The sequence below is a fragment of the Bradyrhizobium sp. BLXBL-03 genome (assembly GCF_051853015.1).
Classification (GTDB): Bacteria; Pseudomonadota; Alphaproteobacteria; order Rhizobiales; family Xanthobacteraceae; genus Bradyrhizobium; species Bradyrhizobium manausense.
In genome coordinates this window covers 6,875,815-6,991,157 of sequence record NZ_CP182470.1, presented here as the reverse complement: position 1 = coordinate 6,991,157, position 115,343 = coordinate 6,875,815, and the positions used below count along the sequence as shown (strand labels likewise).

Here is a 115,343-nt window from a genome sequence, read left to right as displayed (position 1 = left end):
TTCACCTTGTTGGTCCCCTTCATGATCATCACAGGTTTTGCGCTCTTTTCAGAAGGCGCGGGGATCGACAGCTGGCAGCACGCGATGTTTGGTTGGGTGTTCGCCCTTTGGCCGAACAGCCAGGACGTTCACACTTGGCATCGTCTCGGCATGTGGGCACTCACCATATTCGTGATGGTCCATATCTATGCCGCCGTCCGCGAAGACATCATGTCGCACCGGAGCATCATCTTCTCGATGATCTCGGGTGTACGTCAGTGCCGTTCCAACTGGGGAAGCGGAGTGGTGCCGACATGTTCAAAGCCAAGGCGCGTCCTCTTGCTCGGAATCGGCAACATTCTTTGGGCAGATGAAGGATTTGGGGTACGTGCCGTGGAAGAATTTCATCATCGCTACGTCGTACCCGATGAGGTCACAATCCTGGACGGCGGGACGCAGGGGCTCCACCTCGTAAACTATCTTCAGGACTCCGACCACCTAATCGTATTCGACGCGATCGATTATGGCCTAGAGCCTGGACAGTTGAAGCTCGTGCGCGACGAGGAGGTGCCGCGTTTCACCGGCGTTAGGAAGATGAGCCTGCATCATACTGGATTTCAGGAAGTTATCAGTGCGTGTGACCTGCTCGGGCATTGCCCAAAACATCTCGTGTTGATCGGTTGCCAGCCGCTTGATCTCGATGACTGGGGTGGACCCCTGACGCCGGCAGTGCGTAATCAAATTAGCCCTGCGGTCGAGCTTGCCAGATTTATTCTCGTGGAGTGGGGCGTGCGGGTGACGCCGCGCATCACACCATTACGGGAATCTGAATGGTTGCTCGCCAATGGTATCGATCACCAGCGTTACGAAATGAGAGCGCGAACATGAACGGATCGCGAGTTGTCGGAGACGTCGCAGATGTGTCTTGGCTTACCAATGACGGTTATCGAAACCGACGGTATCTCTGCGCTTTGCGAGTTTCGCGGAAAGCAGCGTCGTGTCTGGGTATTCTTGCTCTCCGATCCGATTGCCTCCGCCAAGGTGCTTGTCCATGTCGACACTGCGATCCGGCTCTTGGATGATGAAGAGGCGCAGCTAATTGGCGATGCTATTGATGGCATCGGCGCAGCGCTCAACGGCGACGATTGCGACCGCTTCTTCGCCGACCTGATCAACCGTGATCCGACATTGCCCGTGCATCTACAGCGCGATCAGGCCTCTGGCCACCTTCGACATCCTAATACGAGCCACGAAGCAAGCACCGACCGTAAGACAACGACTGCGAGGTTGGAAGACAAGTTTGTGATCTAAAAAGATGACTATCAGTCGTTCATGACAGCCATCGTTTCCAACTAAAACTCGGCTTTGTCGGACAATTGATCTGGCTCAGATCTGGAGGATTGATGGATTTCTGCTTCGCACGACGCGGCCGGTCCGCGCTCGATATCACTGCTCTTGATCGTTCTCCACTCTTGTCCCGTGAGGCAGGTGGGGGTTTCTGCACAGCGGCTGACGAAAAGGAGCAGGCGATGCGCACCGGGAAGAGTCCGAGCGCGGCGGGGCACAGCCGGAGCGCCGCGGGCGCATTGCCAGAGCTTGCCAAGCTCGATGTTGCCGAGCTAGCGAAGAGCTGCCCGAATGCTATCGAGCTCCTGTCGAATATAGCTGAAGCCATCGCGAGCCAGAAGGTAGATGCGCCCACGCGGCTGTTCCGGCTTGACGATCTCAACCATCTCGAACGCGAGCTCCTCGCCGGCATCATCGGTGAAGGCGAGGTAGCCGGCGTCGTCGCGCTACCGGGTGGATCGCTGGTGCAGATCCGGGAGGCGGTGCTCGCAGGCCTATGGCGCGTGCGGATCCAGACCGATTCTTTTCACGAGTATCTTGAGATCGGAGCGATCCCAGAGATCGTGAAACGGGCAGCCGCGGATCTGACAATCGCGGACTTCAAGATCGGCCAGCCGCCGCAAGGCGCCATGAACGTGCTGCCAGTGCTCGCCGAAATCCGCGCGCGGGCGCTTGCCTGGCGGCCTGGTATGCCATCGGGGATCATCAACCTCACGCTGCTGCCGATGAGCCCGATCGACATGAGCTTTCTACAGGAGACGATCAGGAACGGACCAATCCAGCTTATCTCGCGCGGTTACGGCACCTGCCGCGTGCTCGCGACCGGAATCCGCAATGTCTGGTCGGTGCAGTTCTTCAACGCCATGGACACCATCATCCTCGATACGTTCGAGGTAGGCGGCATGCCGACGGTCGCTGTCGCAGCTGACGAGGATTTCGAGGATTCGGCCGAGCGGCTTAGGGAAACTATCGAGGCCTATTTCAAATGAAGAAGGTTGATAATTTCGGCGTGCGGCAGGATGTCACTGAGCTTACGCCGCTCGAATGCAGCATCTGCTGGACCGCCTATGACCCCGTCGGCGCGTTCGCGACAAGCGCGTTCGACGGCCGTAACGTCCCGTGGGGTGTCCTGACGGAGCAGCGCGCATGAGCCTCGCCTTCCGGAGCGAGATCGAGATCACGGTGTGGCTCGCCGGGTGCTCGATTGTCGACGTTGCGATCCTACCGCGCAGCAGGCCGGCCGTCATGCGCCTGTTTGCGGGCAAGCCAGCATCGTCAGTGCTCTCAGTGCTGCCTCGGCTGTTCTCGCTTTGCGCGGTCGCGCAGCAGGTGGCCTATCTGTCGGCGGTCGAAGCTGCGCGGGGTGAAGGCGCCGCCGCGGAGACGGTGCAGCGCCGCGTTACCGCAGTCGTTGCAGAACGATTGACGGAATTGGTGCGGGGCCTGTTCGTCAGGCAGCTCGCGTTTGACGGCACCGGCGCTGAGGCGGTGCGCGCGCTGATGCATGCGGCCACAGTTCTTGGCGGCGTCGCCAGCGAAGGTGCAAGAGAGGGAGCGATGCGCGAGGCGGTGTCGCAGATCAAGTCCGCGCTGACCGCGCTCGGAACCACGCGCGAAACTCAATGTCCGGAACCAGGCCGTGCACCGGCGGCGGCGCACCTTGCAAGCTTCAATGCCCAGGCGCTGTCGCTTCCTGCCATCGAGCAGTCATTCCTGTCGGTTGCTGATGATCCCGACGTCATTGCGCGGTTGCTCACCGAGGGAGCGAGCTTTTCCGGCGCGCCCGAACTTCACGGTCGGATTCCGGAGACCGGCGTCTGGGCCCGCAGGGGCGGCCGCGAGCAGATTTTGGCGCTGGATGCTGGCCCAGCCGAGCGCCTCAAGGCGCGCCTCGCCGAAGTGGCTCGTCTCCTCGCCTGGCTTGACGACGCCGAGCGGGATCTCGAAGACGGCGTTATCGCCAGCTATTCCCTCGGTAACCACAGGGGAGCGGCCGCGGTCGAATGTGCACGCGGCCGACTCTACCATGCGATCGAGCTCGACGACGAGGACCGCATCGTGCGCTTCCAATTACTGGCGCCGACCGAATGGAATTTCCACGCGCGGGGGCCGCTGGTCCAGAGCCTCAAGGGCTCGCGGCTCGCCGCCGGCCCGCGCGGACAGGACGCGGTTCGTACTTTCGTCGGGTCGTTTGACCCTTGCGTTAGCTTCAGCCTCAATTTCCACGAGGCCGGCCGTGCATGAGATGGCGCTGTGCCAGGGCATCATTGGGATTGTCGAGGAAGAGGCGCGAAATCGCTCGTTCTCGAAGGTGAAGACCGTGTGCCTCGAGATCGGTGCGCTCAGCCACGTCGCACCGGAGGCGATCAAATTCTGCTTCGAGGCGGTAGCTGCGCGGACCATCGTGCAGGGCGCAAGGCTGGAGATCATCGCGACGCCGGGGATCGCATGGTGCATGGCTTGCTCGATGAGCGTCGAGATCAAGCAGCGTTACGAGCCGTGTCCATCCTGCGGCAGCTATCAATTGCAGGTGACCGGCGGTGAGGAAATGCGCGTGAATAAATTGGAGGTTGCCTGATGTGTACGGTCTGCGGTTGCAACGACGCCAAGACGTCCATCGAGTGCGTTCGTGATGCGCATCATGAGCATGACAACGATGGTCGTCATCACCATCATGCCCGGCATGATCATCCTCACGGGGGCGGATACCACGATCATGAGCACGACGTCGCCGGGTTTCTCGATTGCAGCGCCAAGCCCGCGGGCCAACAGATCGCGGGCATGAGCAGCGACCGTATCATCCAAGTTGAACGCGACATTCTTGGCAAGAACGACCACCTCGCCGCCGAAAACCGCACCCGCTTCCACGCCGACGACGTACTTGCTTTCAACCTTGTCTCGAGTCCCGGCGCCGGCAAAACTTCGCTGCTGGTCCGCGCCGTGTCCAAGTTGAAGGACAGCTTTCTGATCGGCGTGATCGAAGGTGATCAGCAGACCTCCCACGATGCAGAGCGCATTCGCGCTACTGGCGTGCCGGCCATCCAGGTCAACACCGGAAAGGGCTGTCACCTCGATGCCGGCATGGTCGCTAGGGCCTATGAGCGGCTGCGCCGGCTTAACGGCGGCATTCTCTTTATCGAGAACGTCGGCAACCTTGTTTGTCCCGCGGCGTTCGATCTCGGTGAAGCCTGCAAGATCGTGGTGCTTTCGACCACGGAGGGCGAGGACAAACCGCTGAAATACCCGGATATGTTCGCCTCCTCTTCGTTGATGCTGATCAACAAAATCGATCTCGCGTCGGTGCTCGATTTCGATCTCCCCAGGACCGTCGAATATGCGCGGCGGGTCAACCCGAAAATTGAGGCGCTAACCGTGTCGGCGCGCACAGGGGAAGGGCTTCCGGCCTTTTATGCCTGGATCCGCAAGCAGGCGGCCAGGATAGGACCGGCCGCGGCGGAATGACAATGGTGGACGAGGTCACAGCCCGCGATAGACGACGGCTGCGTCTGCATGTGCGCGGCGCCGTACAGGGCGTCGGCTTTCGTCCCTATGTCTATGGTCTGGCCAGGCGCTATCGCCTCGGCGGCTTCGTCGCCAATGATCCGCATGGCGTCGTCATCGAGGTCGAGGGCGCGCGCACATCGGATTTCGTGACCGCGCTACCGCTCGAAAAGCCGCCGCTGGCACGGATCGACGAGATTTCAGTGCAGCCGGTCAGCGCGGCGGCGAGCGAGGAGTTCTGCATTCGCGCCAGCGAGCAGGGCAGGGTGTCGACGCGGATCGTCGCCGACGCCGCAACCTGCCCGGAGTGCCGGGGCGAGCTGTTCGATCCGGCCAGCCGGCTCCATCTCTATCCCTTCATCAGCTGCACCCATTGCGGTCCACGCTACACCATCACCGAGCAGCTGCCATATGACCGTGCGGCCACCGCAATGAAGCGCTTTACCATGTGTGAAGCCTGTGCCGCGGATTATGCCGATCCCAACAACCGCCGCTTCCACGCCGAGGCGATTGCCTGCCCGCAATGCGGCCCGAGGCTTAGCCACCCCGTCGCGGAGATCGCGGCCGCAATTGCAGTGGGGAAGATCGTCGCGATCAAGGGGCTCGGCGGCTATCAGCTCATCTGTGACGCGCGCGACAACGAGGCCGTAAAACGCCTTCGGAAGCGCAAGCAGCGCGATCAAAAGCCCTTCGCCATCATGGTCGGCTCAATAGACTTGGTTGCCGAGATCGCCGCTGCCAATGCTGCCGAGCTGGCGTTGCTCCAGACGCTAGCGCGGCCAATCGTGCTGATGACGTCGCGTCATCGTCTCGCGCCTGCGATCGCGCCGGGGCTGTCGCGGGTCGGGGTTATGCTGCCGGTTATGCCATTGCACTATTTGATTTTTGATGCGCTGAAGTCGGGCCATCCGCAGGACGGCAAAAGCTGGGCGATCGTCACAACCAGCGCCAATCTCAGCGGCGAACCGCTGCTGACCGACAACGACCAGGCGAGGCGGCGCCTCGCCGGCATCGCCGATCTCGTCGTCACCCATGACCGCGACATTGTCATTCGTGCGGACGATTCCGTCGTATCTGTCGTGGCCGGGCGGACCCAGTTTATCCGCCGCGCCCGCGGTTACGTTCCAGAGCCCGTGCGCCTCCTACGATCCGTTCCGTCGATCCTTGCCGTTGGCGGTAGCCTGAAATCGACCGTAACGGCTACGCGCGGCGACGAGGCCTTCGTCTCCCAACATATCGGTGATCTCGACACAGCGGAAGGCGTCCGCTGCTTAGAAGAAACAGTGCATCAACTGCTTTCAACACTCCATGTTGAGCCGGTCGTCGTCGCGCATGACCTGCATCCGAATATCGCCTCGACCCGTTTTGCCGAAGCGAGCGGGAGGAGGCTGGTTGCGATTCAGCATCATCATGCCCATGCAGCGTCCGTGATGGCCGAACATCGCGTCGAACGTCCTGTGTTGGCGCTGGTGCTTGACGGGTTCGGCTATGGCGGCGACGCCGGCAATTGGGGTGGTGAGCTTCTGCTGTGCGAAGGGGCGCGCTTCCGCCGGCTCGGACATCTCGCCACACTCAAGATGCCCGGCGGCGACCGCGCCGCGTGCGAGCCGTGGCGGATGGCAGCGAGCGTGCTACACGGATTGCAGCGCGGCGACGAGATTCCGCGCCGCTTTGCCGCGCAGCCGCAAGCGGTGCGTTTGTCCGCCTTGCTGGATCAGCGCGACGTGCCGATGACGACGAGCGCCGGCCGGCTGTTCGACGCCGCGGCAGGACTGCTTCGGCTTTCCCTGGTGCAGAGCTACGAGGGCGAGGCCGCGATGAAGCTGGAAGCGCTTGTTCGCCAGCCCCGCGTTGCCAGGGACGGCTGGGTGATCGAGAACGGCGTGCTCTCACTGTCTCCGTTGCTCGAACGGCTGGCGAGCGATGCGCTCGATCCGACCGACGGCGCCGAACTGTTCCACGGCACGTTCGCGGCCGCCTGTGCCGACTGGATCGTTCGTATTGCGCGGAAGACCGGCATCATGACCGTCGCCTTGAGCGGTGGCTGCTTTCTCAATGCGATCCTGAGCGCCGAGATCGAGCGGGGCTGCCTCGCAGCCGGTCTTACGCCGCTGCTGCCCCGCCAGGTGCCGCCCAATGATGGCGGCCTGAGCCTGGGGCAGGCCTGGATCGCCGCGCTCCAACTCATCGAACACCAAGGCCTGGAAGGAACCGCTTGATGTGTCTTGCCATACCTGCAGCAGTAACAAAAATTTTGCCTGACGAGATGGCCGTCGTCTCCATCGATGGCGTCGGCAAGGAGATTTCCGTTGCCCTGATCGAGGATCTCGCCGTCGGCGACTACGTGATCATTCACGTCGGTTATGCGCTCACCAAGATCGACCCCGAGGAAGCCAGACGCACATTGGATTTGTTGCGCGAGCTCAGCGTCGAGTGACAGGGAGCTGTGCAATGAAATATGTCCACGAGTTCCGCGACAAGGAGATCGCGCTGGGGGTGGCGAAAGCGATCGGCACCGAGGTCGATCTGGCAAGACCCTATCGTTTCATGGAGTTTTGTGGCGGCCATACACACACGATCTCGCGCTATGGCCTCGAGGACATGCTGCCGAACAACGTGCGGATGGTCCACGGCCCTGGTTGCCCGGTCTGCGTGCTGCCGGCCGGGCGTATTGACATGGCGATCCATCTCGCGATGCGGCCCGAAGTCATCCTCTGCGGCTACGGCGACCTAATGCGCGTGCCGGGTTCGCAAGGCGCCTCGCTGCTCAAGGCAAAGGCCCGCGGCGCGGATGTCCGCATGGTGTATTCCACCATCGATGCGATCCGGATCGCAGAGGAGAACCCCGCGCGCGAGGTCGTGTTCTTCGCCATTGGCTTTGAGACCACCACGCCGCCGACGGCTATCATGATACGTCTGGCCGAAAAGAAGAAGCTCTCAAACTTTAGCGTGTTCTGCAACCACGTGCTGACGCCTCCAGCGATGCAGAATATTCTAAAGAGCTGCGATATACGCAATATCGGACACGTCGAGATTGACGGTTTCATCGGGCCAGCCCATGTCTCGGTCATCATTGGCACGACGCCTTACGAGTTTGTCGCGGAGGAGTTTGGCAAGCCGATCGTGATCACCGGTTTCGAGCCGCTCGACATGATGCAGGCGATCCTAATGCTTGTCCGGCAAGTCAACGAGCATCGCCACGAAGTAGAGAATCAGTATCGCCGCGCGGTGATCCGCGACGGCAATCTGCGCGCTAAGGAGGAGGTCTCCAACGTTTTCGAGCTGCGAGACCGGTTCGAATGGCGCGGCCTCGGCCCAGTGCCCTACAGCGGGCTGAGGCTGAAGCCCGCTTACACCAAATACGACGCGGAGCTGCGCTTCGACATGGGCGAGCTGTGCGTTGCCGACAATCCGGCCTGTAAATGCGCTGCCATCCTGCGCGGGATAAGGAAGCCTGTGGATTGCGAGCTGTTCGGGAAGATCTGCACGCCCGTAACGCCCATGGGATCCTGCATGGTCTCCTCGGAAGGCGCCTGCGCCGCTCATTGGACCTATGGCCGTTTCCGCGATCATCAGCAGAGGCCGGCGTCATGAGAGGTCATCAGGCCAAGCTCGACATCAGCAATGGCTGCATCGACCTGTCTCACGGCTCCGGCGGCCGCGCGATGGCGCAGCTTATTTCGGGACTGTTCCACGAGGCCTTCGGCAATGAATGGCTGGCGCGCGGCAATGATCAGTCGGCCTTCGACGTCGGCGGCGGGCGCATGGTGATGACGACCGATGGCTACGTCGTCTCGCCGCTGTTTTTTCCGGGCGGAAATATCGGTACGCTGGCCGTGCACGGCACGGTCAACGACATCGCAATGGCAGGGGCGCGGCCGCTTTACCTGTCTGCGGGCTTCATTATCGAGGAGGGATTTCGTTTGTCCCACCTCAAGATGATCGCGGAGTGCATGGGGGAAGCGGCGCGATCGGCCGGCGTTCACATTATCACTGGCGACACCAAGGTGGTCGAGCGCGGCAAGGCCGACGGCCTGTTCATCTCGACGGCTGGCGTCGGTGTAGTGCCTGTCGGGCTCGATCTCTCCGCGGAAAACGCGCGCGTCGGAGACCGCGTGCTGATCTCGGGCACGCTCGGCGATCATGGCATCGCCATCATGTCCAAGCGGCAGAACCTCGCCTTTGAAACCGACATCATCTCGGATTCGGCGGCGCTGCACGACCTCGTTGCGAAGATGGTTGAGGCCGGAGGCCACGGAATCCGCCTAATGCGCGACCCTACGCGCGGTGGGCTTGCCGCGACCCTGAACGAGATCGCCCGGCAATCCGACCTCGGCTTTCGCCTGCAGGAAGAGGCAATCCCGGTGAAGCCGGACGTGGCGGCGGCCTGCGAGCTCTTGGGGCTCGATCCGCTCCATGTCGCCAATGAAGGCAAGCTGGTTGCCATTGTGTCGCCCGAGGTCGCCAATGCCGTGCTTGCTGCCATGCGGGCGCATCCGCTCGGCTGCGATGCCGCCGAGATCGGCGAGGCAATCGCCGATGACCATCATTTCGTGCAGATGGCGACCAGCTTTGGCGGCGGCCGCATCGTTGACTGGCTGTCGGGCGAGCAACTGCCACGCATCTGCTGAGGCTCAAACATGCAAAGATCGAAACGTTGCTGTTACACAGGATCCACTAATGGTTCATTACAGTGACTTTGACGTTTTGATACCGAGCCATTCGAGGAGGCAAGTTTTCGGGTGGCAGGAGAATCTCGATGCTTCGGGGAACGCCGGGCTGACGGCGAATGAAACCGTTTCGTTCGAGGGTGACGATCATCTGGTGGACTGAGGGCGGGCTGACGCGGAAATGGCGCTGAATGTCGGCCTCGGCGGGCGGCTGTCCGAACATGTACGAATAGGTATGGATGAAAGCGAGGTAGTGACCCTGTTTCTCGGTTAAGCGCGCCTGATGTTTGACTCATGGATCGATTCGTTACGGCCTCCGACAAGGAGGCGAAGCATGAATGTTACGTTATCGGGTCGATTGAGCCAAGCCGAGCGGGACGAACTGACGGCGATGCTCGGCGGCGGCAAGCGCACCGTCCGCAAGCTCAAGCGGGCGCAGATTTTGCTGGCGGCCGATGGAGGTCGCCGCGACGAGGAGATTGCCAGGACCGTGAGTGTCAGCCTTTCCACCGTTTATCGGACCAAGCGCGGCTTCGTAAAGGCAATCTGGAGCGGGCCTTGAGGGAGCAGCTGCGTCCGGGCGCAGAGCGCAAGCTGACCTTAAATCGTTCATCAGGCCCGCTCCCAATGCCTGAGGCTCGGCGCCGGACCATCCGGCAACCCTCGATAGGAGCTTGCCGCGGGGCGGGCCGCCCTCACCTCAGAGAGCAAACATAGAGTCGAGTTGAATTTCGCACACTGCCGCCGCGATGCGGAAGGGATGCTCCGGCCCTCGGTGTCGGTCGGCTTGCCGAGTCTGAAGAAGTGAGGTCCCAATTAGACGAAGACGCCCGCCCCTTGCGGAGCGGGCGCCCCTTAACTATGCCGCGAGTACAGACGGAAGGTCCTTAAGCGGCAAAAGGGTCGCGAGGTCCGGAGGGCGGCTCCTTAAAGCCCGGCACGAAGTCCCGAGGGAAGGAAGGAATATCCTTGAAAGCGCCAGCGGGATGATTTTGCACCACCCGTGGCTGTCCATTCGGCTCCTCTTCCGACAACCGGCCGGCTTGGGCGAGCTGCTGCTCAAATTTAGTTTGTGCCGCGCCTCCAGATTGCCCTTGCTGCTCAGACGCGGTGCTTCGATTCGCGCCGATCGACCCAATGTTGGCTAAGCTCACCTTGATCTCCTATCTAGGGTTGGAAGAACAACACCACGCTACCTCGCCAGTCTGACCAAGAGCTGACGACCTGCAAGCAGAGGCAGTTCTATCTTGACCTATTGTTTTAGCAGAAGGCCACTCATCATCGAACTCGCACACGCAGCAGAGATCAGCAACGTTCGGTCGCAACGGCCGGGCGTTCGGGCGCCGACTAGTGGTTTATCACAGTGGTTTTGACTCTTTGGACGTCGTTGGATAGGCGTGGCCGAGTTTGGCGCGGGCTTTAGTTGGGTGTGAACATCCATTTGATGCGGGTCCGTGGCATGGACTCGGCCGCGCGTATCGCAATTCTGAAGAAACTCATAACTTTCTGCGTTGAATGTATTGACGCGCAAAGATCCGGTGTTTCGCTAGACAGCTACCCGCAAAGCTCTCAAGCTTGATTTCCGTTATCCGCGCCGCAAATCAATAAACCGTGGTCAAATTGCGCCGGAAAACTGCACTTCCTCCCGGCAATAGCAGGATTATTGCGACAAATTCGAATAATCATTGATGTATCAGCCGGTCGACTGGACCAACCAGGACAGTCACTTTCCCTCTGCCGTGCAATCGAGGGCTGTACGATGAATAATCATGACCTCATTTCCAGCAGCCTGCTGGCGCTAACCGCGACAGGCCTTGCGCTACTCTGCTCGAGCCTGCTAGCTTTTGCCCTCATTTGAAATCAACGTACTATTTGCGCCGTGCTGTTTCACGATTGGGCCCGCAAACGGTCGCTAGCTTGCGATTGACTAAGATCAAGAAGAACGCAAATCGGATCCATTAGCTAGTAGGAAATCAAGTCAGACGAGGGTCCCATGCGCCATCATTTCCTGTTTGCTGTTGCGCTCGCAGTCCCCACCTTGGTTTTCGCTCAGACAGGTTCGATCGCCGCTCCGCGAGACCGTTCGGGATACATGCCCCCGGCCCAACAAGACGTTTACTGCTTGCAAGGACGTACCTGGGGATACCCAGGTAATTGCCAGTTCTCGAGCTATAGCCAGTGCATGGCCACCGCATCCGGCACAGACGCCTATTGCGGTATTAATCCGGTCTACGCTTTTGAGCGCCGCAGATCGCACTCACCTGACGGCGTCGCGAGGCTAAGATAATAAGGCAAATCCTACGGTGAGCGTTGAAACCTAGAGATGCTGATCCAGGAAAGAGAAGAATCGACAAGTGCGTGCAGCGCTCCTCGTCGGCCTCGCCGCGGCGTGCCCGAGCGGCAGCGGTTGAGACGCTGAGGTCCAGCGGCACAAGTGACCGCCTTCATGCTCAAGCACGTTCGAACCTGTTCTTGCAGGACTCTCTCGATACGGCGGTGGTAGCTATTTCGTGCCGTTCGACGTGAGCGAACGTGGACGTTCGGTCGATCGCCACGAACATATATGAAGCTTGTGTTCGGTCCGTACGTCGGCGATATCGATGCGGAAGAAGCCGATCGGGTAGCTCTTGAACTTCTTCCTTGCTGGTCTGTCGCCTTCGACATCCGGCAGTCGGCCGGTACCGTGGCGCTGTAGACGGCGGTGCAGTGATGAGCGTGTCAGTCTCGCGTGCTTGGGGCCGGTCGGGAGGTCGGCGACTGAGGTCCGCTTCCTCATGTCGCGCGCACGGCGCGGTGATCCCGGTACGAAACGGAGCGCGGCCGGTAACTCAGCCTGGCGTCGCTTGCAGGGCAATAACCGGTTCAGTCGGCTCCGCGAAGCAGTTGCGTGGCGTGCTTGCGATGAAATCCGGTGATGACGATGAGCTCGGCGAAAATCCGCGCTTCTGCGCACGGTTCGACGACCTGTGACGCTGGCTGACAGTCGCCAATAGCTCCTTGCGCGTCGCCTGCCTCAATCGCCCCATCGGCGCCCCCCGACCGCCGGTCTCGCACGAGGAGCAAATTATTCGAGGCAAAGACGCGCTATTCGGGAACATTTCTGGTGAGGTAATGCGGAAAGCAACCCCTTGAATCGGACGTGGCGTTAAATTGTACGGTCTCAACTGGGTGAGAGGCCTGACCACACAAAAGCTCTCCAATGACTAACAAGGATTGCGAGTGTCTCAACTCTTAGACTCACGCCGCACGGATCTCGTCAGTTGCGAAAAGCAGGGCGGTTTTTGGGCGGATCCGCCCTTTGGACCGCGTCAACAGATTACTAGCGTTTGATGAACGAAAATAGGCGCAAGAGGCCCATCATGTCTAGCTCAAACCATCTGGACGGAGCATAGCTTGAACACCGGAGGCCGTCGATGTTTGACGCAGCACTACGTGGCTTGATCGATAAGGTAAAGAGCGGATCTATGGATCGCCGGGCCTTCGTCCAGCGCATGATATGCATCGGCATCACCCCGCCGATGGCAACGCAGATCCTCGCCATCGGCGACGTAGCCACAGCCGCGCCCCCATCAACCTACAAGCCAACTAAATGCGGCGGTGGTGGACCGCTGAAGATGTTGTGGTGGCAAGGACCAACCCTGCTCAACCCCCACCTTGCAACGAGCATGAAGGACCAGGATGGCTCGCGCCTCTTCTATGAGCCGCTCGCCTGTTGGGATCCGGACGGCAACCTCCAACCCGTTCTTGCCGCAGAGATACCATCGATCCAGAACGGAGGGCTTGCGCCCGACGGCAAGTCAGCGACATGGAAGCTTAAGCCCGGCGTCAAATGGCACGATGGCAAGCCCTTTACCGCGGACGATGTAGTGTTCAATTGGGAGTACGCCAAAGATCCTGACACGGCAGCCGCAACCACAGCAACATACCGCAGCACAACGGTTGAACGGATTGATGATCTTACCGTGCGTATCCTCTTCAGTAAGCCGACTCCCTTCTGGGCCGACGCATTTGTCGGAGCTCCCGGCGCCATCATCCCAAAACACCTGTTCGCGGATTATCGGGGCAACAAATCCCTTAAGGCGTCGAACAACTTGTCGCCGGTGGGAACGGGCCCTTACAAATTCATCGAGTTCAAGCCCGGCGAACTCGTCCGCGGCGAGATCAACCCCCAATACCACATGACTGGCCGACCCTATTTCGACACAATCGAGATGAAGGGCGGAGGGGATGCCGTTTCGGCGGCACGCGCAGTGATCCAGACCGGCGAATATGACTTCGGTTCGAACATTCAAGTCGAAGACGACGTTTTGTTGCGTATTGAAAAAGGTAGCAAAGGCAGGAGCATCCGTGTGGCCGGCGCAGATGTTGAGTTCATCGCGCTGAACTTCACCGATCCTAACACCGAGGCCGATCAAGAACGCTCGAAGACCAAACATCCGCTATTGTCGGATCCCGCGGTACGAAAGGCGATTGCGCTGCTCGTTGATCGAGAGACGATCAAGAAGGCCATTTACGGCCGCGCCGGCAACACCACCGCTAATTTCCTTAATGGCCCCGAGCAGTTCGTTTCTAAGAATACCTCCTGGGAGTTCAGTATCGAAAAGGCTGCAAAGCTGCTTGACGATGCCGGCTGGAAACCCGGCTCGGACGGCGTTCGCGAGAAGGACGGAAGGAAGCTCAAATTGCTTTTCCAGTCATCGACGAACGGAGCGCGCCAGAAGACTCAGGCCATCATCAAGCATGCGTGTCAGAAGGCAGCCATCGACGTGGAGCTCAAATCGGTCGTCGCATCCGCGTTCTTTTCGTCCGATGTTGCAAATCCGGATACCTACACGAGGTTCAATGCAGATATCGAATTGTTAGCGTCCCTAAGTACCCAGCCCGACCCGGAGAGGCGTATGCGTACCTTTCATTCGCGCTACATTCCCAGCGAGGAGAGCAAGTGGCAGGGATTCAATATTCCGCGCTACGCAAGCCGCGATTATGACGCGGTGATCGATGCTGCTGAGGTTGAGATCGATCCGGTTAAGCGCGCAGCCCTCTTCGTCAAGGCCAATGATATCCTGTGGCAAGACACCGTTCTTATCCCCGTGATTCACCGTATGAGGGTCGCCGCGTGCTCGAACACGTTGCGCCCGGTCATCAGTAGCTGGACGACTGACATTGACAATTTACACGATTGGTACCGAGAGGTCTGACTCAACGTCGCACAATCAGATTCACGTCGCATCTAGAAACGCCTTGTTTGCAGGCTCCGACGCTGGCGCCGATCAGTTTTCTTTATCGTTTTCATCCCTGGGTTCATTGCCGCGTTCGCGTTCATGGAAAGGTCGAGAAGGCTGATGATGTTGGTTTCTGCCGCTCTCTGTATGGATCGCAACAGATGGATTGCTGGAGGTTCCAGCATGGATCTTCGAGCGGACGGCATGCCCTAAGGCTGAGATTTTGGTAGCTCGGCCATTGTCAATTTGAGATGATGCGCCAGCGCGAGCAAGAGACACTGATGAATCGCCGAATGCCTGTTGTAAATTCATCGACTGCGGTGTTCGCTACGTATTGAAGATTGCCGGCGGAATGTCGGATCAGGCGAGCGCCAATTCTCCTGCCACAAATCCTTGTTCACGAAAAATCCCGACCTATTTCGGCTGCGCTGGCACTCGCAGCAAAGGATGTTCTTTGCGTTTTCCACACGGGGCTCGTCAGCTTCTCGACAGCTGGCCCGAGTAGCATGAGAGAGCCGCCTTATTGCTCCTGACGGGGCGGTGGCAGGATGATTTTCAGGCCCGTTCCTCCCAGAGACTGGCCCGCTGCCAAAGGTGGCCGGGGCTTTTTGGGGGGCCTCACGCCAAGAAATTCGGAGCCGCCGAACGGATTGCGGCCGCGGCGCTGGGTGTGGCGCCTCCGCAGGCCCATCCACGAAGTTGTCGTTAACGTGACGCCGTCCAACCGACAGGACGAGTAGCACTGCAGGGCTTGGTGCGGGGGCAGTCGCATTTTCTTTGTGTGCTGCTGGGGACCACTAGCGATCGCGGATGCTTGAAAAGCCCAATGATTCGAAGAAAGTTGACTGAGTTTGAGAAGGCTCAAATTGTTGCACAGAACAGAGCAGAACATCTGCGCCAGTTTTGGTTTTGGTACAACGAAATCGAAGTGATTGTGGATGACTACACGGATGAAGGAGGCAATCCTCGCGTGACCATCCGCGTAAAGAGTTAAGAGAGCAACATATGAACCCTCTCGGATCATCCGGCAGGATCCTGCTTCAGACCACGAGCAGTGATTATTGGGCAGACGCCGAGGGCTAAGGGTCGGCACAGTCGCCTTCCGAATCGCCGGTCTCGTCTACAATGGTCGCTGGTGACCGATGCAACGCCCATAGAGATGCAAAGCTGGCGCGGCGGCGCGCCTGAATCCGCTCACCGCTGATATGCTGGGACAAAAAAACATGTAGCCTTGAACACTGGGCTCGAAGCCGCGTAGATTGGTGCCGAACATCCTCGTAACCGCCGAAGATGTGTCCGTCGCTTTGTCAGAGGATGCAATGAGCCGGCCGGGTAGCGACAAACCACATAAACACCGCACCAAGTGGCAGATCTTGTGACGGTTATCTGGTTTCCCGGAAACATGGGTATGCCGTATTAGAATTATGAGGACGTTCCAGCGCATCTAGGGCGTCGCCTCTTCACGTTATATCGTCGGATCCACGTCGCTCTTTGCTGAAGTCCGCCGAACCCGAAGAAGTGCGCTCGTAACAATCGCAATTCAAGTGTGCTTTCCATTTGGTGCAAGGGTCGATCGATTATCTCCCGCGGCTCATAACCGACGGCAAGACGGCTAAATCTATGACCTTGAGCGCGCAATGCTTTAGCAGAGTGTGATACGCCACAGATGAGCGCCAAACGCATGACGCTCTTTAGCGTGGTAGGCCCCGCCAAGCCAACGCGAACGTCGTCTATTGTCCCTCGCACCTGCAAACGACGGATATGGGCCGTTATGTCGTCTGGCTCGAAACAAAACTGGCTCACGACCCACGGCGTCATCCCTTGCCGAACGGTCAACGAAACCTTTCGATCGAGTTCGCCCATCTAGCACATCAGTGGGGATGTGCGGATGGGGCTGCGGATAGGTGGCGAAGCCAAGACGTTCAAACCCATAGCGAGCGAATAGGCCCGTCTCAAGCGCCGCTCGACTGGAAGGAAACGGTCCGGCGACGCGCGCAACGTCACCCGCTAGCAACAATGCTCGATTGACGCCGGCCTCCTGCAGTCGGGCCAGTGCCGTCTCGAGCTGATGATGACTTTCGTATCGACGTGCAACCAAGTGAGGCACTGGAACGAAGCCTGATGTCTTGAGCTCTACCGTTCTTGCAACCAACGTCTCCAGCGGCTCTCCTGATATACTCGCAAGATATATCTCCGTCCCCGGTGAGAGGGCGCGCCTTGCCATCTCAACAGCTCGAGTATCGCTTGGTGTAATTTCGATGGAGTACTGACCTAGAAACTGCCGGCAAGCGTCCCCCTCGTTGCAAGCTTGGGCCCTTGACCCGGTCATGAACCGATCCTTTTTTTGGCCGTAACGCGGCCTGAGGCTCGACGTGACCAGCCGGCTCTTTTGAGGTTGGAAGCGAGCGGTAAAAGTCCCGCGCCTCGGCGGAGGCTGAACTATTTCACGGCTTGTGATTTGCGGGAGATGACGTAAGTTTCGTCCCAAAACCAGAGTCCATTATGCTTGCGCAAAATCTCCCTAGTGCATGCTAGGTACTGATCGTCCGTCATCGCCCGGGCCAGTCGCTCGTCCTCAATCTGTGCCACGTAGTTGGCATTATTCCAGGCCGCGAACATTGTTGAGGTGCCGATGGACGTGGCGTCCGCGTCGATTTCGTTTTGGCAACGTATACATCACATACTTGAATCTAGACTGCTTATCGCTCAGTGCATTGAAGTTGTATTGGTGTGCCTCATGCCCCATCGCGACTTCGTTTCGCGTAAGATGTCTCGTTGATCGTTTGCGAACGGCTGTTCCCCCGGCCACACGCTCTGAATGATTTCAAGGCCTGGATCATTGCCGCACGAATGAATGCCGACCAATCGACCTCCCGGAGCAAGTGCGAGCGCTAAGGGCGCAACGACTTTCCTTGCCTTAAACTCCGCCGACGCCCGTGCCCGATAGGGCTGCGAGGCGATGACAAGATCGTCGTCCGCCGTGAGCGCGCCTTGCCTGGGGATGACCTGGTTCAACAGGAACTGGCAGCTCTGCAGATACGGCACCAGAACGACCGGGCGCTCGTACACCGGGTTGCCGGATTTCTTGCTTACGCTCGCCTTCCAATGTTGAGCTAGAAACGGCTCCAGATCATTGATCTGGCGCTCGTAATCGGCCGCAGTTCGTCCGCTCACGGCGACTTCATGCCAGACGAGCCTGGATGTCGCTAAAGCCGAGCTTGACGAAAGATGTGGGGCCTCGTGATAGTAAGGTTGGTCAGGGCGATGACCATAGAAGGGTGTTCGTGAAACCGATCAGGTAGTGTTTCGAGCCTCAAGCGAATGTCTTCGAGGCTGATCTCTTTCCCGACGACATAGTATGGCAAATGCTCGTAGCGTTGATGCATCGAACGCAGTACGCGCGCCAGCACCGTCCCGTCACCGACGCCCGCATCAAAGACCCGCACAGCAGGTGGACGTGGATGGATCTGATCGAGTTCGAGCGCTATTCGTTCTGATACGACACGCTTCTCGCTGCACGTATTGACGAACATCAGGTACTTTTGTCGATTGTCGTAAAATCGAAAGCGTTTCTCTGGTGCAGCTTCTTTGATCGCTTCGTGCGCAAACTTATTTTGTGCGACGGATGACACGTTAACCCCTTCCTTGATAAGCTGGCATTTTATGTCGCTGAACTCTCGGCAGCGCACTGCTCAACGTGCTGCCCCCCCGGGGGGCTAAGCGGATAAGCAATTGCGCAGCGGCCAACGGGGACGACGGCGAGCCGCCGCACAAGAACAATTGAGCGCAATCGACGACTTTTAAACGAGTTCGATGTCCGCTTCGTGCGCCGCTGAGCCACTGACAATCAGAAACCAGTCCCCTCGAAGCGATCAACACGAAGATTTCAACCTGGCAAGGTCGCCCCCCCCTTCGTATTTGCTTAGAAACTCGTCGATCGTCAGCTTGCGAAAATCTGTCAGCGATACCCGCAGGATTTCATGATCCTCATCCCACCACGCAAGCCTGGCGAGCCGCCCGGCGATATCGTCCGAGAACCGCGGCCTGACGGGGCGTGCCGGATTCCCAGCGACGATCGTGTAGACCGGTACAACCTTGCTAGCGATTGCGCCGCAACCACGGCACCAGTGCCGACGTTGCGGCCGGAAAGTACGATGGCCCCGTGACCTATCCAGACATCGCGGGCGATGTGAACCTGATGCTGCCTTCGCCAATCGAAGAATTCTGCCACGTCACTTTCGCTGGGAAAATAGGCACTCGCTCGATAGATGAAATGTGACTGACTCGCGCGGTGCATCGGATGATTGCCAGGGGTAATGCGTGTCATTGCCGCAATCGAGCAGAACTTTCCGATCGTGATGTAGGTAATCTGGGAATCGTTCTCGACGTAGGAGTAATCGCCCATCGTCACTTCTCGCAAGATCGTGTGCGCACCGACCTCGCAGTAGGCGCCGAGTGCGGTATCGTGCATCAGAGCGCCGAGGTTGACGATCGGTTGGACTGAGAGAGTTCTTGTGGCCATGGTGGCTTCGCAAGTTGAACGGTGGGCACTTGTCTAAACGGGGTGAACACGGTTTCGGACGGATCGAGACTGGGGTGCTGATATCCAGGCAACGGCGAGCATCGCTGAATGCGGCCCCGGCAAGACCTCAGTCCGCCTCGAAAACATTATCAGCAAGAAGTTCGGTTGGAGTCCGCTGCGCCACGATCTGTCCCTTCTGGACGACCAGCGCTCGGCCGACCAGCGTGGCCAAGAAACTGAGATCTTGATCGGCAATGATCATGGTTGTCTTTTCCGACCGGTGGATCGACAGCAGGCATTCAGCGATTTCGTCGGTCACCGAAGGCTGAACGCCCTCTGTCAGTTCATCAAGCAGAAGAAGCCGGGGCGAGCGAACCATGGCGCGCGCCAGGGCCAGCAACTGCCGCTCCCCTCCACTCAAGGCACCGCTAGGGCGCGGAAGAAGCTTTTCGAGTCTCGGAAAGAGACACAATACCTCGGCAATCGGCTTTGCTCTGCCAAACCCGGGCATCATGCCCGCAAGCAACAAGTTCTCCTTTACAGTGAGGCCAGGAAAACCCGCTCCGCCTTGCGGCGCGTAGCTGAATCCGAGATGACTGCGTCGATAGGCTGGCAGAACTTCGATGGCACCACCGTCCAGCACGATCCGGCCACCTTCCACCGGCAACAGTCCCATGACAGTCTTGAGCAATGTGGTCTTGCCCATACCGTTGATGCCGATGATCCCCAGGATCTCATGAGCGCCGAGATCGAAGCTTAAGCTGCGCAGTACCTGCGTCTTGCCGTAGCCCGAGATCAACCGTTCACCCTTCAGCATGAGCGGCCTCCTTCTTGCGGCCGAGATAAATGTCGCGAACAATCTCGTTTGCCTCGATCTTGTCCATGGTGTCCTCAACCAGCACCTTTCCCCGGTGTAGGACAGTAACTCGCTGCGCAAGTCTGGCGATGAACTCCAAATCGTGCTCGACGACGATTACCGTGGCGCTGGCGTTGAGACGTTTGATGACGTCGACGGTCTTCAACATCTCCTCACGCGTCATGCCGGCGGTGGGCTCGTCAAGGAGGGCAATGCGCGGGCTGCTCGCGAGCAGCATGCCGAGCTCGCACCATTGCCGATGGGCGTGCGAGAGGGTCGCCGCCGGCTGACTGGCGAGACGTTCGTCGAAGCCGATCTCGTCCAGCGTCAGCTCGACAACCCTGTTCAGCTGGCGCTTTCCCAGCCACCTCCGCAGGCCGGCGAGGCGGATATTCTCACGGACGTCAAGATTGGCGTAGATGCTGGGAATCTGGTTCTTAATGGCGATCCCAAGCCGAGCAATGCGATGGGTGGCCAGCCCCTGCAGATCCCGGCCCTCGAACAGAACATGGCCGCTCGTCGGCTGGTGCTGATGTGTAAGGCATTTGAAGAGCGTGCTTTTGCCGGCGCCGTTCGGGCCTATGAGGCAGCGGATTTCGCCGGCGTCAACGACAAGGTCGACGCCATCAACAGCGGCGACACCCCCGAACCGCTTAACGAGACCGCGCGTCGCAAGAATGGGAACCTCGCTCATGCCGGTTTTTCCTTCCGTCGCAAAATGCCGCAGCGGTGCGGGAACTTCAGGCTCGATAGGCCAAGAAGCATCGGCTGCAGGCCTTGCGGCACGAGCATGACGAACAGGATGATCGTCGCGCCGAAAATGAGCTCCGTGTTGAAAACCTGGTTTGCGCCGAGCTGGCTGCTCAGGAGTTGGAAGCCGAAGCTGGCTACTACGGGTCCGACAAAGGCCCCGAGTCCGCCGGCGATCACCCACAGAACGAATTGCGAGGCTTGCGAAAGGTCAAAGACGTTCGGGCTGACGTAGCCCATCACCGCCGTGTAAAGTGCCCCGCCAAGCCCGGCCATGGCAGCACTCACGGCAAAGCCGACGAGCTTGTAGAAGCGGATGTCGTAACCAAGAAGCTCGCTCCGCAACTCGCTCTCGCGGATCGCCGTCATGATCCGACCTGCATCGCTCGAGCGCAGGAGCGAGAGCAGAACGTAAGCTCCAGCCAGTGAAAGCAGGCAGATCGAGAAAGTCGCTTCCATGGATAGAAATGCCTGCGGATCGCCTGGCATATTAAGCGACGGGACTGCCGTGATCCCGTTGAAGCCGCCGAGCGGCACCGGGCCGATGTGAAACGAGGGATCGGCGGTCGAGGTCATGAAGGAATAGAAGATCAGCGTCACGCACAGCGTGATAACGCCGAGATAGACGTCACCCAGGCGGCTGAAGAACAGGAAATAGCCGAGGACAAGCGAAAATGCGACCGCCAGCGCGATGCCAATTAACGCGGCAAGCGTGCTGTCGCCGAGATTGGAGACCGCGATTGCATAGGCGTAGGCACCCAGACCAAAAAACATGCAATGTCCTAGGTTCAGGATCCCGAGTGTCCCCCAGACGAAGGCAAGACCGAGTGCTGCGATCGCCATGGCCGAAAAGGCCGATAGATTGACGAGATCGAAAGGCTCCAGAATGAATGGCCCGAGAGCCGCGAAGAGCACAAGAGCGACTGGGAAAAAGGCCTGTTTGACTTGACGTACCATGGCGTTATCGACCTCCAATCCACAAGCTGGAGACACCCGTTGGAAACAGGCGCAGGATGATCACCGCCAAAAGCAGCAGCGAGGCCTGACCGAGGACCGGCGTTGCAAAATAAGAAAGTAACGCCTCAACCGGCCCGAGTATTGTCGCGGCCGACAGAAAGCCCGTAATCAGGGCTCCGCCCCCGCTGATCACCGTGACGAAGGCGCGGGCAACATAGGCCGCGCCCATGTGAGGAAGGACACCGGATATCGGGGCAAGCAGCGCTCCGGCCAAGCCACTGATTGCTGCGCCGATGATGAAGGTGGCCGCATATACGCGATCACAGTTGATCCCGAGGGTCGCTGCCATCTCCGAATTTTGCATTGCCGCCCGCGCTATTAGTCCATATTTCGTCCAGTGCAAAGCAAGGAGAGCACTCACGACCAGCAGAGCTGTGATTCCAATCAAGAACAGTTGGTAAGCACCGATGGAGTAGGCACCGATCGGAATATTGCCCAGCGGTGCGCTCACGCCCATCGTCGTGTTGCCGAAGATGGCGGTCACCGCACCTATCAAAAACAGGCTAAGACCCCAGGTCGCCAACATCGTCGTGACCAGGTGACCATACAGCCGGCGAACGATCAGTCGCTCCGCCACGGCACCGATCAGAGCGACGAACATTGGGGCGACAACGAGCATGGAGAGCCAAAGATTGAGGCCGCAATGATTGGCGATCACGGTGGCATATCCACCGAGCATGATGAACTCGCCATGAGCAAAGTTGATGACGCGCATCATGCCGAAAATGACCGCGAGTCCCAAGCTGATCAGGGCGAGAAGCGCAATGGAATTGATCACCGCGAAACACAATATGACGAGATTGTCCATGAACTGTCTCGGCTTGCGAAATTGGAGAGAGGCGCATTGGGCCGGCGCGCCGCGAAAGGTTCGGCTCTGCGAGCGCCGGCCCGCCTAGTTCGGCATCAGAAAATCCGTCTGGTTGGGATTGGTGAAGACGTTGCATTTGCCACCATACGTATCCGGCGGAATCTGCTCCTTCTTGTCGATCAGGCTCCAGACGCGGTTCTCGACCTTGATGATGTGAACGTCTTGGGTCGTGTTGTGGCTGGGGCCATTCGTGGTCATGACGCCGGCCGGACCCTCCCAGCGGATGCCGCTTTCGAGGGCAGCCAGAACCGCCTCCCGCTCGAAGCTGCCGGCAAGCTTGACCGCTTCGGCCCAGAGCATGACGCCGCTATAGCCGCCGAACACCTCGCCATTGATATAGGGGTGGTTCTTGCCGGCAACGGCTTCCACCTTGGCCAGAAATTCCTTGTTCTTCGGCGTATCGAGTTCTTGGAAGTAGTTGTAAGCGACGATCACGCCGTCCGTTTCCTCCGGAGCAAGAACCTCGTGCTCATTGCCAGCGGCAAACACGATCGAGATGATCGGAATCTTTTTTAGCATTCCGGCCGCTGCCCATTGGCGGTAGAACGACATGGCCGGACCGCCAACGAGGCAGGAATGCACGACATCCGGTTTGGCGGCCTGTATCTTTGTAATGGCCGCGGTGAAATCCGTGACATCGAGGGGATAGTAATCATCGGCTAACACCTGGCCGCCTTCGCGCTTGGCCATTACGTGATTCCAGATCCCGAAATTGCGGGGGGCGTTATAGTCCGACGCAATATAATAGAGCTTCTTTCCGAGATTCTTGAATGTCCATTCGAGCAGAGGAACAACCTGCTGATTACCGCCCGTGTTGACGCAGAATGTATTCTTCTCGCAAAGCCCGCCTTCGTAGAACGAGCCGTAGATAAAAGGTATCTTGTACTTGCGCAGAACGGGGCGCGTCGCCTCGCGCGCGGCGCCGCTGAGCGCCCCTTGTACCATGACGACCCGATCGGTCAGCGCCGCCTTCTGCGCGTATTGCGGGTACTTGTTAATGTCGGATTGGCCGTCATAAACCTTTAGCTCGACCTTTTTGCCGAGCAGGCCGCCAGCGGCGTTGATTTCCTCGACGGCGACTTTCATGCATAAATTCGAGGGTACGCCATAAATATCTAGCGGCCCCGACAAATCATGGAGCGAGGCAATAGCGACGCTGTCGGATGCGGCCCACGCGCCTCCGGCAAAAGAGCCGGCGATGAATGCAGCAGAAAGCGCTGCCGAAGTGCCTAGAAACGAGCGACGGGATAGTTTCACCAGAATTCTCCTTTGATTGCTCGAGAGAAGAGGCGTGCTCTCCTGTCGAGTGACGACGGCGAAACAGTAAGAAAATGAGTCTGCGGCGCCGCTTGAAAGACGCAGCGTTGGGAGCGCAGCCGCCTACATCTGTGGCATCAAGAATTCGGTCAGGTCAGGTTGGGCAAAGAAGTCGCACCCGTCCCCATAACTGTCCGGCTGGATCTGTTCCTTGGTTGCAACGAGGCTCCAGACTCGGTTTTCGACCCTGATAATGCGCACTCCTGGGTCGTGTGGTGGGTGGCCCCGTCGGTAACCATTTTCCCGCCGGGCCCTTCCCAAGTGATGCCGGTTCCCCAAGCCTTCATGACTGCGTCGCGATCAAAGCTGTTCGCGCGATTGACGGCCTCAGCCCCACAACATGACTGTATTGTGTCCACCGATCGCCTCGCCATTGATGTATGCATGACTTTGACCCATCGCTTGAGAAAAGCGCGCCAGGCTTTGTTTCGCGGCGTATCGAGCTCCTCGAAAGAGTTGTAGACTGCGTAGATGCCATTGATCTCCTCAGGCGCCAGAATCTCGTGCTCTTGCCCGCCACCCAATATGATCGAGATGATGGGAATTTTCTTCAACATCCCCGCTGCGACCCATTGGCGGTAGAAGGACGTTGACGAGCCACTAACCAGAAAGGAATGGATGAAATCAGGCTTTGCCGCCCGGATCTTGGCGATTGCCGCAGTGAAATCCGTAACATCGAGTGGATAGTAGTCGTCCGCAAGCGCCTCGCCGCCTTCGCGCTTTGCCATCACCTGATTCCAGGCTCCGAATGTGCGCGGCGCGTTGTAATCGGAAGCGATGTAATAGAGCTTGTTACCGAGAGTTTTGAACGACCACTCGAGCAGCAGAACGACCTGCTGGTTTCCTTCGGTGTTGCAGCAGAAGATGTTCTGTTCGCAGGCATCACCTTCATAGCTCGAACCATAGAAGTACGGCACCTTGTATTTGCGCAGAACCGGTCGCGTCGCCTCTCGGGCAGCTCCGGTCAAGGCGCCCACCGCCATCACGGCGTTGCGGAGCGCCGCCTGCTGCGCGTATTGCAGACCTTTGTTGATGTGGGACTGGCAGTCGTAGGCCTTCAGGACGATTTGTTTGCTAAGCAATCCTCCTGCCGCGTTTAATTCCTTGACCGCGAATTCCGTGCACATGTTAGATGGCGCGCCATAGACATCGAACGGTCCGGATAGATCGTAGAGTGAGGCGATGGCTACTGTGACTGAGGCCGCCGACGCGGCGCCGGCCCGTGAACCAAAAACGGACGCGGCTGATCGTGCGGCGGAAGAACAGAGCAACGTGCGACGCCACAAATTCATGAGGATCCTCCTTCAGGGCTCGCAAATAAGAGTCCAACGCAGCGTGCAACTGCGGTGGCTAGACGAGGAACGGGCAGGCGTGATGGTCGTCGGTGGGAAGCGAGCCCTCGTCGCCAGTGGGTTCTGGATTATCTTCGCCGCGCCATTGAAACGACTTGACGTTCGACGGGCAGGTCAGGCTCGTATAGGTACTTTGTGCTTGTATCGAGAAAGTCGTGGGTGTGGATCACCACCGCGTCCGAGTTCAGGAACGCGATCGCATAGGCTGGCGGCTCCATGCTGCAAGGAATCCCTCGCTCGTGACCGAAATCGAGCCACAATTGGTGATTGAGCCCCCGCAAGGTGGAAAAGGGAATGTTCTGCCAGCTTCCGGCGATTGGGCGATGCACATGCCCGAAGAACAAATGGCGGATGGAGTATCCGCTGAGCAGCTGTCCAAATCTTGCAGCATCGTCCAGCATGATGTCGTCAGCCGGCCGGAAGTGAACTGGAAGCGGCGGGTGGTGCATGAAGAGATATACAGGGCTGCCTTGCGACTCTCCCAGACGCGAGCGCAACCATGCTTGGCGCTGCTCACAGTAAAGGCCGGCGTGGCGGTCGGTTTGCTTTGTGTCGAGGAAGAGAAAGCGTCCCGCCGCCGTGTCGAGCGCGGATTGAATGAAGCCGAAATCGTCGGCGGGAACCTCGGGAAACACGCTCCGGAAATGGGCGCGATTATCATGATTTCCCATTAAGAGCCGCACCGGCATAGGCAGGACCTTTAGTGCCTCGCGCAGGCGAACGTAGGCGCTTTCTTCGCCATGATGAGCAAGATCACCGGTGATGACGCAGAGCTCCGCATCTGCATGCTGCCTGGCGATATCGGCCAGGCAGGCGGTCAGGCGCTCGCCAGGATCGTTGTCGAACAAGCGATCGCCAGCTGGGACCAGGTGAAGGTCGGTGATTTGAATGATTTTCATCATTGCGGGCTACTTGTCAGGAAGCAACGGCTTGAACGGAGGGCCTGGCGTTCGCGTTCCAGAGCCGGCGAGATGCAATCTCGGCGCCCTGCACGAGCGACTCGAGCTTGCGCCAAGCGATGTCCGGATCAACAGTGTGGAACGTTGCAAAGCTGGCAAAGCCGCAGTCGGTGCCGGCGATCACTCGCTCCCGTCCGACCAAATTGGCGTATTGTTCGATGCGCTGGGCGACCACCTCAGGATGTTCGATGTAGTTCGTGCAGGTATCGATGACACCCGGAACGAGAATCTTGTCGTCGGGAAGCCGCGTCTGTTTGAATAGACTCCATTCGTGCGAGTGACGTGGATTCGCCGCCTCCAGCAGAAGTGCCATCGGCCGCGCCTTGATGATGATATCGAAGATCTCGTGGAGATCGATATCGTGATGGTGTGGCGATTCGTAATTGCCCCAACACAGATGCAGTCGCATCCGATCGGCGGGAATGTCGCGCAGGGCATGATTAAGGACCTCGACGTGAAGCGCAATTTCCTTGCGAAACTCCGCGACATCCATCGGCTTCGCCCGAAAATGGCGTCCAAGCGCCAGATCAGGGCAGTCGATCTGCAAGAGAATGCCCGATGCAGCTATGACGTCATATTCCGTCTTCATCGCGTCGGCCAAAGCATAGAGATAGGCCTCCTGCGAGGGATAATATTTGTTTGGCATGTAGTGAGCCATAATTCCCGGAGACGAGGCGTTCATGAACGCTTCCTCAACAGGAACCATATCCAGTGCCGCTTTGAGGTTGGCGATATCCGTGGCCACCGCCGCCTCGCCTTGGTACGCGATAGGTCCCACGCACGCAGGCGTCTTGATATCTAGATTGACCCGCTTCGCGAAATTCGAAAAATCCGCCAGTTCGGACAAGGCAAGCGGCTGATCAACGCCCGTCAGACCTGTCATGCGCTCGCGCGCATAGGTCGAATAGGCGTATTTGCTCATCTCGCCATCATCGATAACCGAAAGCCCAATGATCGATTGCTTTTTTACGATGTCGAGGACGGCCAAACTGACGGAAGCGGCCAGCAACGGATTGCGGTCAGCGTCCAGTTCGCTCTTCTCTTTTGCCAGGAGCATCTCCTCCAATGCAGAGGGCCTCGGCAAACTGCCGACGTGGGTCGTGAGGATACGGTCGGTGCTTATTTTCATTCGCCTCTTCCATTAATTCGTACGAGGTCGGCCCCTCTCTTTCGATGGGGAGAGGATCACCTCCTCGAAAGCCTGATTTCGTTGTGCGTGAGCGCTGCGCTCCCGATAGGCCTGGTTGATAGTGGTTTGTGGCCTGCTTCCGGAGGCGAGGCGTAGCAAGCGCAGTTGACGTAGAAATGTCTTATTATTAGCTCTGCTAATAGTTGAAGTATTGCTGCAATTAAATAAGCGGGCATCCAATCAGCGCATCTTTCGCCGGTGCCGATTTTATTCTGCACGACAGCCTCAATTTCGCGCAGTAAATTATGTCACATCTTGCTGGTCTTGCTGAGAAACGTATCCAGCAACCAAGTTGAACGGTCGAGATGAATTGTGAAAAAACAGCGCGCAACTGGCGGAAAATCAAAGTCGTGTGTTCAGTCGCGCGCAGAAAACGCTCTCCAAGCGCAGGAGCCCTTGTTTGCCTATGCTAGCGAGCACGCGCCAGGCTCGGCCTCAAGACGCAGCAGAAGTTTGACATTTCGGATACCGTGTGATGTTCATTTTCAACTACGAAGCAGGAGGTTCTACCGCCAGTTGAGGTAGTAGCTTGGGTCTTTCGTCGATTCGCGATCATGAATGCAATGCTTGGGGAAGGGCGATATGGGGCAGGGCGTCGCGACAGTAAGTTGTTTCGATCGTCGGTCGAGACAAAGCGGTGATCAGCAAGCATATCGAGAAGAACGCCAAGGCCGCGTGCCTCACTCTCTGAGCCTGCGGCGTTTTGATCGCGTTTAGGCCGCTCAGTACGTACAACCTAGCCAGAAGGGCGGGGCGAAAAGCCTTGAACCCGCTGCGGAATGCGAAACTACGGCAATATGAGGAGCAGACGTCGAAGGCATGAAAATCAGTTCTCACCAGATTGCGGCCTTTACAGAGGTCTTCCGGCAGAGAAGCGTTTCAGATGCCGCAGCCGTCCTCGGTGTCACCCAATCGGCCGTCACCCAGCAACTTGCCAAGCTTGAGCAACATATGGGGACGACGCTCTTTATCCGTCATCGCAGTGGGCTCGAGCCGACAAAACCGGCCCAGGAACTGTTTGCACTAACTGATCGCGTTCGAGTCCTCGAGCAGCTCGTCGCGGAGAAGATTAATGCCTACAGTGACCTATCGGCCGGACATCTAACGGTGATCGCGAACGCCCCGCGCCCGGCAATGCCACTTATTTCCGAGTTCAACCGGCATTTTCCCGCAGTCAGAATCACGTTCTGCCTGGTGCCCTGGGAGCTTGCTAAGCAACGGCTTGAAGCGCGTGATGTCGATATTGCTATCATCACTGAGCCTGATGACATTGCCAACCTATTCCACGTGCAGCTAAGCAAGACTCGGCTTATGGCCCTCATGAGGCGCGAGCATCGACTCGCCTGTAGACCGACACTCACTCTTGCCGAACTTGCCCAAGAGAGAATCATTCTAACCGAGGATGGTTCGCTGACGCTCCGCGAAGTGGAAAAAGCTTGCCTTGAGAACAGTACAACTATGCCCAATATTATCAAAATGGCGACTTATCCTGTTCTGAAGGAGGCCGTTCTGCACGGAGTAGGAATCGGCGTCCTTCTTGAGGATAGCGTATTTCCAGCAGAGGAGCTCGTCTATAAAACAGTCGACGAACTCTGTACTGACTTCAAAACATATATTGTCACGACATCGGATAAAAGACGGCTACGCTGCGTAAAATCGTTCTTCGAAACCGTTGAAGTGTCTTTAGAAAATCAAGGCAATACGTCTCCCTGCTAGACGTGGAAATCGCATCCGCGAAACCACTCGTGAGGGGGCTCGACCGAGGTGGGTGCTGAACTGCATGAAAACGCTACGTCGGGCTTAGTAGGCCGACTTCGCGGGATACAAATGCTCGAGCGCGGCAGCTAGAACTTCGCGCCGGTCCCCCGTGGAGAGCTCAGGAGATCGCAATCATTTGCAAGGGCTACTGCTGCCGCCCCTGCCGGATCGCCATGATACTCAAGCGGAAGAGAGTGGCTGGCCTAGACCGACCAGGGAAGCGAGTAGGTCTTCAACTGCGTGAAGCTCCGCATCGCCTCCAGTACGCCCTCTTTGTGCCCGAGTCCGGACTGCTTGATTCCCCCGAATGGGGTCAATTCGGTGCGATACCCGGGGACCTCCCACACGTTGACAGTACCAACCGCGAGACCGTCGATGAGCTTCGTGACATGATCAAGCCGGTTGGAGCACACACCAGCAGAAAGTCCAAACTGGGTCGCGTTCGCAATCGCTATGATCTGATCAACATCATTAGGACAACGGATGATTGGCAGCACCGGCCCGAATGTTTCTTCAATAACAAGTTCAGACGTCGGTGAGACGTGGTCCAATAGGGTCGGCGGATAGGACGCGCCGGTAGGCTGGTTACCGAGCAATAGGGTAGCACCAGCATCGACGGCATCGGCAACCCGTCGAGCAATGAGCTGGGCAGCCTCTCGACTTATGACAGTGCCGATGTCAACTGATGGATCGCTGGGATCGCCGATCGAAAGCGTCAGCATGTGATGCAGCGCCCTCTCGGCAAATTCGTCGGCAACGGAGTCAACCACCAACGCTCGCTTGACGGCTGTACATCGTTGACCCGAGTTCTTGGTTGCTCCTTGAACCGCCAAATAAGCTGCCCGATCGACTTCGGCATCCTCAAGTACGATGATGGGGTCGTTCCCACCGAGCTCCAAGATGAGCTTCCGGTAGCCGGCTCGTTCCGCAATATGGTGCCCGACTTGAACGGAGCCAGTAAATGTGACGAGCTCAGCACATGGATCGGTAAACATGGCGTCTCCCAAGGGGGTGGGTGCCCCTGTCAGGATCGAAAGCATTCCCTCGGGCAGGCCTTGCTCGTTCAGAATTCTGCCAAGCGCGAGCGCAGTCAACGGCGCTCGCTCAGACGGCTTCAGGACGACGCGGTTGTTTGTTGCAATCGCGGGCGCAAGCTTATGGCTGACGAGATTAAGAGGATGGTTAAACGGGGTGATAGCTGAGATCACACCGGCGAGGGGCGTTCGCATGGAAAAGATACGCCGGTTGTGCGGTGTTGCACCAATGTCAGATGGATAAACCTCGCCGTCACTCTGGATTAGCATATGGGCAGCAAATGACCAGACGTCGCATGCACGCCCGGTTTCATGCAAAGAGTCCTTCAGGCAGAGCCCTGTTTCCGATGTGATAAGCCGAGCAAACCGGTCTCGATCTCTCCTAATGGCGCTCGCCGTCCCAAGGAGGATATCCGTTCGTTCGCGACGCGTGAGCCGAGGGCGAATCCGCGCGGCTGCTTCAAATGCCTGGCGTGCATGCTCCGGTCTGCTCTGCGGGACTCTGCCAAGAAGCATTCCCGTGAATGGATTGTTTACTTCGATCGTTGCGTCCGAGTGAGCGGGCATACCTGCGATGAGCATTGGATGATAGTCTTCATCGGTTTCGTACATGCTGTAGTTCTCGTTGGGTGTGAGATCCACGACTGTGATCGCGTTTCTTCGAAACGGACGCGGTAGGCGGTCGGAGCACCTCTTTGACAAGCTCGTTTACGTTCAAACCAGAGCGATGAAGATCAGCCCACAGTCGGCCATCGAACTATGAGACAAGACCCATTTTGTCGCTTGTCGCTATCTCACTGCCGCGGATGCCGATGTCGCGCTGAAACATGTTCTTATTCTGAAGCGGAGAATATCGGCTTGTGACGCGCGCAAGCTGAGAAGGATGAAGGCGGTTGACCTTGCAGACCACGAAATGAGGGCCGCTGCGCCAGGCGCACTGTCGCAAGGCGGTCGTGATATGCTCGGCCCGCTCGCAGCGGGTAGCCGTTCGATAACCGCAGGCGGACGCAACGGCCTCGAGAGATGTCGTTCGTGACGTCGACAACTGACCGCCCGTCGAAACGTATCCTTCGTTGTCCAGCACCACATGAATGAAATTCTGGGGGGCGGCATAGCCGATAGTCGATAGGATACCCATGTGCATCAGCGCGCTGCCGTCTCCATCCAGTGCCAGGATGGTTCGGGTGGGCGAAGTCAGCGCAACCCCTGCCGCAACCGCGCTGCAATGTCCAAGAGAGCCCTGCATGTAGAAGTTAGTGGGACGATCCCGGACGCGGAACAGCTCACGAGAAATGTATCCGGTCGTAGAGACAATAAGTGTATCGGGCTCGAGCTGCTGGTAGATCAACTCAATGGCTTGTCCGACACTGACCCCATATTGAACGGCATCAGCCTGTCTTTTGTCGGGGCAGCACACGGATAGTTGACCCGTCCGAAAGAGCAATGCAAACGGCGCTGAGCGATGAAATGCAGCGTCGCCTTGTGCGAGCGCGTGATCCAGGCCGGACAGGGTCCCATCAAAGTCACAGCATTCAATAGAAAGCTGATTCAGGAGGGCTTTTGTGTTCGCGCCCATGATCGTGTGTTGCGGCTCGTCGGCAGGTTCATCGGGGTGGCCACGAACGGATAACAGGAGCAAGATGGGAATTTTGTTAACCATCAACAGAGATGTCAGTGGGTTGATGATATTTCCGAGCCCAGAATTTTGAAGCGCAACGACCCCTCGTCGACCTGAGAGCGCCGCGCCAGCAACTAGCGCAACTGCGCTACCTTCGTTGGCCGCCGGCACACTCAGAAATCCTGAAGCTTCGGCGACAAGGCCGAATAGATCACCAAAGATGGAACAAGGAACCCCTGAGAAAAACGAATACCCGGCCGCCCGAAGCTTAGATAAGAGAACATAGGTTGGAATAGACATGCCGTGCTCACGAGATTCATTGAGAGCCGCGGCCGTGGAATGAGCCGTTCCTGAAAAGCGGAAAAGTCATTGGCTTCAGGCGATCTTTCTCGCAACGATGAGGCTGCGATTGCAGATTGATTTGTGGAATTCAATCTCCTGGAAGCCGGTCCTCTCAAGCATGACCCGCATGTCCTCAAAGCTGTAACAGCAGCCTTCGTATCCGGTGGTCAGGAGCACGGAGTATTCTGCTTCGGCTGCCGGGGATGGGCGTCCTCCGCGATCATCAGGGTGGCAGTCGTAAATTGCTATCCGACCATCGCAAGCAATGCTGTCAAAAGACTTGCTTAGGAGTAGATGAACCTTCTCTGGTCCCCAATTGTGAAGCACGTGCGAATAGAGGTGGAGACTAGCATTCCGAGGCAGAGGATCAATGAACATATCGCCAGCTATGACATTGGCGCGACGCGGGTATAGATTCCGGTCCGTCAGGCACGTCCTTGCAAGATGATCAACGGGGGGGCGCTCAAGGATGGTTGCCGAGAGTGAGGAATAGCGCAGCAACAAATGCGCGGAATAGACCCCCGATCCACCGCCTACATCGAGTACGCAAGTATCATTCGTACAATCAAGCAGCTCCGCAAGGTGCGGTGCAAAGATCCGCCCGCGTTCCTCCATCCCGCGTGTGTTCAGATCAGCGAACTCGTCCGTTTGCATCAAGGCGTCCCAGGTCTTGGTTACGCCGCGCTCAACGTGCCAGGTGTCCGAACTATCCTGTCGCAGGATCTCATAAAGTTCTCGCACAGAGGACTTATATTTCATCGTTGCAACGTATGACGCGACGTTGTCCGGGGAATTTCCGCTCAGATACCGAACGGCTGTCGGGGTTGCATGCAGTCGGCCGGATTGTCTGGAGATGAGGCCCCACGATTCAAAGAGTCGAAGCATGGTCCGTGTTGGCCGCTCGCGAAGAACGAAATGAGCTCGCAGCTCCTCTTCCGTTACCGGCTGGTCATCCAGGTAAGTAAAAAGATCAAGCCATGAGACTGCGGCGATATAGAGATCGGCCGCATAGGAGCTGTCGCGCCACTTGATAATCTGAGCAATATCGGGACAGCAGATAGGCGCGGTTTCAGAGATCCGGGCGTGTGACGTCAGTGGAGACGAATGCATTGCAAGTCCTTGTCTCGAAGCAAGTTTGTATCTCTGAATGAGCTATTGCTGGATGTCGGCAAGCTCCAGCCAGACGCTTATCAGGCAATCAGTGACACGCGTCTGTTATCTGGATCAATTGTCATTGTTGGTAGTTGATCGCTCGCAAAGTGGCTCGGTCACGGCTGGGAGGAAGGCAGGTCGCCTCAGATCGCACACGGTTTGCGGCATCCTGATGCATTCGAGCCTCGCGGTTACAATCGAGGGGGTGCCGCTGGGGTTGGCGGCCGTTAAGTTCTGGACCCGCAAGAAATTCAAGGGGACGGCAGCGCTTAAAAAGAAGATCAATCCGACTCGGATTCCCATCGAGAAAAAGGAAAGCGTCCGGTGGTTGGAAAATCTGAAGCAGTCTACGCAACTCTTGGATCATCCGGGACGATGCATCCATATTGGCGATCGCGAGAGTGACATCTACGAGCTCTTCTGCGCAGCACAGGAGATCGGAACCCATTTCCTGATCAGGACCTGCGTCGACCGCTTGGCTGGAGATGGGATCACACGATCGCCGACGAAATGGACGAGGTCGCCGTCAAAGGGCTCCATCGCATCGAAGTCAGAGACAGCAACGGCGATCCTGACCAGGCCATTCTTGAGATCAGGTAACGCAAGATTCGCGTCCTGCCGCCGATTGGAAAGCAGAAGCGATATCCCGCTCTGACCCTGTCGGTGATCCATGCCGAAGAGCGCGGAACGCCGAAAAACAGAAAGAAGATCGATTGGAAGCTGAACACCGACCTGCCTGTTGGTTCCCGCACCGACGCCATTGAAAAGCTGGAATGGTATGGTGTGAGATGGAAGATCGAGGTGCTCCACAAGATCCTCAAATCGGGCTGCAAGCTGAGGAGTCGAAGCTCACGACCGCCCAGCGTCTGGCCAATCTGATCTCGCTCTTTTGCATCCTGAGTTGGCGGCTCTTCTGGATGACGATGCTCAACCGTTCCGCCCCAGACGCGCCACCAACCCTCGCGTTGACTGCGACTGAAATCGGCGTGCTCGATCGCCTCGTCAAAGATAAACCAAAAGCAAGACGGAAAACGCTCTCGCACTATCTGATCAAAATCGCCCGTCTCGGCGGTTACCTCGCCCGCGCCAGCGATCCGCCGCCCGGCAATATGGCCATGTGGCGCGGGCTGTCACGCCTCACCGACATCGCGCTGGGCGCCATGGTCGGAGAAGAATTTGTGGGTAATTGAAAGCCGGCGTAGGCCGCGAGCTTGAGCGGATTATGCGGTCGACCAGCGTTTGATCAACTCGGGATTGTCTTTATAGACTTGGATGAGCTCGATGAGGCGTTCGATGCCGAAGTCGGTGAACGCCTGGACGCCGTCTTCGCCAACGCCAAAGGCCCAGATGGCTCCGTCCTCGATCTCCATTTCGTTTCCAACGTCTCGCAGCCAATCTTCGTCTTCGCCGAGGTCCCTCGCGACCTTGGTGATGGTGGTGACGTAATGGATTTTGTTGACGTGGGTGGTCATGCCGCGCGAGCGGAGATCGCTGCCGCTGGCGTCCAATTCCAGGGCAGAAGTTCGTCCAGCCGATGAACCAGATGGGCGGCGATCCGGCGAGGATATCCGTAAGCCACGCCTGCGGGTCGATGCCGTTCATCTTTGCCGTGATAAGGCTGTACATGGCTGCGGCGCGCCGCCCTCCGCGATCAGAGCGCGGCAATGTGCAGAAGGCCGCCGCTGCATCGAGGACGAGATAGAGAGGGTCATTGAAACCTGGACTCTCACCCGCAATGCCGACCAGGCGATGTCGAAGCAGTTGCGGCCGGCGTGGCCCGGCAGCCAACTGATCTGCTCAGGGACCCACATCTCGGGTCGCGTGGCTTTTTACAGGAGGTGGAACGCGCGTTCGTGGGTTTGCATCCACAGCCGTCGATGCCGATCCGCGACGGGTCGGGGCCGTTTGCGGTCCGCACAGCAGCACCAACGCTCGGAGAGCATAACAGCGAGATACTATCGGAATTTCTCGGGCTCTCCGACACCGAGGTCGCTCAATTGGCGTCGGAGGGCATCATCGGGGCGTCGATGGCCTCCGAGAAGCTAGCAAAGTCATCGTGTCGCGAGCATGTATAGCCGACAGGCGCCGCTGAGATAACTCTTGAAGCTCCTTGAAACCTTCAGGCCCCAAGTGACTGGGCGAAACGCACTGAGCTCGAGGCATGGATGCCGCAGCGATCGGCGATGGCGTTTACCGACAGGGCCGCGACATCATTCGGATTCTGGGTTAGATAAACAGCTACCCTTCGATACGACTTGCTCAGTCATCGTAGTGGTCGTGGATGACATGGATCAATTCCTCATAACTTGACCACGTCCCCATCGAGTCGCGCGCCAACATTAGTTTCAATGTCCTGGATCACTGGTCCGCTGGGTGGGGCAAAGAATGGAAAAGAGTAGAACCAATTCGGGCTTGACATTGGTATCCCCTCAACCATCGAGATGGTGGCGTTCTTCCTCATATTCCAGCAATTGGCGTGCCACTGGATCAGGTTATCGAGGTCGAATGTTCGAGCCAGCTCTGGCGAGTGCCGCGGAGGCATACGCATCGGCGGATCAGCGCGTTTCTTAGTGCTGTCGGCGGGGGAGGCGGACAAGGCGCCCCCACACTTCCTTTCAGTATCGCTTCTGCCCGCAGACATTTGGTGAAGGAGGGATGAGGCTGGAGCGGAGCTTCATCGGTTCGCCGGACTCGGACGACTAAGTCGTTAGTCGGGCCGACATTGAATTCTGTCTATCCAGGGAATGCTCATGGACCGTCCTGCGATACAGTCACCTACCAATCTTGGCAGTTGATAGAGAGGACGGACACATGGCTATCGTGGCCGATCGTCCGTCACGGAAACCGACGCGGAGCGGAGCCAAAAAGACAGTCCACTGCAAGTTCGATCTAAGGCCCAGCAAAGTTCGGTCGACAATTTATAGGATGAACGTTTGGCAATGGCCCGGCTCTTGCTCCACTGCTTAACCGATACCATGCAGCTCTTCCCGAGGGGTTGAACAATGCAGAGTGTGTCAAACACATGATGATCGAAAGCGCATCCTGCCCGTCGCGCCACAAACGAGATTCGAATCCGCTGCAGCCTGAAACGCAATTGTCAGCTTGATACTTGCGGCACATCATCCTGAGAGAGAACATGACGGACGCCAGTGAGATCAAATCGAAACGTTCGCCCAGCCGAAAGCTCGTAGGTCGTCAGCTGTTCTTTCTTGAGGTGAGTACCAACCGCATACAAGCCATGAAGCCAGACGGCTCCGATCGAAAAGTTGTCGTCACCAATTGTCAACTTCCTGACGGAATCGCCATCGATGTCAGCGCCGGCCACATCTATTGGACCAACATGGGTTCCGGTGTCGCCGTTAACGATGGCTCGATTGAGCGCGTCGATATCGATGGAACGGCTCGCAAGGTCATCGTCCCGTGCGGTGCCACTTTCACACCGAAGCAGATTCAGCTCGATCAAAAAGGCGGCAAGCTCTACTGGTCTGACCGGGAGGGAATGCGGGTCATGCGGTGCAATCTCGACGGCTCCGAGATCGAGACGCTCATCGAGGCAGGCCGCGGTGAGTTGGACCGACGCGACCCGACCAATTGGTGCATCGGCATCACCATCGACACCGATCGGCGCCAAATCTACTGGACGCAAAAAGGTCCGGACAATGCCGGTAAGGGCCGGATCTTCCGCGCGGACATGGACATCCCGAACGGCGAGAGTCCGGCAAACCGCTCCGACATAGAAGTGCTGTTCGACGACTTGCCGGAGCCGATTCACCTTGAGTTCGATCTGGCTAACCGCGTCCTCTATTGGACAGACCGCGGTGATCCGCCGCGTGGCAACACAGTCAATCGCGCGTGCGTCGATCTAAAGACGGAGCCGGAAATTCTGATCACGCATCTCATGGAGGGAATCGGCATCGCACTCGACGTTCCCGGCAACCAGATGTTCATTACCGACCTCGCCGGTTCGATCTATACCGCAAATCTTAATGGCAAGAGCAAATACAATCTCCTCTGGTCCCAGGGCAACTTCACCGGCATTGCGTATGCCGAAATCTAACCCGTCGAAGGACATGACTGGGGTCACGCAACGCCGTCGTCGACGCCCACCTGTCGGAGCGAGTTGGACAGCTGTCTTCGGCTACGAGAGCACGGATCGTCGCGAACGACCTAGCACCGTACACAAAAGGTGCGCTGAGGCGCACCCTTCCGCTCGAAAGGTTCGCGAACTCATTCGCATGAGCGAGCGGCTGTTCCCCAACGCGAGCACCCAGCTGAGTCGTGACGGTTCTCAATAAGCAGATCTGTTCTGAATGCCAGGTGTTGGAGGCTGGAGCCTGTTGAAGACGACACTTGCGGCCCTTACGACTTGTTTCAAGTGGTTCCTCAGCGGGTACGTAAGGACCCGCTATGAATACCCAAGTCGGCGATGACAGGAGACGCAGTATGAGTTTTAACGGAAAAGTCATTGTCACGATTGCTCCGACGGGAGGGGTGGTGAAGAAATCGCAGAACCCGCACCTGCCGACCCAGCCAAACGAGATCGCGGAGGATGTGTATCGATGCTACGGTGCGGGGGCGTCTATCGTGGCGCTGCATGCGCGCAGGCCGGACGACGCCGCAACCTGTAATCCGGAAATTTATCAGGATATCAATTCCCGGATTCTGGCAAAATGCGGCATCATCATCAACAACAGCACGGGCGGGGGCATTGATGGAGACATGGTCCGATCCCTGGAGGCCGGTCTCGATGAGGTTATTTTTGAAGAGCGCCTAAAAGGTCTTGAGGCGGGCGCTGACATGGCGACATTTGACGCTCACAGCGTTCTGGCCAGCTTTGGCGGCCGCGATGTTGTCGTTAACACGTCGCCGAGCCGCTGCGATATCATGGCAAAGCGATTCCAAAAAACGGGCATCAAACCCGAATGGGAATGCTTTTCACTTTCCCACCTTCTCCAAGATCCGATACGTCTCATCAACAAGGGGTTCGATAAGCCTCCCTATTGGATCAATTTCGTTCTTGGTGCCGATCGCGCAATTCAGGGCGCATTGCCGTACAGTCCGCAGATCCTCGATTTGCTGATCGGCAATCTTCCCAAAGGAGCCATGTTTTGCGTTAGCGGGGTCGGTCGAGCACAGCTGCCCGCAACCACTCACGCGGTGCTCGCGGGCGGCCACGTGCGTGTAGGTCTGGAGGACAATCTCTACCTCGAACCGGGCATGCTTGCCACGAACGTGCGCCTGGTCGACAAGACCGTAAAAATTATCCGAGAACTTGGGTACGAGCCTGCCACCACAGTGGAAGCGCGAGCGATGCTTGGGCTTGCGCCACACAAACAGCCCGGATAGCCCATTTGCCGCTCTCAATCGGAAGCGGCGGACGATGGCTCGCTAGTTCGATGACGGGTCTAGACAAGTCATGAACGTGGGACCAATAGCAGAAAGTGCCGTCGATGGTTGAAAATGTGCGATCGGGCACTTGGGGCCGTGATTCCCAGGTTTCAGCCTAACATCCTGGCATAGCGTCAGAAAAAATGGACGGCTGGTCAGCGATTAGTTGTAGGAGCAGAACGAATTGGTTGACGCCGTTGCTGCGCAGCGTCATACGGACGAAAAGGAAAGGTGTGGCTTGGTTGCGAGCGCTGTCGTCAAGAACACGCGGCGGCTCGTGCCGCTGTTGGGCGTTGCCTATCTTTTCAACAACCTCGATCGGACCAGTGTTGGCATCGCTGCGCTGCAGATGAACGAAGCCATCGGCTTAAGTGCCACGCAATTCGGATGGGGGGCTGGGATCCTCTTCTTCAGCTACTGCCTGCTCGAAGTACCTAGCAACATGATGATGTATCGCGTGGGAGCGCGCCGCTGGCTCGCCCGCATCATGATAACCTGGGGCCTTGCAGCCGCGGCGACAGCGTTCGCCGTTGGACCATACAGCTTCTACGCAATCCGTCTTCTTCTGGGAGTTTTCGAATCGGGGTTTTTTCCTGGCGTCATCTGGTACATTTCCATTTGGTTTCCGGCGCAATCGCGGACCGGCGTCCTCGCCTGGTTCATGACGGCAACGCCGGCGTCCTCGTTGATCGGCAATCCACTATCGGCTTCATTATTGAGAATGGATGGAGTGTGGGGACTAGCCGGCTGGCAATGGATGTTCCTGATCGAAGGCCTTCCGGCCTGCTTGCTTGGAGGCTTATGCCTCGTTCTGCTGGCCGACACGCCGGTCAAGGCCTCGTGGTTGACGCCCCCGGAACGGGACGCGCTACTGGACGAGCTCGCTAAGGAAAAACACGACAAGGTCAAAACGGATCTCTGGGCCGCGATCAGGGATGTCCGCGTGCTGATGCTGACAAGCATCAGCTTCGCTTTCACGATCGCCTCCTACGGGATAGGCATCTGGCTCCCTCTGATCTTAAAGAGCCACAACTTGAATAACATGCAGATTGGTTGGCTCTCGGCCGCGCCTTATTTCTTTGTGACAATAGGCTCGTTGTTCTGGGCGCGCCTTGTCGATTGCAAGGGGCAAAAGATCTACAATCTGGTCGCCGCACTGATGCTTGGCGCCATCGGACTTGTCTTTTCGGTAGCGTTCACCTCGTTCATACCGGCGCTCATATGCATGACGCTTGCGCTGATTGGCACTATTTCGGCGCGGACCGTCCTTTACACGATCCCACAGAGTTTCCTCACCGGGCCCGCTGCCGCTGGTGGCATAGCGTTCATCAATTCGATTGGTGCCTTTGGGGCCTTCGTCGGCCCGTACATGGTCGGCTTCCTCAAGGATTGGACGGGATCTTTTCGCATTGGCATGATCGGAATGGCAATCATCCTCATTGTTGCAACGGGCGTCGCCTGCAGCCTTAGACTCGTCGTGACATATAACGATGACGCTCCTGCTTAGACGGAACGCCTAGGTAGATCTCCGGGTAAGGTGATTCGCAAGGCGGCGCCGCCGGTAAAGGACCTGCTGAGTGTGACCGCGCGGGAAACCTGGATCTTCTACATCAGTAGGTCATAGCAAGAGGTGGCGTGCCGGCCACAAGCCGAGATCGAGACGTGCGGGCAAAAGTTCAGTCTATTTGGTCGCCCCCATTTTTGCCATGGCCGTCAAGGCGCAACTCGATCCTAGCGATTTGCGCAAAACAGACTGATTTTGAAGCCCAGGCCAACGATATGGTCAGCTGGCCCCGCCTGCAACGAGTAATACCGAGCCTGAACAGGTCAGGCGTTCGGGCTCGGCAAGACTCGATCTTCGATACCAAATCCGCTTTTGGACCAAAGTGGGCGTCTGGGTAGATTAAGGCAGGGACGAAAGCTCAGCGTGATAACGTTCCTTCCTTTGCCATGTGGCTGGTCATGTCACTTGCGCGACTTGGTATTCGAGAGCTTTTCGCCTGCACCACCGCTCTTGGCCGCCTCGCCGCTAGCGGATGGTAGTTTCGATTTGTCGCCGCTTGCGAAAGTGAAGGTGTCCGCGCCGGCGCTAATGCCGTTCCACGCCACCGGTTCCGCGAGTGAAAGGAGCCAAAGTCCCTGAAATCTAGATGCAGCGTTCAGCTGCCCGGTCCACACGGTTGTCGATCCGCAGCCAACAAAATTCACCGAAAAGCTGATCGCCGTGCCACTATTGGTCTGCGCGAGCCAGCCCGTCATTGTCTGTGGGGCACCTGCATCGCAGCTATTGCTCGCATTGTTTGTGTAGATGCCGGAAATAGCGCCCGTGTTTGGATTATAATTGTCGACCGCCAGGGTTGAGCCGTATTGGTTGGTCCAGGTCCAAATCGGTTGCGCGGCTGCAGGCGCCGCCAGGATGAGTAGGCCGAGGCAAGCCGCGCCGATCCGCTTCGTCAATTTCCATCTCTCTTGAAACATTTCCGACTCCATGTCGCTCCATTAGTGGAGCAGCCCACTTATAAAACGGGGTATGGACAATTTAAACGAGTATGACGTCGTGATAGCGCTAGCACGTTGAGATGTGATTGACATCCAAATTTCAGCTCTTTTGCCAGCGTGGGTCCCCGTCATAAGGACACGAGCAGCCGACTCGTGACCGGGCCGGACATGCTTGAGCTATCGACAGCTCTGCGCCATACTGCGGCGACGGTGGGCCCAGCTACCTCAATGAGTCATTGGGCCGCGATCGCGGGCCCGGTGTACAAAGCCAGCCTCACCGACGAACACGGCTTTGACCACCAGATCACGCTGGCATCAGGAAGACTTGCGCAGTTCGCGAGCTGCGGCGACCATGTTGACGAGCGCCGGACGAACTTCTGTCCATTTGCGAGTCTTTAGACCGCAATCCGGATTGATCCAGAGCTGTGAGTCCGACAGTCGTTGGCGGGCCAGCGTGATGAGATCCGCTATCTCAGAGGCGTCGGGAACGCGGGGCGAGTGGATGTCATAGACGCCAGGGCCGATGTCGTTCGGGTACTTGAAGGCAGTGAACGCATCGAGCAGCTCCATCCTAGAGCGGGAGGTTTCGATCGAGATGACATCTGCGTCCATCGCGGCAATTGCGTGGATGATGGCATTGAACTCCGAATAGCACATGTGGGTATGGATCTGCGTTGCATCGGCAACACCGGACGAGCACAGGCGGAAGCTTTCAACAGCCCAGTCGAGATAAGATCTCCAATCGGATCGACGGAGCGGCAAACCTTCGCGTAGCGCGGCCTCATCGATTTGGATCATGGTTGCGCCGGCCTTTTCCAGGTCCGCGACCTCGTCACGGATAGCGAGCGCGATCTGACGGCAGGCCTCGCTGCGCGGAATGTCGTCACGGACAAACGACCAAGTGAGGATTGTCACCGGTCCCGTAAGCATTGCCTTCATCGGCTTTGTGGTCAGCGACTGCGCGTAGCGCCACCATTCGATAGTCATCGGCTTCGGGCGGGAGACATCGCCGAACAGTATAGGCGGACGAACGTAACGGGAGCCGTAGGACTGCACCCAGCCATGCCTAGTGAAGGCGAATCCGGAGAGCTGCTCGGCGAAATACTGGACCATATCATTGCGCTCGAACTCGCCGTGGACTAGCACGTCGAGCCCGATGTCTTCCTGCCAGAGGACCGCGCTGGCCGTTTCCTTCTTCAAGAATTGTTCATATTTCGCCTTTGTCAAGTTTCCCTTGGCATGCTCGGCGCGGGCGTTGCGTATCTCGCTCGTTTGCGGGAACGACCCGATCGTGGTTGTGGGGAACAGCGGCAGGCCGAAACGCTTGCGCTGAACCTCCGCACGTGTCGCAAAAGCACTGTTTCGGCGGCGCATTGCCTCGTGAATCGCCGCCGTTCGCCGGGCGACGGCCTTGTCATGGATTTTCGGCGATGCCTGGCGTGCCCTCGCTGCAAGGTCTGATTCGGAAAGTGCGGCAATGACATTTCCGTCGCCCGCAAGCGCCTTCGCCAAGGTCGTGAGCTCCTCGATCTTCTGGACCGAGAAGGCAAGCCATCTCTTCACGTCCCGATCGAGATCGGTTTCGAGCGCAAGGTCGATTGGCACATGCAAAAGCGAGCAGGAAGGCGCGAGCTGCACGCGCTCCTTGCCGAACTTTGCAATGACGGGCTTGTACTGCTCAAGCAGTGCCGACAGGTTGGAACGCCATACGTTGCGGCCGTCGATGACGCCGAGTGAAATTACGAGATCCGCGCGGGCGCCGTATTCAATCTGCCTCAATTGCTCCGGAGCGCGAACAAGATCGACGTGCAGTCCGGCCAACGGCAGCTTCAGAGCGGTCGCCAAATTGTCGCCGATTGCTCCGAAGTAAGTTGCAAGCATGACCTTGATGCCAGGCACCTCCTCGGCGAGACGCCCGTAGGCGCGCTGGAGTCCATTCCGCGTGGTTTCGTCCAGATCAAGCACCAGATAGGGCTCATCAAGCTGGACCCACTCGGCTCCACGTTTCGCCAGTTCTTTAAGAACTTCGACATAGACGGGCACGAGGCTATCGAGCAGCGAAATCGGATCAAACGCTGGATCGACGCTCTTGCCTAGTTTCAAGAAGGTGACTGGTCCCACCAAGACAGGACGCGTCTGATAGCCGAGGGCTTTCGCCTCCTCATATTCCTCGATCGGCTTGCGGGAAGAGAGCTTGAAGGTCTGTCCTTTATGGAATTCTGGTACCATGTAGTGGTAATTGGTATCGAACCACTTAGTCATCTCCTGCGCAGAGGCGCCAAGGCCTTGACCGGTGTGAGCCCAGCTCGCCTCTCGGTCCTGGTCTTGCGAGCCCCGCGCCATGGTGAAATAGGTCTTCAGCGAGACGGGACCACTCTCCCAGCCATACGCCTCAGGAATGGCGCCGACCGTGACGCTCGTGTCGAGAATCTGGTCATACAGTGAAAAGTCATTAGACGGGATGATAGTGACGCCCAACAGATTCTGACGTGCCCAATTGGCGACACGAAGACCGGCTGCAGCTTCAAGGAGCTGCTGATCGCTGATCTTGCCAGCCCAGTAGCCTTCGAGCGCCAGCTTGAGCTCACGGCGTGGCCCAATACGCGGCATGCCGAGGGTCGCGACAGGAAGTGAGAGAAGAGACATAGCTTTATCCCCATTGTGTGGGGGCAAAGGCCATGGCGGAACGCAGGCAGGAAGGCCGCCAAAGCGAGGCCTGCTGCTAGGCGTACCACCGGACACCCCGCCCGTGGACGATTATGTTGTCGGGGCAGGTCTCCTGGCTCGCGGGTCATCGCCTGCATCCGGCCTTCCCGAAGCGTTTGCTTCAGTGACGCGTTTGGATACGGGCTCGCCGCTTACAGTTGCGGGGGCAGCGCCGGCATTGCTTTGATCCTGAACGAATCGAAAGCGCACCGGCTTCCCTCTTAGCTCCAGATCAAGCTAGATCTAGAGAACCTCGACGCCTGCGATTATCTGCAACGCAAGCGGTTCGTCAACCCGGAGATGCCAATAGACGCGTCGAGCTCCCCGGAGCAATCGTAGTATCAGGCTCGGGGCGCTTGCATGTGATCGACGAGGTTGGCCGTAATACCAACGCTTGCAATCGCGCTGTTGTTGGTCACACGACGCTCGTATCGGCTAGTGATTATCGAGTAGCCCGGGCCTGGGAAACGCCGCTGCTGTGAAACCACGCCACACAAAACGCACAACTCGACAAAGGGTTAAGAACCTTGACCAGCGTTTCCTTATCGCCGACCTTTTCTAGACATTGCGCATGGAGAGCAATGGAGTGCTTTTTGGGTAGTTCCGCTTCGGTGTCACCGCTGCGACTCTTTAGCGCGGCAATCTGGATCGCTTAGACCGCCCCTCTAAGTCGATCACAAAGCCGCTCTCATTGCCTTTTTCAAATTCACTCGGTAGTGGACGAAATATCAATCACTCAGCGAACTGCGGAGCTCTCGCCTCGGTCAACTACCAATGCTGGCAATTGATCGAACTGACGTAATGGTCAATTTTAAATCAAGACCTTCGCGAACGCCGAACTAACCTACCCGAGATCGCGTGAAGAGCTCAAGCAAGGGCTCGCCGCTGCATCACGGGCTATGAAGGATCCCGCCATGCAGCCCCATTTGGCGTTCGTCGCTCTTTCGAGTTGAATAATGTGATCCCGTGGCAACCGCAAAATTGGAGGCGCCGGAGCCATGACTGCAACGGTCTTGTCGAACAATGTCATTCCTTGCGCGGATATCATCAAACGGGCAGCGCGCATCGGTGCGGAAATCCGAAATATTAAGCTGTCGGGCGATTTGCCGGAGCAGACGATCGCCTCGATCAATGAGCTATTGTTGGAGCACAAGGTTATCTTCTTTCGCCAACAGGAGCACCTTGATGATGCGGAGCAGGAGCGCTTTGCCGTTCGTTTCGGAAAGCTGGCACGTCATCCGACGCTCGGTGCGATTAACGGAACGGCGTCGATCATCGAGCTTGATTCAGCTCGCGCCGGTAGCCGGGCCGACCTCTGGCACACTGATGGAACCTTCATCGATGCCTACCCCAAGATTGCGGTGCTGCGAGGCATTGTGATGCCACCATTCGGTGGCGATACGGTTTGGTCAAATACCGTCACGGCCTACCTCGACCTGGCTCCGCCTCTCCAACGGCTTGCAGACAGGCTCTGGGCCCTTCACAGTAACGCCTTCGATTACGCGATACTGGCCCGCGCCAGCGAGCTCGACAAAAGGCACTTAGACGAAGTTTTCACTAAAACAATCTATCAGACTGAGCATCCCGTTGTGCGCGTACACCCGGAGACCGGGGAACGCACGCTGGTGCTCGGTGCTCTAGTGCAAAACTTCATTGGTGTCCCGAAATACGACGGCCAGAAGCTTTTTGATTTGTTTCAGTCTCATATCACGGCGCTTGAAAACACCGTGCGCTGGAACTGGAAGGAAGGCGATGTAGCGATCTGGGACAATCGCGCCACACAACATTACGCCGTGAATGACTACGGCGACCAACACCGCCTCGTTCATCGTGCAACCATCGCCGGCGAAGTACCCGTTAGCATCGATGGTCGGAGCAGCGTGACACACGTAACGGCCCCCAAGCAGCCCGCGGCTGAGGTCGCTTAGACGGATCACAAGATTGGCCGCGACCCGGACCCGGACAACGGAAGCTATCGCACTCAACTATGAATCTGATGCTCGAGCTCGCAAATCGAAAAGCAGTAATTGTTCTTGAGAGGACAAATTGGATTCAGCAGCTACTTGGTAGCGGTACTATGATCGCGTGCTCATAAACCGGGTGTCGGGTCAGGTACCCCTGATGTTCGCTCGTCCGCCAATAGCGGCGGAATTGCAGACGTCGCCAGAGGTCGCAGAAGGGCCAAAAAGAAGATATCATTCGATCGCTTTGTGGATGCCTAGCAGAAGCTTACGGGCGCCAGGTGGTCGTGAGCAACGAGGCCATTTGAGCGCGATGGTTCCTGCCCGTTGCCGATAGCGTTCCGAACTAGGCAAAATGGCATGCTCGATGGCCTGCCGGATCTCCGGCGTCTGCGCGTCAATCAGCATGGGCGTTCGTACCGTACCTCGCGGCCCTGCGGCTGATATCACCTACCAACCTTAGCAATTGATGCAATGGTGACCACATGGCAATCGGCCGGCAGCTAAGGTCTTGCCTCTCACGCTAAGGAAGTCGGGATGCAATATGGGTCTGCCTACGCCAGCAAGCGTGATGGATCTGCCGTCTCGTTAGCGTCAGCTGTGAGGTCTACAGCGATCGTATTCGTTTCATGCAAACCGCTCGCAAACTTTCTCGCGCGATCATCGAGGATCCGGCCCTCAAAGGTTTTAGTGCTCCGTAGCCCTCGATTGCTTCGTCTCGTGGCTAGCGCGTTGCGAACGAAAATTCATGAAACCAACGCGCAGAGTTGGATTACTATCGCAGTGTTCCTCGCGGCGAATCTCATCGTGGATGCGGCGTTGGCTCAAGCTGCCACCGTGCCTAGCTCACAAAGTGACACTCCTGGTGAGGTCGCCGACGGAGGAATTAAAAAGAAGAACCCCCTGGCGACGTCCTACCGAAGGTATCGGTCGCAACAAGCTGCGCATCTCACCGGTAGCGCGGCGCTTGAACAGACCGAAAACGCGTTTGCAGCAAAGCGCGAAGCTGCGGGTGTGGTTGCAAAGAATAAAATTCCGGAGAATGCCGGCCCATTTGCAAAGTACGAGGACCTGCGCGAAAAAGGTATGTGGCTCAATATTCCTGGTCCGGCCGATACAGTAGATCAGGATTACGGCGGCGTTAGATCTGCGCTGGGAGAAGTCGGAATCGGCTATGTTGGCGGGACAGTAAACACCTTCGTGGACAATCAGCTGCCGAATGCAGCGAAGAGCGCCATTCGTGATCAGCTATATGCAGGTCAGAACCCGACATTCAATACCCTAAATTTCATGATCGTGACCTATGATCTCAGCCGATTTGGGATTCCCGATGGTCAGATCATCGTAGGAGCCCAGCAGCAGTACTGGACATGGAAGCCCGGCGGGCCAGATAGAGTTGGGATCAATACGATCGGCTACTATCAAACGTTTTTTGACGGGAAACTCGAACTCAAAATGGGCTATCTCAGGAACATAAATGAGTTCGTAGGCACGGTGGTCGGAGGAAACGCAGCAGTAAACGTTTTTGGAGCGTCATCCCACATTTTGTACCAAGCAGGCATGAGCAACAATGCCGCGCCGACGCCAGCGTTCAATCTAAAGTACAATTTTGATGATCGGTTCTACAACAGGATTTCAGTACAGCGTTCACTCAGTCCAGACGGTCAATTTGCGCAAATTCGCGAAAATCCGACTGGCTTAAACTGGAGCACGACGAACGCGGGCGTTCTCTTGCTCGACGAAGCCGGCTACAAGAACAAAGCTGCTCCAGGTTTACCTGAGACTTGGTTGCGGGCAGGTGCCGGTTTCAACAATAGTAGCTACACCGACTTGCAGGATCCGAAGCAACCGAGGGCCGACGGGAACAGCATCTATTACGCGGCAGCGGACAGGCAACTCTGGCAGTCGGATGTCCTAGGCTCACCAACTCGCGGCATCTATGCAGGATTTTCTGTGATGTACGCGCCGCCCGACTCAAACAGGGTGAGTAAGTATTTCGAGCTCCGTCTCTACGCGAAAGGGTTGTTTGACAGCCGTCCAAGTGACCAGATTGCGATTGTTGCCACCAACACTGCGTGGAGCAACGTTGCAGTAGAAGCTGCCGTGGCCAAGGGCCATCTTGTGCATCGCGACAGTACGGCGCTTTCCGCAACCTACACGGCACATCTGTCGTCCGGGGTATATTCAAGCTTAGGACTGACATACGTCAATAACCCTACGAGCATCACTTACACGCCGCGAACGGGACATGCGTTGAACGTGTTAGTGTCTACGTCGATATTCTTCTAAGCCTTCAAAGATAGGGAGAAATTCACAAGCACGCCAATGCGGATATTGGTATCCGCGATGCTTGGCGAGGGGCACGAAGCTGTCGACACACAGCGGCCACGCAGTGTGATGCCCACCACATTGATGGCCATTGGATTGGCCAGCTAACGCGGCTTCTTGGATCTATGCAGTTCAGCGCCTCTCGCGAATTGTGCCAGAGGGGAGGGGCATTTGCCCCGAACTGTTCTATCTTCCTCTACCGTCTATAGGAAAGCCGAATAAGCGATGTATCGGCAAAGCTCGCAGCATCTCGCACCTCGACAGTCGCCCGCTCAGGTAAGGGGGAAGTCAGAACGGTGCTCACCAGGACAGCTGCATGATCTGACCTTGTCAGATCGCGGCCGCACTTTGCAGGAGATAATCTCTCGCTAGAGGAGATCTGCTTTGGAGAAGTCCAGTCGGGATATCGATGGGTCACCCTAGAATTGCAAGAATACAATGTTAAGGGCGAAATGCGAACCGCAGAAGACGTTCTTGGGGAGAGGCAAGACGCGCTCTACGGTATCAACACTCTCCGGGCTTTGGAGAATTGTTCACTCACGCGCCGCACAAATCGTGATGCCGTCATTGTGAGCAACCATGTCGTCGATCCTCTCCGATCCCAATTGTGAAGGCTTGGAATCAACGACTACCTCAGCGAGGTGATTGCTTTTGAAAGCCGCGCCACACAGTTCAAATCGATGAGCAAGGGGGAGCGGCTTCGTCTGTACATGCAGAAAAGCGCCCCGAAACCGCCGGCGACCTTCATTATCGGCGATATACCCAGAATATTGCACGCGACCTGGGGGCTTATGAGTGTCTCGATGACCGGCGGATTTGTTTCCAATTCGCGATTGCAGGCAACAGAACCGGACTACATCTTCCGCGGCCATCATGAGCTATTGCCGATCTTGCAGAGGCACGGCTTTTTCCGGGACGCATAAAATCATTGTCGAAGAACAATGACCCGATGTCGCCCTATAGCGACAAAAGCCACCCTCATGCGTATCCGTGCCGCCCGCAGTAAGGAGCTGACGTTGCCTCAATCGGCGTACCCATGGACCCTTCCGCTTATTGTGGCGGCCGTGAAAAGTATCTGATTCTTCTGCCCTTTTTTTCGCTGAGCGGCAGAGGCCCGTGTTCGCGTCCGTGGACCATTCGGGCTGAAGATACCAGGTGTCGTTTTGCAAACGGATCGTTAGGCTGACGATCCGGCATCGGCACGGCTAGAGTGTGTTTTAGGGTTAGGGATGCAGGACATAATTCTCGACTCATTCTCAGATTGCTCAAATCCGATCGAACCTGGTCTTGATAAGCCGCTTGTGGCGCAAGAAGGGCGGCTAAGCCTCCGCGCTGCTGCGGCCTCTGTAAGATGGGGGCGCGTGGTTCTCGGGCCAAAGAGCCCACAAAAACGCTTTTTGGAGAAGTTCGTATCCGCGTGGTGATGTCGAAGTGAACCACCAGTCTAGGTTATGATCGCGAATCCAGCGCGAGAACGGTGAATATAGCGTTCAACCTCCGTCGCTAGACGGGCATAACCGCATCGCACCTCTACCGCCGAGTGCTACCGTTGTGCTTCATACGCTACTATCTTGCGATCGCTCTTCCAAAGCTCAATCGCGTAATCATTTGCAACGCGCCGTACCCGCTCCTTTGCTACGTCCTCATCAGAACAGATAAATTCGACGAAACTCACAGCATGTCCATCTGGCCCGACTAGGTAGGCCGTGTACCGCTCCATCGAAGCTACCTCTAGCCGACGGCTCGTGACCATAGCGGCCCCGGTCGCTGCACTGACCGAAAACGCGCAACCCGGATTACGGCGCAAACGTGCGCGGAGTAAAGTCCTAAGATTGTTCTTCAACGATTCACTCCGTGATTGGAGTGCGGCTCCCCGACCAGATCGTGTACGTGAAGTCCGCGCCTTCCCGGTGATCGAACAGCCTTGCGTGCTTGCTGGTGACCTTTACGGAAAAGAAAGATGAAGTGTCGTGATCAAAGCCGCTGTACGCTCCCAGGGGGCGCGGCCTCAGCCGCCAACGTGATCTCACGCCCTGGTGAAACATATACGGCAGTGAGCCGCCGACTTTGCACTGATTGTCGGAGTCGTATCCGCTCGCCCAATTTGCGTTTACCCACACCCTGATCCTATTGTATCCACGGGTTTCGTGTTCGTACAAGCTGAGGACCTCGCGGCGGAGCGCGTGAGCAAAGGCGACCGCAGCCACAGCCGCCCGCATATGCTGTTTCATGGCACCTCACCGCAAATCGGTCGGGGCGGACACAACACGCCGTGACACGTCCGGTCCGCCCCTGCATCACCCAGCCGGGAGGCGAGACGGTGATGGTGTGCTGGGCGAAGCAAGCTGCGTGCCGAAGGCGAAATTACGAAGTCTACAGGCGCCTTGCGATGGTGTGCACAGCGTCAGCCTAGGAAAATCGGCTCAAACCCGACAAGCTCGCAGAGCTCTTGTCCGATTGCTCGCAAAGGCTGTGGTGCGGAGCCTCGGCTTTGCTGGATTTGCCTTCACGGCCACCGGCACGCCGCCATTTGCCAGAGGTGCGGCTATGCCGACACCTGGCGCTTCCTCGCTTCCTCCTCCGCCGATCCATCGCGAAGGATCAGTTCGCATCAAACTCCAGGAGCAATGAGCTGGAGCCGCGATGCTCGCCAGCAGTCCACGGAAGCCTCACTTGTCCCATCTCTTCGGGCGATACGCGCTGGCCGTTCAAGCGAAAAGCGCGCGGTTAACGGCATACCTTTTCAATTCTGCCTTGTCGGCCAGCACATCGGCCGATGCCTTTAGACGCGTAGCTAGTGCAAGTATACATCGGCCGCCTCGGTGACAGCTTCAAGGTTATGCAGACCGTTGTTCAGAGCCTGGTGATACGGTCAACTACTAACATTGGCAATTGATGAAGATGACGCACACGTGGCAATCCTACTCAATCAAGCCAGAAGAAAATCAGGATGAATATAGATGTGGCCACCCGATGAACCTGAATGATATGCTGCTCGCTCGTTGCCTACGGCCGCACTCTCGATCTCGGAAGCCGATGTACGAGCTGAGACGCAATCGGCCCGGCGTCGCCGAAGTCCATGAACTTCACGTCCGTCAGCATGACGGAGCCTATCGGGTGCGACCTACTTGCCGGTTGTCGTGACGGAGGCCTGCCTGATCATGCGCCCTGAGTACGCAGCAAAGATGCAGAGGCAGTCTCTTGCCTCGCGATGCAGTCGTTGACCGATTAATCCTGCGAAGGCGGAAGAGTTCGCCAAAGTCGGTGCAGCATGTTTCCTCTGGGTTTAGCCGTCATCTCAATGCTCTACGCGACGGTCGGGCAGGCGGGCGGGACCGCGTTTCTCGGGCTGATGGTGTTCGCCGCTCTTCCGCCAACAGAGATGCGCCCGACAGCGCTCGCTCTCAACGTCGCTGTCGCGACTTATTCAACCTGGGTCCTTAATCGCAACAGAGTCGTTGACTGGACAATGCTGCGTCCGCTTTTGTTTTCATCAACGCCAATGGCACTCGGCGGCGGCCTTATCGTGCTTAGGGATTACATTTACAGGCCAATGACTGGCAGCCTCCTTCTGCTGGCAGGCGCCGTGATGGCCTTACGGCGCGATCGCGCCACCGATCACGATCGCCAAATGCCGCTCTGGGGTACCGCAAGTGTTGGAGCGATCGTCGGCCTGGTTTCTGGCCTGACCGGTGTTGGCGGCGGAGTGTTCTTGGCTCCGACGCTCATTGCATTGAATTGGGCGTCTCCTAAGCAGGCCACTGCGCTGTCGAGCCCATTCATCCTGGTGAACTCCGCAGTCGGGTTAGCCGGAGTTCTTCTCGCCGGCCAAGTGCCGTCTTTGCATTTCGGGTCATACACTATCGCCGCGCTGGGAGGCTCCATCACAGGAACGGCGATCGGCCTCAAATGGCTGGGTCAAACAGCCACCAGGGTCATACTCGCAGGAGTTCTGTTCGCCGCCGGGATCCAAATGGTTCTTGTGTGAAGGCTGAGGTCGCTGGAGCGGCGCTCGGGTGATCGTCGCGAGCCGGATAATGAGCGAGTAAACATTCGGCTCGCGCCTCTCAATGGGGGCGAGGTGGATATCGGATGCACGTCTAAGCGGGATGAGCAATATACTGATCCAAGCTCGGTCGTGGACGATGCGTTCAACCGAGTACGGAGCCACCTGCAGTAGCACGAGCATCTGATTGGCAGCGGTCGGTCAGCGTCCGAAGTAGGGACGGTTGGCACCGTGGTGCGGACCAGGCTGCCAGTTCGGTTTTCTCAAGGGCACCCCTAATTGGGAGATTTACTTCAGTTGCATCGGTGTTCTGGAAGCTGGCGCGGAGATCGGTGTCGGAGCGCGCGTGAGCTCGGTCGAGGAACTCGGCGAAGACGGTCTGCAATCCATCGCAGTCAAAGCTTTGGGCAAGTGCGCCTAAGCTTGTCGTCGCACCCGACAATACATAGCGATGCGAGCTGTAATGGCCGCGCCAGATCTGCGCGGCGGAGCAGCTAAGTCATTGAGAGAGGCTCTCGCGTCGTCTGATGAGAGAGCCTCCGTCCTTCTACCGGCGTGTCGCCGCTTCCCGCAGACGCGATAGATGATCGCATGTTCTCTGGGAGGGTGGCTCCGGTTCCGACGGCGCTATATCGGCGACCCGGAGGGGTTTTTCGCGTTGGCGAACCGAGTCTGAGCCAGCTTATCATGTCCGGGCGATGCCAGCGCGCCGAGTTTCTATTTATACAGATCATGCAACCACCCAGCCGCGAGATTGATGGGGGGCGAGTTCACCCTTCTCGTGGTTCCTCCGCTCTGGTAGACGACGTAGAAAATCTTACTCGTGGGGCCCGGTCCGGGCGGCGTTTATTCCGCCCGGCATGTTTTCACCTCTGAAGGGGGCCGGTATCGATCAGCGTGCCCCATGCCGCTCTCACCCGACGGCGGTATGCATTTCTTGCGAGAATGTCGGCACCAGTTCTGTGCATGTCGGCCGAGTCGATCTCCAGGAGGGCTCTGCCAGATTTCCTCAGCATGCCCGGGTGCTAATAAGCTCATGTTGCCTCTATTCAGTAGCCGTTTGCCTTTTGAACGCGTCTGCGGGCGCTTTTCCAAAGAACTGAGATATTCCGAGTCTTAGGAGACGACTACATGAAGTCCGTGCGGATCACGCCTGAGGAATAATTTGCAAGACGGCCAACTAACCACTTTCCTACCGCTATCGGCGCTGAGCGGCAACTGTGCCAACTTCAGACGACATTCAGGACTCCCGACCAGGCTTCCAGCTATCTTCACAAGCACCGAAAAGAGTTGGAGCATGTAACCCGCGAAAGATTCGCGCGTGGCGAGTTGGAAGACGGGGTGTCGTCAATCCGACAACGCTTTCAGAGTGAGCATCCGCTTTAAATTGCTGACGGCAGTCCAGGGATGAGAGCAAAAGCCCGTCTGTTTGCTGGCCTAAAAAGGTGGCAGCGGGTCGGTCCGCCCCGACAAGAGCGGGTATTTGATCTTTGGCAGCTGCCCGGTTAGCGAATGAAGGAATGCGACAATATCATCCACTTCCTTTTTTGCCTGGCTTGGCCGAGCCCCGCTTCGCTCATCACGCCCACCGCCTGCTTGACACTCAAGACCTGCCCCGAATGGAAGATCGATGCCCGTAAGGCGACGTTGCCCAGCGGCGCGGATAAATATCCATCGTTTGCGATCTTGGCAACCGTAAAGCCGCCCCCTTGTCGGCGACTGGTCAAACAACAGTGCTGCCCGACTTCTCGATTGCGCCGAGCAGGACAGTGGCTACGCTCCTATTCGGACCTTCGTACAGGTGGGGGGCGGAGTGCTGCGAGCAGCGAACCGTCGTCGGCGAATAAGTCCCAGACCACGACTCCGGCGAGCGCATGGGTGCGAGCGTACGTCGCCTTGCATGCGATGGAGAGTGGGTCGTCGTAGCTGATCCACAAGCGCCGTTCGGCGTTATAGAGCCACGGCACCTGGGCCTCGTCGCTCCAATATCGGCGAAACCCCTGCTCCTCCGGTCGCCGGGCAACGAGATCTCGATAATCGATGCCGTCGCTTCCTCCCCACTCCTCGCTCGCTGTAGCCCCCGGTTGGAAAAGCCCGCCCTTTTCTTGCGGCACGCCCGCAACGGCTCGGCCATAGAAGGCCATCCCGAGCGTCACCTTGGCTGGCGGCACGCCGGAACGGATCAAGGCGGTCACGCTCGCATCGACATTCAGGTCGGGATTTGGATCTCCGGCGCCGGCGAACAGTGGGGCATTGAAGCCGGCAAAGGCCGAGCCCGCATGATAGTCGTAGGCCATCACATTGATTCGGTCGACCAGGCGAGCGAGAGCGGCCGCCTCTAGATTGATAATTTTGTCAGGCGTCGACGACACCGCGATGGTGAGCTCCAGGCTCCGGCGCTCCAACGCGGAAAAGCCCGCGAGCTTTCGGCGGAGCTCCGCAATTAGGAGCGTAAAATTGCCACGGTCCTCGATGTGCGCAAGATTTCCGGGACGTCCTCCTGAGACAGGAAATTCCCAATCGACATCGACGCCATCGAACAGACCTGGATACGGCCGAAAGAACGCCTCGACGACGGATTGTGCAAACCGCGCGCGCGAGAGCGGCGTGGCAGCTGCGGCCGAGAAATATTTCGATCCGCTCCAACCGCCTAACGAAATCAGGATCCGAAGCTGCGGATTGCTCCGCTTCAATTCGGCGAGTTGGGCGAAGTTGCCGCCGAACGGACCGGGGGGCGCCGTCCCATCGCAGGCTCCGGCGTCGAGGCAACGGTCCGTAAGTTCAGCTAGTCCTTCTGCCGAGACGGTACCGAATGCGTACATCAAGTGAGTCAGCTCGCGAGCCGGGATCGTCCTGATGCTCGGGCCGCCTGGCCGGGCCTTCCAAGGGGCCAGATAGCCGGCGACCACGGGACTCCCGACTTGTGCGGCCCACCCCTGCTGCATCAAAGTTTGTCCGCACACGAGGGTAAACAACCCGGCCGCGGCGAATGTTCGACGATTAGCAAGACTCAAGACCATAGGCTCTCTGCTGGATTGCGCGTTTGCGCCAACGGATGACGACGACCTCCAGGATATCGCCCGGCACGACTGCCGCGAACCTGTCGACATCAAACTGATCACTCGTTCTCAACCAAACGCCTCAAAGCGGCTCCGGTGCGACACCGGATTCAGGTGCCATATACTTGGGGTCGATATAGCGGTTGTCCATACCCAACAGCCCGCGCCGTCAGTGCACCCTGCGCGGTGGCGTAGTGCTCGCGAATAGGGCGGCCGGTGAAGTGCCAGTCCGGTGAGACCCAGCGATCTTCTGATCAGCCAATCTGCGCGACAGCGATCTCGTCAGCTTCTCGAAAGGCAGCTCTGCTATCTAAGGGTTCGGAACGGCTGTGGCGGTTCTCAATTGGAGACTAGGTATGCGCGTTAACACTACCGACCGGTTGCCACCAATCCCCGAAGAGAGGACGAGCCGGCAAGACGGTCCAACGGACTTTCAGCAGCAGCTCAGCGCGCTAAGGACGCCGGGGATGCTCAACAGGGCGGGCAATTCGCAGGGCGGGGCGCAGACGCGTCTTCCGCGGTCTCGCTTGAACCTTCCATATCGTGAGTCCGCGCTGCACGACAGTCCTGACCTCTTGCGAAGGGGCGCTCCGTCGGCGGAAGTCGTCGCGACGCTTGCAGGAGCGCAGGCGCGTCTTCCCCGGTCTCGCATGAACCTTCCGTATAGTGAGTCTTCCCGGTTGCGCGATGGTCCTGATTTTGTCCGCGATCCGTCGCAGGATAACCCGTCGCTGGACTTCAGCACGCCTCCCGGCGCGTTGCTGTCCAGGATAGAGACAGATCACCCGGAGGCTCGCATGAATCGTCCGTATAAAGAGTCCGTGCTCCTTGCCGATGCTCGCTTTGCGCCGCCTGATGAAACGACTAATAGAGCGGTTCAGGAGGAGGTTGGGGCGTCGTCGCCGGCAATCTCATCCGAGCGATACTCAAAACACCACTGGCGAAATATATAATCGCTAAGTCCCGCATCTGAGGCAGCTAGACTGCCTCAGTATAATCCGAGCGATCTGACGATACAATCTCCCACGCCCCGCCCGCCGATATATCCTGCGACGGCGAATGGCCAGTCGATTCCGAATTGCCTTCAGTCATGGGCTAGCACAGGTCCTGAAAGGAATGCCGCTCATATAGCGACAGCCCAAGCTTGCCGCACAGTTGTCAGCGTGATTACACCAATCTGAGATTCTTCCTCAACTCCACGTGCGCGATCGGGGCCGCTGACGCGCAGCTGGTCTCGCAAAGCGAAGAAGAATAAGGTCGTGCCCGGCCACACGACGGCTTCCGACCGGCCATCCACTATTGAAAGCCAGCTACGTATTCGAGCGTCCGTTTCGCGGGTGCGTCGACTTGCTTCGATCGGCGATAGTGGTCTTCCTAATGTAGCCTTTCGCACGTAATAACCTTGCTTCTGAATAGCTAGCCTGATCTCGTGACTGACGCCGATACCCGCGCCTTCTTCTTTCGCCTCTTCGTGAGCGAACACGTGGCAGGCAGCAGAGCTCCCCGTGAACAACCCGCAGATCATCTCTATCGTTTAGATACACATCGAACATGTCCTACCTTTGGCTGAAATCGAGGCTATCCTGGCTGTCTCGTGTACGCGGACAAGCGGGGTCATTGGACTTTCGCTCAAACTCGCCAACGACACGTGTCGCCAGCGACAGAATGCGACAAGATTGAGTCGCGAGAAGTGTGTACTGCCGAAGTCCGGCTTTCACCGGACTTCGCTTGTCACACTATTTTGGCTTATAGTCAGCGTAGACGATCAACGCCACCGGATCGATCCTTGTGAAGGGGTGTGCGCGTGATGTCCTAGCGGTGGCAACACGTTGCAGCTGAAATGCCGATCTCGCGATGACAGCCCATGCACCGGTAAATTCCAGCGTCGGGAGCTGCGGCTCCTGGCCCGTAATCCCGATCAAAAGCTTCGCTGGAAGATTGTTGCAGATAGTTCGCGCCTTTGTAGATGGCCATTTCACTTTTCTTGACCGACTAATCTGTGAATCAAATGAAATTCATTGGCGTCGCCGATACCGGCTATGGATACGCCGAGAAACGGTCCCGCATGATGGTCACAGGCCGACACCTCCGGACCTCCGGACCATGATGACGGCCGTATCGCCCTCGTAGCACGCACTCTCTACAATAAGCCCACGCGGCACCAGACGGGAGCGGTGGAGTGCTTACTGCATGGCGCTGGTTCTCCCCAATCAATGCGCAAGAGATCCCTCGAACTGCATTAAAAGAGAGTCAATGCCAATTTTGCATGCCGAATAACACGAAATCGTCGAAGCCCGCAAAGCGGCCCGGCAGTACAAGTGCTTTGAAACGCAGCTTGGTAGCCAGCCGATGGATGACCAAACGATCGAAAATATCGAGAAGGACTAGAAAATATCGAGAAGGACTATAAGCAAGCAATCGGCAAATTCGGCGCGGCGTTTGGAAACAGCTATGGTTGGGTCGCCGAAGCCCTGGCCAAGGAGAACCCGACGATCGCCGACATTCGAAAAACAGGGACTTGAGGTGATTGCAGCGCTGCCGCCCGCAATTGCTGCTACTCTAGTTGATGTCGCCGCCGATGGCTCGATCCCGATAACGCCAATTTTTGTCACACGGCGCCGCATGAGCTCATCAAGCGGTTTGCCGAGGGTGGATATCCGACAGAAGCGCTTTCTATGACAATAGCCGTATTCCAAGTCTTGGACCACGGCAGCAGTGTGGCCTGCCTGCATCCTGAGATTGCTCTGGCGTTGTGCGCGCAAACGCCCTCGCAGGCAAACGCCGTCGAGGAGCGGCTCCTCACGCTCACGCCAAAGCTGTTTAAATGGATTGCGTTGCATGTCCCATCGCGACCGTGTCCCTCGTGAAATCGGGGTTGCGTCAGGGCGCAGCGGGCGTAGGTTTTCCTCCTCAAAGTGGTCGATTTTCTGCCGGGAAATGTCCGTCTCCGGAGGAGATCGACAGGGCGTCAGCGCCATGCACCGTACATTGAGCGAGGACATCAAGAAGCGCGGCGATCGGCGTCTTTCCGATGCGGAAGCCCGTCAGCGACTTTCTTGGGATCCCTGCGGCGATTTTGGCGTCGGCGCTTTAACGCAAGCTTCTCGAAGCAAGTGGCATCGATCTATCCGATATCGACGAAAACACAACAGTCGGCGAAGTGGGGGCGCGCGGCGCGTTTCGCGGCAAATTGCGGGTGGTTAACCGCGTGACCCAATTGCCGTGGGACAAACTTAAAGCCACGGTGTCTGCAAGGCGATTGCCGTCTCAATCGTCCAACCCAGTGTCGATAAATTTAGGGCGGATGCCAAAGAATGGAAGGGTAGCGATTTGAACGACGCGCATTTCAGTTGTTGGCGGCCTATGCGGATATGACGTATGTCGACAAGCGGACGCATCAAGCGATGCGCATTGCGAAAGAAAAAAAGGTCGGAATTTGCAGTGCTGGTGCGGCGGGTACTCTATTCCGATATTCCTGCGCAACTCACTGCGATGGCGCCTGACGCGGAATTTGCTACTGCTAGCTGCTGTATTTTGATGCCGCCCGGACGCCTACACTCCATGCGTATGGCAGAGCGTCGGTGTTCGATTTCATAGCGGCCGATTGCGGGAAGCTTGAAGTTCACCGCACTTTACAAGATGGAGCTTGCGGCCTCAAACGACGATGGGTTGCTCTGTCTGCAAGCGGCTCACCAAATGTCGGGCGCCCATCGGACGCACGGGCAGGTAGAGTTTGAAGTATTTCATAGCAAAATCGCTATCAAGCGCAGGCTTTATGCGTAAATTTAATTTCAATCGCGCTAATTAATCCCGACGGTTTTCTACGATGCAGCCCTTCGGGAGCTACCTTGAGCGTGTCTTTTGCGACCGATTATTCGACTCCAAGCCATTCCTATCGCCTCCGAGCGGTAAATTTTGCCGAAGCATTGTTTTGAGGCAGCACGTGCGAGACGGGGCAAATCCTCGGAACTCAGTTAAACTTGATGAGGGACGGCAACGGACTAGCTGTCCCGGCACCGGCCTCTCTTGGTGTGCCAGCCAATTCGGCATGCACCGGATAGGCCCGAGAGCTCGCTTGCGTCTCGCGTGTTCACTCATATCCCAGTCAAGGCGCCCTTGCCTGTTGCGATGGATGGGGCGTTTCCGGAAAACAGAAAAATCAGTCAAAAAGGCGTCGGCAGAGCCGGGACCGGTACTTGCACAGCCGCAAACTTCATGGGCTGATCAGGAAGAGTCGGCAAAAAGCCCTTTCCTCGGCACAGGCATCGGGTAAACTTGCGACCCTACGTTGTTGATGGGCGGCCGGCTGAAGGACGGTGGGATGGGCGATGCGGTCGGCCGGCAGTTTATCTGCCGATTGGGCGGCAAATTTTTCTGGGAGCGTCGTTTCGCGGCCAGCAGCTTCGGTCCTCGGCGGCGAGCTGCACAATACAGTTCGAGATCGGCCTGAATGTTGACGAGTGATGAAATCGACTACGTTCGCTCGCAGCTGAACGCAAGGCATGGGGCTTCGGGCGCGATCCGCTCGATACTTACCTCCGCTCTTCCTCAGAGACTTTGGTCGCAGGTCCCTGACGGCGGGGCCGTCGATCCGCTTTACACTGCAGCCATCAATGCATGTATCCTGGACGGCTTTTACGAAAAGCCTCCCATCATGGCCCGGTTTCTCGAGAGGCTCGTTCCGGGCGACGCCAAGATCGAGCAGATGATCCAAAAGATCACCGCCGCATCGGCAGTGGATCCGGCCATTCCCGACCTGTTCGGCTCGAAGCTGCTTTTCAAGAGACTTCCCTTTCTTGGTCGGGCGGCTGTGCGCGACCACTTCAAGGCTCTCATGGAAGATGTCCCCGAGCAGCCCATCGTGGTCATCAATGGGCCGTCCGATAGCGGAAAGACCTACACCGCCGAGTTTGTCAGGCACATACGCTCTCGTTATCCGCAGATCATTTCCTGCCACATACGACTTCAGAAGGGACAGGGCGAGACCATCGGGGCCGGCGAACTGGCAAGGGATATCGCCACCCAGCTGGGTGGCGACCTGGGTCTGCTGCCCAAAAAAGGAGATACGAACGCCATCAGGTGGCCCCAGGAGCTTGCCAACACGCTTGTCACGTTCGCAGCGGCAACCCACAAGAAGTGCTGGATCATCCTGGATGGCTTCAACGATAAGGAGCTCGCCTCTTCGCCGGACACGCGACAGCTGATTGTCACCTTGTCGCACGTGATCACCAACGGAGCTGCGCAAACCCTTCATCGTTTGATTTTGCTGGATTTTTCTGCAGGGCATCTCCTGAACCCTGTCGGCACGATCGCCATTGAGAATATTCCGGGACTTCCCATTTCAAAGGTCGAGGAATTCGTCAGGGAGTTTGCAGCCGCAAGACCGCCTGAGGAAGTCCAGGCATTGATCGAGAAGGTGAAGTCCGGCCTACCGGATCCTGTCTTAAACCTGTCCGAGGTCGGTCGACGGCTGGCCGACCTGGTGCAGCTGGTCGGATAACACACCATGCAAAGCAAAAGGCTATCAACCGCGGAAGTTTTGGCCGAGCTCGATCGCAGAATGACGGCGCGCGCAACCGAGCAGATCGGCGAGGCCATCTTCCCCTTTCTGTTTTCCGCTGCTGTCCTTCATGTCTTTGATCCCGCGACGCTGGTCCCATGGAATGGACTTTCCCTGCGGGTCGATCCCGTCGAGGCGGTTTTCGACTACTCGATGCCTGCTATCGGTTTCAGCCATCTCCGCTTGCGCAGCCTCAAGCCCGAGGTCAGAAGGCGGGCGCTTTCCTGGCTCTGGCAGTACGGCGGTCGACCGGCCATGCGGGGGGTTCTGGAAGCGAACGATGCTTATCCGACGGATGTGCAGGTGATGTTCGCAAAATGGCTCAGGGAAGAAAGTCCCGAGCTCTCCGCCCTGTCATTCGATGAGCTTCGCGCGCTGGGTCAATTGTATGATTGGGGTCTATCCGAATTCGGCGGGCTGCCTGAGCGGAGCGTGTTCGACAGGGTTGTGCGAAGCCGGTCATCGGTGTCCCTCTTTGAGCACCTCGTGGATGAAACGTTTGTTGGGCGCGAGACTGAGCTCCAGGCTCTTCGCAATTTCGTTGGTGTGGTTGCACCTTCCATCTGGGAGAGGCTGCGTTCGTTTGTGGGTCTGGAGTCTCAGCCGCCAATGGTGCTCTGGGGCCCAGGCGGAATCGGGAAAACGGCTCTTATCGGCAAGTTTCTTCTCGAGCACGTGAATGCGCCGCAATCGGGCTGGTTTCCGTTCTCATATCTGACGTTCGATTCCGAGACGGTCGACATCCGCGAGCCTTTCACGCTTCTGGTGGCGGTCACCAGTCAGCTCGAATTTCAAGTCCCGGATGGTGGTTCGGGAAGCCGGGCTCGGCTGGCGATTCAGAGTTTCCGAAGCCGCGTAAATGAATACAGAACGGGGCGGGACAGGCTGCGGCGAAGAGCAAGCGTCACCCGCAACCGTTCCGCGGATCTATCCAACGCCGAGGAGACTTTATACCGTTCGTTCGGTTCGATGCTTGGGGAGATTGCCCAGGCGGCGGGTGAAGAGCAGGGGGCCTCGCAGGTACCCGTACTTCTGGTCTTCGACACATTCGAAGAAGTCTTCTACCGAGCCCAGGAAGAATTCCTCGGATTTTGGCGGATGCTGGAGAATGCACAATCGGCATTCCCACGCATTCGGATCATCATCTCAGGACGGATACAGCCCCGCGCTTCCTGGAGCTCGAGCGTCAAAGCCGTGGAGCTTCCACTTGCGACGTTGAGTGCACCGGATGCGCAGAGACTGCTTCTGAATTTGGGTGTCACCGATCCCACCGTTGCCCAGGCGCTTGTCCGTCAGCTCGGGGGAAGCCCATTGACGCTGAGGCTCGCAGCACGCGTTGCCGAATCAGAGGACGTTACCGCCGGAATAAAGGGAGTGGAGACGCGCCGCTTCTGGATATTCAGTGTCGCACAGAGCGTTGTGCAGGGTCAGCTGTACAGGCGGATACTCGACCACATCCATGAACCCGAGGTCCGCGCTCTCGCCCATCCGGGTATGGTCCTCCGGCGTGTCAACGTCGCGATCATCCGCGATGTCCTTGCACCGATATGTGGCCTTGGCAAAATCGATCAGGATCGGGCGGAGTATCTGTTTGATTCGCTGAGGCGCGAGCATGCGCTAGTGAGCATCGAGAGCGACAGCTCGTTGCGATACAGGGAAGAGGTACGGCAGCCTGTTCTTGCGCTTCTGATGAACGACAAGCCGGACCGGGTGAGGGCGATCCAAGAGGCGGTCGTGATATTCTATCTACCGAGCGAGACGGTCGTCGATCGGGCCGAGGAAATATACAATCGTCTGATGTTGAAGCAGACTGGCGAGGATATCGAAGGCAGGTGGCTGTCCGGCGTCGAGAACTTCTTGTATTCGTCCGTCAATGAGCTGCCGGTTGAGCAGCAGATCTGGCTGGCCGGGCGCATGAGCATCGAGCTGCCGCCGGCATCGTATCAACTCGCCGATCTGTCCAGCTGGGAAAGGTTGATTGGCAGAAAGGCTCTGGATGCATTCCGCTACGGGGGGCCGAAGGAGACGATCGCGCTGCTGAAGCAGCGAAGCGACCGCAGCCTCGACAGTCCACTGTTTGCAATAGAAGCGCGCGCCTGGCTCGCGCTGGATTTCCCAAGGGACGCAATGGAGGTTACCGGACGCGCGCTGGCGAACTATCCGGCTCTGGGAAACAGGGGCAGGCTTGCAGAAATCCTATGGTTCCGCGCACAGGCTGCGCTGAGACTGCAAGCTGTCGAGGAAGCACACGTCACTTTGGAACGCCTGGTAGAGGTGACCAGGAATCTGACGTCTGCTCTTACGAGTGTGCAAGCCCTTGCGGAGATACTCGCTTTGCCGAAGCCGCTGGGTGCTGCTGATGAGATCTATCGAGAGCGGCTCGCCGAGAGCCTGAACAAACTTTCCGACTCTGAGATCCAGAAGGAGCGGGACCTTTTGAGGCTGGCCCTGGTTCGCCTCGGAGCTGACTACCCCAAAACGGTTGCGAGGATCGCTCCCCGCGTCGCGGACGGTTTTTTGCAGTTCTTGCGCACCGGCCTGCTGCATGCCAGCGATATCTTCGCCACCTTTTCGAAGTATGCCCACATTTTCAGAAATCCAGTCGACAATCCGAATGATGCTTCGCCACCGCAGCGCGAAATCCTGGAAGGGGCCGTACGGCAGATTCTGAAAATCGTAGAGGACGGGAAAGGACCTCCCGAGATGACCGAGCTTCTGCTCGATCTCTTCGCCACGGAAGGCGCTTCACTGGCGAGCGCAGGGCTGGCCGGACTGGATCCATATCGTGAGGTGTGGGAGCGCGAAGCTGCTTCGGAGGTGGTATCGTGACATCGTTCAAATGGTTCGACGATCAGGTCGTACATGAGATCGCGCAGCTCGTCGTGACGATCGTTGGTTACGATCCACCCCGGCGCAACGCCCTTCTCACCGGCGTCATGCCGCTGTTCGCGCAGGCACTGCCGGGCGTGAATGTCCCGCCCTTGTTCGCCGCCACTCTCGACCTCGGCGTTCTCAACAGCGTCAGACGGCTTTCCGACGGCTCTGTTCCAATGAAGATCTGGCTGCGCAATGCAGTGACCTTCTCGGTAGGGCGCGAGGATGCGGAGCCGCTGAGGCAGAAGCTCGATCAGATCGAATTGCGTTCAACCGGAGCGCCCAAGGTCGACCCGGGCGATCTGAGGGAACTGAAGGAAGTCGTAGTGCACCACGATGACATGGTGCCTTACGAATACATGAAAGCCGGTCTGGTGGCAGCGAACGCGATCGCGAAGCTGTCGGTGCCGCGCTATTCGAACAAAAATTTGGAAAAGAACGACAAGGGCGAGCCCGTGATCTACCTGGGAACGGCATGGCTCGTGGCTCCAAATCTCCTGCTCACCAATCACCACGTCATCAACGCCAGAGATGACGATGAGAATGATGCGGACGAGGCTGACCTCGTCTGCCAGGCCGAGACCAGCAAGGCCCAATTCGACTTCAACTCCGATGGCATGAAGGGCGTGACGATCGGCCTTAAGGAGCTCGTGGCATGGGACGCCAAGCTGGACTATGCGCTCCTCCGCACCGAACCGATTGACAGGGAACCGCTTCAAATAGGCGAGAAGCTTGCGCAGACGAATAATACCCGGGGAAATATTGCTCTTAATATCATCCAGCACCCGGACGGGCAGCCCAAAAAATTTGCTATCAGAAACAACCTGTTAACCGGGGCCACGGACACTGATTTGCGGTATTTCACGGATACGTTGGGCGGATCGTCAGGATCGCCGGTATTCAATGACCGCTGGCAGGTGGTTGGCCTGCACCGCGGCGCGACACGCGTCAGTGATGTCAATTACAATGGCCGGAGCGTTGCGTACGTTAATGTCGGTACCCAGCTGAGTGCAATCAAAGGTGATCTGTTGCAGCGATACTCTGGCAAGGTTCCGGAGTTGCGTATATGAATCCAAAGCCAAGACCTCAGAGAGAGCGAAGTGATGGCGGTGTTTGAAGATTTCGGCGGAACTTTCCGCGGGCTTTTGAGCCAGGTGGATTCCAGATCCATCCCGCAGCTGCTTGAGCCCGTCTTACGCAAATCCTCGATCGGAAACCTGCAGGGCCTCGTTGACCGCCTAGAGGTCGGGGGATTTGCCGACCGCGTCTGGAACTGGGCAAACAGCGGCCAGCCGGCGCCGATCACGGCGGTCGAGGTGAAGTCCGCGCTCAAGGCGGAGGAAGTGGGGCAGCTCTCGCGCACGCTCGGATTGCCCGACGACTCCACGCTATCGCTTCTTGCCGACACCCTGCCGGCCGCGGTGGACGCGGCGGCCCATAAGGGCGATGTCGTGGTGCATGGCAATGTCATGACCGCAAAGCGGGCGCTTTAGGCCCGCTTCACCGCCGGCGCACGAAAATTATCTGCTCGAGAGCATCAAGCTCAATCTCGCCTGCGCCAAAGGCTTCTTTCGTGTCAACGAAAGGATCCGACTTCGCCAGCCCATCGAAATGGATCCCGCTGCGCTTCTCGATCGAGGCGATCGAGACCTGCGTGGACCTGGCGAGCTGGGGCGATACGAAGTCGCCGTACACGAATTCAGTATCGGGCGGGATACTCTTCGACTGGTCCATTTCGTAGCCGGTGGCGCAGAGTTCGCCGGTGTCATCGTGGATGAAGGCGATGATTTTCCAGAATGCGCGCGGAATCTGCACGCCGTGCCTTTCCGGGTCGTCCTCGCGCAGATACGGACCGGTAAAGACCGATATCCTCATCTTGTCCTGGCGCGCGTGATCAAGCGCGTAGTCCTCGAGCGCCAACCAGATCGGTGAATTGAACTTCTGCATCTGGGGCGTCGTGTTGGTGACGTGCATCGAGTCCTCGTTTCCGCGCCTTGCGATCTCCGCGCTTCTTCCCCAGCCCGGATCCTCGCGGCGGGTCATGTGGCCACGACTGAATTTCGGAGGATTCCCGTAGCACTCGTTCATGATTTGCTGTGCCTTCGGAATCCGCGGATCCCACTTCCAACCGGCCCGGCCATTCTTCTTCGACAGCTTCCCATCGATGTTCACGGCGCTGAAGAAGCACATTCGCCGGCTCCGGCTCATGATGACTGAGAAGTGCTCGTACCGAAGCACGGTCTGCCGGCCGCTCCTGCTTTGAAAGTCCAGGACGTCGTCCGCGTCCCGGCGCACCTCAGGCAGACCGACCGCGAACGCCTTGCCAAGAAAGTCGCTCTGATAGCCCTTCCGGCCGTCGTAGTCGGCAGCGACTGCTTCCTCTCCTGCAATGTCAGGCTCTGCTGTGCTCACCCGGCGTGTGGCAAAGCCAACCTGAGGCGTCGCTGCGGGGGGGCCCGCCGCACCATCGACAGCAACCGAGACCGTAATCTTCAATGGGATGGTCAGCGATGTTTGCTGCGCGGCGGCCCGGACGGTCAGATCGGCGCTTCTTACGTTCACAGACGGCCGAGTGTCTGCCGTAACGTCCCGCCGCCGGACTCCCGATTTGATGTCGGAAAGGATTTTCTGCACCACGTCCGCACGGACTGCATAGTTCGACTTGAGGAAGCTCCCGCTGAAGTGCAGGCCGAGTGCGCGGCCGCTTTCGAGATCGAGCACGACCGAGCCGGAGTTTCCTCCCAGCGTCGTGCAGTTGTGGAGCAGGTCTGTCTCGCCGACCTTCGTCACAGCGCCCGGAGACAGCCGCTTCGTGTCATAAAGATTGCCGAATATCTGCTTCATCAGATCCGGTTCGGGAATCCGGCTGTCGTAGGCCGGATATCCGATCGTGGCCACATACTTCGTTGCGACGGGAGCAGCAGCGAGCGGAATAGGGGTGGCGAGATTGCAGCCTCCGCCGGTCTGCTCGATCTCGAAAAAAGCAACGTCCGAGCCCGGTTCAGGTTCGATATGTACCGGCCTTATCAGCCTGAAGACCAGTGAGTTCTCGCTGTCGGCCTCGTGGACGAAATCCACGTCGGCAACGACAGGACCGTCGATGCCGGTCCGGAAAACGAAGCCGTCACCTTTGGTGCGTGCAAATTCCTCAGCCACGTGGCGGTTCGTGACGATGAGGTTGGCCGCGACCACCCATCCCGTGCCGACCCAGTCGAGTCGGCCGCCGGTCAGGTTGATGCGTCCAACGGCCCGGCTGGCCTTCTGGAGAACGTCATCAGCCTTCCTAAGAATGGGCTCCCAGACCTCGCTTTCCGCCGGATTGCGGAAGTCCTTAAGGTCGGGCCTGTTGTCACGGATTGTCAGGACCGGTCTCTCGCGCCGCAGGATGATGCTTTCACGCTGGAATTGACGGTCGATCGCCTCGGCTGAGCCTGTCTCCCGGATGACGGGCGACCGATCTGCCCGCCCGGCGGCCTTCTTCGGATCTGCGCCCAGGACCGAATCGTTAAAGCGTCGCAACAGAGTGAGCTGGCTTTCCGTCACGTCAGCCATGTCCGGTTCCTCCTGCCATGACCTGGACAATGAAGAAACGAAAAGCTCCGTGCAAGCCAGCTTTGCGGCAGCCGCAGCGACAACGAGCCTGGTATCTTCACTCGAACTGAGACAGCTTCTTGGAATTCAACTTTATTAGCCAATGGAATCGCAGCCGATCAGGAACCATTGATCGACCGCCCCTCGCCAGTTTATGGGCCCCTCGAGTCTGAACGCCTCACTCGATATCATGGGCGGTTCACCGCGAAGAACGAGAGCTTCTCAGGGGCTATGCCGATGCGGATGCTGCGGATCCGAAGGCCTGGGTCCGAGGACTAGTGCCGCATTCCTCGATCAAGGCTGAACGCCGTTCGCTTTTCCGGGCCTGCACTGGAAGGTGATCAGATGACTGCTGGGTCGAAAAAGTAACCTTGGAGAACAGCGCGCTCTCCAGGAGAGAATGGGATGACCTGCAGTGCAGCATTTCTGCCGAAGGCAATTAAAAGATGCTGAGAAAAGTCGCGGGATTGGCCTTGCCGGCTCTGGTCTTGCTCCAAAGCTTATGGTTGTATTGGCGCATTACTACCGCCCGTTCAGTCTTGAGGCTTTTTATGAGCCACGGATCATATACTTACCCGGACCATATCCTTTCGATATTTCAGTCAGCGGCCGCGGAGATCTCAGGCAAAGAGCAGGCGGATTCCGGCAACGCCGAATCCGCCCCGGCCAGTCAGGAAGGGTTGCTCGACGCCGCCACCGAGGTCGCTGGCGTCAGAATGCAGGGGAGAGTCGACCGCAAGGCTCGCGGGCCGGCTGCGCACGAGATCCAGACCGAGGCACTCTCTCCCGCTGGTCTTGCGAAAGTCTGCGCATCCCTTGGCCTGCAGTACCTTGAAGCGAAGCTGAAGGGCGATCAGACGACTGCGGACAGACTGCAGTCCGAGATGACCGATTCAAAGTGCGACGTCCGTTGGGCAAGCACCATCAATCAATATCTGCGCTATTTCGGACCCGGAGGTACGCGCGCGCAGATCCCCTATGTCACGCCGGAGAAGGCCGGCGAAAGCGTAATCCAGATACCATCGCATGCGACCATTGGCCTGATCGGGGATTGGGGGACCGGTGCGGCTCCGGCGCGACGGCTGCTTGCGCAGCTGAAGGCTCAAAAGCCCGATGTCATCGTCCATCTGGGCGACATCTACTATTCGGGTACGCCGCAGGAGTGCGAAACGAATTTCGAGGACATCATCGATGACGTCTTCGAACGGCACAAGACGAACATCCCTGTCTACACGCTGGCAGGCAATCACGACCTCTATTCAGGCGGAGTAGGTTACTACGGTCTGATCGGGCGCCTGAACAAGAAGCCTTTCGCCCAGCCGGCGAGCTTCTTCTGCCTGCGTACTGAGGACGCGAAATGGCAGTTGCTGGCGATGGACACTGGGCTGCACGACTACAATCCGTTCACAGTCAACGATGCCGTCACGTTTGTGAACGCCGATGAGGAGCAATGGCACCGCCGCCGTATCGAGGAGTTCGGGGGCAGCACCATTCTCCTGTCGCACCATCCGCTCTTCTCAGCCTTCTCGCCAATCGGAAAGCCGGACGACCGCGCGAAGCGGGCGGCATACAATCCGAAGCTTCGGCAGACGTTCGAGATGCTGAAGTCACTCGGAAAGCCGATACCGGCCTGGTTCTGGGGCCATGAGCACAATCTTTGCATCTACGAGCCGTACATCGGTCTCCAGAGGGGACGCTGTGTCGGCTGCAGCGCCATTCCGACCTTTGTCGATGATGATCCCTACGACGTGATCCAAGGATTGAACGATGCCCCGGCGCTGATCAGCGATACGAAACTGTCGGTGGCCGGCAACGTATTCACCAACGCATTTGCGACGCTGTCCATTACCAGCCAGGGGCCGGTCGAGGTGCGTTATTTCGAGGACCTCAACGGCAATTGCGTGAAGAGATATTCGGAAACCATCAGCGGCGGCTGAAAGCCCAAAATTCGTCTGCTCGAACCATTTTAGGCACTCATGAGGCTACCCATGGTGAACTTCATAAGGGGCGCCACGCGCATATACGCGCCGGCGTCGCCAAGTGTTGGCGGGCGGGGTTTTATTCGCGAGACGATGAGGCAGGACGGCGCCAGGGATCACGAAGAGCCGGATCTGGACCAAGTCGCCGCTGCCAAGGGAGACAACTATCTCTCCGCGCTTGTCAAGCTGATTCCCTCCGAGATGATAGCGGCCTACAATGCCATCAAGGATAGCGCCGCCACGCACAAATTCGTTGCAGGCTGGTTCCTACTGTGCCTCGGCACCTGCATCATCCTGCGGGCCTATGCCAACCTTCCGCGGAAGACGGACGTCACGGTCTGGGATGTCCAGTGGAGAAGTGTCGGCGTGTCGGCCGTGGCTTTCTATCTTTGGGCATTCGGCGGCGGGCTGGTCACCGAATACCCGTGGCTCAACATGGAGGCGTGGCTCGCCTCGGCGCTCGCAGCGCTCTTTGGACTGATAGCTCCGCTTATCGTGCCGGGCGCACCACCCGACGAAAAGTAGGGAGATTGCGCAGAACATCTGGGCGGATATCTGTGAAGGTGGTGGGGGATCAGGTGGCGAAAAAGGCGAAGAAGACGACGAAGTCAAAGGCTGCCTCGAGCAAGAAGGCAGTTCGAAAGAGGGATGACGACCTCAAAGCCGCTCTGAGGGAGCACACGATAGCCTTGCGCGAGCATGCGCGTGAACTCAGGCGCCATGCCGAAGCATTGCGGGCCGCAGCACCCGAGAGCGTCGGCATATCAGCCGAGGCACCGGAGGCAGGACTTATTCGTGAAACGGCTCTCGCCGGCAAGCCCTCCACTGAAGTCATCAGACAGAGACTGGCCTCCGCAACGGGCAACACGCCGGAAGCGCTCAAGGACGACTTCAAGGTCATCTGGATGATTGCCGGCGGTCCCGCGGTCCGGGACAACCTCATGAGCAGGATCAACAACGAGTTCTGGCCCGGAGCGGAAGTGCCTCATCTCACGTTCAATCAGATCAAGGGCATGAACATAGGTCAGTTGATTGCCCGTATCCGGCAGCTGCTTTGATGGGGGGCGCTATGAAACACAAGTTCTCGATTTTCTCCGCGATATTATTGACTGCTTCAATGCTTTCGGCGGCTGAGGCTGGGGCCGGGGATTCTGCGACTGCCCAGCGGCCGCGCAGGTCAGGCGAACAGGATCTGGACTTCATCGCGGCCTGCCGGATCCTGGCCAAGCGAAACGTGACCCTTCCTTCCGAATGCGCGGAATTCGTTCCGGTCGTCGCGCTTGCGCCGCCGAAGCCGAAGATCGTTCGCGACGCGCGCGCGGCGGTTGCTCCGGCTCCAGCCCCCGGCGCCAAGGCAGCCACCACCCCACCTCCCGGCGACGGCGCTCCGGGCGCGCCCTTTCTTCTGATGAGGCAGGATCAGTACGATCAGGTATCCTACGTGTTTCCATACGAGGGATATCAAATCTTGCAAGGCGCCTCCTTCTCCTACAGCGATGACTTCAAAACCAGGTCGCAGTCCGTCAGCGTCAAGGCGTTCGGTGGCTGGTCGGCCTACAACTGGGAGGCCACAAGAGCGGAGACCGGTTGTGCGAGCAATCGCGGACCAGGCTTTCTCGCGCGGTACGGGTTTGGCCCGTTCCTGCAGGCCAATGGCAACCTCAACGAACCGATGTCGGCCAGCGAACGGAGCGCATTGCGTGCCGGCTTTGATGTTGAATCCTACTTTTGCGACACGGCGGTTTTTCAGCAGCAGGATCTGCAGTTTCTCCCCTATGCTCAGACGGACTTCCGCGGGCGGGGGAGCATCGCCGGCTTCGATGCGCTCTGGGAGCCTTACTACATCAACAACGGGATCAACCTGGGCGGAAGGCTGGACGTTCTTACACCGAAGCCGGTCGGGTACTATTTTCGTCTTATGGGAGAAGCGAATGTCTTCCGTGTGAATGATGGAGGTCTGACCAATTTCCTGCCCCACACCACCTACGCGCTGATCGGCGGAAACGCTGAATTGCGTGCGGTCCTGTTCGAGAACGATCCGAGTGTAGGGGCGGCGCTGTGCGGCACGATCTCTTTCATTGGCAGCACGAAGTATCTGTGGGATGCAGTCTCCCAGAAGCCGATCTATCAGCTGGGCGCTGAAGTCGACTACCGGATCGGCGGCAAGAGCGCATCAACGGCCAATTGTCCAAGCCCCTCGATAGGCAACGGCAGTACCTCGATAGCCTTGTCGTATAACAAGGGTACCGACCCCATGACATTCGTGAAGCAGGACGTTTACAAGGCTTCCCTGAAATTTGCGTACTGACCTGCGTCAGGCAAGGAGCATCCTCGCATTTGAACCCGATGGTCAGGCAAAGCGTGCCCAGCACAGACGGCGGGAGTTATCGCTAAATTTTTGCGACGGCCTGGCCGGTCAGGCGGCGGCGGTTATGGGCTCACGGTCAGTTGGTTTGGCGATGACCTCGATCCCGTCGTTGAATGTCACACCGAGAACGAGTTCTAGCAACTGGTTGTGGCCATCGAGACAACGCCAGCTTTTCTGCGCGGCCTCAAGCAGTTTGAAGACCATCGCGAGCGCCGTCCTGTTGGACAGGCAACCCTTCGATCGTGCGGTGGCGCACGTAGTGAAGGTGCTTTCAATGGGATTGGTAACCGGTATGAGATTTCTCGGTGCCAACGTTCTGCTGCGGTGTTCTACATCGTGGCGTATGGTGCGACCATCGGGACAGAGGCACCGGGAGCACGAAGTGCGGGCAGGCCGATGCACCCGATGAGCCGAGAGCTCGAGTTAGTAGCTGGCCGCCTCTGCGACTAGCCCGGTTGCGCAGGCGGCGGGATACCTGCCGCAGATCTGGACGCCTGACGCGGCGACCGAACGCAGGCGTCGGCTGGTGGCGCGGCGCTACCAGGTCGTGCGGCATCGCACGCGGCTTAAGAACGAGGTGCATTTAATCCTGCACGCGCACCTGATCCCGAAGTGCCCGCATGCCGATCTTTTCAACGCCCGCGGCCGGGCCTGGTTGGCCGCTCAACAGTTGCCGGACGATGAGCGGGCGGCCGTCGATCGGCACGTCCGTGAGCTTGACCGGCTGGCGGAAGACCTGGCCCTGCTCGACCGCGAGATCGCGCAGGACGCCATCGACGATCCCGCGGTCAACAGATTGATGACGATCACCGGCGTCAATCTGGCGGTCGCCGCCGGGATCGTGGCGGCGATCGGCGACATCAGCCGGTTCAACGGATCGCAGAAACTGGTGAGCTATTTCGGGCTGAACCCGCGGGTGCGGCAGTCGGGACTGGGAGCGGCCATCACGGCCGCATAGCAAGATCGGCCGTTCTCACCCGCGCGCCATGCTGGTCGAGGCGGCCTGGCCGCGGCCAAGGCGCCCGGTCCACTGCATGCGTTTTTCGTGCGGATCCGCGCCCGGCGCGGCCATCAGATCGCCGCGGTGGCCGTGGCTCGCAAGCTCACGGTGCTGTGTTGGCATTTGTTGACGAAGGGCGAGGATTACCTGTGGGCCCGCCCAGCACTGGTCGCCAACAAGACCCGCGCAATGCAACTTCAAGCCGGACATCCGCAACAGAAAGGCAGCCGGCGTGGACCCGCCTATGCCTACAACATCAAGGCGCTGCGCGACCGCGAGATGTTGATTGCCGCCCAGGCGGAGCAAAGCTACGAACGATTCGTGGCGCAGTGGAAACCGCGGAGGCCCCAAAAGACCGGCGCGCGGGCGCCTCAGCTCGGCAAGACAAAATAGGCAGTCCGGTGACGCTTGCAGCCGACGCGTCACGCTTCGCCACGAGGTCGCCCGCGCCCGACAACCATAATCGCCGCTGACGGCAAATTCCGGTCACGCCAGAGTGCAGTCCCGTTCCACGCCAGTGTGCCGCCGTGCTCGGGCCGGTCAAGGCCACGCCTTGCGGTGGCCGCAAATGCGGCCAGCCTTGACCGCCCCTGCGCGCGGCGGCTGCGAGATCAGATGGCCGGGACGGAAGAATGGCCCACAGCGCGGCCGAACAAAAGAATGGACTGACAGCGATCTCCGCAATCGTCAGCTCGGTCACTAAAAAATCGCTTGTCCACCTCATCCGTCGTCCGCAGGTGTTTCCAGTGCTCGGCCGGGAAGTCGTAGATCGCCAGTAGCATGTCCCGATCCTTGCCCAGGCAGTCGGTCGCCTTCTCGTATTTGGGCGTGTAGCTCTTGATGAAAGCGTCGAACGCCAGCTCGGCGGCGGCCTTGGTTTCGGCCATCCAGATCTCCTGCAACGCGCGTTCGGCCTTCGGCTGCTGGCTCTTCGGCAACTTGGCTATCACATTCGCGGTCTTGTGCACCCAGCAGCGCTGCTCGCGCGCTTTCGGCCAGACCTCGCCGGCGGCCTTCCAGAACCCGAGCGCGCCGTCGGCGATGGCGAGCCGCGGCGGCACGTCGAGCCCGCGCCGCTTTAGGTCGAGCAGCAGATCGCGCCAGTCCTGCGCGCTCTCGCGGGCGCCACTGGTGAAGCCGACCAGTTCCTTGCGGCCTTCCGGCGTCGCGCCGATCAGCACAAAGAATGCACTGCTTTTCGTCTTCGAGGCGCGCTTGGAGATGGATGCCATTGGCCCAGATGTAGACGCAGCGCTTCGCCGACAGATCGCGCCTCTGCCACGCGGTGTGTTCCTCAAGCCAACCGTCCTTCAGACGGCCGATGGCCGATGCCGGCAACCCGGCAGCATCCTTGCCGAGCAGCGCCGCCAGAGCCTCGGAGAAGTCGCCGGTCGAGATCCCCTTCAGGTAAAGGATCGGCAGCAGCGTCTCGGTCGATTTCGAGCGGCGCATGTAGGGCGGCAGAATCGACGGAGAGAAACGGATGCGGTCGGGGTCGGTAGCGTCCACCTCGCGATCGCGTACACGGGGCTGGCGGATTTCGACCGGACCGATACCGGTCATCACCTCGCGTTCCGGCAGGTGACCGTGGCGCATGACGCGCTGGTGGCCGTCCGCAGTCTTCAAATCGGCATGCTTGCTGAGAAAGTCCGCAACCTCGGCCTCGGCCGCCTGGGCCAACAGAGCACGCGCCCCATTGCGTAAGATTTCGGTGAGTTGATCGTCGACGTTTCCTGGTTGAATCAGCTTGATGATGTTATCTTTGGAGACGGCATATCGCTCCTTCGGTGGAGAAGTGGAGGCGTCAAGCACCGCCACGATATGCCGCCTTTCCGATTCCCACCGTCACCAACTTTCAGCGATAGCTCGACGGCGGCGGTTGAGCCCGACTCTCGAACAGACTCTGGCGACTACGGCTCTTCAGAGGTATCGTGCGCTCGCATGTTCCTTTAATCGCCAATTTGGCGGCGAAGATTGCTGACGCCTCCGCAGAGACAGACGCTGACCCAGCCATTTTTCGCGCAGCTTAGCGTCAATCCGTCGACCCAGGACGTCTCTGTCTGGGTCGAGCAGGCGGTCGGGCAGCTGCCTACCGCGGCCCGCGTCCTGAGAAGCTGAGCATGCCGACATGCATGCTGGTGAGGGGCGATACAGGATCCGGCAAATCCTATCTGCAGGATTTTTGCAAAGGTGTCGCGGCGCGACGGAAGGATTTCGTTGTCGGTTACACCAGGATGGGCTCGAGCGCGTTGAAGGATTTTTCCCCGCCCGGCGCGCGGATCGGCCAGATCATCCAGTCAGAACTATCCAATACCATGCGTGCGGCGGTTCGGGCCAATGATGATGACGACCTCGCCTTGGCGGACCGAGAGATTGTTACCCTTCAGAACCTCCTTTGATCCGTACGAAACGCGTATGTCGCGCAGATCGAGAAAGGGTGCGTTCGGTCCGGTTGACATTGCGCGCCCTCTCTCTGTTTCAGCGAAACGCCGGCCGAACGATCGCCGAGATCAGGTCGGTCATTGCAACGTGCGTCTGCAGAGAAATCCCGTCGACGTCGGCGTCGACGACGTTTCCGACCGAGTTGATCAAGCCGATGTCGACACCCCGGCGAAGCAGGTGTTTTTCCATTTTGGGCGAATGGAGAAGGTCGGGCCTCTTTAGGCGTGCTGCAAGCGCCCCCAAGATGGCATAGCAACCCCAGTTCGAGCAGGCCGCAGTGACCAGAACGTCGGTGCCGGTCACCGCTCCGATGCCAGCACCGCCTTCCAGGCGCGCATCGCCGAACTTCACATGGTGCCGCACCGCGTCAGCGACGACGCCCATGCCTATTTCGTTCCCCCCGTCGCCAACGCAGACGCTCGGAATCCCACGAGCGAGCGCCTCGTCGAACAAGTAATCAATCCGGGCCCGTCCCATGCCATAATCAATGCCGCGCATCGAGCAATAGATGCCATCGGCGTTACGGCCGACCCGCTCCGTTGAGAACACCAGGGCCGGCTTCAGTTCATCGAGCAAGGCGGCGGAGGCGGCCTTCGCCTCAGAGTCCGTTACGGGAAAGGAGCGTGTGCTGGCGACCGCGAGGCTTCCATCATTGCTCGCAATCCGTGCCTGCTCGTAGGGGAGCACCGACAAGCCGGCACTGGTAAGGATCTTGGCGGTGCCGTCCAGCAGGGTCTCCTCCGCAACAACGACACAAGTCACCCGCTTGGATAGGGCAAGCGCGCGCACGACCGCGGCTGCGCCCGCTGGCCCGTCATTCTCGCCAATGGTCGGCGAAATCCAGGCCCGCGAGACAGAGCCCGTCGTCACCACGACCGTCGCACCCACGGGGGTAGCGGCAAGCATTTCGGCGGCCGCGCCGCACAGCGCACCGCCTTGGCGCGTGCGCGCCGCCTGGTAAAGATGCTCGACACCGCGGCCACCGAGATCGAGATTGACTAGCCGGTCGAGCCGGTCGTCCATGCCGGCGAAGGTCTTGTTGACGGCGCTCATGCCTGATCTCCCAGAATGAGCCGCGAGATCGTGGTAACTTCGTCGATCCGCGCGGCCAGGTAATCGAGTGCAGCGTCGACGGCGGCGACGACCGCGTCCTGGCCGCCAACTCGCCCGACCGCGTCGAGGGTCGGTTTCAGACGCAGCGACACGCGTGCCCCGGGCTGGCCATGGGTGTTGACCGTGAGGATTCCAGCGTCGCGCAGGAGGACCATTCCGAGCGCAGAGGAGACCTCGCAGGGAACCAGCCCAAAGTTTTCTGCGGAACGGCCAGCGCGCCGCAGGACAAGGGAAAGCACGTCCTGCTCGTCGACCATCGGCCCGAGATCGCTGATAGCCACGACGTCGCGACCGAGTGTCTCGGCAAGCGCGACCGCGAGTGCCTGACCAGAACGTGCTTCCTCCCGCAGATCCTCAGGCCGAAAACCCTGGAGGGACCGCATGGCGCCGGCAGCAATCGGCGCGCGCGCCTCCATCCCGAATTCAGCGCCTTTCGCCGAGGCCGCCGTGACAAGATGGGGGCGGCCGGCAAGGACGCCCGCGCGCGGTCCGGCGAGACCCGCCTTGTCGCAATTGGTGATCGCGAGGTCGGCGCCAAGGGCGAGGCCTGGCTTACCGCCGTGGAGTACTGGACGCAGACGGGCGCCATAAGCGTCGTCCACGAACGCAATAGCGCCGACCGCGTGGGTGGCCTTGACGACGGCCGAGGTCACGGTGTCGTCCAGAAGCTCGAGCGCGCTCGTTACGGTGGTGACGACGACGAGGTTGGGTTTCGCTTTGGTCAGAGCTGCCTGCCAGTCGCGATCGCCCCCGATTTCGACGAGTTCCACCCGTGCGATGGAGCAGCCTCGGATCACCGATGCGTGCGATCGCCCGCCCGGAGGGACGATCGAAATCACGGGGCTGCCTGCGGCGTGAGCGACGATGGTGGCAATGATTCCCGCGCTGGTTCGGTTGAAGACAGTGACGCCATCCCCGGCCTCGCCACCGAGGTGAGTGATCGCGACTTCTCGGAGGTCTTCGGCGAAGAGGCCCGGGCCAACCCATTCCTCGCACAATGTCGCGAGATCTTCCGCCTTGAGTGGAAAATCTCGCTGATTTCCCGTGAACACACCGATGGAATGCGGGCCGAGCTTGCGGACACGATCGGCCGCTACGACCTGCCCCTGACGAAGGCGGCGCGCTTCGTCGACACTAGATCGGATGATGCTACCGCGCGCAAAGCCGACAATGGGGTCGATCGGATTGCCGAAGCGATCTGTGGGCTTCGGGAATTGCGTTTTCGCTTCGGTGGTGGCGGCTGTCATCATCTTCTCCTAGAACCAGTGTGACTTGGCGATGCGGACAACCAGTGAGCCAAGGTGACCGGCGACGCGCGACGAAATGGGCGTTCTTGTCAGAAGCGTTCGGCGAAAGCGTCTTGCCGTGCGAATACGCCAGGCGAGGCATTCTCGATGCTTCAAGCCCGGTACGAGACCGACGAAGTCGGGCCCAACAGTGGGGTCGTAGCTCGGCGTCATTGGGTCACCTCGCGAGATCGCTGACGCGACGATGAATCCGGACCAGGCTCGCTTGACGAACTTGCGACGATGCTTTGGAGCAGACTGACAAAGCCCCGATGACCGCGCTCAGGGACGCCATCAACCAGTGGTTCGGTGCTTGCCGTCGCGCCATCACGAGCGCCCGCGCTAACGCAGGCTCTGATGAGTTCCCCTTCCAGGGTATCGTTGTGTAACAGGTCGGGACTGCCAAGTCCGACAGCAAGTCCAGCGCAAACGGCGTATGTGCCCCAATTCGATATCGCAGCGCTGACGATCACATCCGTCTCGACTGCCGTGACAACGAAGCTATTGGGATGGAACGCGGCAAGCGCGGTTCGCACCGCGCCGAAGCCGACCTCGTTACCACCGTCGCCAATGCCTATCGTCAAACGCTTCGCTGCGCGTCCCGCCTCCGCGAGCAAATGTAGATGCGCCATCGTGCCCGCAGGGCGACGGTCACCCCGAACGCCATGGAAATAACCATCCGGGTTGGGGCCGTCGAGCTCGACGAAGACGATTGCCGATGGCTGGCATCGCGCCATCAGCGTCTCGACGGCCTTGGGCCCATACTTGGAATGAGGCGGGATAGTCTCCACTTTGATTGGTCTTGCTGTAGATGATCCAACGAGCGCCGCGCAGGCCTCCACTGGCTTGGAATGGGCCTCCTCCGAAACAATCGTGACCTGGGCGCCAAGACCGAGAGCCATGGCCCGTGCAAGGACAGCCGCGCCTGGCGGTCCGTCGGTTTCTCCCTGTGGGAGTTTGGGCGGAACGCCCGCACCCGTTGCCACAATGACGTTGTCTCCGTAGGCGACGCGCGACATGAGAGCCCTAGCTGCCAACGTGGACAGCGGCTCGCCATGATGACGACGGCAAATCTCGTACATCGGAACGACGAGACCTGGCGGGAGCCCGCCCGAGAGAGGGCGCGATTCGATCGTCATCAGGCGATCGAACCGCTCGCCCGCCATGGCCAGAAGGGGTTCTGGCCCAGCGGAGTCTTCGGTTAGGAGCATAACCATAGAGACCTCTTGGCCTATCTCTCGGCTCACACCGTGACGGTCACGCTCTTGCGATAGGTGTAGCTCTCGAGAGCTCCTTCGATGGAATATTCGGCGCCGATGCCGCTCTGTTTGGCGCCGCCGTAGGACATGCCCGGGATCTGACCGCCGGCACGGTTGATCTGGAGCCAGCCTGCATCGATTCGCTCCGCTGCGCGTAGGGCAGTGGTGATGTCGTTCGTGAAGATGTAGGCGGCGAGACCGTAATGGGTGTCGTTCGCCCAACCGATCATCTCGTCTTCGTTCGTCCAGGGGATCGCAACCAAGACAGGCCCGAAGACCTCCTCGCGCACAACACGCCAGCTATTGTCGACACCCGTCAGCACGACGGGACCCGGCATGAAGCCGTCGGTCTCGTTAGACGGAGCCGGAACCTGACCGATCTCTACCTTCGCACCACGATCGACGGCCTCGCGGATGAAGGCGCAAACTTCTCCGTAACGCTCGGCATTGATGATCGCGCCGATGTCGGAGGCCTCGTCGAGCGCATCGCCGACCTTCATGGCCTTCAACTTCTCGACCACCTTTGCAACCACCGGACCGAACACGTCCCGGTGGATGAAGAGCCGCGAGCCTGCCGTGCAGGACTGCCCCTGGCGCGCGAAGCGCATGGCGTTGATGACGTTTGTCGCGCAGGTGTCGAGTTGCTCGGGCGTCGCCGCATCGGGATAGACGATGCAGGGGCTCTTGCCGCCGAGCTCAAGGGTGACCTTCGCAATGCGGTCGGCGGCAGCATGCGCCACGAGCTTTCCGACCTCGACCGAGCCTGTAAACGAGATCTTCGATACGTCGGGATGGTTCGACAGCGGCGCACCGGCTTCGATGCCCGTTCCGGTGACGACATTGAAGACGCCGGCCGGGAAGATGTCGGCGGCAAGCTCCGCGACCTTGATGACCGCGAGCGGCGCGTCCTCGGCAGGCTTCAGAACCAGCGTATTGCCGGTGCCGAGCGCCATGCCGATCTTCACGGCCGCGAGGACGAGGGGCGAATTCCAGGGGATGATTGCGCCGACGACGCCAAGCGGCTCTCGTGTCGTGTAGCTGAATATCCCCGGGCCGAGCGGCAACGTCTCGCCCTTCTGCTCGGATACCACGCCGCCGTAGTAACGCAGAACCTCGGCGGTGCTCGCGACCTCGGGTCGGCTTTGCGTTCGCAGCGCGTTGCCCGTTTCGGCCGCCAGGACCTTGGCGATCTCTTCGGCATGCGCCGATACGCGATTGCCGAGTTCGGCCAGAAGCGCGCCGCGGGCTCGAGCTGCCATGCGGCGCCATGTCGGAAAAGCCGCCTTAGCCGCCGCGACTGCGGCATCGACGTCCTGCTTGTCTGCAGTCCCGACCATGGCGACGATGTCGCGTCGGCAGGGATTCTCGACGGCCATCGTGCGGCCCGAGACGGGCTTGATCCACTTTCCGCCGATGAAGTTGCCCAACAGCCCGGAGCGGGGCAACGTCAGTTCGGAATCGTAGCTGGTGGTGGCGAGTTGCGCTCTCATTTGTTCGTTCCTAGTCTTCGAAATCATGCTGCGGGCTGACGGAGATTGACCTTGAGCAGTCGCTCGTAGACCTCCGATACGCTGGTAGAATCCTTTCCGCCGAGACCGTCCGCGCGGGCGGTGTTGTAGATCTGGCGAACGAGCTGCCCGAGATACATCGGTGATGCTGTGAACTCGTCGAGTGCGAGCGAGATGTCCTTGTGCATCAGGTCGAGCGCGAAAAAGGCAGGCCGCTCCTGCGTGAAGAGCGTCTTGCCGAGCCAATCCAGCATCTTGCTGCCGGCGAGCCCCCCGCCGAGAACCTCGAGCAACACATCGAGCTTCGCGCCGGACTTCACGCTGGCCGCCAGCACCTCGCCAAGCGCTACGGTGTTGATCGCGGTCAACAGGTTGTGGCTCAACTTTATGAGTTGGCCGGAGCCGACCGGGCCGCAATGAATGACCTTGCCGGCAAGTGTCTCAAGCACGGGGCGCGTCGCATCTAGCACTGCATGGTCGCCCCCGATCATGATCAGGAGCTTGCCATTTTCTGCGCCGGCGACGCCGCCGCTGACGGGCGCGTCGAGATAGTTGATACCAGCTTCGCTACACGTCGCAGCGACCGCCTTGGTGGTGGCGGGATCGACCGTGCTGAAATCGACCACGGTCGCGCCCTTCTTCGCGGCGGCGAGGATCCCGTCCTCAGCAGTCACTGCCGCCTTCAAGGCCGCTGGAGAAGGGAGGCTCGCCAGAATGAAATCGGCGCCAGCAGCCGCGGTCTTGGGGCTTGCGGCAGTCTCCACGCCAGCCGTGGCAAGCTTGGCGACGGCCGCCGCGTTGGGATCGAAGGCCCGCACCTTATGCCCGGCTTCGGCAAGCCGACGCGCCATATGTGAACCCATGCGGCCAACACCCAAAAAGGCGATCGTCGGCATCGATAAATCCTCGCGATATTGGCCAAGAGGCCGGTCAAAACTTGCCGGTCGCAGTCTCATCTCCGCGATGATCGCGATCGCAGGCGTGATGTCGGCGGTTTTAGGTCCAGTTCGACGAACCCCGGAAGACCAGTCCAGTTGACGCGAGGCGAAAGAAATTCTTACTCTTAGGCTCTTTGGGGATATGCGAGTTTGGCACTTAGTCTTTCGCGGCTACGTCTCTTTCATGAGCTCTCCGAGCTCGGAACGATCTCGGCGGTTGCACGAGCGCTCGGCCAGACACGGCCGGCCGTCTCTCAACAGTTAGCGCTGCTCGAACGAGAGGCGGGAGCGGTGCTTTTCGAACGTTCGGCGGGAGGGTTGCGCCTGACAACCAAGGGGCAGCAACTTCTGGATCGCGTCACGCCACTGCTGCAACTGGCAGACCGCATCGAGGCCGAACTCGACGAGAAGGACGGGCCACCTGCGGGCGAACTACGACTTGCCGCATTCGGGAGTGTCGCGACCAGCATCGTTCCAAGAGCTTTGGGCTATCTCCACAAGACACACCCCCTGATCGATGCCAGCTTCGTCGAACTCGAGCCGACCGAGGGCCTCAAGGCAACCGTCGCCAAGCAAGTCGATATCGCAATTGTCGACGATTATACCGATGCAAATGCGTACCAACAGGCCCTCGAATTCCACCCGCTCTATGTCGATGCCCTGAATGCAATCCTTTCGTCAGACCACCGCTTTGCGAAGACCGACTTGACAAGCATAGAGCTCAAGGATCTCTCGAATGAGAAATGGGCCATCAACCAAACGGCGGTCGCCTATCAGCAGAACTTGACGAACGCGTGCTTGGCTGCCGGATTCGAAATGAAGATTGGCTGCAGCGCTCGCAATATTTCTGCCACCCTTGAGATGGTACGCACCGGACAATTCGTAACAGTCCTGCCCGGTCTGGCGGTGCAGCCTCTCGACAAGGATCCCGACTTTCGCATCCTTCCCATTGCGCCCGCCCTACACAGACACATATTTAGCGCCGTTCCCAAGGGCACGTCTCGGCGTCCTGTCGTTGCCGCTGCATTGGCGGCCCTGGAGCGAGCGGCCCTCAATTGCCGCCTCTAAAACGTTGGCAGCGTAACTCTTTCTAACGTGCTCCGTCAGGAGCCGTGTTCTTTCGCCGCAGCAAGTCGAGCGCTAGTGGTTGAGCAAAGGCCACGTCTTCTAACTTTCCAATAACCAATGGAGCATGGACATGCGAAGCTTTGGACGGCGGTTCATCACCGGTCTGGTTGCGGCATTCTGCGGGTTCGCGCTTGGGGCCGGGACGAGCCAGGCTCAGGAGAAGTCCAGGCTGGATGAAATCCTGGCGCGGGGCAAGCTGGTCGTCGGCGTGTCGAGCGAGTCACCTCCTTTCGGCTTCGTCGACGAGAAGGGGGAGCTTGTCGGTTTCGACATCGATGTTGCCCGGCTGATCGCCAAGGCAACGTTCGGTGATCCCAACAAAATCGAATTTATTCGCCAGAGCGCAGCCCAGCGCTGGCCCAATGCCCAGAACGGCACGATCGACTTTGGCGCGCAGACGACCACGATCTACGCCGACCGCGCGCAGCGCGTCGCATTCACCCGCAACTATATCGATGGTGGCATCGTCCTCATCGTCCGTAAGGATGGGCCGTTCAAGACGCTCGACGATCTGAACAAGCCGAACGTCACTATCGCAAATCTGACCACGCCGACCCAGGAAGAACGCGCCAAGCGCCTCTTCCCGCAGGCCAAGCTCCAGACTTTTGACGGCATCGCCTCGCAATTCAACTCTGTGAAGCTTGGTCGAGCTCAGGCAGCCCAGCTCGATGCTCCCGTCGCGGCCTGGTATGTCAAAAGCAACCCGGACATGCGCGTCATGGAAACTCGCCTAACGGATGTCGTTAACACCGGCCTCTTTATGAAGCCGGGCGATTTCAGGCTTTGGCAGTATTTCGACCTCGTGGTGTCTGAAATGACCGGCGGCTATCTTTTCGCCGATTACAGTGCGATCTACGAGAAATGGTTCGGCGAAAAGCCGAAGAATGCGAAGTGGTATCTCAACAACAACTAATCGACAGGCGCAGAGAGGGCGGGTGATGGATTGGTCACAGTTTGGTAGCTTCGCCGCCCGCTACCTTCCGCAACTCTGGAACGGAATGCTCGTTACCATCGCCGTCGCTGCGCTCGCGGCGCCGACGGCTGTCGCAATCGGCGTAGTTCTTACGGTGCCGCGCGTGGCTGGCTGGCGGCTGCTCAGCGGTTTCGTGCGAGCCTATATAGAGGTGATGAGGAATACGCCACTCCTCGTCCAGATGTATCTGCTCTTCTTTGGTCTTCCGATCCTTGGAATCTTCTGGGACGAGATCACTTGCGGTGTTCTCGCGGTCTCGCTTCAACACGCAGCCTTTTTGTCTGAACTTATTCGCAGCGGCATCGCCGCCGTGAGCCCCAAGCAATGGGAGGCAGGTCAGGCGATCGGTATGCGACGCTGGGCAGTTTTTCGTCAGATCATTCTCCCTCAGGCGGCGATCAAGGTCATGGCTCCCGTCTCGAACCAATTGATCGTCCTCGTGAAGGACACGTCTCTCGTATCGGCGATCGGTGTGCTCGACCTGACGCTATCTGGCAAAGTCATCATCGAAAGATCAGGAGCATCCTTCGAGGTGTTCATTCTCGTTGCGGTACTCTATCTGATCCTGACAAGCGTCATAGGCGCAGGCTTCCGGATCAGCGAGACGCGCTTTACGCGGAGGCTCGGATGAGCATATCCGTCCTTCTCGCTAATCTGCCCTACCTGTTCCAGGGTGCGGTGGTAACGCTATGGCTGGCTTTCATTGTCGTGACAGCAGGGGCACTTCTTGGTGCGATCGTTGGAACGCTCGCCAGCGGCGGTGGGCGGATTCTCCGGGCGATCGTCACGGCTTATGTCTTCGTCTTTCGGGGCATTCCGGTACTGGTCGTGATGTTTCTCGGCTTCTACACCTTCCCGGCACTTGGAATCCGGCTCAGCGCCTATGCTGCGGTGACGATATCAATGATCGTCTATGTCGGCGCCTTCGTCACCGAGGCGGTGCGCGGTGCCATCGCGGCCGTGCCAGCCGGCCAGGTTGCAGCAGCCAAGAGCCTTGGCATGCGGCGGCTGACCATGCTGCGTGAAGTCGTCCTACCTCAGGCGGCGCGTCTTGCGATCGCTCCGATCCTCAACATCTCACTTATGGCCATCAAACAAACCTCCTACGCTTCGGTCGTCGGAGCCTGGGAGCTCTCGTTCGCGGCTCGAGAGATCGTCGAGAGAACGCTCGCGGCTTTCCAGATCTTCCTTGGTGTCATGCTGATCTACTTCTTGATCTGCTATCCCATTTCGTTGCTCGCGAACTTTTGCGAGCGGAAACTTTCCTTCGATCACTGAGGCTGCCCATGCCCATCCCCGCCGGCGCGCCCATCGTCGTTTCCGTAAATGGTCTTGTGAAATCCTTCGGACCGCATCGCGTCTTGAATGGTGTTTCGTTCGACGTGCGGCGCGGTGAAGTCGTTGTCGTTCTCGGCCCAAGCGGATCGGGTAAGTCCACAATGCTGCGTTGCGTCAACTTCCTTGAGACATTCGAGGGCGGCACCATCACCGTCGATGGTGCGCCGGTCGGGTATCGAAGCGACGGCCAGGGCCGGCGCCGCATGCTTGACGAGAAGATGGTTGCGGAGAATCGCGAGCGCGTCGGAATGGTGTTTCAGAGCTTTAATCTGTTCTCACATCGGACTGTCCTCCAAAACGTCATGATGGGTCCTGTATCCGTCCAGCACCGAGACAAGTCTGAGGTGAGAAAGCAGGCGCTGGAATTGCTGGAGAAAGTCGGGATGGCCGAGAAGGCCGACCAATATCCCGCACGCCTCTCCGGCGGCCAGCAGCAGCGCGTGGCAATAGCGCGCGCTCTAGCGATGAGACCAGCTGTTATGCTTTTTGACGAGGCGACGTCGGCTCTCGATCCCGAGCTCGTTGGTGAGGTGCTCCGCGTCATGCGCGAACTTGCCACAGAAGGCATGACGATGGTGGTGGTTACGCACGAAATGAGCTTCGCTCGTGAAGTTGCGGATCGCGTTATCTTCATGGACGGTGGCGCAATCGTGGAGCAAGGCGTGCCGCACGAGATCATGGCGAACCCTCAAACAGAGAGGTTTCGGTCGTTTCTGGGGACCGACCGACCTGATCGCGGAGCTCGAATTGCTTAGCGTCTAGTTGCGACTGAGCCCTATGTCACGGGCGTGCCGCGAGCTTCTCGAGCGTTCGCGTCAGTTCAGTGCGAGGAACCGGCGTTTTCCCCGCCAAGCTGCGCCACGAGCCAATCTGCAAAGGCCCGCACTGCCGATCTCTGTCGGCTGGCGCGGGGATAGATCAAGCGGTGACCGACGTAGCGGATATCGTTTGCGCGGCCCGCCAAGGGAGCCACCAATCGTCCGCTGGCTAGTTCACGTTCCGCTAGCAGTGTTGATTCCAGTGCCACGCCCAATCCCTCGACAGCCGTCGCAATCGCCAGAAAGCTCCGGTCGAATCTCATGCCGTGTAGGGCGGGGGCTTCCAATCCATTAGCTGCGAACCACTGGTGCCATTGAATCTGCTTCACATCTGAACGGATGAGCGTCTGATCGAGGAGATCCGCGGGCTTTCTTATAGAGCTTGCGAGGGAGGGCGAACAGAGCGGTGTGACTGTCTCCTCCGGAAGAGGGACGACCTCGACGCCCTCCGCACGCGGCGGACCGTAAACGATGTCGATATCGAAATCATCGTTGCTAAAGCGAGCGTAGTCCGTGCTGGCAGCCAGCCGAACTTCGAGCTTCGGGTAAGCGGCGAGAAACTGTGCGAGCCGTGGTGCCAGCCATTGCGCGGCAAAGCTGGGCGCTGAGTGGACGCGCACCAATTGCGGTCCGCGTGCGGCGACTTCCTCCAGGCCACGGCGTAGCTGGTCAAAAGCCGCTCCGGTGTGTCGCATCAAATTCTCGCCGGCCGGCGTGAGCCGCACCGAGCGCGCGCTGCGCTCGAACAGAACCGTGCGAAGCGTGGCCTCCAGCTTGCGGATGGCATGACTGACGGCACTCGGCGTCAGGTGAAGCTCATTCGCCGCATCGCGAAACGATCCGGTGCGGGCCGCGGCTTCAAAGACACGAATTGCCGATATCGGGACATTCGACAGCATTTCACAAGTGAACCAGATTCATCGATCCATGACAACTGTGCGTTTGTCCATTGGCCTTCTGCGGGTCATTCCTAGCCTTACCAAGGAAGAACAACATGCGGGAGGAACTGATGCTGCTCAGCGGTAAGACGGCCATCGTTTCGGGCGCGGCCTCGCCGCGCGGGATCGGGCTTGCCACCGCTCGGCGGTTCGCCGCCGAGGGCGCTCGGGTCGCCATTCTGGACATCGACGCCGACGCTGCGGCGGATGCTGCGACATCCCTTGGAAAATCCCACATCGGACTTCAGTGCGACGTCGCCGACAAATCATCCTGCGAGCAGGCGGTGGCCCGAGTGGTCGAATCCTTCGGCGGCATCGATATCTTGATCAATAATGCCGGCATCACCCAGCCGGTCAAGTTCCTACAGATCTCGGCGGCCGATTGGGATCGCATCCAGGACGTCAATTTGAAGGGTGTTCTGTTCCTTTCCCAGGCTGTGATCCCCCATATGCGCGCACGGAAGTCTGGATCGATTGCATGCATGTCGTCGGTGTCGGCCCAGCGCGGCGGCGGAATCTTTGGCGGCCCTCATTATTCGGCGGCGAAAGCCGGCGTGCTTGGTCTCGCCAAGGCGATGGCCCGTGAATTCGGCCCGGACGGTATCCGCGTCAATTGCGTGACGCCGGGCCTGATCGGCACCGATATCACCGCGGGGAAATTGACCGACGAGATGAGGACGAAGATCCTGGAAGGCATTCCGCTCAATCGTCTCGGCACCGCCGAAGACGTCGCCGGCATCTACACCTTCCTGGCCTCAGATCTCTCAGCATACGTCACCGGCGCCGTGATCGATGTCAACGGCGGCATGCTGATCCACTGAGCCAGCGAGACGAGGTCCCGATCGATGAAAACGCCGACCAACACGCTTACCAACACGCCCAAGCTGGCGGACCGCGCGTACAACATTCGCCGCAATGCGCTGCGCATGGGCGAAGTCCAGGGCCAGGGCTATATCGCACAGGCGCTGGACATCTCCGACGTTCTCGCCGTGGCCTACTTTCACGCGATGCGCTACCGGGCTGAAGATCCGTCGTGGGAGGAGCGCGACCGCTTCCTTCTCTCCAACGGGCATTATGCCATCGCTCTCTACGCGGCTTTGATTGAGGCGGGGATCATCCCCGAGGAAGAACTCGAAACCTATGGCAGCGACGAGAGTCGCCTGCCGATGTCGGGCATGGCTTCCTACACGCCTGGCATGGAAATGTCGGGCGGCTCGCTCGGGCTTGGGCTGAGCATAGCCGTCGGCATAGGGTTGGGGCTCAAGCGCAAGAAATCCGAGGCGCGGGTGTACACGTTGTTCTCCGACGGCGAGCTCGACGAAGGCTCGGTCTGGGAGGCCATCCAGTCGGCAGGGCACTACAAGCTCGACAATCTGATCGGCATCGTCGATGTCAACAATCAGCAGGCCGACGGTCCTTCGACGCAGGTCATGGCCTTCGAGCCGCTGGTCGAGAAGCTTGAGGCTTTCGGCTGGTTCGTGCAGCGCATCGACGGCAACGATCTCGATGCCGTGGTTGCCGCGTTCGATGCCGCCAAGTCCCATCCCGAGCCCAAGCCGCGGATGATCGTCGCCGACACGCTGATGGGGAAGGGCGTACCTTTCCTCGAGCAGCGAGAGAAGAACCATTTCATCCGCGTCGAGCAGCACGAATGGCAGCTCGCACTTGCCGCGCTGGAAGCCGGGAGGCAGGCATGAAGACTGAAAGATCAGCACCGCAGCCGGGCAAGCCGCGCCTGACTACCTCAGCCATGATCGCTTCGATCGCGGCGGAGGGACAGAAGACGAAACCGGCGCCCTTTGGCCACGCCCTCGTCGAACTCGCACGCCACCGCCCCGAGGTGGTCGGCATGACGGCAGATCTCGGCAAGTACACCGACCTGCACATCTTCGCGAAGGAATTCCCGGACCGCTATTACCAGATGGGTATGGCCGAGCAGCTTCTGTTCGGCGCGGCCTCAGGCCTTGCGGCCGAAGGCTTCATGCCGTTCGCGACCACTTATGCCGTGTTCGCATCGCGGCGGGCGTACGATTTCATCCACCAGACGATCGCGGAGGAAGACCGCAACGTGAAGATCGTCTGCGCATTGCCGGGCCTGACCTCGGGCTATGGTCCGAGCCATCAGGCCGCAGAGGATCTAGCGCTGTTTCGTGCCATGCCGAACATGACTGTGATCGATCCCTGTGATGCCCACGAGATCGAGCAGCTGGTGCCTGCCATCGCGGCTCATCAGGGGCCGGTCTACACGCGCCTATTGCGGGGCCAGGTGCCGGTGGTCCTCGACGAATATGACTACAAGTTCGAGCTCGGCAAGGCGAAGCTGATCCGCGATGGAAAAGATGTCCTGGTCATCTCATCAGGCATCATGACCATGCGTGCGCTTGAGGCCGTGCAAACCTTGAAGGACGACAGCATCGATGTTGCGGTGCTGCACGTTCCGACCATCAAGCCGCTGGACACTGAGACGGTCTTGCGCGAAGCCGGCAAGCCGGGCCGCCTTGTCGTTGTTGCCGAAAACCACACGACCATTGGCGGCCTTGGCGAGGCCATTGCCGCGCTTCTGATGCGTTCAGGCGTTCATCCGCCATTCCGCCAGATTGCATTGCCGGACGAGTTTCTCGATGCCGGCGCGCTTCCGACGCTGCACGACCGCTACGGCATTTCCACGGCAGAGGTCGCAAGGCAGATCAAGCAGTGGCTTTAGCGCACCGGCGCTAAGCGCCAACCCAGCCAAGCCGAGGTGAGGAGCTAGGCTCGCCGCATATTGCGGCGGCGAGCGATGGCTCTGCCCGAATGCCGGCGGTCGTGAACCGCTGAACGAAAAGCCGGAAGGTCGCACGCCCGCGCAGGCTGATGCAGCCGGCACCAAGATCATGCATGAAACAGGAGGAAAACATGACTGTCTCGAAGCCCGGACGCTTCAGCCGCCGTTCGCTATTAATCGCGGCGAGCGCCCTACCCCTCTGCGGGATTCTGACCCGTCCGGCGCCTGCCGCCGAGTTCGTCTACAAGTTCGCAACCGGACAGGACCCGACCCATCCGGTGAACATCCGCGCCCAAGAGGCGATCGATCGCATCCGCGAAGCGACCAGCGGACGGCTGGAGATCAGGCTGTTCCCGGCCAATCAGCTCGGCTCCGACACCGAGCTCCTGACCCAGGTGCGCAGCGGCGGCGTCGAGTTCTTCAACCAATCGTCCTCGATCCTTGCCACCCTGGTGCCGAGCGCCGGCATCGTGAACACCGGCTTCGCATTCACCGACTACGACAGCGTCTGGAAGGCGATGGACAGCGACCTCGGCACCTACATCCGGGCGCAAATCGCCAAGACGCCGATCATGGCGGTGTCGAAGGCCTGGGACAACGGCTTCCGCCAGGTGACCTCGTCCGGCCGCGAGGTGCGGACGCCGGATGACTTAAAGAATTTCCAGATCCGCGTTCCGCCCGCGCCGCTGCTGACCTCGCTGTTCAAGGCCCTCGGGGCCGGACCGACGCCGATCAACTTCAATGAGGTCTATTCCGCGTTGCAGACCAAGGTCGTCGACGGCCAGGAGAATCCGCTGCCGATCATCGCGACCGCGCGTCTCTACGAAGTTCAGAGCACGTGCAGCCTGACGGGCCACGTCTGGGATGGCTACTGGATCCTCGGTAACAAGCGCGCGTTCGAGCGCCTGCCCAAGGACTTGCAGGAGATCGTAACGCGCGAGCTCGATCGCTCGGCGGTCGATCAGCGCGCCGACATCGCAAAGCTCAGTCAGTCGCTGCGCGCCGATCTTTCCGCGAAGGGCCTCAAATTCATCGACGTCGATCGCGCCGCCTTCCGCCAGGCCCTGGCGAAAACCAGCTTCTACGCCGATTGGAAGAGCAAGTTCGGCGAGGAGGCATGGTCGCAGCTCGAGAAAGCCGCGGGCCAGCTATCATGACCAGCACGAGCCATACGCCGCATGTCGATGCCGGTATTGCGGCCGGCGCATTGCAGCCGGGCCGGCGCAGTTGGGTGATAACGGCGAACACGGTTCTTGGTCATGTCGTTGCGGTCCCGGCAGCACTGCTTGTGCTGGCGGAGATCGCTGTGCTGTCTGCCGGCATCGTGGGGCGATACGTGTTCCGCTCGCCGATCATATGGTCCGACGAACTCGCGGGCATTCTCTTCCTCTGGCTCGCCATGCTGGGATCGGTGATTGCGTTCCAACGCGGCGAGCACATGCGCATGACCGCCATTGTCGGTGTGCTGCGTGCGGAAGTTCGCGCGTTTCTGGATGTGGTAGCAGCCGCGGCATCGCTGGCATTCCTCGTGCTGGTCGTCTGGCCGGCCTATGAGTTCGCTGCCGATGAGGCTTTCGTCACGACGCCGGCGCTCGAGATCGTCAACAGCTGGCGCGCGGCGGCGTTGCCGATCGGGATTGGATTGATGCTGGTCGCAGCGGTTCTCCGGCTGATCCGCATCGCGAGCCTGCGCAGCTTGCTGGCTTCGGTCGCGATGGTCGCAGGCATCATCACGAGCTTCGTTCTGCTCGCTCCCGTCTTGAAGCCCCTCGGCAACCTAAACCTCCTGATCTTCTTCGTGTTCCTGGTCGGCGCGATGGTCTTCGCGGCCGTGCCGATCGCGTTCGCGTTCGGCCTCGCCACGGTCGGCTACCTCGCCCTGACAACCAGCACGCCCGACGTGGTAATGATCGGGCGAATGGACGAGGGCATGAGCCACCTGATCCTTCTGGCCGTTCCGCTCTTCGTCTTTCTCGGACTTCTGATCGAGATGACCGGTATGGCCCGCGCCATGGTCGGCTTCCTGGCGAGCCTGCTGGGCCACGTGCGTGGCGGACTGCACTACGTTCTGGTCGGAGCGATGTATCTGGTCTCGGGCATTTCCGGCTCCAAGGCAGCGGACATGGCTGCGGTGGCTCCTGTGCTGTTTCCCGAGATGCGGCAGCGCGGGGCTAAACCGGGCGACCTCGTTGCGCTTCTGGCGGCAACCGGCGCGCAGACCGAAACGATCCCGCCCTCGTTGGTCCTGATCACGATCGGCTCGGTCACCGGCGTGTCGATTTCGGCGCTCTTCACTGGTGGGTTGCTCCCGGGCGTGGTGCTCGCGGTCATGCTCGCGGCCGTGGTGTGGTGGCGATACCGTCGCGAAGACCTGTCTCACGTCAAACGGGCTAGCGGCCGGCAAATCGGGCGGGCCTTTGTCATCGCGATACCTGCTATCGCATTGCCGTTCGTGATCCGCACGGCGGTCGTCGAGGGAGTTGCGACGGCAACGGAAGTCTCGACGATCGGCATCCTGTACTCGGTCTGCGCGGGTCTGTTCATCTACCGCCAGTTCGACTGGCGCCGCATCTATCCCATGCTGGTCGAGACGGCCTCGCTGTCAGGGGCGATTCTGCTCATCATCGGCGCGGCGACAGGCATGGCCTGGGCGCTGACCCAGTCGGGATTTTCCGCCTCGCTCGCCAAGTTCATGACCAGCCTTCCCGGCGGCGTTCCTGTCTTTCTCGCTGTCACGATCGTCACTTTCGTCATCCTGGGTAGCGTGCTGGAAGGAATCCCGGCCATTGTCTTGTTCGGTCCGCTGCTGTTCCCGATCGCGCGGCAAGTCGGGGTGCACGACGTCCACTACGCAATGGTCGTCGTCCTCGCCATGGGCATCGGCCTGTTCGCGCCGCCGTTCGGCGTCGGCTACTACGCGGCTTGCGCCATCAGCCGCATCAATCCGGACGAGGGCATGAAGCCGATCGTGGGCTATATGATCGCGCTCCTGATCGGCACGCTGATCGTTGCCGCCGTGCCCTGGCTGTCGATCGGCTTCCTATGATAACGGGTGAGGCGCCCTCGCGAAACATCGCGAGGGCACCCCGTCAAGCGAATTTCGGCAGATGCAGCGGGAGACCATCGCAAGGCATGTCGATCTCCTCGACCTGGCCCTTGCCGACCTCAGTGACGCGTAGCTTCCTGCCTTCGAGCGCAAAGGCACAATTGGTCGGTTGGGGTCCGTCCAGGACCAGACGATCGGCGACCTCACCCCGCCGGTCTAGCACCGTAACGTTCTTCTGGTTGTAGACCGTGCAATAGAGCTGGCCGTCCGTTCCGAAGGCCATCCCGTCCGGCCCTTTGAAGTCCGGATTGGAATCCGGCTGCAGGACGTTGCCGAAGACCACGCGTTTCGGCGCTGCCTCGCCAAGCACGTCATATCGATAGATCTCGCCGGTGAAGGATGCGTTGGCGTAGAGGTGATTGTCGGGACCGAAGGCAATACCGTTGGTGAAGCGGATCTTGCGATCGAGAACGCGGAGGACCTTCATGGCTGCGGGATCAATCTCGTATACACGGCCGTCCCAGTCGAGATCCATATAACCGTCGACGAAGGCCTGGCCGTTGATGAAATCCTCGGCGGCCATTCCGGAGTCGGTCATGTAGAGCAGTCCGTTCGGACCAAAGCAGAGGTCGTTCGGAAACAGAAAGCGATCCGCGCCTTCCCCCTGCATGCGCCGGACCTCGTTTCCGCGTTCGTCGATGCAGATCAGCGCCCGGAGGCCTGCTTCCGCGATCCAGATCCGGCCGTGGCCATCGGTCGTCAGTCCATTCGGACGGCCACCCGTCGTTCGGATCACGCGGCGATTGCCGCGAGGATCGAGCCGCGTGACGCAAAGGGTCGACGCAGACATCTCCGTGACATACATCGAGCCGTCGGGCAGGCACACCGGACCTTCCGGCGCGCCAATTCCGGTTGCAAACAGTCTCGACGCCATTCATCCCTCCCGTTCTCGAATGTTGCTCTCATTATGCGATGACAAGGCCGCTGGCCGGATCGATCAGCACCACGCGATTGAGGTCGATGGCGAGATCGATCCGCTCGCCATGGCTGCTGACGTCGTGCGCCTGCAGCTCGGCAACGGCATCGACGCCACCGATCCTGATGGTGGTGAAGGTGCGTGTGCCCGTCGGTTGAATGAGATCGGCCGTGGCCGAATAGGAGACTACGCCTTCGCGCAACGGCCCGCCGGCTCGACTGAAGTGCTGGGGTCGAATGCCGACGAGAATCTCTCGCCCATCCATACTGGCCAGCGGCCTCGTCTTTGCGCTCGGAAGCGTCAGTTCGCCGCCGGATTGAAACACCACTGCTGCCCCGGGACCGTTTGTCCTGAGGGTCGCGGGGATGAGGTTGATCGAGGGAGAGCCGAGGAAGCCGGCGACGAACCCCGTGCGCGGCTGTTCGAACAGCTCGAGCGGAGCGCCTTGTTGTTCGATCTGTCCGTCGCGCAGCAGCACGATGCGGTCGGCCAGCGTCATCGCCTCGACCTGGTCGTGGGTGACGTAGATCATGGTCGTCGTGATCTCGTGATGCAGGCGCTTGATCTCGGTGCGCATCTCGTCGCGCAACTGAGCGTCTAGGTTCGAAAGCGGCTCGTCGAACAGGAACAGGTCGGCCTTGCGAACGATGGCGCGGCCGATGGCGACGCGCTGACGCTGTCCTCCGGAGAGCTGCCGTGGATAGCGCTGCAGGAAATTGCCGATGCCGAGCATCTCGGCGGCTTCGCTGACCCGCTTCCTGATCTCGATCTCCGGAGTCTTGCGGGCGCGCAGACCGAAGGCGATGTTCTCGCCGACGGTTAGATAGGGGTAGAGCGCATAGTTCTGAAACACCATTGCAATGTTGCGCTCGCGCGGGCGCAGATCGTTAACCACTGCGCCACCGATGGCGATCGTTCCGCCGTCTGGGTCCTCGAGACCTGCAATGGTCCGTAACAGTGTGCTCTTGCCGCAGCCGGACGGACCCACCAGCACAGCAAATTCGCCGTCGGCGATGGTGAGATCCACACCACGCACTGCATGCACGTTGCCGTAATATTTGTGTACTCCGGACAGCTTGACGTCAGCCACTTCGCTCTCCCTAACCCTTGACTGCGCCCAGCGAGATGCCGCGCGCGAGATAGCGCTGCATCACCGAAACCGCGACAAAGATCGGCAACGTGCCGAGGACCGACATCGCCGCAATCTTCGCCCAAAAATTCGATTGTCCGCCGAAATAGTGCGTCAGCATGACCGGAAAGGTGATGACCTCGGTGCGCGTGAGCACGAGTGCGAACAGAAAGTCGTTCCAGGCGAACACGAAGGTGAAGACCGACGTCGCCATCAGGCCGGGGCGAACCATCGGGAAAACGACCTTCCAGATCACCTCCCATCGGTTGAGGCCATCGACCAGCGCGCTTTCCTCGAGCTCCAGCGGAACGTCGACTATGTAGCCGCGCATCATCCAGATCACGTAGGGAAGATTGAATGCGGTGTAGAGGAGGATCAGCCCGAAATAGCCGTCGACGAGGCCGAAATACACGTAGATCAGGAAGATCGGGAAGACGACCGCGATCGGCGGGATCATGCGCTGGGAGATGATCCACATCGCGAGGTTCTCGCCGCCGGTGCCGAACCGGGCGAGGCTGTAGGCGCAGAGAGTCCCGAGAACGATTGCGATGCCGGAGCTGACGCCGGCGACGATCAGGCTGTTCAGGATTGCGAGGACGTCGCCATCTTTGAACAGGACATAATAGTTCGAGAACTGAATCTGCCCGGGAATCCACAACGGCGGCACGTGATAGATCTCGTCCGGCGTTTTGAACGAAATCATGAACAGCCAGTAGACCGGAAACAGGAACAGCAGGGTCACAATGCCGGCGCCGAGATAACGGACGGCGAGAATGCGGGCTTTTCTGGCCGGAAGCCTGCCGGTCCTCATCGCGCAAGCTCCATGCGCTTGAGGACCAGCGTGGTGATGACCGTGAGCAGCGCAATCACCAGAAAGGAGATTGCGGCCGTGTAGCTGGTTTCGAATTGCGAGAAGCCTTGCACATAGGTGTAGAGCGAGACGGTCTCGGTCATCGAACCCGGCCCGCCTTCGGTAAGGGCCCAGATGATGTCGAAGATGCGAACGAGATCGAGGCCGCGAATCAGGCAGGCGACGGCGATCACGGGCGCGATCGCCGGCAGAACGATCGCGCGAAGCACGCGCAGGTACGACGCCCCATCGATTTCCGCGGCTTCGAGTTGGGATTGGTCAACATTCGACAGCGCGGCGAGCAGCAGCAGGAACATGAAAGGCGACCACTGCCAGACCTCGCAGATGATGATCGCCGGATAGACGTAGGCGGGATTGACCGTCCACAGGATCCGCACCGGCTCGCCGGCGAAGAAACTCAGGATCTGGCCAATCGGGCCGAAGCGGACGTCAAACATCAGACGCCAGGTCGCACCCGCGACGATCGGAGAGATCACCGTCGGAAGTACCAGCAGCGCGACGAAGATCTGTCGGCCCGGCATGCGATCGATGAAGAGCTGCGCCATCAGGAAGCCGACCAGCAGCTCCAGGGGGAGGGCGATCGCGGTGATGATGGCGGTATGACCGAGCGAAGCCCAGAGGCGGGTATCCCTGAACAGCTCCGAATAGTTCAGGAGGCCAACGAAGGACGTGTCACTCTCGGTCATCGTGATGCGCTGGAAACTCACGATCAGCGAGTAGATCAGTGGAAACAAGCCGACCAGGAGCAGGATCAGAATGGCCGGCGCGACGATGAGATAGGGCAGGCGGTCCTCGAGCATGCGCCCGAAGCGGCTGGGGCGGCGTTGCTCGGCAGCGTTGAGACTTGCGGAAAGCGTCATCATCAGTCCAGGAAACGGCCGCACGGGAGGGCGATGCCTCCTGTGCGGTGACTAAAGCAGCTATTGCGGGTAGGCGCCGGGCTTCGCGGCCCAGACCTTGTAGACGGCCTTCTGGTTCTCGATGCCGACCTTCTCGGTGATCGCGTCGAATTGCTGCGCCATGCGGTCGAGAATGGCCTTGGGGTCTTCGCCCGCCCAGAGGCTCGAGATCGCCTTGGTCATCGCCTCGTCGTACTTGTCCTGTTGCAGCAGCGACAGGTCGAGTAAGCCCTTTTCGCCGGACTTCTTGATGGTGTCGAGATAGGCGGCAGCATCAGGCCAGAGCGCACGATATTTCTCGCTCGCGTAGTGCGAGAGGCGGAATGGATCGCGCAGCGTATAGGGGAGCTGGACGCGCTCGAGGCTTGTCTTCTTGCTGTTCAGCCATTGGATGAAGAGATAGGCGGCCTCCTTGTTCTTGCTGGTGGCCGAGACCGACAAGTCGAAGCCGACACCGAGCTCGGGACGGCCGAGAGGCGTGAGCGCGTAGCCGACTTTGCCGGCGACCTGCGATTTCGGCACCCACTTCAGTGCTTCCTCGCCCGAGCCATAGCCCGCGGCCCAGCGTCCGTACGGCGGCCAGGAGATCGTCATTGCGGTCGTGCCCTGAAGGAACGCGGCGAGGTTGTCGACGAAATTCCACTGCTCTACGCCGGGCGGCATGAACTTGTTCTCCGCCAGCATCTGCTTGAACACCTTGAGACCGACCTCGCCGTTCACCGTTGCCTTCATGGTGTCGGCATTGAAGAACTTGCCGCCCTCCATGCGGAAACGCTCCTGGAACATGTATTGCGGATAGGGCGCGGTGCGGAAGAATCCGGCGCCGTAGACCTTCGGCGCCATCTTGTCGGTGATGAATTGGCCGATGTCGTCGAATTGTTTCCAGTTTTTGGGCGGCACGAGCTCGTAGCCGAACTTGGCCTTGAATTCGTCCCTCATCTTCGGATCTTCGAAGATGTCCTTCCGGTAATATAGCAGCATCACGTCGCCATCGTCCGGGAAGCCGTAGATCTTCCCGTCATACTGCATCTGGTTGTCGCGATAGGCGGCCGCGATGTCCTGCAGCTCGTCACGGTAGCCGAACTTGTCGACATACTTGTCGAGAGGCTCGAGCGCGCCGGCGCGCGCAAGATCGGGCATCCAGGATGGAATGACGTTCAGCGCGTCATACGCTCCGGCGCTCGATTTGAAATCCTGCATGATCTTGGTGAACATCTGGTCGGTCGGCACTTCGACCACCTTCACCTTGATGCCGGTGAGCTTCTCCCATTGCGGCCCCGAATAGTTCAGCGGGTCCAGAGACTGGAGACCGGCCTCCCAGACGATGCTGATCGTTGTACCCGCGTACTTTTTTGCGGCTTCAACCGCTGTGTCGGCCGCATCCTTGTCGGCGGCCTGCGCTGAGCCGGTAGCGAGCACTAGGACAGCGAATGCTCCGAGAAACCTCCTGAACTTCATCCCTTCCTCCTCCTCTTGGGCGTCCGGAGTCCGGAAGAGCCGGCTTCGGAGCGCTTCTCACGTGATCCTTGCCTGGTTAGCCAGCCGCAGGCGTGAACGGACCATGCCGGCGGCGACCTCGCCGAAAAGAAACAGATTCATCTATGGTGAGGATTTGCGGCACAGGCGCATCACGGGTCCCGGTTTGTCGTCCGCAGCCTGAATGGACGCCAGTTGGCGTTGTAGATGCACGTCCTCCCCAAAACGCTCGAGAGCGTTGTCTTTGGGGCTAGTCTGCGTCGAGCCGGAACCGGCCGACAAATGAGAACTTTGCACTCATACGTGAGCAGCATTCATCTGAAAACGGAGGGCCCTCAGGCCCAAGAGCTGTCCCGGTCTGCCTACCCCGCAGGGTCTCCACTCGCGTGGCACCGACCAGCCGATTCGACAGAAACGTTGGGAGCTCGATCGATGCTCAGGCCGAAGCGATCCACTTGCGCAGGCCCGCAATGATGCGGAATACGTCGGCCGCGCAGCACCGGGTGGAGGATCGAACGGCTTGCATCCTCTCGGCCAGTGTATGTCCGGGGCCGGATCCAGCACGCGGGTCACGCCGAGTTCTGAAACACACCTCCGCCGTTGCCGACGAATCGATGGAACGTGCGACCTGGTTCGCCAGTTTCGCCGTGCCGCCGGCGGCCGAAGAGATGCGTTCGCCGTCGCTGCCGGCAAGCAATAGACGCTGTCCTGCGACGGCCGCTTGTCTGCTGGCATCGAGTGCTTGCTGAACCGGTTTGCAGGCCTGCGCGAGCCTCATCGTCTGCGACGCGATCTTCACGGCGAGAAGGCCCTCGCGCACACGCTCTTTGGCGGCCTCGTTGCATAGGCGACGACATCCCGCTCCGCGCCGCCAATCACGACGAGAAGGTTAGGATTCTAGATAGCGATCTCGCAGCGATGTTTTGCAAGGAGAGGTCCGAGCGCAGCCCGGTCGAGACCGCGGACATAGCCGAGGCGATTATCGGGCCCTGCTGCGTCTTGCATCAAGCGCGCGAATATCCGTCAGACGCAAGGCTTCGTCGGCGGTCCAGATCCCCGCGATAGTCCAGGCCGCCATCTCGCCGACGCTGTAGCCGGTGACGCTGGTCTGCTCGGTCAGCAGGTCGGCGATGCAGGCGTGGATCGCGAGCGTCGATGTGACGGTCAGGATCTGGCTGGAATGATTAGCGGAGAGTTCGTCCGCACTCCGCGTCCTGATTAGCTCCCGCGGGTCCGCGCCGAGCAAAGCGGCCGCGGCGGCGAAGACCGGCTCCGCAGCAGTCTGGTCCGCGAAAAGATCGAAGATCTTGTCCGAGAGCGTACCTTGTCCGCCACAGAGCAGGGCCAGCATCAGACTCCAAGCCGATCGACGAACAGCGCCATCGGGAGAAGGTCCGCCGAGCCGCCGGGGCTGAGATTGCGAGCGACGAACGCTTGGTGAATGTCGGCCGCGCGCTTGCGCCATCCCGGTGACCCGATGCCGCCGGCGGCGAGGAAACCGGAAGCGCTCTCTTGCGCGAAGCGCAATCCTTCCGCTCCGCCTCGATGCAGCAGGTTGGTGTCGGTGACCTCGGCGATCAGCCGCATGCAGGTCTCAACGCGCGCGGCTTCCTCGTCATGGGGGCGAGCTCGCGCGCCGCATGCAGCGCGGGCAGGGCGATGTCGTAGACCGACGGAAAGCCGTCGGCTGCTTCCACCCTGGCGCCGCCGGGGGCATAGCGCCGCGAGGCGATGGCGCCACGGCTGCGCAGCGAGACCGGACCCTACAGGATGTCGTCGTCCCAACGCTCCGAAACTAGCCGGCCGAGCGATTTGTGGATGCCGACGGCGTTCCGGTATCCGGCCGCAGCGCAAAGCAGACCTAGCCCGAAGATCGCCCCGCGGTGCGTATTCACGCCGTGCCTTGCGGCCAGCATCGCGCGTTCCGCGGCAACGCCGATGGCCCGCAGCCGGTTCATTCCCGCGCCCTCGGCGCTTGCGGTGACGAGCTCGCCATAGAACGGCATCAGTCGCGGCGCTTAGGCAGAGCAGCGCTGAGTCCATGTCGCGATGCGCGCCATTGGTGACATGGCTGACGAGGCCAGGCTTCGGATGGGTCTCGACCTCGAGCTTCAGGCACAGCGTAGCGAGATGGCCGAGCTGCTGCGCGCTAAGCGTGCGGTTCGGGAGCGATTGCCGTATGAGCGCCGGTGTCATGACGCGAGATCTGACGCGCGCGTCGTCGTGAGGATGCCTGCCTCGCTCTTCACGAGGACTTTGTCCTCGTCAGTGCCGGTCAACTCGCGCCATTGAACGCCTCCGACACGACCTGTGATCTCGCCGTTCAGCCGCATCGGCGCTTGCTTCGCGATTGCCGCGATGCCGGACAGCAGACGTCCGATGTGCCTTGCTGCGGACAGCGGCCAGAGCAGGTCGAGGTCGGAGATGACGCGGCACAGATCACTGGCGCTAACCTGTCGATACTGGAGATTGGAAGGCCGCGTAGGAAGGAACGAAGAGCTTCGGAAGCGCCGCGAAGGGAACGCAGGTACAGAGCTCGGCTGATATCGGCCGTGAAAATGCTGGCGGTGTCAACGGTTCGAAGCTCTGGCGCTCGTCGTCTGCCGTCTAAAGCATCGGCTCGAACTGGCAGTGCACGAGGATCTCGGAGACCGACGCATTGTTCGGTAGCATGAGCGCAGTTTCCACCAAGCGTGCGATCTCGCCCGGCTGGCTCATCTCGTGGCGGGGAATCTCGTCGTCGTTCACCGTCATGTCGGTGGCGACGTAGCCCGGGCAGATCACAGTCGCCCGGATGCCGGCCGCGCGTCCTTCCCGGCGAATGCCGTGGGTGAGTGCGACCAAGGCGAACTTGGTCATGGCGTAGCCGACATTGCTGCCCACGCGCTTACCCGCAAGCGACCCCAGATTGATGACCCTACCATTGCCGCAGACAGCCAGATGGGGGAGGGTGGCCCTGACAAGGCGCAGCGGACCCTTGACGTTCACGCGCCACATTTCATCCAGCTCGTTCTCGCCCTCGTCGGAGACCCGGACCTTCGGATTGATGCCGGCCGAGTTGACGATGGCGTCGACGCCGCCCCACCGCGCGACCGTTGCATTGACCCAGGAGATCGGGCTCTTGGCGTCTTCGGCATCATAGCGGTGCGTCATGAGCCTCTCGCTCTCGGCGAGACGGCTGGGGTCGCGAAGCCCCGCCGAGACGCGGAAGCCCGACGCCAGCAGCCGGTCGACGACTGCGCGCCCGATGCCGCGCGAAGCCCCGGAGACCATGACAATCCGATTGCCGACTTCCAACATCCTGGTCCGTCTCCTGTGGGTGAGCGAAAGGCACGGCAAGATGTAGGGGGATACGCGCCGCGACGAGTAAGAGAAAATCACTCTGCCTGCATCGGGTGTGCTTATGGCTCGCGCGCCTGACGATCTTTGGCGGGGATATTGGATGTCCTTATGAGGGCAGAACAAATCCGCTGTAGGCATCCGTCGGCCTCCGCCCGTAACTTTCCGCCGCTCCGGCTGACTGCAAGAGAGCCCTACGGATGGGATTTTCGGACTACCGAACGGCGTTGGTGACGGGCGCGTCCTCAGGCATCGGAGCTGCGACGGTTCGTCGCCTCCACGCCGAGGGGCTCGAGGTGCATGCGCTGGCGCGCGACGTTCGCCGGCTGGACAGCCTGTCGGCTGAGACCGGATGTCGCGCCTGGGCGGTGGATGTGACCGATCTCGGCGCTCTGGAACGCCTTGCGAGCGCGGCTGAATTCGATGTTCTCGTCAACAATGCCGGCCAGTCGCGGCGCGGCACTATCCTTGATACGGCGCCTGACGATATCGACTCGCTGGTCGACGTCAATCTGCGGGCCGTCCTGCACCTGACGCGGCTGATCGCACCAAGCATGGCGCGGCGCAACCGCGGACACGTGGTCAATGTCTCGTCGATCGCCGGCCACTATGCCTTCGGCGAGAACGCCACGACATTCAATTCATCCGTTGCCTATCACGCGACGAAAGCCAGCGTTCATTCGCTGTCGCAGCAATTGCGCGTCGATCTCTCCGGCACTTGCGTGCGCGTCACCGAAGTCTCGCCTGGGCGCGTGGTAACGAGCATCTTCCAGAATCAGAACACCGCCGACGATTCGGATGCTCGCTTCGTCGGCGGCTTCGAGACTCTCCAGTCCGAGGACGTCGCGCATGCCATTGCATTCGCCGTGGGATCTCCGGCGCGGATGAACGTCGCGATGATTGAGGTCGTTCCCACGTTCCAGGTCGTCGGCGAACTACGATTCGCGACCCGATCCGAGGCCGCGCGATTGAAAGAAACGAGAAGTGGAGTTGCCAATGCCTGAGCTCGCAAACCGCCTCAAGACCGTAAAGGTATCAGCTTCCGCGGCGATGACGGACAAGGCGCGGGAACTTCGTGATGCAGGCGTCAAGATTGTCGGCCTGTCGTCCGGAGAGCCCGACTTTCCAACCCCGCCGCACGCGATCGAGGCCGCGCATCGGGCAGCCCTCGCGGGCGACACCAAATATCCCGCGCAGCCGGGGACTGTCGCACTGCGGAAAGCGGTCCAGCGCAAGTTCAAGCGTGAGAATAATCTCGATTACGCACTCGACGAGATCCTGATCGCCAACGGAGGTAAGCAGATCATCTTCAATGCGTTGTTCGCGACCTGCAATCCCGGCGATGAGGTCGTCATTCCGGCGCCGGGCTGGATCACCTATGCGGATATCGTGCTGCTGGCGGAGGCGACGCCGGTCGCCGTGCCCTGTCCGGAGAACAACCAGTTCAGGTTGCGTCCGGCGGACCTCGAGGCGACGATCTCGCCGAAGACGAAGTGGTTGATCCTGAATTTCCCCAACAACCCGACCGGAGCGGCCTGTACGCGCGAAGAGATGCACGCGATCGCCGACGTCATGCTGAAGCACCCCGACGTCTGGATTCTCACCGACGACATCTACGAACATCTCACCTACGATGGCTTCGAGTTCTGCACTATTGCGGAGGTTGAGCCGAGGCTGAAGAATCGCGTCGTGACGGTGAACGGCGCGTCCAAGGCCTATGCCATGACTGGCTGGCGGGTCGGCTATTGCGGCGGGCCCAAGGACTTGATTGCTGCAATGAACAATGTCCACGGTCAGGCGACCGGCGGCATCTGCACGGTGAGCCAGGCTGCGGCGGTCGCGGTGCTCGACGGTCCGCAGGACTTCCTGAAGGAGCGCGCGGACATCTATCGGGACCGGCGCGATCTGGTGGTCAAGCTGCTCAATCAGATTCCCGGCATCACCTGCCATAAACCGGAAGGGGCCTTCTACGTGTTTCCCAACATCGCCGGCTGCATCGGCAAGACCACGAAAGGCGGGCGGCGGCTGGAAACCGACGCGGACTTCATCTCGGCGCTGCTGGAAGAACAGCATGTCGCGGCGGTGCCGGGGGGCGCTTACGGCATGAGCCCATATTTCCGCATTTCCTACGCGACCGATACCGATTCGCTGAAGGAGGGCTGCCGGCGCATCGCGATCTTCTGCGAAGGGCTGCGCTGACCCGGCATCGAGACGACGGGAGGACTGACCGGAAGGAGAATGAAAGACGCGCCTAGCGGCATCTGTCGATCAAGATCGGAGCAATATGCCGAACCAATTGTCATAATCGTTCCTGATGCCCCTAAACGAAGATGTTCTTGGTCCTATAGAATGCCGGCGCATAAGCTTTGTGCAAAGAGGGGATTGCCTTGGTATTGCGCAGTCGAGGACGGCCCGCGATGACCACCAGCGACCATGTGGTGGCGGTTTTGACCGTTGAGGCGGCTCCAGCCGCCCGGCAGCGATCGCGCTGGCGCCTGGTGCTGCCCGTCGGGCTGCTTGCCGTCCCGATGCTGGCATTCCTAACCTATTTCTTCTTTTATCCAGCCTTGATACTGCTCCTCTCGAGCATCCAGACGCAGGACAGCCGCGGCCTCATCGGCCGCCCGTTCACACTTGCGCACTATGCGCGCCTCATCAATGTCGAGCTCTACGCGCGCGTGCTCTGGACGACGCTGCGGATCAGCATCATCACCTCGGCCCTCGCGACGGTGCTCGCCTATCCGGTCGCGCTGGTGATGGTGAAGAGCCGCCCGATAGTCACGCGGATCATCACGCTGATCGTCATTGCGCCGCTCATCGTCAGCGTGGTCGTTCGCGGCTACGGCTGGCAGTTGGTGCTCCAGAATGGCCCGAAGGGGATGCTGAACTGGATCCTGATGACGTTGCATATTATCGACTCGCCGATCTCGGTCCTCTACACCGAAGTGGCGGTCGTCATCGGATCGCTGCACGTCTTCTTCCCGATGATGGTGCTGCCGCTGGCCTCGGCGCTCGGTAAGATTGATCCCAATCTCGAAGATGCGGCTCGCATGTTGGGTGCGCCCTGGTGGAAGGTGTTCCTCCGGGTGACGCTGCCGCTCAGCATGCCCGGCTTCGTGGCCGGCTTCACGCTGGTCTTCTCGCTCACCGCCGGCTCGTTCGTCATCCCCGCGATCCTGGGTGGCGCCTCGGCGATCATGCTCGGCAATCTGATCGAACAGCAGATCTTCGTCGTCTACGATTGGCCGTTCGGTGCGGCCATCGCCGTCGTCCTCGTCGGCCTGGTGCTGGCCGTCAACGGCGTGTCGATGTGGCTGCTGGAAGGCCGGCGTCTCAGGAGGCCCGAGTGATGGACGAGCGATTCTCCGGCTTCGGCGCTTTCGTTCTCTACACCATCACCGCCGCCATGATGTTGTTCATCCTGGCGCCGCTTCTTCTCGTCATGGCGGCGTCGGTCTCCGATTCCTATTTTGTGACGTTCCCGCCGCAAGGCTTCACGCTGAAATGGTACGCCAAGGTTCTCGGAGATCGCGACTTCCTCGAGGCGATGCGACTGAGCATCCTGCTTGCGCTCGGCACGACGGCGGGCTCGCTCCTGCTTGGTGTGCCCGCGGCCTTCGCACTGGTTCGCGGCAAGTTCTTTGGCCTAGCGGCGATCAAGGGGTTCCTGCTGTCGCCGCTGATTTTCCCGGCGCTGGTCACGGGCCTTGCGCTGCTCCAGGTGTTGACCAGGCTCGGCTCCCAGGATGCTCGGATCAATCTTCTCATTGGACACGTGGTGGTGACGTCGCCCTATGTCATCCGCACCGTCGTCTCCAGCCTTCAGCTGGTGGACGAAAACCTTGAGGATGCGGCACGCACGCTTGGCGCCAACCGTTTGTGGACCTTTTGGCGCGTCACGTTGCCGCAGATCGCCTCGGGCGTTGCGGCCGGCGGGCTGTTCGCCTTCATGGTGTCCTTCGACAATTATCCGGTCACGATGTGGCTGGCGAACTCGGAATACTCGCCCGTGCCGCTCGTGCTGATGCGGCAACTGGTCAACGTCTTTGACCCTTCCGTGCCAGCGATGTCGACAATCATCATCCTGATGGCGATGGTCGGCGTGCTGCTGCTGGAGAAACTGGTCGGCCTTCGCCGCGCGTTGGCTGCTTGATGTGCATTGGTTAGATGGAGATTGGACCCATGAAGCTGACACGTAGGACTCTCATTAAGGCCGGTGCATCCGCGGTTGCCTTCCCGACGATCATCAGCCGGTCGTGGGCGCAGGACGCCAAGCAACTGCATGTCGGCGTCTATAACTCCGCTCTGGGCAAGCTTATCCAGAAGGAGGTCATTCCCAAGTTCGAGGCCGAGTTCACATGTCGCGTCTTCACGATCGAAGGTGCAACACTTTCGAACATCGCCGCTCTCCGCGCGACCCGCGACACGCCGCGCTTCAGCATGATGATGATGGACGACGTCGGCATCCCCCAGGCCAAGCAGGAGGAGCTGATCGACAAGCTCGATGCGGCAAAGATTCCGAACCTTGCGAAGGTCTATCCGCGCTATCTCTTCGAAGACGGCTACGGCGTCGGCTTCTCGATCTCCAGCGCTGCGATGTTCATCAATCCGCAGGTGACGAAGCCGCTCGAGAGCTATGAGCAGATCTTCGACGCGAAGTATCGCAAGCAGATCCTGCTCAATACGCCCAAGAACACCCAAAGTGTGCTGATGCTCATCGTCGCCACGGCGCTCGCGACCGGAAAGCCATTGAAGGAGGCGCAATATCTCGTCGACGGCGGTTGGGACAAGCTCGCGTCTCTCAAGCCCAACGTCCTGACGATCTACGACAGCGAAGCGCAGGTGCTTCAGGTGGCCCAAGGCCAGGCCACGATCGGTGGCATCGAGTATTCGAAGGCGATCTATCCGCACACGGCGAAGGGCATGCCGATCGACATGACCTTCCCCAAGGAAGGTGCGTTCACCGGCATCAACAGCATGACGCTGGTCAAGAATGCGCCCGAGCCCGATCTCGCCTGTGCGCTGATCAACCGCATTCTGGAGCCCTCGGTCGCCAAGATGCTGTCCGAGCAGACGCTCAGCGCGCCCTCGGTGGGTGGCATTGACTTCAAGCCGGAGACGGCCAAGTTCCTGGCCTATCCCGACACCAAGGCGACCGATCTCGGACTGTTCACGCCGGACTGGAAGTTCATCGTTCCGCGCCGCGGTCCGTGGCTGGAGCGCTATAATCAGGTGTTCACGAGCTAGGACAGGCTGCCATGAGGTCTTCCGAAGTCAGGCTTGATCGCCTCAGCAAGGAATATAACCGCACCGCCGCGGTCAACGACGTCTCGCTCACGATCGAGCCGGGCCACATGGTGGCGCTGCTCGGTCCGAGCGGATGCGGCAAGACGACCTGCCTGCGCATGATCGCGGGGCTGATCCGCCCGACATCCGGCGACGTCTTCGTGAACGACAAGAGGATGACCGACGTTCCCGTGCATCGCCGCAACGTCGGAATGCTGTTCCAGAACTACGCGCTGTTTCCTCATCTGACCGTTGAGGAGAACATCGCTTTCGGCCTGGAGATGCGCGGGATATCCAAGGCCGATGCCGCAAGGAAGGTGGCCGAGGCGCTCAGCCTCGTCCAGCTCTCCAGCTTCGGCAAGCGCTATCCGGCGCAACTCTCCGGCGGGCAGCAGCAGCGCGTCGCATTGGGGCGGGCCCTCGTGATCGAGCCGGCCATGCTGCTCCTCGACGAGCCGCTCGGGGCGCTCGACAAGGGGCTGCGCGAGAGCATGCAGGTCGAGCTGCGCGCCCTTCAGCGCAGGCTTGGCCTGACCACCGTCATGGTGACCCATGACCAGGACGAGGCCCTAACCATGGCCGACAAGATCGTGGTCATGCGCGATGGCAAGCTCGAGCAGGTCGGCTCGGCGACGGAAATCTACCAGCGTCCCGCCTCGAAATTCGTCGCGCAGTTCATCGGCGCGTCGAATCTGTTTCAGGGGCCCGTCGAGCGGCGAAACGGAAGTGGGGCGGTCATCCGTGTCTCGCCGGAATTGAGCCTTCAAGTCGACCAGATCCCGCAATCGGCCAGCGACGTGATGGTTTCGATCAGGCCTGAAGCGATCGTGGTCGAACGAGCCGGTCAGAGCCCGGAGGCGCAACGCGCCAACAGCGTGACGGCGCGTGTCGATCAGGCCATCTACCGCGGCTTCGTCAGTCACTACTATCTCAAGACGCCGAGTGGCGGCCAGATCATTGTATTCGAACAGAACCAGTCGCAACAGGCCGGACTCCGATACACGGTGGGTGAGGAGGTCGTGGCGCGGTGGGAGTCGCCCAGCAACCACGTCATTGCGCGTCACTGAAATCGGAGGCGAGCGAAACGTCCTGCCGGCAATCGACATCCCTTATACCCGCAGACGAACATCGTCTTGGATCGGCTTGCGCCGCTTGGCTAGATCTAGGGGTGGCAGCGCCACGGGCGTTCGACCAGCGAGGCCCTTTTGTCGATTAATCAGCCCAACGCCCCTTTTGTCGGCACGATCGAGAAAAGTCCGAAGATCAGCTTGATCGGCACGCTTGCGATGCTGGTCGAGGCGCCGGGTGACTTTGACCTGGTGCAGCAGGGCCGCATCTGGGCGCTTGCCGATGCCGTGTCCGCCTGGCCCAATGTCCAGGAGGCCGTCATTGGCGTCACCAACGTGATGCTCGTCTTCGAGCAGCCCCCGGCGGATATCGGCATGCTCAGCGCCGCGATCGCCGAGCTGTGGCATCGTTTGCCCGGCCGCAAGGCCGACGGCAAGCTCATCGAGATTCCCGTGGTCTATGGCGGCGAGCTCGCCTTCGATTTGCCGGCGATTGCGCGCCACGCCGGGCTCTCCGAGCGTGACGTCATCAGGATTCATAGCGAAGGCGATTACACCGTCTGTGCAGTCGCGAGCTCGCCAGGCTTCGGTTATCTCCACGGCCTCGATCCGCGCATTCACATGCCGCGCAAATCAGTGCCGTCGCTCAACATGCGGGCGGGCTCGGTGACCATCGGCGGGATGCAGACAGGCGTCGCCGTGCTGACAAGTCCGAACGGATGGAATGCCATCGGCTGGGCCTCGGTCGCGATGTTCGATCCGAGCTCCGAGGAACCCTCGCTGATGCTTCCCGGCGACCGTGTCAAATTCAGGATTGATCGGATCGAGCTGTGATCGAGGTTCTAGCCAGCCCCGCCTTCAACACGATCCAGGATCTCGGTCGCAATGGTGCGCGTCGTTTCGGCGTGAGTACGTCAGGTGCGATGGATCCCCTCGCGCTTGCCGGCGGAAATGCGCTGCTGGGCAACGACGACAATGCGGCCGGTATCGAGATCCAGACGTTTCCGTTCCGCCTGCGCTTCCAGACCGCCGCCCCATTTGCATTGACCGGAGCCGATCCGGTCTCGACGCTGGCCGGATCTCCCGTTCCTTCCTGGTGGTGCACGCGGGCGCGCGCGGGCGACATTCTCGAGATCGGGACACCACGCCGCGGAGCGCGCGTCTACGCGACCTTCGGCGGCGGCGTCGATGTCCCGCGCGTGCTCGGCTCGCGCAGCACGCATCTGCGCGCTGGCTTCGGCGGGCTCGAGGGGCGAACCTTGCAGGTAGGCGATGTCATTCCGGTCGGGAAGCCGTCGTGCGAGGCTGGCCGCCGCTTCGATTTCGGCGCTGCGCCGCCTGACGTCGCGATTGCAGGCGCCGGTACGGCCGATGACCGCATGCTGCGGATACGCCTGATGCGCGCCGGCGAATATGATCTGTTCTCAGAAGAGGTGCAGGCAAAGTTCTGGTCCACCACCTGGAAGATCAGCGCCCGCAGCGACCGCGGCGGATACCGTCTCACCGGAGCCAGGCTGATCCTGGACGCGCCGGTCGAGATGCGTTCGCATGGCGTGGTGGCCGGCGTTGTGCAGGTGCCGCCCGGCGGCGAGCCGATCATCCAGATGAGCGACGCCAACACGGCGGGCGGCTATCCCAAGATGGCGGCCGTGATCCAGGCCGATCTCTGGCGTCTTGGCCAGGCGACGCCGGGATCGTTCATCGTCTTCAGCGAGGTGAGCTACCAGGACGCAGTCGCGGCGATGGCTCCGGTCAACGATTATCTCGCGAAATTGCGTGCGACCGCGAACCTCTATCGAGCGCTTTGAGTGGACGTCAGCGAAAACAAAAGCAGGGTGCGAACATGAAAATCGGCATCAATTCGGACATGGGGGAAGGTTTCGGCAATTACCAGATCTGCGACGACGAGGCGCTGATGGGCATCGTCTCGTCAGCCAATGTGGCGTGCGGTTTCCACGCCGGCGACCCTATCATCATGGATCGCATGGTGCGCCTCGCCAAGCAGAAAGGGGTCGAGGTTGGAGCCCATCCGGGCTTGCCCGACCTGCTCGGGTTTGGCCGCCGCGTGATCCAGATGGATGCCGCCGAGCTTGAGAAGCACATGGTCTATCAGATCGGCGCCTTGCAGGCGATCGCGGCCAATGCTGGTCACCGCGTGACCCATGTCAGCTTCCATGCTGCGATGGGTAACATGGTCAACGCTGACGCGGCCATGGCGGATGTCGTGGCCCGCGCGATTGCGACCATCAATCGCGATTTCATCGTATTCTCGCAGCCCGACGCGGAGATCGTGCGCGCCGCGCGCAAGGTAGGCCTGCGCATCCTGACGCTGTTTCTGGCCGATCGTGCCTATGACGAGTACGGCCATCTGGTGTCGCGCAAGCTTCCAAATTCGGTAATCACCTCGACCGAAGCAGTTGCTGAACGGGTCAAGCGATTCCTTGACAGCGGAACGGTAAAAACCATCGACGGCAAGTCGATCAAGGTCGAAGCGCGCTCGATCCTGATCCACAGTGACACGCCCGGATCGGTGAACCTTGCCAGCACTGTACGCCGTGTCATCGAAGAGGGCGGCGGCGAAGTCACGCCTGCGACCGTCTTGCTTAATTGAGCTCGCGGATTCGCGCGATCGGGGTGCCGTAGCCGACCATGGCACCCGTCTCCGCAATCACGGCATCGATGGTGCCGGCCGCTGGCGCAACAACGGGCGCATACAGCAGGCCGACCTTCACGAGACCGACCATCGCGCCGTCCTCAATGCGTTGTCCTGGCGAGACGAACGGCTTGTCCTGCCAGGGGTGGGCCGCAAGGAATTGCCCCGCGACATCAGCTTTTGCGATGATGGAACGATGCGTGACCGGGGCGTCCGCGGCTGCAAGCGTTGCAGACGCCGCGATTCTGTTACCGGTGTCGACGACGAGCTTCAGTGTCAGCCCGGGCTCCTCGATCTCGATCGCATCGACGCCGGACCTCGAGAGGATCTGCGCCAGACGTTCGATGTGGCTGATCTCTATCGGCATGCTCTGAGCTCCTCGACAAGGCGTACATTGGTGCGCAGCCGATCGAGATAGGTCGACATCTCGGCTTCGGCCGCCAGCGCGTCGGTGTAGGCAGTTTGCTCGAACCGCAGCTCGCTGCCGAGCCGCGCTTGCCCGACGCGCCAGAGGTCGGCCCGGATCACAGTCGCGATCTTCGGATATCCGCCCGACGTCTGTGCATCTCGCATTTGAATAATAGGCTGTCCATTGGGCGGAATCTGGATGACGCCGGGCACAATGCCGTGCGAGCGCTTCTCGACCGGTGCTTTCGGCTTCACGTCAGGGCCTTGCAGGCGGTAGCCGTAGCGATTGCTCTGCGGTGTGATCTTCCAGCGGCTGGACCAGAACAGCGCCTGTGTGGCGGCGTCAAACGCGTCATATTCGCCGGCGATAACAACGCGAACGATAGTCTGGTCGGCGGCAGCGTCCGGGCGCGCCAGCGTGATATCGGCGGGTTCGATCCCGAGTTCGTCTATGGCCGCCGTAGACGACGCGCAGGGAAGGGTGTCGCCCGCCTGAAGCGGCCGCCCATGCCAGCCGCCGAATTCGCCACGAAACTGTGTGCTGCGCGAGCCGAGTATCATGGGCACATCGATGCCGCCTCTGACGGCCAGATAAAGGCGTGCGCCGCGGGACATCGCCTTGATGGTCAGGACGTCTCCGGCGCGCGCATGCGAGCGCCACCAAGGCGGAATTGGACGTCCGGCGATCTCAGCCTCGACGCCCGCGCCTGTGAGCGCAAAAGCCATGTCGCGGCCGAAGCGGAGTTTGAACGGCATCATCGGGATCTCAATCGCCGCGGCGTTCTCGTCGTTGCCGACCAGGATGTTGCCGGCGCGCAGCGCGACGTCGTCCATTGCGCCTGATGTGCCGACCCCGAAGCGGTATTGATCGAAGCGCCCGAGGTCCTGGATGCTGGCGGGACCCGTGACTGACAGGATCTCCATCACCGGATCACCCGCTCAATCTCGAAGCGGATGGTATCGCCCGGTGCGAGCGCAGCAGGCGCCGGCCAGGTTGGATCGAAGAAAGTCCAGTTCGTGTGTCCGATTGCATGCCAACCACTGGGGCCTGGCGAGGCGGAGACGCCGGTCTGCGATCCGCCGATCGACACCGAACCGCCCGCGGAACGGTGCAGCGGTGTCTGGCGCCGCGGCATGGTGATGCGGGGGTCCATGCCGCCGAGATAGCAATAGCCTGGGTGGCTGCCGAGTGCGAACACTGTGTAGAGCGGCGCGGCGTGGATCGCCACGACATCGTCGATCGACAGGTTGCAATGTTCAGCGACGGATTGGAGCTGCGATCCGACCTCGCCGCCGTAGGTGACCGGCAACCTGATCTCGCGGCCCCCGATGGCGAGGCCTTCCGCCGCGTCCCAGCCGTCATTGAGCGCGGCGATCAAGGTGTCGAGCTCGCGGGGAGGGGTCTCGAAGGTCAGCATCATGTTGGTGATGCCGGGAATGGCCTCGCGAATTCCTGGCCATTTTGATGCGGTCGCCGCCAGCGCCCAGATCCTTCGCTGATGCGGCAGGTCGAATGCGCCGGGCGCCTCGAACAGGAGGGCCGATGTGCCAAGCAGGCTAATCCGCGGCCGGTCGGTTACCGTCATTGCGCGGCCACCTTCGCATTCATCCAGTGCTCGAGGTGGTGGATATCGTAGCCGCCACGGCAGAACGAGGGATCGGCGAGGATCGCCTGATGCAAAGGCACGTTAGTGCGGATGCCGTCGGCACGCAGTTCAGACAAGGCAACTCGCGCGCGGGCCAGGGCCTCGTCGCGGGTGCCGCCATGGGCGATCAGCTTGCCGATCAGCGAGTCATAGTGTCGCGAAACGGTGGCACCGGCGGTGATATGCGAATCGACGCGGATGCCGATGCCGCCAGGCACATCCCAGCGCGTCACTGTACCGGGCGAGGGGGCGAAGGTGGCAGGGTCTTCGGCATTGATGCGGAATTCGACGGCATGGCCGACACGCGCGATGTCCTCTTGGGCGATCTGAAGCGATTCGCCACGCGCAATGCGAATTTGCTCTTTGACGATGTCGATCCCGGTCGTCATCTCGGTGACGGGATGCTCCACCTGGACGCGCGTGTTCATCTCGATGAAGAAGAATTGCCCGTCCTCGTAGAGGAATTCGAAAGTGCCGGCGCCGCGATAGCCGATCCGCCGGCAGGCTTCGACGCAACTTGCGCCGACCTGCTCGATCAGCGCGCGATCGATCCCTGGCGCCGGAGCTTCCTCGACCACCTTCTGGTTCCTGCGCTGGAGCGAGCAGTCGCGGTCACCGAGCCAGAGATGGTTGTCGTGCTGGTCGCACAGCACCTGGATCTCGATATGGCGGGGCTTTTCGAGGAATTTCTCGATATAGACCGCGGCGTTTCCGAACGCCTTTGCGGCTTCCGCGCGCGTCAGCGCCAGCGCCTCGTCCAGGGCGGCTTCGCTGCGCACGATCCGCATGCCGCGCCCGCCGCCGCCGCCGGCGGCCTTGATGATGACAGGGTATCCGATGTCCCGGGCGATCGCGCGCACCTCGGCCGGATCATCGGGCAATGCACTGTCCGGCCCCGGCACGCAAGGCACGCCCGCGAGCCGCATCGCGCGCTTGGCCGCGACCTTGTCACCCATCGTCCGGATGCAATCGGCGGGCGGGCCGATGAAGGTGAGGCCCGCGCGCGCCACCCGATCGGCAAACTCCGTACTCTCCGAGAGGAAGCCGTAGCCCGGGTGGATGGCTTGGGCGCCGCTGACCTCGGCCGCGAGAAGGATCGCCGCCATGTTGAGATAGGTGCTGCTCGCCGGCGCCGGCCCGATGCAGAGTGCCTGGTCGGCGAGTGCGACATAGCGCGCGTCGCAGTCCGCTTCAGAGTGAATGACGACCGTCTTGAGACCCATCGCCCGACAGGCGCGCTGGATGCGAAGCGCGATCTCACCGCGATTGGCGATCAGGACCTTGTCGAACATCAGGATGAACCCGCGGGACCGATCCGGAACAGGGCCTGACCCGCCGCGATCTCCTCACCATTCTCCGCGAGGACCGCGAGCACGACGCCGGGCGCCTCGGCGGCAATATCAATGAAGGTCTTCATTGCTTCGATGATGCAGATCTTCTGCCCGGCTTCGATCCGTGCGCCGACCTCGACCAGCGGCGGCTCGTCCGGCGCCGCGGCCCGGTAGAAGATGCCATGCATCGGCGCGGGCACGAGGGTGTCGGCGGCAACCTCGGGAGCCGGACTTTCCTGGTGATCGAGAGCAGGAGCCTCGACCTCGGCCCGGTTTACAGGCTGTGCCGGGACCGCAGGCGGGCCCGCAGACGCGCGCTTGAGGATGCGTACACGGGTGCCGTCCTGCGTCAGGTCCAGCTCCGCTATCGAGGAGCGCGCAACGAGATCCACGAGCTGTTCGATCTTGGAGAGGTCCACAATCACGCTCCGCGTTGGCGGCCCGCCGAGTTCGGTGCGTTCATGCGTCACTCCGCAGGCGGCCGGCTCTTCTGTGCAAAATTCAGGCCGCCGACGACCTGCTGGGTCGGCAGGACTTCCATGAAGGCGACATTCATGCGCGCCGGCGAACCGACCGCGAATGCGATCGAATAGGCGATGTCCTCGGGCTGAAGCGAATCATAGTCGTCGAAGAAGCGGCGTTTGGCTTCGGCGAGATCACCGAGCAACCGGCCGAACACCTCGGTCTCGACCCGGGCCGGCGATATCTCGGTGACGCGGACCCGTGTTCCGTAGAGGTCGACGCGCAATTGCTGCGACAGGGAGTGAATGCCGGCCTTGGTGGCGTGATAGACGGTGTTTCCGCCTGCGAATGCGTAGTGCCCGGCGATCGAGGAGATGTTGACGATATGGCCCCGATCGCGGCGGGCCATGCCCGGCACGATGAGGCGCGTCAGATGCAGGACCGCGCGCAAATTGACGTCGATGAGGGCATCGACATCCTCCGCCGTGGTGTCCAGGATATTGCCGCGGCGGGACTGGCCGGCGTTGTTGACCAGGACGTCGAATTCGGCCGACTTCGCCAATGCGGCGAGCGCGTCGAGGTCGCTGATGTCGACGGCGCAGGGCCGGCAGCCGGTCTCCGCCGATAGGGCGCTCAGGCGAGAGGCGTCGCGCGCCACGGCGTAGACCTGGAGTCCTTCCGCACTGAGGCGACGAACCGTCGCAGCGCCGATTCCCGAGGAAGCGCCCGTCACCAAGGCCGTTCGATAATCTGAAAATCCCATCCAAAGGACTCCTCTGCTACCGTCCAACCCGCACGAGCGGCGTCGGCTGCAAGGCAAGCGGCGGACGAGTGCAGTACTACCTATAGGCCCCCCAGGTTCCAGATGGTAAGAACAATTCCTTCTGATCCCATAGCTTCAGCCTATTGCTGCTGCACTGCTCCCTGACTGTTATCCGGAGACGCCATATTGGATACGAAACGTTTGGAAGCCTTTATCAAGGTCGTGGATCTCGGCAGCATGACGAGCGCGGCGAAGGTCCTGAATGTTGCACAGCCGGCGCTGAGCCAGCACATTGCGAGCCTGGAGGCGGATTTCAAGTGCAAGCTACTCGACCGCAGCGCCCGCGGCGTCAAGCCTACCGAGGCCGGTCGAATTCTCTACCGCTATGCCAAGTCGATCCAACGGCAGATCGAAGAGGCAAGGCGCACCATTCTGGACAACAAGCCGGAGCTGACCGGCAACGTCACGATCGGTCTGGCCCCACTCAGCTCGGCGGCATTGCTCGCGATCCCGCTGCTCACGCAGATACGCGAACGCTATCCTGGCATCGTGCCGCACATCTACGACAGCTCAGGGGTCATGCTCAGCGAAATGATGCTCAAGGGGAGCATGGATATGGCAGTCCTCTACGGCGAGCGCCCGGTAACCGGGCTGGATTACAAGCCGCTGATGCGCGAGCACTTCTATCTTGTCGCGCCCCGCAGCACGTATCTG

94 protein-coding genes, 10 pseudogenes and 1 riboswitch (2 of these 105 only partly in view) are annotated in these 115,343 nt (G+C 59.7%); of the genes and pseudogenes, 55 read left to right on the top strand and 49 right to left on the bottom strand.

Annotated features, from left to right (window positions below; translation table 11 throughout):
• From cybH to hypE, 12 genes and pseudogenes are all read left to right on the top strand, one after another.
• A pseudogene (gene cybH / locus ACNJX9_RS33340) lies at nucleotides 1–264 on the top strand (Ni/Fe-hydrogenase, b-type cytochrome subunit) (its annotated part extends 468 nt beyond the left edge of the window); the annotation flags it as partial.
• Nucleotides 238–867 carry a HyaD/HybD family hydrogenase maturation endopeptidase gene (locus ACNJX9_RS33335; RefSeq protein ID WP_439410166.1) on the top strand — a complete coding sequence of 210 codons (630 nt, stop codon included), beginning with the start codon at nucleotides 238–240 and terminating at the stop codon, nucleotides 865–867. The pseudogene cybH and the gene ACNJX9_RS33335, both read left to right, overlap by 27 nt.
• 30 nt (nucleotides 868–897) lie before the next feature.
• Nucleotides 898–1,185 (top strand): annotated as a pseudogene (locus tag ACNJX9_RS33330) (HypC/HybG/HupF family hydrogenase formation chaperone); the annotation flags it as partial.
• A 323-nt stretch (nucleotides 1,186–1,508) separates the two neighbouring features.
• Nucleotides 1,509–2,315, top strand: coding sequence for a hydrogenase expression/formation C-terminal domain-containing protein (locus ACNJX9_RS33325; RefSeq protein ID WP_439406279.1), 807 nt, complete (start codon nucleotides 1,509–1,511; stop codon nucleotides 2,313–2,315).
• Nucleotides 2,312–2,476, top strand: coding sequence for a hypothetical protein (locus ACNJX9_RS33320; protein WP_439406277.1), 165 nt, complete (start codon nucleotides 2,312–2,314; stop codon nucleotides 2,474–2,476). The genes ACNJX9_RS33325 and ACNJX9_RS33320 overlap by 4 nt, the downstream gene beginning before the upstream one ends.
• A complete protein-coding gene (locus ACNJX9_RS33315) occupies nucleotides 2,473–3,570 on the top strand; it encodes a nickel-dependent hydrogenase large subunit (protein ID WP_439406275.1) in 1,098 nt (365 codons plus the stop codon). The genes ACNJX9_RS33320 and ACNJX9_RS33315 overlap by 4 nt, the downstream gene beginning before the upstream one ends.
• A complete protein-coding gene (gene hypA / locus ACNJX9_RS33310; RefSeq protein ID WP_439406274.1) occupies nucleotides 3,563–3,904 on the top strand; it encodes a hydrogenase maturation nickel metallochaperone HypA in 342 nt (113 codons plus the stop codon). Before ACNJX9_RS33315 ends, hypA begins: the two co-directional genes overlap by 8 nt.
• Complete coding sequence (gene hypB, locus ACNJX9_RS33305) at nucleotides 3,904–4,788, top strand: hydrogenase nickel incorporation protein HypB (protein WP_439406273.1); 885 nt, start codon at nucleotides 3,904–3,906, stop codon at nucleotides 4,786–4,788. The genes hypA and hypB overlap by 1 nt, the downstream gene beginning before the upstream one ends.
• On the top strand, nucleotides 4,785–7,046 hold the full coding sequence (gene hypF, locus ACNJX9_RS33300) for a carbamoyltransferase HypF (RefSeq protein ID WP_439406271.1): 2,262 nt from the start codon (nucleotides 4,785–4,787) through the stop codon (nucleotides 7,044–7,046). Before hypB ends, hypF begins: the two co-directional genes overlap by 4 nt.
• Nucleotides 7,046–7,264: a HypC/HybG/HupF family hydrogenase formation chaperone gene (locus ACNJX9_RS33295; protein WP_057742198.1), complete on the top strand. Its 219-nt coding sequence runs from the start codon at nucleotides 7,046–7,048 to the stop codon at nucleotides 7,262–7,264. Before hypF ends, ACNJX9_RS33295 begins: the two co-directional genes overlap by 1 nt.
• A 14-nt stretch (nucleotides 7,265–7,278) precedes the next feature.
• Entirely contained in the window at nucleotides 7,279–8,421 is a 1,143-nt protein-coding gene (hypD, locus tag ACNJX9_RS33290) for a hydrogenase formation protein HypD (protein ID WP_439406269.1), read from the top strand.
• Complete coding sequence (gene hypE / locus ACNJX9_RS33285; RefSeq protein ID WP_057742188.1) at nucleotides 8,418–9,458, top strand: hydrogenase expression/formation protein HypE; 1,041 nt, start codon at nucleotides 8,418–8,420, stop codon at nucleotides 9,456–9,458. Before hypD ends, hypE begins: the two co-directional genes overlap by 4 nt.
• 46 nt (nucleotides 9,459–9,504) lie before the next feature.
• Here hypE and ACNJX9_RS33280 read toward each other — a convergent pair whose 3' ends face one another.
• Nucleotides 9,505–9,720, bottom strand: coding sequence for a MarR family transcriptional regulator (locus ACNJX9_RS33280; RefSeq protein WP_167353961.1), 216 nt, complete (start codon nucleotides 9,718–9,720; stop codon nucleotides 9,505–9,507).
• A gap of 111 nt (nucleotides 9,721–9,831) precedes the next feature.
• Here ACNJX9_RS33280 and ACNJX9_RS33275 point away from each other — a divergent pair.
• Together ACNJX9_RS33275 and ACNJX9_RS33270 are read left to right on the top strand one after the other, a co-directional pair.
• Nucleotides 9,832–10,097, top strand: a pseudogene (locus tag ACNJX9_RS33275) (helix-turn-helix domain-containing protein); the annotation flags it as partial.
• 1,393 nt (nucleotides 10,098–11,490) lie between these two features.
• Nucleotides 11,491–11,784, top strand: a complete 294-nt coding sequence (locus tag ACNJX9_RS33270; RefSeq protein ID WP_083513921.1) for a DUF3551 domain-containing protein — start codon at nucleotides 11,491–11,493, stop codon at nucleotides 11,782–11,784.
• A 229-nt stretch (nucleotides 11,785–12,013) separates the two neighbouring features.
• On the opposite strand, the pseudogene ACNJX9_RS33265 reads toward ACNJX9_RS33270, so the two are convergent.
• A pseudogene (locus ACNJX9_RS33265) lies at nucleotides 12,014–12,222 on the bottom strand (IS481 family transposase); the annotation flags it as partial.
• 688 nt (nucleotides 12,223–12,910) lie between these two features.
• Between ACNJX9_RS33265 and ACNJX9_RS33260 the strand changes: the two are divergent.
• On the top strand, nucleotides 12,911–14,695 hold the full coding sequence (locus ACNJX9_RS33260; protein ID WP_439406267.1) for a peptide ABC transporter substrate-binding protein: 1,785 nt from the start codon (nucleotides 12,911–12,913) through the stop codon (nucleotides 14,693–14,695).
• A gap of 2,730 nt (nucleotides 14,696–17,425) precedes the next feature.
• Here the strand turns inward: ACNJX9_RS33260 and ACNJX9_RS33255 are convergent.
• The 11 genes and pseudogenes from ACNJX9_RS33255 to ACNJX9_RS33205 form a co-directional block, all read right to left on the bottom strand.
• Entirely contained in the window at nucleotides 17,426–17,893 is a 468-nt protein-coding gene (locus ACNJX9_RS33255) for a hypothetical protein (protein ID WP_439406265.1), read from the bottom strand.
• A 32-nt stretch (nucleotides 17,894–17,925) separates the two neighbouring features.
• Nucleotides 17,926–18,351, bottom strand: a complete 426-nt coding sequence (locus tag ACNJX9_RS33250; RefSeq protein ID WP_439406264.1) for a hypothetical protein — start codon at nucleotides 18,349–18,351, stop codon at nucleotides 17,926–17,928.
• Between the two features lie 240 nt (nucleotides 18,352–18,591).
• Nucleotides 18,592–19,241 (bottom strand): annotated as a pseudogene (locus ACNJX9_RS33245) (chloramphenicol acetyltransferase).
• A 127-nt stretch (nucleotides 19,242–19,368) separates the two neighbouring features.
• Entirely contained in the window at nucleotides 19,369–20,058 is a 690-nt protein-coding gene (locus tag ACNJX9_RS33240) for an ATP-binding cassette domain-containing protein (protein ID WP_439406262.1), read from the bottom strand.
• On the bottom strand, nucleotides 20,045–20,791 hold the full coding sequence (locus ACNJX9_RS33235) for an ATP-binding cassette domain-containing protein (protein WP_439406261.1): 747 nt from the start codon (nucleotides 20,789–20,791) through the stop codon (nucleotides 20,045–20,047). The genes ACNJX9_RS33240 and ACNJX9_RS33235 overlap by 14 nt, the downstream gene beginning before the upstream one ends.
• Nucleotides 20,788–21,804 (bottom strand): branched-chain amino acid ABC transporter permease, encoded by a 1,017-nt coding sequence (locus tag ACNJX9_RS33230; RefSeq protein WP_439406259.1) that lies wholly within the window; start codon nucleotides 21,802–21,804, stop codon nucleotides 20,788–20,790. Before ACNJX9_RS33230 ends, ACNJX9_RS33235 begins: the two co-directional genes overlap by 4 nt.
• 4 nt (nucleotides 21,805–21,808) lie before the next feature.
• Entirely contained in the window at nucleotides 21,809–22,672 is an 864-nt protein-coding gene (locus ACNJX9_RS33225; RefSeq protein WP_057742274.1) for a branched-chain amino acid ABC transporter permease, read from the bottom strand.
• A gap of 84 nt (nucleotides 22,673–22,756) precedes the next feature.
• Nucleotides 22,757–23,989 (bottom strand): ABC transporter substrate-binding protein, encoded by a 1,233-nt coding sequence (locus ACNJX9_RS33220; RefSeq protein WP_439406257.1) that lies wholly within the window; start codon nucleotides 23,987–23,989, stop codon nucleotides 22,757–22,759.
• Between the two features lie 149 nt (nucleotides 23,990–24,138).
• A complete protein-coding gene (locus ACNJX9_RS33215) occupies nucleotides 24,139–25,341 on the bottom strand; it encodes an ABC transporter substrate-binding protein (protein WP_439406255.1) in 1,203 nt (400 codons plus the stop codon).
• 128 nt (nucleotides 25,342–25,469) lie between these two features.
• A complete protein-coding gene (locus tag ACNJX9_RS33210; RefSeq protein WP_439406253.1) occupies nucleotides 25,470–26,303 on the bottom strand; it encodes a phosphodiesterase in 834 nt (277 codons plus the stop codon).
• Between the two features lie 13 nt (nucleotides 26,304–26,316).
• Nucleotides 26,317–27,489, bottom strand: coding sequence for a cobalamin-independent methionine synthase II family protein (locus ACNJX9_RS33205; protein ID WP_057742136.1), 1,173 nt, complete (start codon nucleotides 27,487–27,489; stop codon nucleotides 26,317–26,319).
• An 879-nt stretch (nucleotides 27,490–28,368) separates the two neighbouring features.
• On the opposite strand from ACNJX9_RS33205, the gene ACNJX9_RS33200 reads away from it, so the two are divergent.
• Complete coding sequence (locus tag ACNJX9_RS33200; RefSeq protein WP_439406251.1) at nucleotides 28,369–29,265, top strand: LysR family transcriptional regulator; 897 nt, start codon at nucleotides 28,369–28,371, stop codon at nucleotides 29,263–29,265.
• A 245-nt stretch (nucleotides 29,266–29,510) separates the two neighbouring features.
• Here the strand turns inward: ACNJX9_RS33200 and phnY are convergent, their stop codons facing one another.
• From phnY to ACNJX9_RS33180, 4 genes are all read right to left on the bottom strand, one after another.
• Entirely contained in the window at nucleotides 29,511–30,953 is a 1,443-nt protein-coding gene (gene phnY, locus ACNJX9_RS33195) for a phosphonoacetaldehyde dehydrogenase (RefSeq protein WP_439406249.1), read from the bottom strand.
• Nucleotides 30,954–31,098: 145 nt separating this feature from the next.
• Entirely contained in the window at nucleotides 31,099–32,259 is a 1,161-nt protein-coding gene (gene aepY / locus ACNJX9_RS33190; RefSeq protein ID WP_063958179.1) for a phosphonopyruvate decarboxylase, read from the bottom strand.
• A gap of 75 nt (nucleotides 32,260–32,334) precedes the next feature.
• Nucleotides 32,335–33,411: a methyltransferase gene (locus ACNJX9_RS33185; RefSeq protein ID WP_439406248.1), complete on the bottom strand. Its 1,077-nt coding sequence runs from the start codon at nucleotides 33,409–33,411 to the stop codon at nucleotides 32,335–32,337.
• A gap of 450 nt (nucleotides 33,412–33,861) precedes the next feature.
• Nucleotides 33,862–34,263, bottom strand: a complete 402-nt coding sequence (locus ACNJX9_RS33180; protein ID WP_439406246.1) for a hypothetical protein — start codon at nucleotides 34,261–34,263, stop codon at nucleotides 33,862–33,864.
• Between ACNJX9_RS33180 and ACNJX9_RS33175 the strand changes: the two genes are divergently transcribed.
• Nucleotides 34,242–34,643 carry a hypothetical protein gene (locus ACNJX9_RS33175; RefSeq protein ID WP_439406244.1) on the top strand — a complete coding sequence of 134 codons (402 nt, stop codon included), beginning with the start codon at nucleotides 34,242–34,244 and terminating at the stop codon, nucleotides 34,641–34,643. The genes ACNJX9_RS33180 and ACNJX9_RS33175 overlap by 22 nt on opposite strands.
• A 30-nt stretch (nucleotides 34,644–34,673) precedes the next feature.
• On the opposite strand, the gene ACNJX9_RS33170 is transcribed toward ACNJX9_RS33175, so the two are convergent.
• Nucleotides 34,674–34,925 carry a hypothetical protein gene (locus ACNJX9_RS33170; RefSeq protein WP_439406242.1) on the bottom strand — a complete coding sequence of 84 codons (252 nt, stop codon included), beginning with the start codon at nucleotides 34,923–34,925 and terminating at the stop codon, nucleotides 34,674–34,676.
• Nucleotides 34,922–35,109: pseudogene (locus tag ACNJX9_RS33165) on the bottom strand (transposase domain-containing protein); the annotation flags it as partial. The pseudogene ACNJX9_RS33165 and the gene ACNJX9_RS33170, both read right to left, overlap by 4 nt.
• Nucleotides 35,110–35,225: 116 nt before the next feature.
• Between ACNJX9_RS33165 and ACNJX9_RS33160 the strand changes: the two are divergent.
• Nucleotides 35,226–35,528, top strand: a complete 303-nt coding sequence (locus ACNJX9_RS33160; protein ID WP_439406241.1) for a CoA transferase — start codon at nucleotides 35,226–35,228, stop codon at nucleotides 35,526–35,528.
• Between the two features lie 44 nt (nucleotides 35,529–35,572).
• On the opposite strand, the gene ACNJX9_RS33155 is transcribed toward ACNJX9_RS33160, so the two are convergent.
• A complete protein-coding gene (locus tag ACNJX9_RS33155; protein WP_439410165.1) occupies nucleotides 35,573–35,716 on the bottom strand; it encodes a hypothetical protein in 144 nt (47 codons plus the stop codon).
• A gap of 873 nt (nucleotides 35,717–36,589) precedes the next feature.
• On the opposite strand from ACNJX9_RS33155, the gene ACNJX9_RS33150 reads away from it, so the two are divergent.
• From ACNJX9_RS33150 to ACNJX9_RS33140, 3 genes are all read left to right on the top strand, one after another.
• The gene (locus ACNJX9_RS33150) at nucleotides 36,590–37,510 is read left to right on the top strand and encodes a 3-hydroxyacyl-CoA dehydrogenase (RefSeq protein ID WP_439406239.1); all 921 of its coding nucleotides are present in this window, start codon (nucleotides 36,590–36,592) and stop codon (nucleotides 37,508–37,510) included.
• Nucleotides 37,511–37,896: 386 nt separating this feature from the next.
• Nucleotides 37,897–38,799 (top strand): 3-keto-5-aminohexanoate cleavage protein, encoded by a 903-nt coding sequence (locus ACNJX9_RS33145; protein WP_439406237.1) that lies wholly within the window; start codon nucleotides 37,897–37,899, stop codon nucleotides 38,797–38,799.
• A 226-nt stretch (nucleotides 38,800–39,025) separates the two neighbouring features.
• Complete coding sequence (locus tag ACNJX9_RS33140; RefSeq protein WP_439406236.1) at nucleotides 39,026–40,348, top strand: MFS transporter; 1,323 nt, start codon at nucleotides 39,026–39,028, stop codon at nucleotides 40,346–40,348.
• A 458-nt stretch (nucleotides 40,349–40,806) separates the two neighbouring features.
• Here the strand turns inward: ACNJX9_RS33140 and ACNJX9_RS33135 are convergent, their stop codons facing one another.
• The gene (locus ACNJX9_RS33135) at nucleotides 40,807–41,298 is read right to left on the bottom strand and encodes an avidin/streptavidin family protein (protein ID WP_439406234.1); all 492 of its coding nucleotides are present in this window, start codon (nucleotides 41,296–41,298) and stop codon (nucleotides 40,807–40,809) included.
• 357 nt (nucleotides 41,299–41,655) lie between these two features.
• The gene (metE, locus tag ACNJX9_RS33130; RefSeq protein ID WP_439406233.1) at nucleotides 41,656–43,986 is read right to left on the bottom strand and encodes a 5-methyltetrahydropteroyltriglutamate--homocysteine S-methyltransferase; all 2,331 of its coding nucleotides are present in this window, start codon (nucleotides 43,984–43,986) and stop codon (nucleotides 41,656–41,658) included.
• A 106-nt stretch (nucleotides 43,987–44,092) separates the two neighbouring features.
• Nucleotides 44,093–44,317: riboswitch (cobalamin riboswitch) on the bottom strand.
• A gap of 727 nt (nucleotides 44,318–45,044) precedes the next feature.
• Here metE and ACNJX9_RS33125 point away from each other — a divergent pair.
• The 3 genes from ACNJX9_RS33125 (at nucleotide 45,045) to ACNJX9_RS33115 (ending at nucleotide 52,323) form a co-directional block, all read left to right on the top strand.
• Nucleotides 45,045–45,974: a TauD/TfdA dioxygenase family protein gene (locus tag ACNJX9_RS33125; RefSeq protein WP_439406231.1), complete on the top strand. Its 930-nt coding sequence runs from the start codon at nucleotides 45,045–45,047 to the stop codon at nucleotides 45,972–45,974.
• A gap of 765 nt (nucleotides 45,975–46,739) precedes the next feature.
• Complete coding sequence (locus ACNJX9_RS33120) at nucleotides 46,740–48,296, top strand: carbohydrate porin (protein WP_439406229.1); 1,557 nt, start codon at nucleotides 46,740–46,742, stop codon at nucleotides 48,294–48,296.
• A gap of 3,310 nt (nucleotides 48,297–51,606) precedes the next feature.
• On the top strand, nucleotides 51,607–52,323 hold the full coding sequence (locus tag ACNJX9_RS33115) for a sulfite exporter TauE/SafE family protein (protein WP_439406228.1): 717 nt from the start codon (nucleotides 51,607–51,609) through the stop codon (nucleotides 52,321–52,323).
• 1,799 nt (nucleotides 52,324–54,122) lie between these two features.
• On the opposite strand, the gene ACNJX9_RS33110 is transcribed toward ACNJX9_RS33115, so the two are convergent.
• Nucleotides 54,123–55,286: a glycoside hydrolase family 18 protein gene (locus ACNJX9_RS33110; protein WP_439410164.1), complete on the bottom strand. Its 1,164-nt coding sequence runs from the start codon at nucleotides 55,284–55,286 to the stop codon at nucleotides 54,123–54,125.
• Between the two features lie 2,498 nt (nucleotides 55,287–57,784).
• Complete coding sequence (locus ACNJX9_RS33105; protein ID WP_439406227.1) at nucleotides 57,785–58,240, bottom strand: hypothetical protein; 456 nt, start codon at nucleotides 58,238–58,240, stop codon at nucleotides 57,785–57,787.
• Nucleotides 58,241–59,850: 1,610 nt separating this feature from the next.
• Between ACNJX9_RS33105 and ACNJX9_RS33100 the strand changes: the two genes are divergently transcribed.
• The 4 genes from ACNJX9_RS33100 to ACNJX9_RS33085 are packed head-to-tail and all read left to right on the top strand — an operon-like array spanning nucleotide 59,851 to nucleotide 65,327.
• Complete coding sequence (locus tag ACNJX9_RS33100; protein WP_439406225.1) at nucleotides 59,851–60,900, top strand: hypothetical protein; 1,050 nt, start codon at nucleotides 59,851–59,853, stop codon at nucleotides 60,898–60,900.
• A gap of 6 nt (nucleotides 60,901–60,906) precedes the next feature.
• Nucleotides 60,907–63,789: a hypothetical protein gene (locus ACNJX9_RS33095; RefSeq protein ID WP_439406223.1), complete on the top strand. Its 2,883-nt coding sequence runs from the start codon at nucleotides 60,907–60,909 to the stop codon at nucleotides 63,787–63,789.
• The gene (locus ACNJX9_RS33090; protein WP_439406222.1) at nucleotides 63,786–64,904 is read left to right on the top strand and encodes a trypsin-like peptidase domain-containing protein; all 1,119 of its coding nucleotides are present in this window, start codon (nucleotides 63,786–63,788) and stop codon (nucleotides 64,902–64,904) included. Before ACNJX9_RS33095 ends, ACNJX9_RS33090 begins: the two co-directional genes overlap by 4 nt.
• A gap of 33 nt (nucleotides 64,905–64,937) precedes the next feature.
• On the top strand, nucleotides 64,938–65,327 hold the full coding sequence (locus tag ACNJX9_RS33085; protein ID WP_439406221.1) for a YidB family protein: 390 nt from the start codon (nucleotides 64,938–64,940) through the stop codon (nucleotides 65,325–65,327).
• A gap of 7 nt (nucleotides 65,328–65,334) precedes the next feature.
• On the opposite strand, the gene ACNJX9_RS33080 is transcribed toward ACNJX9_RS33085, so the two are convergent.
• On the bottom strand, nucleotides 65,335–67,386 hold the full coding sequence (locus tag ACNJX9_RS33080) for a DNA/RNA non-specific endonuclease (protein WP_439406220.1): 2,052 nt from the start codon (nucleotides 67,384–67,386) through the stop codon (nucleotides 65,335–65,337).
• A gap of 485 nt (nucleotides 67,387–67,871) precedes the next feature.
• Between ACNJX9_RS33080 and ACNJX9_RS33075 the strand changes: the two genes are divergently transcribed.
• Genes ACNJX9_RS33075 through ACNJX9_RS33060 form a run of 4 tightly spaced genes read left to right on the top strand, consistent with a single transcriptional unit; the run spans nucleotide 67,872 to nucleotide 71,712 of the window.
• The gene (locus ACNJX9_RS33075) at nucleotides 67,872–69,362 is read left to right on the top strand and encodes a metallophosphoesterase family protein (protein ID WP_439406218.1); all 1,491 of its coding nucleotides are present in this window, start codon (nucleotides 67,872–67,874) and stop codon (nucleotides 69,360–69,362) included.
• 51 nt (nucleotides 69,363–69,413) lie between these two features.
• Nucleotides 69,414–69,929: a hypothetical protein gene (locus tag ACNJX9_RS33070; RefSeq protein WP_439406217.1), complete on the top strand. Its 516-nt coding sequence runs from the start codon at nucleotides 69,414–69,416 to the stop codon at nucleotides 69,927–69,929.
• Nucleotides 69,930–69,961: 32 nt separating this feature from the next.
• A complete protein-coding gene (locus tag ACNJX9_RS33065; protein ID WP_439406216.1) occupies nucleotides 69,962–70,462 on the top strand; it encodes a hypothetical protein in 501 nt (166 codons plus the stop codon).
• A gap of 11 nt (nucleotides 70,463–70,473) precedes the next feature.
• Nucleotides 70,474–71,712, top strand: coding sequence for a hypothetical protein (locus tag ACNJX9_RS33060; RefSeq protein WP_439406215.1), 1,239 nt, complete (start codon nucleotides 70,474–70,476; stop codon nucleotides 71,710–71,712).
• 108 nt (nucleotides 71,713–71,820) lie between these two features.
• Here the strand turns inward: ACNJX9_RS33060 and ACNJX9_RS33055 are convergent.
• Nucleotides 71,821–72,057: pseudogene (locus ACNJX9_RS33055) on the bottom strand (IS256 family transposase); the annotation flags it as partial.
• Between the two features lie 241 nt (nucleotides 72,058–72,298).
• On the opposite strand from ACNJX9_RS33055, the gene ACNJX9_RS33050 reads away from it, so the two are divergent.
• On the top strand, nucleotides 72,299–72,730 hold the full coding sequence (locus ACNJX9_RS33050; RefSeq protein ID WP_439406213.1) for a transposase: 432 nt from the start codon (nucleotides 72,299–72,301) through the stop codon (nucleotides 72,728–72,730).
• An 87-nt stretch (nucleotides 72,731–72,817) separates the two neighbouring features.
• Nucleotides 72,818–73,165, top strand: coding sequence for a hypothetical protein (locus ACNJX9_RS33045; protein ID WP_439406211.1), 348 nt, complete (start codon nucleotides 72,818–72,820; stop codon nucleotides 73,163–73,165).
• A gap of 218 nt (nucleotides 73,166–73,383) precedes the next feature.
• Here the strand turns inward: ACNJX9_RS33045 and ACNJX9_RS33040 are convergent.
• Nucleotides 73,384–74,584 (bottom strand): annotated as a pseudogene (locus ACNJX9_RS33040) (IS256 family transposase).
• A gap of 308 nt (nucleotides 74,585–74,892) precedes the next feature.
• On the opposite strand from ACNJX9_RS33040, the gene ACNJX9_RS33035 reads away from it, so the two are divergent.
• Entirely contained in the window at nucleotides 74,893–75,171 is a 279-nt protein-coding gene (locus tag ACNJX9_RS33035; protein ID WP_439406209.1) for a hypothetical protein, read from the top strand.
• 79 nt (nucleotides 75,172–75,250) lie between these two features.
• On the opposite strand, the gene ACNJX9_RS33030 is transcribed toward ACNJX9_RS33035, so the two are convergent.
• The 5 genes from ACNJX9_RS33030 to ACNJX9_RS33010 form a co-directional block, all read right to left on the bottom strand.
• On the bottom strand, nucleotides 75,251–76,267 hold the full coding sequence (locus ACNJX9_RS33030; RefSeq protein WP_439406208.1) for a glutamate cyclase domain-containing protein: 1,017 nt from the start codon (nucleotides 76,265–76,267) through the stop codon (nucleotides 75,251–75,253).
• Nucleotides 76,264–77,577: a selenocysteine synthase gene (locus ACNJX9_RS33025; protein WP_439406207.1), complete on the bottom strand. Its 1,314-nt coding sequence runs from the start codon at nucleotides 77,575–77,577 to the stop codon at nucleotides 76,264–76,266. The genes ACNJX9_RS33030 and ACNJX9_RS33025 overlap by 4 nt, the downstream gene beginning before the upstream one ends.
• 206 nt (nucleotides 77,578–77,783) lie before the next feature.
• A complete protein-coding gene (locus tag ACNJX9_RS33020) occupies nucleotides 77,784–78,830 on the bottom strand; it encodes a glutamate cyclase domain-containing protein (RefSeq protein ID WP_439406206.1) in 1,047 nt (348 codons plus the stop codon).
• 26 nt (nucleotides 78,831–78,856) lie between these two features.
• On the bottom strand, nucleotides 78,857–80,362 hold the full coding sequence (locus ACNJX9_RS33015) for an aldehyde dehydrogenase family protein (protein ID WP_439406205.1): 1,506 nt from the start codon (nucleotides 80,360–80,362) through the stop codon (nucleotides 78,857–78,859).
• A gap of 23 nt (nucleotides 80,363–80,385) precedes the next feature.
• A complete protein-coding gene (locus ACNJX9_RS33010; protein WP_439406204.1) occupies nucleotides 80,386–81,336 on the bottom strand; it encodes an NAD(P)-dependent oxidoreductase in 951 nt (316 codons plus the stop codon).
• Nucleotides 81,337–81,468: 132 nt separating this feature from the next.
• Here ACNJX9_RS33010 and ACNJX9_RS33005 point away from each other — a divergent pair, with 132 nt between their 5' ends.
• The 5 genes from ACNJX9_RS33005 to ACNJX9_RS32985 all read left to right on the top strand — a co-directional run bounded on the left by ACNJX9_RS33005 (nucleotide 81,469) and on the right by ACNJX9_RS32985 (nucleotide 85,512).
• The gene (locus ACNJX9_RS33005) at nucleotides 81,469–82,386 is read left to right on the top strand and encodes a LysR family transcriptional regulator (RefSeq protein ID WP_439406203.1); all 918 of its coding nucleotides are present in this window, start codon (nucleotides 81,469–81,471) and stop codon (nucleotides 82,384–82,386) included.
• 124 nt (nucleotides 82,387–82,510) lie between these two features.
• The gene (locus tag ACNJX9_RS33000; protein ID WP_439406202.1) at nucleotides 82,511–83,359 is read left to right on the top strand and encodes a transporter substrate-binding domain-containing protein; all 849 of its coding nucleotides are present in this window, start codon (nucleotides 82,511–82,513) and stop codon (nucleotides 83,357–83,359) included.
• Between the two features lie 25 nt (nucleotides 83,360–83,384).
• Nucleotides 83,385–84,050, top strand: coding sequence for an amino acid ABC transporter permease (locus ACNJX9_RS32995; protein ID WP_439406200.1), 666 nt, complete (start codon nucleotides 83,385–83,387; stop codon nucleotides 84,048–84,050).
• Nucleotides 84,047–84,697 carry an amino acid ABC transporter permease gene (locus ACNJX9_RS32990; protein WP_439406198.1) on the top strand — a complete coding sequence of 217 codons (651 nt, stop codon included), beginning with the start codon at nucleotides 84,047–84,049 and terminating at the stop codon, nucleotides 84,695–84,697. Before ACNJX9_RS32995 ends, ACNJX9_RS32990 begins: the two co-directional genes overlap by 4 nt.
• 8 nt (nucleotides 84,698–84,705) lie before the next feature.
• Complete coding sequence (locus ACNJX9_RS32985) at nucleotides 84,706–85,512, top strand: amino acid ABC transporter ATP-binding protein (RefSeq protein WP_057748684.1); 807 nt, start codon at nucleotides 84,706–84,708, stop codon at nucleotides 85,510–85,512.
• A 65-nt stretch (nucleotides 85,513–85,577) separates the two neighbouring features.
• Here the strand turns inward: ACNJX9_RS32985 and ACNJX9_RS32980 are convergent, their stop codons facing one another.
• Nucleotides 85,578–86,474, bottom strand: coding sequence for a LysR substrate-binding domain-containing protein (locus ACNJX9_RS32980; RefSeq protein WP_439406196.1), 897 nt, complete (start codon nucleotides 86,472–86,474; stop codon nucleotides 85,578–85,580).
• 110 nt (nucleotides 86,475–86,584) lie between these two features.
• Here ACNJX9_RS32980 and ACNJX9_RS32975 point away from each other — a divergent pair, with 110 nt between their 5' ends.
• From ACNJX9_RS32975 to ACNJX9_RS32955, 5 genes are all read left to right on the top strand, one after another.
• Nucleotides 86,585–87,334, top strand: a complete 750-nt coding sequence (locus tag ACNJX9_RS32975; RefSeq protein ID WP_439410163.1) for an SDR family NAD(P)-dependent oxidoreductase — start codon at nucleotides 86,585–86,587, stop codon at nucleotides 87,332–87,334.
• A gap of 24 nt (nucleotides 87,335–87,358) precedes the next feature.
• Entirely contained in the window at nucleotides 87,359–88,210 is an 852-nt protein-coding gene (locus tag ACNJX9_RS32970; RefSeq protein ID WP_439406195.1) for a transketolase, read from the top strand.
• Nucleotides 88,207–89,217 carry a transketolase family protein gene (locus ACNJX9_RS32965; protein ID WP_439406194.1) on the top strand — a complete coding sequence of 337 codons (1,011 nt, stop codon included), beginning with the start codon at nucleotides 88,207–88,209 and terminating at the stop codon, nucleotides 89,215–89,217. The genes ACNJX9_RS32970 and ACNJX9_RS32965 overlap by 4 nt, the downstream gene beginning before the upstream one ends.
• A 191-nt stretch (nucleotides 89,218–89,408) precedes the next feature.
• Entirely contained in the window at nucleotides 89,409–90,434 is a 1,026-nt protein-coding gene (locus tag ACNJX9_RS32960; RefSeq protein WP_439406193.1) for a TRAP transporter substrate-binding protein, read from the top strand.
• Nucleotides 90,431–92,323: a TRAP transporter large permease gene (locus tag ACNJX9_RS32955; protein ID WP_439406191.1), complete on the top strand. Its 1,893-nt coding sequence runs from the start codon at nucleotides 90,431–90,433 to the stop codon at nucleotides 92,321–92,323. The genes ACNJX9_RS32960 and ACNJX9_RS32955 overlap by 4 nt, the downstream gene beginning before the upstream one ends.
• A 43-nt stretch (nucleotides 92,324–92,366) precedes the next feature.
• Here ACNJX9_RS32955 and ACNJX9_RS32950 read toward each other — a convergent pair whose 3' ends face one another.
• From ACNJX9_RS32950 to ACNJX9_RS32905, 10 genes and pseudogenes are all read right to left on the bottom strand, one after another.
• The gene (locus ACNJX9_RS32950; protein ID WP_439406189.1) at nucleotides 92,367–93,257 is read right to left on the bottom strand and encodes an SMP-30/gluconolactonase/LRE family protein; all 891 of its coding nucleotides are present in this window, start codon (nucleotides 93,255–93,257) and stop codon (nucleotides 92,367–92,369) included.
• A gap of 31 nt (nucleotides 93,258–93,288) precedes the next feature.
• Entirely contained in the window at nucleotides 93,289–94,389 is a 1,101-nt protein-coding gene (locus ACNJX9_RS32945; RefSeq protein ID WP_439406188.1) for an ABC transporter ATP-binding protein, read from the bottom strand.
• A 10-nt stretch (nucleotides 94,390–94,399) separates the two neighbouring features.
• Nucleotides 94,400–95,239, bottom strand: coding sequence for a carbohydrate ABC transporter permease (locus ACNJX9_RS32940; RefSeq protein ID WP_439406187.1), 840 nt, complete (start codon nucleotides 95,237–95,239; stop codon nucleotides 94,400–94,402).
• Nucleotides 95,236–96,183, bottom strand: a complete 948-nt coding sequence (locus ACNJX9_RS32935) for a carbohydrate ABC transporter permease (protein WP_439406186.1) — start codon at nucleotides 96,181–96,183, stop codon at nucleotides 95,236–95,238. The genes ACNJX9_RS32940 and ACNJX9_RS32935 overlap by 4 nt, the downstream gene beginning before the upstream one ends.
• Nucleotides 96,184–96,219: 36 nt before the next feature.
• Nucleotides 96,220–97,656 (bottom strand): ABC transporter substrate-binding protein, encoded by a 1,437-nt coding sequence (locus ACNJX9_RS32930; protein ID WP_439406185.1) that lies wholly within the window; start codon nucleotides 97,654–97,656, stop codon nucleotides 96,220–96,222.
• Nucleotides 97,657–98,110: 454 nt separating this feature from the next.
• Nucleotides 98,111–98,473: a hypothetical protein gene (locus tag ACNJX9_RS32925; protein ID WP_439406183.1), complete on the bottom strand. Its 363-nt coding sequence runs from the start codon at nucleotides 98,471–98,473 to the stop codon at nucleotides 98,111–98,113.
• A 180-nt stretch (nucleotides 98,474–98,653) separates the two neighbouring features.
• Nucleotides 98,654–99,025: a hypothetical protein gene (locus tag ACNJX9_RS32920; RefSeq protein ID WP_439406182.1), complete on the bottom strand. Its 372-nt coding sequence runs from the start codon at nucleotides 99,023–99,025 to the stop codon at nucleotides 98,654–98,656.
• Nucleotides 99,025–99,870, bottom strand: a pseudogene (gene mdcB, locus ACNJX9_RS32915) (triphosphoribosyl-dephospho-CoA synthase MdcB). The gene ACNJX9_RS32920 and the pseudogene mdcB overlap by 1 nt, the downstream one beginning before the upstream one ends.
• A pseudogene (locus tag ACNJX9_RS32910) lies at nucleotides 99,867–100,124 on the bottom strand (phosphoribosyl-dephospho-CoA transferase MdcG domain-containing protein); the annotation flags it as partial. The pseudogenes mdcB and ACNJX9_RS32910, both read right to left, overlap by 4 nt.
• Before the next feature lie 157 nt (nucleotides 100,125–100,281).
• The gene (locus tag ACNJX9_RS32905; protein WP_057748643.1) at nucleotides 100,282–100,974 is read right to left on the bottom strand and encodes an SDR family NAD(P)-dependent oxidoreductase; all 693 of its coding nucleotides are present in this window, start codon (nucleotides 100,972–100,974) and stop codon (nucleotides 100,282–100,284) included.
• A gap of 239 nt (nucleotides 100,975–101,213) precedes the next feature.
• Between ACNJX9_RS32905 and ACNJX9_RS32900 the strand changes: the two genes are divergently transcribed.
• The 9 genes from ACNJX9_RS32900 to ACNJX9_RS32860 all read left to right on the top strand — a co-directional run bounded on the left by ACNJX9_RS32900 (nucleotide 101,214) and on the right by ACNJX9_RS32860 (nucleotide 109,977).
• The gene (locus ACNJX9_RS32900) at nucleotides 101,214–102,017 is read left to right on the top strand and encodes an SDR family oxidoreductase (RefSeq protein WP_439406181.1); all 804 of its coding nucleotides are present in this window, start codon (nucleotides 101,214–101,216) and stop codon (nucleotides 102,015–102,017) included.
• Nucleotides 102,010–103,212 (top strand): pyridoxal phosphate-dependent aminotransferase, encoded by a 1,203-nt coding sequence (locus ACNJX9_RS32895; RefSeq protein WP_439406179.1) that lies wholly within the window; start codon nucleotides 102,010–102,012, stop codon nucleotides 103,210–103,212. The genes ACNJX9_RS32900 and ACNJX9_RS32895 overlap by 8 nt, the downstream gene beginning before the upstream one ends.
• 218 nt (nucleotides 103,213–103,430) lie before the next feature.
• Nucleotides 103,431–104,363 (top strand): ABC transporter permease, encoded by a 933-nt coding sequence (locus ACNJX9_RS32890; RefSeq protein ID WP_439406178.1) that lies wholly within the window; start codon nucleotides 103,431–103,433, stop codon nucleotides 104,361–104,363.
• Nucleotides 104,363–105,166 carry an ABC transporter permease gene (locus ACNJX9_RS32885; RefSeq protein ID WP_057748634.1) on the top strand — a complete coding sequence of 268 codons (804 nt, stop codon included), beginning with the start codon at nucleotides 104,363–104,365 and terminating at the stop codon, nucleotides 105,164–105,166. Before ACNJX9_RS32890 ends, ACNJX9_RS32885 begins: the two co-directional genes overlap by 1 nt.
• Nucleotides 105,167–105,195: 29 nt before the next feature.
• Entirely contained in the window at nucleotides 105,196–106,260 is a 1,065-nt protein-coding gene (locus ACNJX9_RS32880; protein WP_439406176.1) for an extracellular solute-binding protein, read from the top strand.
• A gap of 11 nt (nucleotides 106,261–106,271) precedes the next feature.
• A complete protein-coding gene (locus tag ACNJX9_RS32875) occupies nucleotides 106,272–107,366 on the top strand; it encodes an ABC transporter ATP-binding protein (RefSeq protein WP_439406175.1) in 1,095 nt (364 codons plus the stop codon).
• A gap of 138 nt (nucleotides 107,367–107,504) precedes the next feature.
• Entirely contained in the window at nucleotides 107,505–108,200 is a 696-nt protein-coding gene (gene pxpB, locus ACNJX9_RS32870; protein ID WP_057748626.1) for a 5-oxoprolinase subunit PxpB, read from the top strand.
• Nucleotides 108,197–109,174 (top strand): biotin-dependent carboxyltransferase family protein, encoded by a 978-nt coding sequence (locus ACNJX9_RS32865; protein WP_439406174.1) that lies wholly within the window; start codon nucleotides 108,197–108,199, stop codon nucleotides 109,172–109,174. Before pxpB (ACNJX9_RS32870) ends, ACNJX9_RS32865 begins: the two co-directional genes overlap by 4 nt.
• Nucleotides 109,175–109,209: 35 nt before the next feature.
• The gene (locus tag ACNJX9_RS32860; protein WP_439406173.1) at nucleotides 109,210–109,977 is read left to right on the top strand and encodes a 5-oxoprolinase subunit PxpA; all 768 of its coding nucleotides are present in this window, start codon (nucleotides 109,210–109,212) and stop codon (nucleotides 109,975–109,977) included.
• Here ACNJX9_RS32860 and ACNJX9_RS32855 read toward each other — a convergent pair.
• The 6 genes from ACNJX9_RS32855 to ACNJX9_RS32830 are packed head-to-tail and all read right to left on the bottom strand — an operon-like array spanning nucleotide 109,970 to nucleotide 114,629.
• Nucleotides 109,970–110,386, bottom strand: coding sequence for an acetyl-CoA carboxylase biotin carboxyl carrier protein (locus ACNJX9_RS32855; RefSeq protein ID WP_439406172.1), 417 nt, complete (start codon nucleotides 110,384–110,386; stop codon nucleotides 109,970–109,972). The two genes, ACNJX9_RS32860 and ACNJX9_RS32855, sit on opposite strands and share 8 nt — an antisense overlap.
• A complete protein-coding gene (locus tag ACNJX9_RS32850; RefSeq protein ID WP_439406171.1) occupies nucleotides 110,377–111,351 on the bottom strand; it encodes a biotin-dependent carboxyltransferase family protein in 975 nt (324 codons plus the stop codon). Before ACNJX9_RS32850 ends, ACNJX9_RS32855 begins: the two co-directional genes overlap by 10 nt.
• Nucleotides 111,351–112,013, bottom strand: coding sequence for a 5-oxoprolinase subunit PxpB (gene pxpB, locus ACNJX9_RS32845; protein ID WP_439406170.1), 663 nt, complete (start codon nucleotides 112,011–112,013; stop codon nucleotides 111,351–111,353). Before pxpB (ACNJX9_RS32845) ends, ACNJX9_RS32850 begins: the two co-directional genes overlap by 1 nt.
• Nucleotides 112,010–113,365: an acetyl-CoA carboxylase biotin carboxylase subunit gene (gene accC, locus ACNJX9_RS32840; protein WP_439406168.1), complete on the bottom strand. Its 1,356-nt coding sequence runs from the start codon at nucleotides 113,363–113,365 to the stop codon at nucleotides 112,010–112,012. Before accC ends, pxpB (ACNJX9_RS32845) begins: the two co-directional genes overlap by 4 nt.
• Nucleotides 113,365–113,823: an acetyl-CoA carboxylase biotin carboxyl carrier protein gene (gene accB, locus ACNJX9_RS32835; RefSeq protein WP_063958258.1), complete on the bottom strand. Its 459-nt coding sequence runs from the start codon at nucleotides 113,821–113,823 to the stop codon at nucleotides 113,365–113,367. Before accB ends, accC begins: the two co-directional genes overlap by 1 nt.
• A gap of 47 nt (nucleotides 113,824–113,870) precedes the next feature.
• Nucleotides 113,871–114,629: an SDR family oxidoreductase gene (locus tag ACNJX9_RS32830; RefSeq protein ID WP_439406167.1), complete on the bottom strand. Its 759-nt coding sequence runs from the start codon at nucleotides 114,627–114,629 to the stop codon at nucleotides 113,871–113,873.
• 186 nt (nucleotides 114,630–114,815) lie between these two features.
• Between ACNJX9_RS32830 and ACNJX9_RS32825 the strand changes: the two genes are divergently transcribed.
• A protein-coding gene (locus ACNJX9_RS32825; protein ID WP_439406165.1) for a LysR substrate-binding domain-containing protein crosses the window boundary here: on the top strand, nucleotides 114,816–115,343 show its 5' portion. 459 nt of this gene lie beyond the right edge of the window; 528 of the gene's 987 nt are visible here — the first part of the coding sequence; it begins with the start codon at nucleotides 114,816–114,818; its stop codon lies beyond the right edge, outside the window.

Coding starts and splice junctions, on each gene's coding strand:
- ACNJX9_RS33260 (WP_439406267.1), top strand. CDS start 12,911: ATGTTTGACGCAGCACTACGTGGCTTGATCGATAAGGTAAAGAGCGGA.
- ACNJX9_RS32960 (WP_439406193.1), top strand. CDS start 89,409: ATGACTGTCTCGAAGCCCGGACGCTTCAGCCGCCGTTCGCTATTAATC.
- ACNJX9_RS33200 (WP_439406251.1), top strand. CDS start 28,369: ATGAAAATCAGTTCTCACCAGATTGCGGCCTTTACAGAGGTCTTCCGG.
- ACNJX9_RS33085 (WP_439406221.1), top strand. CDS start 64,938: ATGGCGGTGTTTGAAGATTTCGGCGGAACTTTCCGCGGGCTTTTGAGC.
- ACNJX9_RS33015 (WP_439406205.1), bottom strand. CDS start 80,362: ATGAGAGCGCAACTCGCCACCACCAGCTACGATTCCGAACTGACGTTG.
- hypD (WP_439406269.1), top strand. CDS start 7,279: ATGAAATATGTCCACGAGTTCCGCGACAAGGAGATCGCGCTGGGGGTG.
- ACNJX9_RS33205 (WP_057742136.1), bottom strand. CDS start 27,489: ATGAAAATAAGCACCGACCGTATCCTCACGACCCACGTCGGCAGTTTG.
- ACNJX9_RS33035 (WP_439406209.1), top strand. CDS start 74,893: ATGCCGACATGCATGCTGGTGAGGGGCGATACAGGATCCGGCAAATCC.
- ACNJX9_RS32860 (WP_439406173.1), top strand. CDS start 109,210: ATGAAAATCGGCATCAATTCGGACATGGGGGAAGGTTTCGGCAATTAC.
- ACNJX9_RS33235 (WP_439406261.1), bottom strand. CDS start 20,791: ATGAGCGAGGTTCCCATTCTTGCGACGCGCGGTCTCGTTAAGCGGTTC.
- ACNJX9_RS32975 (WP_439410163.1), top strand. CDS start 86,585: ATGCTGCTCAGCGGTAAGACGGCCATCGTTTCGGGCGCGGCCTCGCCG.
- hypB (WP_439406273.1), top strand. CDS start 3,904: ATGTGTACGGTCTGCGGTTGCAACGACGCCAAGACGTCCATCGAGTGC.
- ACNJX9_RS33100 (WP_439406225.1), top strand. CDS start 59,851: ATGTTGACGAGTGATGAAATCGACTACGTTCGCTCGCAGCTGAACGCA.
- ACNJX9_RS33230 (WP_439406259.1), bottom strand. CDS start 21,804: ATGGTACGTCAAGTCAAACAGGCCTTTTTCCCAGTCGCTCTTGTGCTC.
- ACNJX9_RS33025 (WP_439406207.1), bottom strand. CDS start 77,577: ATGATGACAGCCGCCACCACCGAAGCGAAAACGCAATTCCCGAAGCCC.
- ACNJX9_RS33080 (WP_439406220.1), bottom strand. CDS start 67,386: ATGGCTGACGTGACGGAAAGCCAGCTCACTCTGTTGCGACGCTTTAAC.
- ACNJX9_RS33210 (WP_439406253.1), bottom strand. CDS start 26,303: ATGATGAAAATCATTCAAATCACCGACCTTCACCTGGTCCCAGCTGGC.
- ACNJX9_RS33240 (WP_439406262.1), bottom strand. CDS start 20,058: ATGCTGAAGGGTGAACGGTTGATCTCGGGCTACGGCAAGACGCAGGTA.
- ACNJX9_RS32855 (WP_439406172.1), bottom strand. CDS start 110,386: ATGCCGATAGAGATCAGCCACATCGAACGTCTGGCGCAGATCCTCTCG.
- ACNJX9_RS33115 (WP_439406228.1), top strand. CDS start 51,607: ATGTTTCCTCTGGGTTTAGCCGTCATCTCAATGCTCTACGCGACGGTC.
- ACNJX9_RS32905 (WP_057748643.1), bottom strand. CDS start 100,974: ATGTTGGAAGTCGGCAATCGGATTGTCATGGTCTCCGGGGCTTCGCGC.
- ACNJX9_RS32940 (WP_439406187.1), bottom strand. CDS start 95,239: ATGAGGACCGGCAGGCTTCCGGCCAGAAAAGCCCGCATTCTCGCCGTC.
- ACNJX9_RS32980 (WP_439406196.1), bottom strand. CDS start 86,474: ATGCTGTCGAATGTCCCGATATCGGCAATTCGTGTCTTTGAAGCCGCG.
- ACNJX9_RS32985 (WP_057748684.1), top strand. CDS start 84,706: ATGCCCATCCCCGCCGGCGCGCCCATCGTCGTTTCCGTAAATGGTCTT.
- ACNJX9_RS32970 (WP_439406195.1), top strand. CDS start 87,359: ATGAAAACGCCGACCAACACGCTTACCAACACGCCCAAGCTGGCGGAC.
- ACNJX9_RS33105 (WP_439406227.1), bottom strand. CDS start 58,240: ATGCAACGCAATCCATTTAAACAGCTTTGGCGTGAGCGTGAGGAGCCG.
- ACNJX9_RS32995 (WP_439406200.1), top strand. CDS start 83,385: ATGGATTGGTCACAGTTTGGTAGCTTCGCCGCCCGCTACCTTCCGCAA.
- ACNJX9_RS33185 (WP_439406248.1), bottom strand. CDS start 33,411: ATGCATTCGTCTCCACTGACGTCACACGCCCGGATCTCTGAAACCGCG.
- aepY (WP_063958179.1), bottom strand. CDS start 32,259: ATGTCTATTCCAACCTATGTTCTCTTATCTAAGCTTCGGGCGGCCGGG.
- ACNJX9_RS33125 (WP_439406231.1), top strand. CDS start 45,045: ATGACTGCAACGGTCTTGTCGAACAATGTCATTCCTTGCGCGGATATC.
- ACNJX9_RS32930 (WP_439406185.1), bottom strand. CDS start 97,656: ATGAAGTTCAGGAGGTTTCTCGGAGCATTCGCTGTCCTAGTGCTCGCT.
- hypF (WP_439406271.1), top strand. CDS start 4,785: ATGACAATGGTGGACGAGGTCACAGCCCGCGATAGACGACGGCTGCGT.
- ACNJX9_RS32920 (WP_439406182.1), bottom strand. CDS start 99,025: ATGCTGGCCCTGCTCTGTGGCGGACAAGGTACGCTCTCGGACAAGATC.
- ACNJX9_RS32965 (WP_439406194.1), top strand. CDS start 88,207: ATGAAGACTGAAAGATCAGCACCGCAGCCGGGCAAGCCGCGCCTGACT.
- metE (WP_439406233.1), bottom strand. CDS start 43,986: ATGTCTCTTCTCTCACTTCCTGTCGCGACCCTCGGCATGCCGCGTATT.
- ACNJX9_RS33095 (WP_439406223.1), top strand. CDS start 60,907: ATGCAAAGCAAAAGGCTATCAACCGCGGAAGTTTTGGCCGAGCTCGAT.
- ACNJX9_RS33325 (WP_439406279.1), top strand. CDS start 1,509: ATGCGCACCGGGAAGAGTCCGAGCGCGGCGGGGCACAGCCGGAGCGCC.
- ACNJX9_RS32850 (WP_439406171.1), bottom strand. CDS start 111,351: ATGGAGATCCTGTCAGTCACGGGTCCCGCCAGCATCCAGGACCTCGGG.
- ACNJX9_RS33320 (WP_439406277.1), top strand. CDS start 2,312: ATGAAGAAGGTTGATAATTTCGGCGTGCGGCAGGATGTCACTGAGCTT.
- accC (WP_439406168.1), bottom strand. CDS start 113,365: ATGTTCGACAAGGTCCTGATCGCCAATCGCGGTGAGATCGCGCTTCGC.
- ACNJX9_RS33060 (WP_439406215.1), top strand. CDS start 70,474: ATGAAACACAAGTTCTCGATTTTCTCCGCGATATTATTGACTGCTTCA.
- ACNJX9_RS33295 (WP_057742198.1), top strand. CDS start 7,046: ATGTGTCTTGCCATACCTGCAGCAGTAACAAAAATTTTGCCTGACGAG.
- ACNJX9_RS33010 (WP_439406204.1), bottom strand. CDS start 81,336: ATGAGACTGCGACCGGCAAGTTTTGACCGGCCTCTTGGCCAATATCGC.
- ACNJX9_RS32875 (WP_439406175.1), top strand. CDS start 106,272: ATGAGGTCTTCCGAAGTCAGGCTTGATCGCCTCAGCAAGGAATATAAC.
- ACNJX9_RS32900 (WP_439406181.1), top strand. CDS start 101,214: ATGGGATTTTCGGACTACCGAACGGCGTTGGTGACGGGCGCGTCCTCA.
- ACNJX9_RS33075 (WP_439406218.1), top strand. CDS start 67,872: ATGCTGAGAAAAGTCGCGGGATTGGCCTTGCCGGCTCTGGTCTTGCTC.
- ACNJX9_RS33000 (WP_439406202.1), top strand. CDS start 82,511: ATGGACATGCGAAGCTTTGGACGGCGGTTCATCACCGGTCTGGTTGCG.
- ACNJX9_RS33170 (WP_439406242.1), bottom strand. CDS start 34,925: ATGACCACCCACGTCAACAAAATCCATTACGTCACCACCATCACCAAG.
- ACNJX9_RS33030 (WP_439406208.1), bottom strand. CDS start 76,267: ATGAGCGCCGTCAACAAGACCTTCGCCGGCATGGACGACCGGCTCGAC.
- ACNJX9_RS33150 (WP_439406239.1), top strand. CDS start 36,590: ATGACGGACGCCAGTGAGATCAAATCGAAACGTTCGCCCAGCCGAAAG.
- ACNJX9_RS32885 (WP_057748634.1), top strand. CDS start 104,363: ATGGACGAGCGATTCTCCGGCTTCGGCGCTTTCGTTCTCTACACCATC.
- ACNJX9_RS33110 (WP_439410164.1), bottom strand. CDS start 55,286: ATGCAGCAGGGGTGGGCCGCACAAGTCGGGAGTCCCGTGGTCGCCGGC.
- ACNJX9_RS33315 (WP_439406275.1), top strand. CDS start 2,473: ATGAGCCTCGCCTTCCGGAGCGAGATCGAGATCACGGTGTGGCTCGCC.
- pxpB (WP_439406170.1), bottom strand. CDS start 112,013: ATGACGGTAACCGACCGGCCGCGGATTAGCCTGCTTGGCACATCGGCC.
- ACNJX9_RS32880 (WP_439406176.1), top strand. CDS start 105,196: ATGAAGCTGACACGTAGGACTCTCATTAAGGCCGGTGCATCCGCGGTT.
- ACNJX9_RS33070 (WP_439406217.1), top strand. CDS start 69,414: ATGGTGAACTTCATAAGGGGCGCCACGCGCATATACGCGCCGGCGTCG.
- ACNJX9_RS32890 (WP_439406178.1), top strand. CDS start 103,431: ATGACCACCAGCGACCATGTGGTGGCGGTTTTGACCGTTGAGGCGGCT.
- ACNJX9_RS32955 (WP_439406191.1), top strand. CDS start 90,431: ATGACCAGCACGAGCCATACGCCGCATGTCGATGCCGGTATTGCGGCC.
- ACNJX9_RS33215 (WP_439406255.1), bottom strand. CDS start 25,341: ATGAATTTGTGGCGTCGCACGTTGCTCTGTTCTTCCGCCGCACGATCA.
- ACNJX9_RS32830 (WP_439406167.1), bottom strand. CDS start 114,629: ATGGGATTTTCAGATTATCGAACGGCCTTGGTGACGGGCGCTTCCTCG.
- phnY (WP_439406249.1), bottom strand. CDS start 30,953: ATGTACGAAACCGATGAAGACTATCATCCAATGCTCATCGCAGGTATG.
- ACNJX9_RS33270 (WP_083513921.1), top strand. CDS start 11,491: ATGCGCCATCATTTCCTGTTTGCTGTTGCGCTCGCAGTCCCCACCTTG.
- ACNJX9_RS33020 (WP_439406206.1), bottom strand. CDS start 78,830: ATGGTTATGCTCCTAACCGAAGACTCCGCTGGGCCAGAACCCCTTCTG.
- ACNJX9_RS33280 (WP_167353961.1), bottom strand. CDS start 9,720: ATGTTCGGACAGCCGCCCGCCGAGGCCGACATTCAGCGCCATTTCCGC.
- ACNJX9_RS33145 (WP_439406237.1), top strand. CDS start 37,897: ATGAGTTTTAACGGAAAAGTCATTGTCACGATTGCTCCGACGGGAGGG.
- ACNJX9_RS33175 (WP_439406244.1), top strand. CDS start 34,242: ATGGAAGATCGAGGTGCTCCACAAGATCCTCAAATCGGGCTGCAAGCT.
- ACNJX9_RS33225 (WP_057742274.1), bottom strand. CDS start 22,672: ATGGACAATCTCGTCATATTGTGTTTCGCGGTGATCAATTCCATTGCG.
- hypE (WP_057742188.1), top strand. CDS start 8,418: ATGAGAGGTCATCAGGCCAAGCTCGACATCAGCAATGGCTGCATCGAC.
- ACNJX9_RS33335 (WP_439410166.1), top strand. CDS start 238: ATGATCTCGGGTGTACGTCAGTGCCGTTCCAACTGGGGAAGCGGAGTG.
- ACNJX9_RS32950 (WP_439406189.1), bottom strand. CDS start 93,257: ATGGCGTCGAGACTGTTTGCAACCGGAATTGGCGCGCCGGAAGGTCCG.
- ACNJX9_RS32990 (WP_439406198.1), top strand. CDS start 84,047: ATGAGCATATCCGTCCTTCTCGCTAATCTGCCCTACCTGTTCCAGGGT.
- ACNJX9_RS32895 (WP_439406179.1), top strand. CDS start 102,010: ATGCCTGAGCTCGCAAACCGCCTCAAGACCGTAAAGGTATCAGCTTCC.